Source organism: Streptomyces sp. DS1-CR2 (genome assembly GCF_055760475.1).
Map to the genome: position 1 here is coordinate 2,128,689 of NZ_CM147085.1, position 112,059 is coordinate 2,240,747.

The 112,059-nt window shown below is 70.8% G+C and carries 100 protein-coding genes, 1 tRNA gene and 5 pseudogenes (2 of these 106 running past the window's edge); 42 read left to right on the plus strand and 64 right to left on the minus strand.

The features are described from left to right. Nucleotides 1–989, minus strand: partial view of a M20/M25/M40 family metallo-hydrolase gene (locus tag ACY0PA_RS10580; protein ID WP_473084391.1) — the 5' portion only. Its footprint begins 337 nt before the window's first position; only the first 989 of its 1,326 coding nucleotides appear in the window; the start codon lies at nucleotides 987–989; the stop codon falls past the left edge of the window. A 188-nt stretch (nucleotides 990–1,177) separates the two neighbouring features. On the opposite strand from ACY0PA_RS10580, the gene ACY0PA_RS10585 reads away from it, so the two are divergent. Beyond that, nucleotides 1,178–1,265: transfer RNA gene (locus ACY0PA_RS10585), tRNA-Leu, on the plus strand. Between the two features lies 1 nt (nucleotide 1,266). Here ACY0PA_RS10585 and ACY0PA_RS10590 read toward each other — a convergent pair. The 14 genes from ACY0PA_RS10590 to tkt all read right to left on the minus strand — a co-directional run bounded on the left by ACY0PA_RS10590 (nucleotide 1,267) and on the right by tkt (nucleotide 19,118). Continuing rightward, nucleotides 1,267–2,505, minus strand: coding sequence for an ROK family transcriptional regulator (locus ACY0PA_RS10590; protein ID WP_473084392.1), 1,239 nt, complete (start codon nucleotides 2,503–2,505; stop codon nucleotides 1,267–1,269). Beyond that, nucleotides 2,502–3,488, minus strand: coding sequence for an ABC transporter ATP-binding protein (locus ACY0PA_RS10595; RefSeq protein ID WP_473084393.1), 987 nt, complete (start codon nucleotides 3,486–3,488; stop codon nucleotides 2,502–2,504). The genes ACY0PA_RS10590 and ACY0PA_RS10595 overlap by 4 nt, the downstream gene beginning before the upstream one ends. Further along, nucleotides 3,485–4,459, minus strand: a complete 975-nt coding sequence (locus tag ACY0PA_RS10600; RefSeq protein WP_473084394.1) for an ABC transporter ATP-binding protein — start codon at nucleotides 4,457–4,459, stop codon at nucleotides 3,485–3,487. Before ACY0PA_RS10600 ends, ACY0PA_RS10595 begins: the two co-directional genes overlap by 4 nt. Continuing rightward, entirely contained in the window at nucleotides 4,452–5,375 is a 924-nt protein-coding gene (locus ACY0PA_RS10605; protein WP_473084395.1) for an ABC transporter permease, read from the minus strand. The genes ACY0PA_RS10600 and ACY0PA_RS10605 overlap by 8 nt, the downstream gene beginning before the upstream one ends. Before the next feature lie 7 nt (nucleotides 5,376–5,382). Next, nucleotides 5,383–6,372 carry an ABC transporter permease gene (locus ACY0PA_RS10610; RefSeq protein WP_473084396.1) on the minus strand — a complete coding sequence of 330 codons (990 nt, stop codon included), beginning with the start codon at nucleotides 6,370–6,372 and terminating at the stop codon, nucleotides 5,383–5,385. 10 nt (nucleotides 6,373–6,382) lie between these two features. After that, nucleotides 6,383–8,077 carry an ABC transporter substrate-binding protein gene (locus tag ACY0PA_RS10615; protein WP_473084397.1) on the minus strand — a complete coding sequence of 565 codons (1,695 nt, stop codon included), beginning with the start codon at nucleotides 8,075–8,077 and terminating at the stop codon, nucleotides 6,383–6,385. Nucleotides 8,078–8,438: 361 nt separating this feature from the next. Further along, nucleotides 8,439–10,130: a fibronectin type III domain-containing protein gene (locus ACY0PA_RS10620; RefSeq protein WP_473084398.1), complete on the minus strand. Its 1,692-nt coding sequence runs from the start codon at nucleotides 10,128–10,130 to the stop codon at nucleotides 8,439–8,441. 112 nt (nucleotides 10,131–10,242) lie between these two features. Then, a complete protein-coding gene (locus ACY0PA_RS10625; protein ID WP_473084399.1) occupies nucleotides 10,243–10,842 on the minus strand; it encodes a histidine phosphatase family protein in 600 nt (199 codons plus the stop codon). A 17-nt stretch (nucleotides 10,843–10,859) separates the two neighbouring features. Further along, a complete protein-coding gene (gene gnd, locus ACY0PA_RS10630; protein WP_473086284.1) occupies nucleotides 10,860–11,741 on the minus strand; it encodes a phosphogluconate dehydrogenase (NAD(+)-dependent, decarboxylating) in 882 nt (293 codons plus the stop codon). Between the two features lie 17 nt (nucleotides 11,742–11,758). After that, nucleotides 11,759–13,405 carry a glucose-6-phosphate isomerase gene (gene pgi, locus ACY0PA_RS10635; RefSeq protein WP_473084400.1) on the minus strand — a complete coding sequence of 549 codons (1,647 nt, stop codon included), beginning with the start codon at nucleotides 13,403–13,405 and terminating at the stop codon, nucleotides 11,759–11,761. Continuing rightward, nucleotides 13,398–14,333 carry a glucose-6-phosphate dehydrogenase assembly protein OpcA gene (opcA, locus tag ACY0PA_RS10640; protein WP_473084401.1) on the minus strand — a complete coding sequence of 312 codons (936 nt, stop codon included), beginning with the start codon at nucleotides 14,331–14,333 and terminating at the stop codon, nucleotides 13,398–13,400. The genes pgi and opcA overlap by 8 nt, the downstream gene beginning before the upstream one ends. Beyond that, nucleotides 14,330–15,862, minus strand: coding sequence for a glucose-6-phosphate dehydrogenase (gene zwf / locus ACY0PA_RS10645; protein WP_473084402.1), 1,533 nt, complete (start codon nucleotides 15,860–15,862; stop codon nucleotides 14,330–14,332). Before zwf ends, opcA begins: the two co-directional genes overlap by 4 nt. After that, nucleotides 15,859–16,995, minus strand: coding sequence for a transaldolase (gene tal, locus ACY0PA_RS10650; protein ID WP_473084403.1), 1,137 nt, complete (start codon nucleotides 16,993–16,995; stop codon nucleotides 15,859–15,861). The genes zwf and tal overlap by 4 nt, the downstream gene beginning before the upstream one ends. Nucleotides 16,996–17,033: 38 nt before the next feature. Next, a complete protein-coding gene (gene tkt, locus ACY0PA_RS10655) occupies nucleotides 17,034–19,118 on the minus strand; it encodes a transketolase (RefSeq protein WP_473084404.1) in 2,085 nt (694 codons plus the stop codon). Between the two features lie 193 nt (nucleotides 19,119–19,311). Between tkt and ACY0PA_RS10660 the strand changes: the two genes are divergently transcribed. From ACY0PA_RS10660 to ACY0PA_RS10670, 3 genes are read left to right on the plus strand one after another with little or no spacing between them, the layout of a single operon-like run. Further along, entirely contained in the window at nucleotides 19,312–20,226 is a 915-nt protein-coding gene (locus ACY0PA_RS10660; RefSeq protein WP_473084405.1) for a helix-turn-helix transcriptional regulator, read from the plus strand. Between the two features lie 28 nt (nucleotides 20,227–20,254). Beyond that, nucleotides 20,255–20,395: a hypothetical protein gene (locus ACY0PA_RS10665; protein WP_473084406.1), complete on the plus strand. Its 141-nt coding sequence runs from the start codon at nucleotides 20,255–20,257 to the stop codon at nucleotides 20,393–20,395. Between the two features lie 55 nt (nucleotides 20,396–20,450). After that, nucleotides 20,451–20,843 (plus strand): YchJ family protein, encoded by a 393-nt coding sequence (locus ACY0PA_RS10670; protein WP_473084407.1) that lies wholly within the window; start codon nucleotides 20,451–20,453, stop codon nucleotides 20,841–20,843. 15 nt (nucleotides 20,844–20,858) lie between these two features. Here ACY0PA_RS10670 and ACY0PA_RS10675 read toward each other — a convergent pair whose 3' ends face one another. Continuing rightward, on the minus strand, nucleotides 20,859–21,560 hold the full coding sequence (locus ACY0PA_RS10675; protein ID WP_473084408.1) for a FadR/GntR family transcriptional regulator: 702 nt from the start codon (nucleotides 21,558–21,560) through the stop codon (nucleotides 20,859–20,861). Between the two features lie 139 nt (nucleotides 21,561–21,699). On the opposite strand from ACY0PA_RS10675, the gene ACY0PA_RS10680 reads away from it, so the two are divergent. The 4 genes from ACY0PA_RS10680 to ACY0PA_RS10695 are packed head-to-tail and all read left to right on the plus strand — an operon-like array spanning nucleotide 21,700 to nucleotide 25,552. Further along, nucleotides 21,700–22,251, plus strand: coding sequence for a gluconokinase (locus ACY0PA_RS10680; protein ID WP_356280352.1), 552 nt, complete (start codon nucleotides 21,700–21,702; stop codon nucleotides 22,249–22,251). A gap of 34 nt (nucleotides 22,252–22,285) precedes the next feature. Continuing rightward, entirely contained in the window at nucleotides 22,286–23,683 is a 1,398-nt protein-coding gene (locus ACY0PA_RS10685) for a GntT/GntP/DsdX family permease (protein ID WP_473084409.1), read from the plus strand. A gap of 46 nt (nucleotides 23,684–23,729) precedes the next feature. After that, complete coding sequence (locus ACY0PA_RS10690) at nucleotides 23,730–24,494, plus strand: SDR family oxidoreductase (protein WP_473084410.1); 765 nt, start codon at nucleotides 23,730–23,732, stop codon at nucleotides 24,492–24,494. Between the two features lie 26 nt (nucleotides 24,495–24,520). Continuing rightward, on the plus strand, nucleotides 24,521–25,552 hold the full coding sequence (locus tag ACY0PA_RS10695) for an L-idonate 5-dehydrogenase (RefSeq protein ID WP_473086285.1): 1,032 nt from the start codon (nucleotides 24,521–24,523) through the stop codon (nucleotides 25,550–25,552). Nucleotides 25,553–25,562: 10 nt separating this feature from the next. On the opposite strand, the gene ACY0PA_RS10700 is transcribed toward ACY0PA_RS10695, so the two are convergent. From ACY0PA_RS10700 to ACY0PA_RS10720, 5 genes are all read right to left on the minus strand, one after another. Then, a complete protein-coding gene (locus tag ACY0PA_RS10700; protein ID WP_473084411.1) occupies nucleotides 25,563–26,207 on the minus strand; it encodes a cytochrome b/b6 domain-containing protein in 645 nt (214 codons plus the stop codon). After that, complete coding sequence (locus tag ACY0PA_RS10705; RefSeq protein WP_473084412.1) at nucleotides 26,191–26,934, minus strand: molybdopterin-dependent oxidoreductase; 744 nt, start codon at nucleotides 26,932–26,934, stop codon at nucleotides 26,191–26,193. Before ACY0PA_RS10705 ends, ACY0PA_RS10700 begins: the two co-directional genes overlap by 17 nt. Nucleotides 26,935–26,997: 63 nt before the next feature. Further along, entirely contained in the window at nucleotides 26,998–28,560 is a 1,563-nt protein-coding gene (locus tag ACY0PA_RS10710) for an APC family permease (RefSeq protein WP_473084413.1), read from the minus strand. Between the two features lie 70 nt (nucleotides 28,561–28,630). Further along, nucleotides 28,631–29,590, minus strand: coding sequence for a hypothetical protein (locus ACY0PA_RS10715; RefSeq protein WP_473084414.1), 960 nt, complete (start codon nucleotides 29,588–29,590; stop codon nucleotides 28,631–28,633). A gap of 236 nt (nucleotides 29,591–29,826) precedes the next feature. Next, entirely contained in the window at nucleotides 29,827–31,494 is a 1,668-nt protein-coding gene (locus tag ACY0PA_RS10720; protein ID WP_473084415.1) for an FAD-binding dehydrogenase, read from the minus strand. A gap of 186 nt (nucleotides 31,495–31,680) precedes the next feature. Between ACY0PA_RS10720 and ACY0PA_RS10725 the strand changes: the two genes are divergently transcribed. The 4 genes from ACY0PA_RS10725 to ACY0PA_RS10740 all read left to right on the plus strand — a co-directional run bounded on the left by ACY0PA_RS10725 (nucleotide 31,681) and on the right by ACY0PA_RS10740 (nucleotide 33,984). Then, entirely contained in the window at nucleotides 31,681–32,571 is an 891-nt protein-coding gene (locus ACY0PA_RS10725) for a DMT family transporter (RefSeq protein ID WP_473084416.1), read from the plus strand. 67 nt (nucleotides 32,572–32,638) lie between these two features. After that, entirely contained in the window at nucleotides 32,639–33,226 is a 588-nt protein-coding gene (locus ACY0PA_RS10730) for an NUDIX hydrolase (RefSeq protein ID WP_473084417.1), read from the plus strand. A gap of 9 nt (nucleotides 33,227–33,235) precedes the next feature. After that, on the plus strand, nucleotides 33,236–33,628 hold the full coding sequence (locus ACY0PA_RS10735) for a YidH family protein (protein ID WP_100598136.1): 393 nt from the start codon (nucleotides 33,236–33,238) through the stop codon (nucleotides 33,626–33,628). Then, nucleotides 33,625–33,984 carry a DUF202 domain-containing protein gene (locus ACY0PA_RS10740; protein WP_473084418.1) on the plus strand — a complete coding sequence of 120 codons (360 nt, stop codon included), beginning with the start codon at nucleotides 33,625–33,627 and terminating at the stop codon, nucleotides 33,982–33,984. Before ACY0PA_RS10735 ends, ACY0PA_RS10740 begins: the two co-directional genes overlap by 4 nt. Nucleotides 33,985–34,045: 61 nt before the next feature. On the opposite strand, the gene ACY0PA_RS10745 is transcribed toward ACY0PA_RS10740, so the two are convergent. Beyond that, the gene (locus ACY0PA_RS10745; RefSeq protein ID WP_473084419.1) at nucleotides 34,046–34,981 is read right to left on the minus strand and encodes an NADP-dependent oxidoreductase; all 936 of its coding nucleotides are present in this window, start codon (nucleotides 34,979–34,981) and stop codon (nucleotides 34,046–34,048) included. A gap of 85 nt (nucleotides 34,982–35,066) precedes the next feature. Between ACY0PA_RS10745 and ACY0PA_RS10750 the strand changes: the two genes are divergently transcribed. The 3 genes from ACY0PA_RS10750 to ACY0PA_RS10760 all read left to right on the plus strand — a co-directional run bounded on the left by ACY0PA_RS10750 (nucleotide 35,067) and on the right by ACY0PA_RS10760 (nucleotide 37,800). Then, a complete protein-coding gene (locus tag ACY0PA_RS10750; RefSeq protein ID WP_473084420.1) occupies nucleotides 35,067–35,363 on the plus strand; it encodes a hypothetical protein in 297 nt (98 codons plus the stop codon). Between the two features lie 175 nt (nucleotides 35,364–35,538). Next, a complete protein-coding gene (locus ACY0PA_RS10755; RefSeq protein ID WP_473084421.1) occupies nucleotides 35,539–36,573 on the plus strand; it encodes a phosphotransferase family protein in 1,035 nt (344 codons plus the stop codon). A 6-nt stretch (nucleotides 36,574–36,579) separates the two neighbouring features. Then, on the plus strand, nucleotides 36,580–37,800 hold the full coding sequence (locus ACY0PA_RS10760; RefSeq protein ID WP_473084422.1) for an acyl-CoA dehydrogenase family protein: 1,221 nt from the start codon (nucleotides 36,580–36,582) through the stop codon (nucleotides 37,798–37,800). Nucleotides 37,801–37,882: 82 nt separating this feature from the next. Here the strand turns inward: ACY0PA_RS10760 and ACY0PA_RS10765 are convergent, their stop codons facing one another. From ACY0PA_RS10765 to ACY0PA_RS10775, 3 genes are read right to left on the minus strand one after another with little or no spacing between them, the layout of a single operon-like run. Next, nucleotides 37,883–38,476: a TetR/AcrR family transcriptional regulator gene (locus ACY0PA_RS10765; RefSeq protein WP_473086286.1), complete on the minus strand. Its 594-nt coding sequence runs from the start codon at nucleotides 38,474–38,476 to the stop codon at nucleotides 37,883–37,885. 26 nt (nucleotides 38,477–38,502) lie between these two features. Continuing rightward, the gene (locus ACY0PA_RS10770; protein WP_473084423.1) at nucleotides 38,503–40,170 is read right to left on the minus strand and encodes a class I adenylate-forming enzyme family protein; all 1,668 of its coding nucleotides are present in this window, start codon (nucleotides 40,168–40,170) and stop codon (nucleotides 38,503–38,505) included. Continuing rightward, complete coding sequence (locus tag ACY0PA_RS10775) at nucleotides 40,167–40,934, minus strand: SDR family oxidoreductase (RefSeq protein ID WP_473084424.1); 768 nt, start codon at nucleotides 40,932–40,934, stop codon at nucleotides 40,167–40,169. Before ACY0PA_RS10775 ends, ACY0PA_RS10770 begins: the two co-directional genes overlap by 4 nt. A gap of 149 nt (nucleotides 40,935–41,083) precedes the next feature. Between ACY0PA_RS10775 and ACY0PA_RS10780 the strand changes: the two genes are divergently transcribed. After that, nucleotides 41,084–42,334 carry an exo-beta-N-acetylmuramidase NamZ family protein gene (locus ACY0PA_RS10780; RefSeq protein WP_473084425.1) on the plus strand — a complete coding sequence of 417 codons (1,251 nt, stop codon included), beginning with the start codon at nucleotides 41,084–41,086 and terminating at the stop codon, nucleotides 42,332–42,334. A 56-nt stretch (nucleotides 42,335–42,390) separates the two neighbouring features. Continuing rightward, nucleotides 42,391–42,861 (plus strand): MFS transporter, encoded by a 471-nt coding sequence (locus ACY0PA_RS10785; protein WP_473086287.1) that lies wholly within the window; start codon nucleotides 42,391–42,393, stop codon nucleotides 42,859–42,861. Nucleotides 42,862–42,916: 55 nt separating this feature from the next. Here the strand turns inward: ACY0PA_RS10785 and ACY0PA_RS10790 are convergent, their stop codons facing one another. Next, entirely contained in the window at nucleotides 42,917–45,772 is a 2,856-nt protein-coding gene (locus ACY0PA_RS10790) for a penicillin acylase family protein (RefSeq protein WP_473084426.1), read from the minus strand. A 256-nt stretch (nucleotides 45,773–46,028) separates the two neighbouring features. Here ACY0PA_RS10790 and ACY0PA_RS10795 point away from each other — a divergent pair, with 256 nt between their 5' ends. Then, nucleotides 46,029–46,631, plus strand: coding sequence for a hypothetical protein (locus ACY0PA_RS10795; protein WP_473084427.1), 603 nt, complete (start codon nucleotides 46,029–46,031; stop codon nucleotides 46,629–46,631). A gap of 93 nt (nucleotides 46,632–46,724) precedes the next feature. On the opposite strand, the gene ACY0PA_RS10800 is transcribed toward ACY0PA_RS10795, so the two are convergent. Then, nucleotides 46,725–47,237 carry a hypothetical protein gene (locus ACY0PA_RS10800; RefSeq protein WP_382607008.1) on the minus strand — a complete coding sequence of 171 codons (513 nt, stop codon included), beginning with the start codon at nucleotides 47,235–47,237 and terminating at the stop codon, nucleotides 46,725–46,727. Nucleotides 47,238–47,342: 105 nt separating this feature from the next. After that, entirely contained in the window at nucleotides 47,343–47,501 is a 159-nt protein-coding gene (locus ACY0PA_RS10805) for a hypothetical protein (protein ID WP_473084428.1), read from the minus strand. Nucleotides 47,502–47,704: 203 nt separating this feature from the next. On the opposite strand from ACY0PA_RS10805, the gene ACY0PA_RS10810 reads away from it, so the two are divergent. Then, a complete protein-coding gene (locus tag ACY0PA_RS10810) occupies nucleotides 47,705–48,925 on the plus strand; it encodes a sensor histidine kinase (protein ID WP_473084429.1) in 1,221 nt (406 codons plus the stop codon). Continuing rightward, nucleotides 48,922–49,584: a response regulator gene (locus ACY0PA_RS10815; protein WP_473084430.1), complete on the plus strand. Its 663-nt coding sequence runs from the start codon at nucleotides 48,922–48,924 to the stop codon at nucleotides 49,582–49,584. Before ACY0PA_RS10810 ends, ACY0PA_RS10815 begins: the two co-directional genes overlap by 4 nt. 11 nt (nucleotides 49,585–49,595) lie before the next feature. On the opposite strand, the gene soxR is transcribed toward ACY0PA_RS10815, so the two are convergent. After that, complete coding sequence (gene soxR, locus ACY0PA_RS10820) at nucleotides 49,596–50,063, minus strand: redox-sensitive transcriptional activator SoxR (RefSeq protein WP_266566075.1); 468 nt, start codon at nucleotides 50,061–50,063, stop codon at nucleotides 49,596–49,598. 124 nt (nucleotides 50,064–50,187) lie between these two features. Between soxR and ACY0PA_RS10825 the strand changes: the two genes are divergently transcribed. After that, complete coding sequence (locus tag ACY0PA_RS10825) at nucleotides 50,188–50,649, plus strand: MaoC family dehydratase (protein ID WP_473084431.1); 462 nt, start codon at nucleotides 50,188–50,190, stop codon at nucleotides 50,647–50,649. An 86-nt stretch (nucleotides 50,650–50,735) separates the two neighbouring features. Here ACY0PA_RS10825 and ACY0PA_RS10830 read toward each other — a convergent pair whose 3' ends face one another. The 4 genes from ACY0PA_RS10830 to ACY0PA_RS10845 form a co-directional block, all read right to left on the minus strand. Then, nucleotides 50,736–52,397, minus strand: coding sequence for a hypothetical protein (locus tag ACY0PA_RS10830; protein WP_473084432.1), 1,662 nt, complete (start codon nucleotides 52,395–52,397; stop codon nucleotides 50,736–50,738). Nucleotides 52,398–52,669: 272 nt separating this feature from the next. Continuing rightward, on the minus strand, nucleotides 52,670–53,308 hold the full coding sequence (locus ACY0PA_RS10835) for a TetR/AcrR family transcriptional regulator (RefSeq protein ID WP_473084433.1): 639 nt from the start codon (nucleotides 53,306–53,308) through the stop codon (nucleotides 52,670–52,672). 74 nt (nucleotides 53,309–53,382) lie between these two features. Beyond that, nucleotides 53,383–53,673 carry a YiaA/YiaB family inner membrane protein gene (locus ACY0PA_RS10840; RefSeq protein WP_100598166.1) on the minus strand — a complete coding sequence of 97 codons (291 nt, stop codon included), beginning with the start codon at nucleotides 53,671–53,673 and terminating at the stop codon, nucleotides 53,383–53,385. A gap of 61 nt (nucleotides 53,674–53,734) precedes the next feature. After that, complete coding sequence (locus tag ACY0PA_RS10845; RefSeq protein ID WP_473084434.1) at nucleotides 53,735–54,886, minus strand: acyl-CoA dehydrogenase family protein; 1,152 nt, start codon at nucleotides 54,884–54,886, stop codon at nucleotides 53,735–53,737. Nucleotides 54,887–54,965: 79 nt separating this feature from the next. Between ACY0PA_RS10845 and ACY0PA_RS10850 the strand changes: the two genes are divergently transcribed. The 3 genes from ACY0PA_RS10850 to ACY0PA_RS10860 all read left to right on the plus strand — a co-directional run bounded on the left by ACY0PA_RS10850 (nucleotide 54,966) and on the right by ACY0PA_RS10860 (nucleotide 56,655). Beyond that, on the plus strand, nucleotides 54,966–55,613 hold the full coding sequence (locus ACY0PA_RS10850; protein WP_473084435.1) for a TetR/AcrR family transcriptional regulator: 648 nt from the start codon (nucleotides 54,966–54,968) through the stop codon (nucleotides 55,611–55,613). A gap of 43 nt (nucleotides 55,614–55,656) precedes the next feature. After that, nucleotides 55,657–56,367 (plus strand): ArsR/SmtB family transcription factor, encoded by a 711-nt coding sequence (locus tag ACY0PA_RS10855; protein ID WP_473084436.1) that lies wholly within the window; start codon nucleotides 55,657–55,659, stop codon nucleotides 56,365–56,367. A gap of 63 nt (nucleotides 56,368–56,430) precedes the next feature. Beyond that, on the plus strand, nucleotides 56,431–56,655 hold the full coding sequence (locus ACY0PA_RS10860) for a hypothetical protein (RefSeq protein ID WP_473084437.1): 225 nt from the start codon (nucleotides 56,431–56,433) through the stop codon (nucleotides 56,653–56,655). On the opposite strand, the gene ACY0PA_RS10865 is transcribed toward ACY0PA_RS10860, so the two are convergent. From ACY0PA_RS10865 to ACY0PA_RS10895, 7 genes are all read right to left on the minus strand, one after another. Continuing rightward, a complete protein-coding gene (locus ACY0PA_RS10865) occupies nucleotides 56,621–57,949 on the minus strand; it encodes an MFS transporter (protein ID WP_473084438.1) in 1,329 nt (442 codons plus the stop codon). The genes ACY0PA_RS10860 and ACY0PA_RS10865 overlap by 35 nt on opposite strands. A 196-nt stretch (nucleotides 57,950–58,145) precedes the next feature. Continuing rightward, complete coding sequence (locus ACY0PA_RS10870; protein ID WP_473084439.1) at nucleotides 58,146–59,228, minus strand: Zn-dependent alcohol dehydrogenase; 1,083 nt, start codon at nucleotides 59,226–59,228, stop codon at nucleotides 58,146–58,148. A gap of 32 nt (nucleotides 59,229–59,260) precedes the next feature. Beyond that, nucleotides 59,261–60,649 carry an aldehyde dehydrogenase family protein gene (locus ACY0PA_RS10875; protein ID WP_473084440.1) on the minus strand — a complete coding sequence of 463 codons (1,389 nt, stop codon included), beginning with the start codon at nucleotides 60,647–60,649 and terminating at the stop codon, nucleotides 59,261–59,263. 269 nt (nucleotides 60,650–60,918) lie between these two features. Beyond that, entirely contained in the window at nucleotides 60,919–62,187 is a 1,269-nt protein-coding gene (locus tag ACY0PA_RS10880; protein ID WP_473084441.1) for an MFS transporter, read from the minus strand. A 5-nt stretch (nucleotides 62,188–62,192) separates the two neighbouring features. Then, nucleotides 62,193–63,611, minus strand: coding sequence for a CitMHS family transporter (locus ACY0PA_RS10885; protein WP_473084442.1), 1,419 nt, complete (start codon nucleotides 63,609–63,611; stop codon nucleotides 62,193–62,195). A gap of 235 nt (nucleotides 63,612–63,846) precedes the next feature. Further along, on the minus strand, nucleotides 63,847–65,007 hold the full coding sequence (locus ACY0PA_RS10890; protein ID WP_473084443.1) for an RNA-guided endonuclease InsQ/TnpB family protein: 1,161 nt from the start codon (nucleotides 65,005–65,007) through the stop codon (nucleotides 63,847–63,849). Nucleotides 65,008–65,106: 99 nt separating this feature from the next. Next, on the minus strand, nucleotides 65,107–65,721 hold the full coding sequence (locus ACY0PA_RS10895; RefSeq protein WP_454405619.1) for a TetR/AcrR family transcriptional regulator: 615 nt from the start codon (nucleotides 65,719–65,721) through the stop codon (nucleotides 65,107–65,109). A 205-nt stretch (nucleotides 65,722–65,926) separates the two neighbouring features. On the opposite strand from ACY0PA_RS10895, the gene hmgA reads away from it, so the two are divergent. The 4 genes and pseudogenes from hmgA to ACY0PA_RS10915 form a co-directional block, all read left to right on the plus strand. After that, nucleotides 65,927–67,252 carry a homogentisate 1,2-dioxygenase gene (hmgA, locus tag ACY0PA_RS10900; RefSeq protein ID WP_473084444.1) on the plus strand — a complete coding sequence of 442 codons (1,326 nt, stop codon included), beginning with the start codon at nucleotides 65,927–65,929 and terminating at the stop codon, nucleotides 67,250–67,252. A gap of 41 nt (nucleotides 67,253–67,293) precedes the next feature. Beyond that, complete coding sequence (locus ACY0PA_RS10905; RefSeq protein ID WP_473084445.1) at nucleotides 67,294–68,043, plus strand: GntR family transcriptional regulator; 750 nt, start codon at nucleotides 67,294–67,296, stop codon at nucleotides 68,041–68,043. Nucleotides 68,044–68,055: 12 nt separating this feature from the next. Continuing rightward, nucleotides 68,056–69,276: a type ISP restriction/modification enzyme gene (locus tag ACY0PA_RS10910; protein WP_473084446.1), complete on the plus strand. Its 1,221-nt coding sequence runs from the start codon at nucleotides 68,056–68,058 to the stop codon at nucleotides 69,274–69,276. A 106-nt stretch (nucleotides 69,277–69,382) separates the two neighbouring features. Continuing rightward, a pseudogene (locus tag ACY0PA_RS10915) lies at nucleotides 69,383–69,529 on the plus strand (ABC transporter permease); the annotation flags it as partial. A gap of 26 nt (nucleotides 69,530–69,555) precedes the next feature. Here the strand turns inward: ACY0PA_RS10915 and ACY0PA_RS10920 are convergent. Beyond that, on the minus strand, nucleotides 69,556–70,194 hold the full coding sequence (locus ACY0PA_RS10920) for a hypothetical protein (RefSeq protein WP_473084447.1): 639 nt from the start codon (nucleotides 70,192–70,194) through the stop codon (nucleotides 69,556–69,558). Nucleotides 70,195–70,351: 157 nt separating this feature from the next. Here ACY0PA_RS10920 and ACY0PA_RS10925 point away from each other — a divergent pair. After that, nucleotides 70,352–70,498 (plus strand): annotated as a pseudogene (locus ACY0PA_RS10925) (ABC transporter permease); the annotation flags it as partial. A 26-nt stretch (nucleotides 70,499–70,524) separates the two neighbouring features. Here ACY0PA_RS10925 and ACY0PA_RS10930 read toward each other — a convergent pair. Together ACY0PA_RS10930 and ACY0PA_RS10935 are read right to left on the minus strand one after the other, a co-directional pair. Next, complete coding sequence (locus ACY0PA_RS10930) at nucleotides 70,525–72,267, minus strand: amidohydrolase (protein ID WP_473084448.1); 1,743 nt, start codon at nucleotides 72,265–72,267, stop codon at nucleotides 70,525–70,527. Between the two features lie 530 nt (nucleotides 72,268–72,797). Continuing rightward, nucleotides 72,798–73,070, minus strand: a complete 273-nt coding sequence (locus tag ACY0PA_RS10935; protein ID WP_473084449.1) for a hypothetical protein — start codon at nucleotides 73,068–73,070, stop codon at nucleotides 72,798–72,800. A 251-nt stretch (nucleotides 73,071–73,321) separates the two neighbouring features. On the opposite strand from ACY0PA_RS10935, the gene ACY0PA_RS10940 reads away from it, so the two are divergent. Next, a complete protein-coding gene (locus ACY0PA_RS10940; protein ID WP_473084450.1) occupies nucleotides 73,322–74,956 on the plus strand; it encodes a serine/threonine-protein kinase in 1,635 nt (544 codons plus the stop codon). A 32-nt stretch (nucleotides 74,957–74,988) separates the two neighbouring features. Here the strand turns inward: ACY0PA_RS10940 and ACY0PA_RS10945 are convergent, their stop codons facing one another. Then, nucleotides 74,989–75,798 (minus strand): SGNH/GDSL hydrolase family protein, encoded by an 810-nt coding sequence (locus ACY0PA_RS10945; protein ID WP_473084451.1) that lies wholly within the window; start codon nucleotides 75,796–75,798, stop codon nucleotides 74,989–74,991. Between the two features lie 345 nt (nucleotides 75,799–76,143). Here ACY0PA_RS10945 and ACY0PA_RS10950 point away from each other — a divergent pair, with 345 nt between their 5' ends. The 6 genes from ACY0PA_RS10950 (at nucleotide 76,144) to ACY0PA_RS10975 (ending at nucleotide 84,547) form a co-directional block, all read left to right on the plus strand. Continuing rightward, nucleotides 76,144–76,578, plus strand: a complete 435-nt coding sequence (locus ACY0PA_RS10950; protein ID WP_473084452.1) for a hypothetical protein — start codon at nucleotides 76,144–76,146, stop codon at nucleotides 76,576–76,578. 1 nt (nucleotide 76,579) lies between these two features. Then, nucleotides 76,580–77,674, plus strand: a complete 1,095-nt coding sequence (locus tag ACY0PA_RS10955; protein WP_473084453.1) for a GNAT family N-acetyltransferase — start codon at nucleotides 76,580–76,582, stop codon at nucleotides 77,672–77,674. Nucleotides 77,675–78,050: 376 nt separating this feature from the next. Then, a complete protein-coding gene (locus ACY0PA_RS10960; protein WP_473084454.1) occupies nucleotides 78,051–78,848 on the plus strand; it encodes a glycosyltransferase family 2 protein in 798 nt (265 codons plus the stop codon). Beyond that, nucleotides 78,845–79,864: a glycosyltransferase family 2 protein gene (locus ACY0PA_RS10965; RefSeq protein WP_473084455.1), complete on the plus strand. Its 1,020-nt coding sequence runs from the start codon at nucleotides 78,845–78,847 to the stop codon at nucleotides 79,862–79,864. The genes ACY0PA_RS10960 and ACY0PA_RS10965 overlap by 4 nt, the downstream gene beginning before the upstream one ends. A 20-nt stretch (nucleotides 79,865–79,884) precedes the next feature. Continuing rightward, a complete protein-coding gene (locus tag ACY0PA_RS10970) occupies nucleotides 79,885–80,661 on the plus strand; it encodes a polysaccharide deacetylase family protein (RefSeq protein ID WP_473086288.1) in 777 nt (258 codons plus the stop codon). Beyond that, entirely contained in the window at nucleotides 80,654–84,547 is a 3,894-nt protein-coding gene (locus ACY0PA_RS10975) for a lipopolysaccharide biosynthesis protein (RefSeq protein ID WP_473084456.1), read from the plus strand. Before ACY0PA_RS10970 ends, ACY0PA_RS10975 begins: the two co-directional genes overlap by 8 nt. A gap of 33 nt (nucleotides 84,548–84,580) precedes the next feature. Here the strand turns inward: ACY0PA_RS10975 and ACY0PA_RS10980 are convergent, their stop codons facing one another. Next, the gene (locus tag ACY0PA_RS10980; RefSeq protein WP_473084457.1) at nucleotides 84,581–86,005 is read right to left on the minus strand and encodes a GH39 family glycosyl hydrolase; all 1,425 of its coding nucleotides are present in this window, start codon (nucleotides 86,003–86,005) and stop codon (nucleotides 84,581–84,583) included. Nucleotides 86,006–86,160: 155 nt separating this feature from the next. Between ACY0PA_RS10980 and ACY0PA_RS10985 the strand changes: the two genes are divergently transcribed. Continuing rightward, nucleotides 86,161–87,255, plus strand: coding sequence for a DUF5925 domain-containing protein (locus ACY0PA_RS10985; RefSeq protein WP_473084458.1), 1,095 nt, complete (start codon nucleotides 86,161–86,163; stop codon nucleotides 87,253–87,255). A 40-nt stretch (nucleotides 87,256–87,295) separates the two neighbouring features. Here the strand turns inward: ACY0PA_RS10985 and ACY0PA_RS10990 are convergent, their stop codons facing one another. Then, nucleotides 87,296–87,676, minus strand: coding sequence for a GntR family transcriptional regulator (locus tag ACY0PA_RS10990; RefSeq protein ID WP_473084459.1), 381 nt, complete (start codon nucleotides 87,674–87,676; stop codon nucleotides 87,296–87,298). A 70-nt stretch (nucleotides 87,677–87,746) separates the two neighbouring features. Between ACY0PA_RS10990 and ACY0PA_RS10995 the strand changes: the two genes are divergently transcribed. Together ACY0PA_RS10995 and ACY0PA_RS11000 are read left to right on the plus strand one after the other, a co-directional pair. Beyond that, a complete protein-coding gene (locus tag ACY0PA_RS10995; protein WP_473084460.1) occupies nucleotides 87,747–88,667 on the plus strand; it encodes a GNAT family N-acetyltransferase in 921 nt (306 codons plus the stop codon). Then, nucleotides 88,648–89,148, plus strand: coding sequence for a ribonuclease FAU-1 family protein (locus tag ACY0PA_RS11000; RefSeq protein ID WP_329574801.1), 501 nt, complete (start codon nucleotides 88,648–88,650; stop codon nucleotides 89,146–89,148). Before ACY0PA_RS10995 ends, ACY0PA_RS11000 begins: the two co-directional genes overlap by 20 nt. Here ACY0PA_RS11000 and ACY0PA_RS11005 read toward each other — a convergent pair. Continuing rightward, nucleotides 89,145–89,780: a class I SAM-dependent methyltransferase gene (locus ACY0PA_RS11005; RefSeq protein WP_473084461.1), complete on the minus strand. Its 636-nt coding sequence runs from the start codon at nucleotides 89,778–89,780 to the stop codon at nucleotides 89,145–89,147. The genes ACY0PA_RS11000 and ACY0PA_RS11005 overlap by 4 nt on opposite strands. Before the next feature lie 110 nt (nucleotides 89,781–89,890). On the opposite strand from ACY0PA_RS11005, the gene ACY0PA_RS11010 reads away from it, so the two are divergent. After that, nucleotides 89,891–90,034, plus strand: coding sequence for a hypothetical protein (locus tag ACY0PA_RS11010; protein ID WP_199842054.1), 144 nt, complete (start codon nucleotides 89,891–89,893; stop codon nucleotides 90,032–90,034). Nucleotides 90,035–90,053: 19 nt separating this feature from the next. On the opposite strand, the gene ACY0PA_RS11015 is transcribed toward ACY0PA_RS11010, so the two are convergent. Both ACY0PA_RS11015 and ACY0PA_RS11020 read right to left on the minus strand, forming a co-directional pair. Continuing rightward, complete coding sequence (locus ACY0PA_RS11015; RefSeq protein ID WP_473084462.1) at nucleotides 90,054–90,533, minus strand: GNAT family N-acetyltransferase; 480 nt, start codon at nucleotides 90,531–90,533, stop codon at nucleotides 90,054–90,056. A 470-nt stretch (nucleotides 90,534–91,003) separates the two neighbouring features. After that, a complete protein-coding gene (locus ACY0PA_RS11020; RefSeq protein ID WP_473084463.1) occupies nucleotides 91,004–91,645 on the minus strand; it encodes a DUF6461 domain-containing protein in 642 nt (213 codons plus the stop codon). A gap of 314 nt (nucleotides 91,646–91,959) precedes the next feature. Here ACY0PA_RS11020 and ACY0PA_RS11025 point away from each other — a divergent pair, with 314 nt between their 5' ends. Continuing rightward, the gene (locus ACY0PA_RS11025; protein ID WP_473084464.1) at nucleotides 91,960–93,210 is read left to right on the plus strand and encodes an MFS transporter; all 1,251 of its coding nucleotides are present in this window, start codon (nucleotides 91,960–91,962) and stop codon (nucleotides 93,208–93,210) included. A gap of 35 nt (nucleotides 93,211–93,245) precedes the next feature. On the opposite strand, the pseudogene ACY0PA_RS11030 reads toward ACY0PA_RS11025, so the two are convergent. Next, nucleotides 93,246–93,485: pseudogene (locus tag ACY0PA_RS11030) on the minus strand (IS5/IS1182 family transposase); the annotation flags it as partial. A gap of 2 nt (nucleotides 93,486–93,487) precedes the next feature. Here ACY0PA_RS11030 and ACY0PA_RS11035 point away from each other — a divergent pair. Beyond that, nucleotides 93,488–94,051 (plus strand): annotated as a pseudogene (locus ACY0PA_RS11035) (lytic polysaccharide monooxygenase); the annotation flags it as partial. 77 nt (nucleotides 94,052–94,128) lie between these two features. Here ACY0PA_RS11035 and ACY0PA_RS11040 read toward each other — a convergent pair. From ACY0PA_RS11040 to ACY0PA_RS11105, 14 genes and pseudogenes are all read right to left on the minus strand, one after another. Beyond that, the gene (locus ACY0PA_RS11040) at nucleotides 94,129–95,034 is read right to left on the minus strand and encodes an esterase/lipase family protein (RefSeq protein WP_473084465.1); all 906 of its coding nucleotides are present in this window, start codon (nucleotides 95,032–95,034) and stop codon (nucleotides 94,129–94,131) included. A 291-nt stretch (nucleotides 95,035–95,325) separates the two neighbouring features. Next, nucleotides 95,326–96,300, minus strand: coding sequence for a DNA polymerase Y family protein (locus ACY0PA_RS11045; protein ID WP_473084466.1), 975 nt, complete (start codon nucleotides 96,298–96,300; stop codon nucleotides 95,326–95,328). Further along, nucleotides 96,297–99,845: a DNA polymerase III subunit alpha gene (locus ACY0PA_RS11050; protein WP_473084467.1), complete on the minus strand. Its 3,549-nt coding sequence runs from the start codon at nucleotides 99,843–99,845 to the stop codon at nucleotides 96,297–96,299. Before ACY0PA_RS11050 ends, ACY0PA_RS11045 begins: the two co-directional genes overlap by 4 nt. A 318-nt stretch (nucleotides 99,846–100,163) precedes the next feature. Then, nucleotides 100,164–101,246, minus strand: coding sequence for a S1 family peptidase (locus ACY0PA_RS11055; RefSeq protein WP_473084468.1), 1,083 nt, complete (start codon nucleotides 101,244–101,246; stop codon nucleotides 100,164–100,166). A gap of 237 nt (nucleotides 101,247–101,483) precedes the next feature. After that, the gene (locus ACY0PA_RS11060; protein WP_473084469.1) at nucleotides 101,484–102,323 is read right to left on the minus strand and encodes a slipin family protein; all 840 of its coding nucleotides are present in this window, start codon (nucleotides 102,321–102,323) and stop codon (nucleotides 101,484–101,486) included. 183 nt (nucleotides 102,324–102,506) lie between these two features. Next, the gene (locus ACY0PA_RS11065; protein ID WP_473084470.1) at nucleotides 102,507–103,412 is read right to left on the minus strand and encodes a S1 family peptidase; all 906 of its coding nucleotides are present in this window, start codon (nucleotides 103,410–103,412) and stop codon (nucleotides 102,507–102,509) included. A gap of 256 nt (nucleotides 103,413–103,668) precedes the next feature. Beyond that, nucleotides 103,669–104,478 (minus strand): annotated as a pseudogene (locus ACY0PA_RS11070) (DUF1684 domain-containing protein). After that, on the minus strand, nucleotides 104,475–105,833 hold the full coding sequence (locus ACY0PA_RS11075) for an NtaA/DmoA family FMN-dependent monooxygenase (RefSeq protein ID WP_473084471.1): 1,359 nt from the start codon (nucleotides 105,831–105,833) through the stop codon (nucleotides 104,475–104,477). Before ACY0PA_RS11075 ends, ACY0PA_RS11070 begins: the two are co-directional and overlap by 4 nt. Beyond that, a complete protein-coding gene (locus tag ACY0PA_RS11080) occupies nucleotides 105,830–106,912 on the minus strand; it encodes an LLM class flavin-dependent oxidoreductase (protein WP_473084472.1) in 1,083 nt (360 codons plus the stop codon). The genes ACY0PA_RS11075 and ACY0PA_RS11080 overlap by 4 nt, the downstream gene beginning before the upstream one ends. A gap of 47 nt (nucleotides 106,913–106,959) precedes the next feature. After that, nucleotides 106,960–107,931 carry an ABC transporter substrate-binding protein gene (locus ACY0PA_RS11085; RefSeq protein WP_473084473.1) on the minus strand — a complete coding sequence of 324 codons (972 nt, stop codon included), beginning with the start codon at nucleotides 107,929–107,931 and terminating at the stop codon, nucleotides 106,960–106,962. Nucleotides 107,932–107,991: 60 nt separating this feature from the next. Next, the gene (locus ACY0PA_RS11090) at nucleotides 107,992–108,771 is read right to left on the minus strand and encodes an amino acid ABC transporter ATP-binding protein (protein ID WP_473084474.1); all 780 of its coding nucleotides are present in this window, start codon (nucleotides 108,769–108,771) and stop codon (nucleotides 107,992–107,994) included. Next, complete coding sequence (locus tag ACY0PA_RS11095) at nucleotides 108,768–109,664, minus strand: amino acid ABC transporter permease (RefSeq protein WP_473084475.1); 897 nt, start codon at nucleotides 109,662–109,664, stop codon at nucleotides 108,768–108,770. Before ACY0PA_RS11095 ends, ACY0PA_RS11090 begins: the two co-directional genes overlap by 4 nt. A 44-nt stretch (nucleotides 109,665–109,708) precedes the next feature. Further along, a complete protein-coding gene (locus ACY0PA_RS11100; protein ID WP_473084476.1) occupies nucleotides 109,709–111,466 on the minus strand; it encodes an FAD/NAD(P)-binding protein in 1,758 nt (585 codons plus the stop codon). Further along, nucleotides 111,463–112,059, minus strand: partial view of an amino acid ABC transporter permease gene (locus ACY0PA_RS11105; protein ID WP_473084477.1) — the 3' portion only. The gene runs 270 nt beyond the window's last position; the window shows 597 of its 867 coding nt (coding positions 271–867); the start codon falls outside the window, past its right edge — the gene reads right to left on this strand; it ends in the stop codon at nucleotides 111,463–111,465. The genes ACY0PA_RS11100 and ACY0PA_RS11105 overlap by 4 nt, the downstream gene beginning before the upstream one ends.

Genomic DNA, 112,059 nt, shown 5'->3' on the forward strand with positions numbered 1-112,059 from the left:
GCGAGGAACTCCTCCTCGTGGCCCGGCAGATAGCGGCCGTCGACGTGCGCGGTGGCCTGCCCGGGGATCACGTTCACCTTGTAGCCGGCGCCGAGCTGGGTCGGGTTGGCGGTGTTCTGCAGCGAGGCGCCGATCAGCTTGGCGATGCCGCCGAGCTTGGCGAGCGTCTCGTCCATGTTCTCCGGGTCGAGCTCGGTGCCGAGCGCGTCGCCGAGCTCGTCGAGGAAGTGCCGCAGCGTCTTGGTGACCCGCACCGGGAACTTGTGGCGCCCCAGGCGACCGACGGCCTCGGACAGCTCGGTGATCGCGTTGTCCTTGTGGATCATCGAACCGTGGCCGGCCGTGCCGTCCACGGTCAGCTTCATCCAGTGCATGCCCTTCTGGGCCGTCTCGACGAGGTAGAGCCGCAGCTTCTCGTTGACGGTGAAGGAGAATCCGCCGACCTCGCTGATCGCCTCCGTGCACCCCTCGAAGAGGTCCGGGTGCTTGTCGACGAGGTGCCGCGCGCCGTACGTGCCGCCCGCCTCCTCGTCGGCGAGGAAGGCCAGGACGATGTCGCGCGGGGGCTTGCGGCCGCTGCGCAGCCGGTCGCGGACGACCGCGAGGGTCATCGCGTCCATGTCCTTCATGTCGACGGCGCCGCGGCCCCAGACGCACCCGTCGGCGATCTCGCCGGAGAACGGGTGGTGGGTCCAGTCCGCCGCGTTGGCCGGGACGACGTCGGTGTGGCCGTGGATCAGGAGCGCGGGCCGCGAGGGGTCCTCGCCCTGGATACGGGCGACCGTCGAGGCCCGGCCCGGGTGCGACTCGAAGATCTTGGGCTCGAGGCCCACCTCGGCGAGCTTCTCCGCCACGTACTCGGCGGCCTTGCGCTCGCCGGGGCCCGAGTGGTCGCCGTAGTTGCTGGTGTCGATCTGGATCAGCTCACGACAGAGGTCGACGACCTCGTCCTCGCCCGAGACCGTCCTGCCCGTGCTCGACTCGCTCACGCCTGTTCCTCCCACTGTCGTTGCTGGTGGTCCCCCTCATCCTCTCTCTCCGCGGGCCGCGGCCCAAGGGCGGGCGGGGGTCGTCATCCGCCGTTCACAGCGGAGGGGCGGCGGGATCTGGCACCCCTTCGGGCCTGGTAATGTTCTCTCTGTCGCCGCGGGGAACACCCCGCGAAGACAGACACCTTGTCCGGGTGGCGGAATGGCAGACGCGCTAGCTTGAGGTGCTAGTGCCCTTTATCGGGCGTGGGGGTTCAAGTCCCCCCTCGGACACCAGCTAAGACCCCAGTTCACCTGGGGTCTTTTGCGTTTCCGGAACTCTCGCGGGCCTTCTCTGGGGCCCTCTCCCCGTCAGGCGCTCGAAGAGCAGCGGGCGGGCCGCACGCAGGGCCTTGGTGATCGCTCCGAGAAGCACCGCGTCCGCTCCTGTCCTGCTGGGTTCGACGCGGGGGCGCAGCGGGGTGAGGCGGTGCAGGGTCTCGCCGACCGTGGCGAGCAGGAGGTCCGCGCCCCGGCCGACGCCGCCGCCGAGGACCACCAGATCGGGGTCGAGGACGGCGGTCACGTAGGCGACGGCGAGGGCGAGGCGCTCGCCTTCCTGGCGTACGGCGGCGAGGGCGGCGGAGTCGCCGGTGCGGGCGGCGTCGAAGACGCGCTTGGCGGTGAGCGGGCCGGTCATGCCCCGGGTGCGGGCGGCGCGGACGACGGCGTCGGCGGAGACCGCGTCCTCCAGCATGCCGCGCCGGGGTGCCGCCCCCGACGCCGGTACGCCGTCCAGCGGCAGGAAGCCGATCTCGCCCGCGGCGCCGTGTGCGCCGAGGAAGAGTTCGCCGTCGGCGACGACGCCCACGCCGAGGCCGGTGCCAATCAGGACGTAGACGAAGAGGTGGCTGTCGGCGCCCGCGCCGAAGGTGTATTCGCCGAGCGCGGCGAGGTTGGCGTCGTTGTGGACGGAGAGCGGGGTGCCGAGGCGGTCGCGCATACGCTCGATGAGGCCGGGACGGCCCCAGCCGGGCAGGTTGACGGCGTAGCGGACCCGGCCGGTGTGGCGGTCGAAGACTCCGGGGGTGCCCACGGCGGTGTGCACGATGTCGGCCTGGCTCAGCCCGGCGTCCGCGAGGGCCCGTTCGGCGCAGGTGACGGCCGAGTCGGCGACCGCTCCCGCGCCGCGGCCGCGGTTGCGTACCTCCGCACGGGAGACGATCGCGCCCGTCAGGTCGGCCACCGCCGTGCGCAGGCGGGCGCGGCCGATGTCGATGCCGAGGACGTGTCCCGCGCGCGGGTCGGGTTCGTAGAGGACGGCGACGCGTCCCCGGCTCTGGGCGTGGGTGCCGGCCTCGCGGACCAGGCCGGCGCGTTCCAGGGCGGCGAGGGCGGAGGAGACGGTGGGCTTGGACAGGCCGCTGTCGCGGGCGAGTTGGGCGCGGGAGGCTGGGCCTTCGAGGCGGAGGCGTTCGAGGAGCAGCCATTCGTTGTTGCTGCGCAGGCGCAGTCGGTTCCAGGGGGGTGTGGTCACTGGGCGCCCTCGGGCGGAGCCGTGACGTGGCAGGCCGCTGTGTGGGCCTCGGCGACCGGCTGCAGGCGCGGGGTGACGTGGTGGCACTCGTCGACGGCGAGCGGGCAGCGGGTGCGGAAGCGGCAGCTGGGGGTGGGGTCGATGACGACGGGCGGGTCGGTCTTGGCGGCGGCCGCGTCGACGTCGAGGGGGGCGCGCGGGTCGGGGACGGCGGACAGGAGCAGCTCGGTGTAGGGGTGGCGGGGGTGGGCGAGGACGTCCTCGGTGGGGCCCGTCTCGACGACGTGGCCGCCGTACATGACGGCGATCCGGTCGGAGAGATAGCGGGCGCCGGCGATGTCGTGGGTGATGTAGAGGAGGGAGACGCCCTCGGTCTCGCGCAGGTCGGCCATGACGTTGAGCAGGCCGATGCGGATGGAGACGTCGAGCATGGAGACGGGTTCGTCGGCGAGGATCAGTTTGGGGCGGTGGGCGAGGGCCTGGGCGAAGCCGATGCGCTGGCGCTGGCCGCCGGAGAGTTCGTACGGGAAGCGGGACAGGACGTCGGCGGCGGGGGTGAGGCCGACCGCTTCGACGACGCGCTCGGCCTCTGCCTGGCGTTCGGCGCCGCTCAGTTCGGGGCGGTGCAGCTTGAGACCGCGCAGGATGCCGTGGGAGACACGGTAGGCGGGGTTGAGGGAGGCGAAGGGATCCTGGAAGACCATGGGGACGTCGCCGCGGTACGCGAGCTTCGCCTTGCGGCCGCGCTGGGCTGTCAGCGGCTGTCCCTCGTACCGGATTTCGCCGCTGGTGGGCTTGTGGACCTGGGCTACGAGGCGGGCGAGTGTGGACTTGCCGCTGCCGCTCTCGCCGACGAGGGCGACGATCTCGCGTGCGCCGATGGTGAGGTCGACGTCGTCGACGGCGTGCAGGACGCGGCGGGTGAGCCCGGTGCCGACCTTGAAGTGGCGGGTGAGGCCGATCGTTTCGAGCAGAGGGCTCATGACACGGCCTCCGTGAGGTGCAGCAGGCAGCGGGAGCGGGCCGCGCCGACTTCGTACAGGGCGGGCTCGGTGTCGAGGCACCGCTCGTGGACGAGGGGGCAGCGCGGGTTGAAGCGGCAGCCCGCGGGCGGTGCGACGCCGAGGTCGGGCGGGCTGCCGGGGATGCCCTTCAGAGGAACGCGGGGGCCGCGGATCGAGGGGAACGCTTCGAGGAGGCCGCGGCTGTAGGGGTGGGAGGGGTGGTCGAAGACGGTGCGGGTGGGGCCCTGCTCGACGACCTGGCCCGCGTACATGACGAGGAGCTGGTCGGAGAAGTGGCTGACGAGGGACATGTCGTGGGTGACGAACACGACGGCGAAGCCGAGGAGTTGCTGGAGTTCCTTGATCTGGACCATGAGGGAGCGCTGGGCGACGACGTCGAGCGCGGAGGTCGGCTCGTCCATGATGACCAGGTCCGGGGTGAGCAGCAGCGCCATGGCGATCATGGCGCGCTGCCGCATGCCGCCGGACAGCTGGTGCGGGTAGCTGTGCAGATGGACCGGGTCGATGCCGACGAGGTCGAGGACCTCGGTGGAGCGGGCGCGGATCCCCTCGTTGGTGCAGGTGCCGTGCGCCGCCATGGCGTCCTTGTACTGGGCGGCGAGGGTGGCCACCGGGTTCAGGGCGTTCATGGCGGACTGCAGGACGACGGAGTAGTCGCGCCAGCGCAGGGCGTTGAGTTCGCGTTCGCCGAGGGTGACGAGGTTCTCGCCGCGGAAGCGGACGGTGCCGCCGGCGATGCGGGCGGGCGGGTTGAGCAGCTGCGCGACGGCGAACATCAGGGTGGACTTGCCGCAGCCGGATTCACCGACGACAGCGGTGAACTGTCCCTTTTCCACAGTGAGTTCGACGTGGTCGACGGCTGTGACCGGGCCGCGCGCGGTGTCGTGGACGACGGTCAGGTCGGTGACGCTCAGCAGGGGGTCAGGCACCTTTGCGCCTCCTTCGTACGGGACGCAGGGCCGGGTTGCCGATCTCGTCGAAGGCGTAGTTGACGAGGGCGAACGCGACGCCGAGCAGGGCGACGCACAGGCCGGGGGCGATGGACCACAGCGGGGTGCCGGTCTGCAGGGCCTGCTGGTTCTGGGCCCAGTAGAGCATCGTGCCCCAGCTCTGCGAGTTCGGGTCGCCGAGGCCGAGGAACTGCAGGCCGGCCGCGCTCAGCACCGCATAGAGCGCGGCGCCGAGGAAGTTGGCGACGATCAGGGACGTCATCGTCGGCAGGACTTCGCAGACGACGATGTACGAGCGCCGCTCGCCGCGCACCCGGGCCGATTCCAGGAAGTCCCGGTTGCGCAGCGACAGGGCCTGGGCGCGCAGTTGGTTGGCGCCGTAGGACCAGCCGGTGAGGACGAGGACGGCGAGGATCACGGTGAGCGAGCCCTTGCCGGCGTACTTGGCGAGGATGATCACCAGGGGGAACGCGGGGATGACGAGGACGACGTTCGTCAGCAGGGACAGGAGGTCGTCGGCAATGCCTCCGAGGTACGCGGCGGAGACACCGATGATCACGGACAGGACGGTGGCGAGCGCGCCGGCCACGACGGCGATGACGAGTGATTCCCGTGTGCCGTAGATGAGTTGGGAGTAGATGTCCTGGCCGAGCGCCGTCGTGCCGAGGAGATGGGCGGTGGACGGGTCGAGGCGCGGGGCGAAGTTCGCCTCGTCGGGGTGGTCGACGGAGGTGAACAGGCCCGGGAACGCGGCGACGACGGTGAAGACCAGCAGGATCACCGCACCGGCCATGGCCTTGCGGTTGCCGCGGACCGCCCTCCACAGGCCGCCTCCCGCCCGGGTGCGGGCGGAGGCCTTCTCGGGAGGTGAGGCGGTGATGGCGGTGGTGGTCATCGGGCGCTCACCCCTTCGCCCTGGCTCGTGGATCGAGCCACACGGTCGCGATGTCCACGGCCAGCAGCGCCACCAGCACCGCGACGGTGAACAGCATGAACAGGGCCTGCATCAGCGGGTAGTCGACGTTCTGGACGGCGTTGTAGAGGAGGTAGCCGATCCCGGGGTAGTTGAAGACGTACTCGATGAGGATCGCGCCCGAGATGACGAAGCCGAGCGACATGGCGAAGCCGGCCAGGTTGGGCAGGATCGCGTTGCGGGCCGCGTAGCCGTACATGATGCGGCGGGACCCGAGGCCCTTCGCGCGGGCCATCCGGACGTAGTCCTCGGCCAGGGTCGTGATCATGTTGTTGCGCATGGTGAGGATCCAGCCGCCGATCGTGGTGATGAGCAGCGTCGCCGCCGGGAGTACGGCGTGGGAGAGCACACTCGCGACGAAGCCCGGGGAGAAGCCGGGCACGATCGTGGTGTCGTAGTTGAAGTTGGCGGGGAGCCGGCCACCGGTGCCCTGCGAGAAGACCAGGATCAGCAGCAGGCCCACCCAGAAGTACGGCAGCGCCGACGTGATCACGAAGATCGGCGGGAGGATCGCGTCGAGCGCGCCGCCGCGGCGCCATCCCGAGACCGTACCGATGAGCGTGCCGAGCACGAAGGCGAGCACCGTGGTGATGCCGACGAGGCCGAGGGTCCAGGGCAGGGCGCCGCCGATCAGTTTGGTGACCGGCTCGCCCAGCGTCTGGCCGATGGAGCGGCCCCAGTTGCCGGTGAACATGTGGCCCAGGTAGTCGACGTACTGGACCGCCACGTTCTGGTCGGGCTTGAAGCCGAACGACGTCAGCATCTGTTCGAGCGCGTCCCGGGAGACCCGGCCGCGGGTGCGCACGACGAGCGCGTCGACCGGGTCGCCCGGCATGAAGCGCGGGATGAAGAAGTTCAGGGTGAGGGCCGCCCAGAGCGTCAGCAGGAAGAACCCCAGGCGGCGCAGGATGAAGCGCACAAGTCACCGCCTACTGAGCCGACTTGGAGTACAGGTGGGTGAGCACCTGGCCCGTGTCGGGGAAGTTGTAGGCCGCGGGCTGGGCGTAGGGGTTGTCCTCGGTGGGCCAGCCGGCGATGTCCTTGGTGTGGTACTGGAACCAGTCCACGGCCTCCACGACGGGGATGACGGGGACGTCGTCGAGCATGTACTGGGCGACCTGCCTGACGATGGCGACCTGCTCGGTCTCGCTCGCGGACGCGTAGTCGTTGAGGAGTTGGTCGACCTTCGGGTTCTTGTAGCGCTCCCAGTTGCTGGCGGCGTTCTTGCCGAGCGGCGCGGTGTTCGCGGAGTGCAGCACCTGACGCAGCTCGTAGTACGGGGTCGGGCCGCTGGTCTGCTGGCTGTAGTACGCCAGGTCGTAATCGCCGGTGTAGAGCTTGCCCACCATGGTCTGCTGGGCGAGGTCCTGGACGGTGAGGTCGATGCCGACGGCCTTCAGATTCTGCTTGATGACGTTCAGTGAGGCGTCCCAGTCGGTGTAGCCGGTGATCGTGATGATCTTCAGCTTGAGCGGCTTGGACGGGGAGTAGCCGAGGCCGGACATGAGCTTCTTCGCACGGGCCGGGTCCGGCTTGTCGAAGCCGGCCTTCTCGACGGCCGCCTTGTCGTAGTACTTGTCGAACGTCGGGGTGACGATGCCCGACTGGTTGGCGGCCGGTTCCTGGCCGCCCACGCCGATCCTGGAGACCTTGTCCCGGTCGATGGCGAGGGAGATCGCCTGGCGGACCTTGAGGTTGCTGGTCATCTTGTGGGACGGGTCGAGGTTCGGGTGGATGCTGACGTTCTGGACCGGCGGCGACCACGTGTGGTTGTCGGCCGACTTGTCCAGGTAGAACTGCTTGATGCCCGGGATGAACTGGCTCCCCCACTGCGCCTTGCCGCCTGCGAGGTCGAGGTTGGCGGGGCCGTTGTCGAGGTAGGCCGGGTACTCGACCTTCTGGATGTACGGCTTGCCCGGCTGCCAGTAGCCGGGGTTGGCCGTGTACTGGATGTTGTTCGGCGAGCAGGGGTTGACCTCGAAGGGGCCGGTGCCTACGGGCTTCTTGTCCACCCACGTGTCGGGGTGGGCGGCGGCCGCGCCGGTGCCGAAGACGTGCTCGGGCACGATGGCGACCTGGTGGGCGAAGGCGTAGAAGTAGGGCTGCGCCGCCTTCTCGAACTTCAGGGTGACCTTGTCGCCGGACGCGGTGGCCGACCGGAGTCCGGCCGTGGTCCACAGGGCGTACAGGTCCGTGGACTTGACGCGCTTCATGAGGTTGAAGGTGAACGCGACGTCCTTGGCGGTGAACGGCTTGCCGTCGTTCCACTTCACGCCGGAGCGGACGCGGAAGTCGATCTGCGTCTTGTCGGCGTTCCACTGGTAGCTCTTGGCGAGCATCGGCGTCTCGGCCTGGTCCTTGAGCGTGTTGACGAAGATCAGGGGTTCGTAGACGAAGCCGATGGACGTGTTGTAGACGGCCGGGTTGAACGGATTGAAGTTGCAGGTCCAGGTCTGCCCCGCCGTGTTGGCGATGGTGACCGTGCCGCCCTTCTCCTTCGGGCCGCTGCTCTGTGTGGCGTTGTTGCCGTCGGAGTCGCCTTGGTGCCTGGTCTCCGAACAGGCCGTCGCCGTCACGGCGAGCGCGCCGATGACCGCTGCGGCGAGGATGCGCGTGGGCCTCATGTCCTGCCAGTCCCTTCGTGGGCCGGGTGCGTCAGGTTCCGGTGCGCGCGGCCTCGACGGCCGGCGCGAGTGCCCCGAGCAGGGGCGCGTCGTACGGATGCGCTGCGGGTACGAGCTGGGGCGGACAGGGCACGGCCGCGGGAGGGAGGCGCCAGTAAAGTTACGTAACTAAACGAGGTGGCCCGGACTGTACGCTCCATGCGCCTCGCGCGTAAGTCCTCGTGTCCACAACCGAGTTGACGATCTTTCGACGCCTCCAGAGCTTTCGAAGCCTCCCGAGCTTTCGGAACCTTCGGAGCTTTCGGGCAACGACGAGGCCCCCGGGAAATCCCGGGGGCCTGCCTGTTCGGTGCGCGCGTGGTCAGCCGGTGAATCCGGCGGTGATCTTCGTGAACTGCCAGTTGTCCTGGCTGATGCCGGAGCAGTTCTCCGCCACTCCCCCGCCCGCGCACGGCCGGTCGCGGTTGACCGACCAGAAGGCGAGGCGTGCGATGTGGTGGCTGTTGGACCAGTCCTTGACCTGGGTCCAGATGGCCGGCGTCGTGGTCTCCTGCTGGTCGCTGAGGCCGTTCATGCCGGAGATGCCGATGTGCGCGTACGCCGTCGTGTCGTCCCAGCCGAAGACCGACTTGAGCTTGGTCTTGAGGCCCTCGGCGGCGTTCACGGTGTTGCCGTACATGTCGGAGCCGCCGCCGAAGTCGAACGGCATGATCGTGAAGACGTCGATGTCCGCGTTCAGGGCCTTGGACTGCTCGATGAGGCGGTTGCCGTAGTACGTCGGTCCGGTCGTCGAGGTGCCGAAGGTGAGGATCGTGCGCAGGCCCGGGTTGTTGGCCTTGACGATCTTCAGGGCGCCCAGGATGCGGTCCTGGACGGCTTCGTTCTCGAATTCGTCGGAGTTCTCGATGTCGACGTCGATGGCCTTGAGCCCGTACGCGTCGATGACCTTCTGGTAGGCGCCCGCGAGGGCTTCGGGGGTCGAGCAGTTGGGGCCGAGCTTGTTGCCGCTCCAGCCGCCGATGGACGGGACGACGTCGCCACCCGCGGAGCGGATGGCATTGATCGCGGTCTGGTCCTGGCCGCCGGTGAGGGCGCGCTGGCCGTCCCACGCGGGGTTGCAGCCGCCGGAGGAGAGGATGAACGCCATGGTGAACCACTTGACGCCGGTCGCGTTCATCACCGTGGCCGGGCTCGGCGGGTCACCCCAGCCGGTGTAGAAGTACGGGGCCGCCTGCTTGAATCCGGTGCCGCCGCCGGAGCCCTGGTCGGTCGTCACGGAGACCGAGTTGGAGGCGGCCGAGGCGTTGCCGGCCGCGTCATGGGCCTTGACCGTGAAGGTGTACGCGGTGCTCGGGGAAAGGCCGCTGACGGTGGCGCTCGTGCCGGAGACCGTCAGGAGTTTGTTGCTGCCGCCGCTGTAGATGTCATAGCCGGTGACGCCGACGTTGTCGCTCGCCCCGGTCCAGGACAGGGAGACGCTCGTCGAGGTCTTGCCGGTGGACTTCAGGGCCGTCGGGGCGGTGGGTGCCTGGGTGTCGCCGCCCCCGCCGCCGGGCCCGTCGAGGCTGATGTCGTCGGCGTAGTAGGTCCCCTGCGCGTACCACCCCTGGGTGTAGATGGTGGCGCTGGTCTGGGAGGCGCCGGTCGTGAACTGCACGGCCAGCTGACTGTACGCGGTTGGCGACTGCGTCCAGGTCGAGGCCCCGCCGTCCACGCCCAGGTAGACGTAGTTGCCGCGCACCCAGCCGGAGAGGGTGTACGCGGTGTTCGGCTGGACGGAGACGGTCTGGCTGCACTTCGCGTTGTCGCTGGAACTGGCCGCCCCCGACAGGGCTTTGGTGCCGCCGTGGACCGGGCTGGACACGACCGAGCCGAGCCCGCCGGAGCAGGTCCACGGGCTCGTGCTGCCGCTCTCGAAGCCCGCGTTGGTCAGCACGTTCGCTGCGTGTGCGGTGGTGGGGAGGGCGACCGCGCCGGCCACGGCCAGTGCGGCGGATCCGATGAGGGCGAGGAGGCGGGGTCTTGAGGAGCGTCTCTTGCGTCTGGAGAACACATGAACTCCCGGTGGGGGCAAGGGGATTGGACCGGACACCAGCGGCGCGCGAGGCGCGACCACCAAGTTGGTATGGACCAATCCCCTTGTCAAGACCCCGCGTTCACTCCACTCACTCGTGTCCGGGCGTCCGCACGTTCCACTCCGCGATCACCGGTCGCCCGTGCTCCGTCGAAAGCCGGCTCACCGTCCCCGTCGCCAGCTGGAACAGGCGGCCGTCCGCCGGGGCGAGGCCCAGGCGGCGGGCCGTGAGGACGCGCAGGACGTGGGCGTGGGCCACGAGGACCACATCGCCCTCCGCGAGCGCGGGCGCCACGCGGGCCAGGACACGGTCGGCCCGCGCACCCACAGCCTCCGGGGACTCGCCGGGCCCGCCTTCGGGGCCCTGCGGGACACCCTGGGTCCACAGGTCCCAGTCGGGGCGGGTGCGGTGGATCTCGCGGGTGGTGACGCCTTCGTAGGCGCCGTAGTGCCACTCGTGGAGGTCCGGTTCGGGCCTGGCCCCCCTCAGGCCCGCGAGGTCGGCGGTGCGGACCGCGCGGGCGAGAGGGCTGGTGAGGACGAGTGCGTACGGACGTCCGGCGAGAAGCGGGGCGAGGGACTTGGCCTGTTCCTCGCCGGCTTGCGCGAGGGGCTTGTCCGTCCAGCTGGTGTGCTGTCCGGACAGGCTCCACTCCGTTTCGCCGTGGCGGACCAGCAGGAGGTCGCCCATGGCTGTCGTCTCCCTGGTTACTTCTGGGTGGTCTCGACGGCGTGGCCGCCGAACTGGTTACGCAGGGCGGCGATCATCTTCATCTGCGGCGAGTCGTCCTGGCGCGAGGCGAAGCGCGCGAAGAGGGACGCGGTGATCGCGGGCAGCGGCACCGCGTTGTCGATGGCCGCCTCGACGGTCCAGCGGCCCTCACCGGAGTCGGCGGCGAAGCCGCGCAGCTTGTCCAGGTGCTCGTCGTCGTCCAGCGCGTTGACCGCCAGGTCGAGCAGCCAGGAACGGATGACCGTGCCCTCCTGCCAGGAGCGGAACACCTCACGCACGTCGGTGACGGAGTCGACCTTCTCCAGGAGCTCCCAGCCCTCGGCGTAGGCCTGCATCATGGCGTACTCGATGCCGTTGTGAACCATCTTGGAGAAGTGCCCGGCGCCGACCTTGCCGGCGTGGACGTAGCCGAAGTCGCCTTCGGGCTTGAGGGCGTCGAAGACCGGCTGGACGCGGGCGATGTGCTCCTTGTCGCCGCCGACCATGAGGGCGTAGCCGTTCTCCAGGCCCCAGACACCTCCGGAGACACCGGCGTCGACGAAGCCGATGCCCTTGATGGCGAGCTCGGCGGCGTGCTTCTCGTCGTCGGTCCAGCGGGAGTTGCCGCCGTCCACGACGATGTCGCCGGGCGAGAGGAGCTCCTTGAGCTCGTCGATCGTGGACTGGGTGGCGGCGCCCGCGGGGACCATCACCCAGACCACGCGCGGGCCTTCGAGCTGCTCGACGAGCTCGGCGAGGGAGCCGACGTCGGAGACCTCGGGGTTGCGGTCGTAACCGATGACGGTGTGGCCGGCGCGGCGGATGCGCTCGCGCATGTTGCCGCCCATCTTGCCGAGGCCGATGAGTCCGAGCTGTATCGCGGTCATGTCTGTCTTCACTTCTTCCGGAGCGTGCGGTAGGTGGCGACGAGCGCCTGGGTGGAGGCATCGAGGCCGGGGACGTCGGCGGCCTGGGTGAGGGCGGGCTCGACGCGCTTGGCGAGGACCTTGCCGAGTTCGACGCCCCACTGGTCGAAGGAGTCGATGTTCCAGACGGCTCCCTGGACGAACACCTTGTGCTCGTAGAGGGCGATGAGCTGGCCCAGGACGGAGGGGGTGAGTTCCTTCGCCAGGACCGTCGTCGTCGGGTGGTTGCCCTTGAAGGTGCGGTGGGGCACCTGCGCCTCGGGGACACCTTCGGCCCGGACCTCGTCGGCGGTCTTGCCGAAGGCGAGGGCCTGGCCCTGCGCGAACAGGTTGGCCATCAACAGGTCGTGCTGGCCCGCCAGTTGGGCCGAGAGCTCGCCGACCGGGCGGGCGAAGCCGATCAGGTCGGCCGGGATGAGCTTCGTGCCCTGGTGGATGAGCTGGTAGTAGGCGTGCTGCCCGTTGGTGCCGGGGGTGCCCCAGACGACGGGGCCCGTCTGCCAGTCCACCGGGCGGCCCTCGCGGTCCACGGACTTGCCGTTGGACTCCATGTCGAGCTGCTGGAGGTACGCGGTGAACTTGGACAGGTAGTGCGAGTACGGCAGGACCGCGTGCGACTGGGCGCCGTGGAAGTTGCCGTACCAGATGCCCAACAGGCCCATCAGGAGAGGGGCGTTCGCCTCGGCGGGGGCGGTGCGGAAGTGCTCGTCGACGAGGTGGAAGCCGTCGAGCATCTCGCGGAAGGCGTCCGGGCCGATCGCGATCATCAGCGAGAGGCCGATGGCGGAGTCGTACGAGTAGCGCCCGCCGACCCAGTCCCAGAACTCGAACATGTTGGCCGTGTCGATGCCGAAGTCGGCCACCTTCTCGGCGTTCGTCGACAGGGCGACAAAGTGCTTCGCGACCGCGGAGTCGTCGCCGAGCGCATCGAGCAGCCAGCTGCGCGCGGAGGTCGCGTTGGTGATCGTCTCGATGGTGGTGAACGTCTTCGAGGCGATGACGAACAGCGTCTCGGCCGGGTCGAGATCCCGCACGGCCTCGTGCAGGTCGGCGCCGTCCACGTTCGACACGAATCGGACCGTCAGGTCCCGGTCCGTGAAGGAGCGGAGCACCTCGTACGCCATCGCCGGGCCGAGGTCGGAGCCGCCGATGCCGATGTTCACGACGTTCTTGATGCGCTTGCCGGTGTGGCCCGTCCACCCGCCCGAACGGACCCTGTCCGCGAAGGCGGCCATCTTGTCCAGCACGGCGTGGACCTCGGGGACGACGTTCGCACCGTCGACCTCGATCACCGCGTCACGCGGGGCCCGCAGCGCCGTGTGCAGCACGGCGCGGTCCTCCGTCGTGTTGATCTTCTCGCCGCGGAACATGGCGTCGCGCTGCCCGAACACGTCGGTGGCAGTGGCCAGTTCCTGGAGCAGGGCGAGCGTCTCGTCCGTGATCAGGTGCTTGGAATAGTCGATGTGCAGGTCGCCGACCTGGACCGTGTAGCGCGCGGCGCGGTCCGGGCCGGTGGTGAACAGATCCCGCAGATGGACCTGGCGCTGCTTCGCGCGGTGGTCCGAAAGGGCCGTCCACTGGGGGCGGACCGTGAGGTGCGGGGTGGTGTCAGGCATGTTGAACGCGCTCCTTGGTGCCGTCGCCGCGCAAGGCGATGGCGTACATCTCGTCCGCGTCGAGGCGGCGGAGTTCTTCGGCGATCAGCTCGGAGGTGGTGCGGACCTTGAGGGCCAGGGTGCGCTGCGGCTGGCCGGGCAGGGTGAGCTGCGCGAGGGGGCCCTCGGGACGGTCGATGCGGATCTCGCCGCCGGCCGTGCCGAGGCGGACGGCGGTGACGACCGGGCCCTCGGTGGTGACGCGCTCGACGGGCACGCCGAGGCGGACGCCCAGCCAGCGGGCGAGCAGCTCGGCGCTGGGGTTCTCGGCCTCGCTCTCGACGGCTGCCGAGGTGATCTCGGCGCCTGCCTGGTCGAGGGCGGCGGCCAGCATGGAGCGCCACGGCGTGAGGCGGGTCCAGGCGAGGTCGGTGTCGCCGGGGGCGTACGAGGCGGCGCGGGCGGCCAGCGCGGACAGCGGGTCCTCGACGGCGTACGTGTCGGTGATACGGCGCTGGGCGAGCGCACCCAGCGGGTCCTTGGCGGGGACGTCGGGGGCGTCGACGGGCCACCAGACGACGACGGGCGCGTCCGGGAGCAGCAGCGGCAGGACGACGGAGTCGGCGTGCCGGCCGACCTCGCCGTACAGGCGCAGCAGGACGGTCTCGCCGGTGCCGGCGTCCGCGCCGACGCGCACCTCGGCGTCGAGGCGGTTGCCCTGGCGGTCGCGCGGCGAGCGGGCGTGCCTCTTGATCACGACGAGGGTGCGCGAGGGGTGCTCGCGGGAGGCCTCCTCGGCGGCCTTGATGGAGTCGTAGGCGTTCTCCTCGTCGGTCACGATGACCATCGTGAGGACCATGCCCACGGCCGGGGTGCCAATCGCCCTGCGGCCTTCCACCAGGGCCTTGTTGACCTTGCTTGCCGTCGTGTCGGTGAGGTCGATCTTCATGGCCTGCGCCAGCTCCGTCCGTCTCGTGCGAGCATCTCGTCCGCTTCCTTCGGGCCCCAGCTTCCCGAGGCGTACTGCGCGGGCCGGCCGTGGGTGTCCCAGTGGCCCTCGATCGGGTCGAGGATCTTCCAGGACTCCTCCACCTCCTCCGTGCGGGGGAAGAGGTTGGCATCGCCGAGCAGGACGTCCAGGATGAGCCTTTCGTACGCCTCCGGGCTGGACTCGGTGAAGGACTCGCCGTAGGCGAAGTCCATCGACACGTCCCGGATCTCCATCGAGGTACCCGGGACCTTCGAGCCGAAGCGTACGGTCATGCCCTCGTCGGGCTGGACGCGGATGACCACGGCGTTCTGGCCGAGTTCCTCCGTGGCGGTGGAGTCGAACGGGGAGTGCGGCGCGCGCTGGAAGACGACGGCGATCTCGGTGACGCGGCGGCCGAGGCGCTTGCCGGTGCGCAGGTAGAACGGGACGCCGGCCCAGCGGCGGTTGTCGACCTCCAGCTTGATGGCCGCGTAGGTGTCGGTCTTCGACTTGGGGTCGATGCCGTCTTCCTGGAGGTAGCCGGGGACCTTCTCGCCGCCCTGCCAGCCGGCCGCGTACTGGGCGCGGACGGTGTGCTCGCCGAGGTTCTCGGGCAGCCGCACCGACTTGAGGACCTTGAGCTTCTCGGTGAGGAGCGACTCGGCGTCGAAGGAGGCGGGCTCCTCCATGGCGGTCAGCGCCATGAGCTGGAGGAGGTGGTTCTGGATGACGTCGCGGGCGGCGCCGATGCCGTCGTAGTAGCCGGCGCGGCCGCCGATGCCGATGTCCTCGGCCATCGTGATCTGCACGTGGTCCACGTAACTCCGGTTCCAGATGGGTTCGTACATCTGGTTGGCGAAGCGGAGGGCCAGGATGTTCTGGACGGTCTCCTTGCCGAGGTAGTGGTCGATGCGGAAGACCTGGTCGGGGGCGAAGACGTCGTGCACGATCGCGTTGAGTTCGCGGGCGCTGGCCAGGTCGTGGCCGAACGGCTTCTCGATGACGGCGCGGCGCCAGGAGCCCCCGGGTCCGTCGGCGAGGCCGTGCTTCTTGAGCTGCTGCACGACCTGCGGGAAGAACTTCGGCGGTACGGACAGGTAGAAGGCGTAGTTGCCGTTGGTGCCGCGCTTCTCGTCGAGGTCGTCGACGGCCTCGCGCAGCTGCTTGAACGCCGTGTCGTCGTCGAAGTCGCCGGGGATGAAGCGCATGCCTTCGACGAGCTGCTGCCAGACCTCCTCGCGGAACTCGGTGCGGGCGTGCTCGCGCACCGCGTCGTGGACGACCTGGGCGAAGTCCTGGTCCTCCCACTCGCGGCGGGCGAAGCCGACGAGCGAGAAGCCCGGCGGCAGCAGTCCGCGGTTCGCGAGGTCGTAGACGGCCGGCATCAGCTTCTTGCGGGACAGGTCGCCGGTGACGCCGAAGATGACGAGGCCGGAGGGGCCCGCGATGCGCGGCAGGCGGCGGTCGCGGGGGTCCCTCAGCGGGTTCTGCCAAGCGGTGATGCTCACTTGGCCTGCGCCTCCTTGTCGGCGAGGCGGCCGGCGACCGTGCCGAGCAGGTCGTTCCACGCCACGTCGAACTTGGCGACGCCCTCGTCCTCCAGCTGCTGCACGACCTCGTCGTAGGAGATGCCGAGCGCGTCGACGGCCTTGAGGTCGGCGCGCGCCTGCTCGTAGCCGCCCGTCACCGTGTCGCCGGTGATCGCACCGTGGTCGGCGGTGGCCTTCAGGGTGGCCTCCGGCATCGTGTTGACCGTGCCGGGGGCGACGAGCTCGTCGACGTACAGGGTGTCCTTGTACGCGGGGTCCTTGACGCCGGTGGAGGCCCACAGCGGGCGCTGCTTGTTGGCGCCGGCGGCCTCCAGCTTGCTCGCACGCCCGGAGGCGAAGACCTCTTCGTACGCCTCGTACGCGAGACGGGCGTTGGCGAGGGCGGCCTTGCCCTTGAGGGACTTGGCCCCGTCGGTGCCGACCTGGTCGAGGCGCTTGTCGATCTCGGCGTCGACGCGCGAGACGAAGAAGGAGGCGACGGAGTGGATGCCCGCCAGGTCGATGCCCGCGGCCCGCGCCTTCTCCAGGCCCGCGAGGTAGGCGTCCATGACGGCCTTGTAGCGGTCGAGGGAGAAGATCAGGGTGACGTTGACGCTGATGCCGAGGCCGATGACCTCGGTGATGGCCGGGAGGCCCGCCTTCGTCGCAGGGATCTTGATCATGACGTTCGGGCGGTCGACCAGCCAGGACAGCTGCTTGGCCTCGGCGACGGTGGCCACGGTGTCGTGGGCGAGGCGCGGGTCGACCTCGATGGAGACGCGGCCGTCGCGGCCCTGCGTCGCGTCGTACACGGGGCGCAGGATGTCGGCGGCGGCGCGGACGTCGGCGGTGGTCATCATGCGGACCGCCTCGTCGACGGTGACCCCGCGGGTGGCGAGGTCGGCGAGCTGCTCCTCGTAGCCCTCACCGGAGCCGATGGCCGCCTGGAAGATCGAGGGGTTCGTCGTGACGCCCACGACGTGGCTGTTCTCGATCAGTTCGGCGAGGTTGCCGGACTCGATGCGCTTGCGGGACAGGTCGTCCAGCCAGATGGAAACGCCTTCGCCGGCAAGGGACTTGAGGGGCGTGACGGTGGAGTCGGCGTTGCTCATGTTCTTCATCTTCTTTCGGGTGTACGAGTGCGTACGGGTCAGGCGCGGGCGGCGGTGAGGGACTCGCGCGCCACGGCGGCGATGTTGTCGGCGGTGAAGCCGTACTCGGCGAAGAGCGTGGCGGCGTCGGCGGAGGCGCCGAAGTGCTCCAGGGAGACGATGCGGCCGGCGTCGCCGACGTAGCGGTACCAGGTCAGGCCGATGCCGGCCTCGACGGCGACGCGCGCCTTCACGGACGAGGGCAGGACGCTGTCCTTGTAGTCCTGCGACTGCTCCTCGAACCACTCGACGGACGGCATCGACACGACGCGCGTGCCGACCCCCTCGGCCTCCAGCTGCTCGCGGGCGGCCACGGCGAGGTGCACCTCGGAGCCGGTCGCGATCAGGATGAGGTCGGGCGTCGCGGTGGACGCCTCACGCAGCACGTAACCGCCCTTCGCCGCCCGCTCGTCGAGCTCGTACGTGGGCACGCCCTGGCGGGTCAGCGCGAGGCCGTGCGGGGCGGGCTTCGTGGTGCCGCGGCGCAGGATCTCGCGCCAGGCGACGGCGGTCTCGTTGGCGTCGGCCGGGCGGACGATGTTCAGGCCCGGGATGGCGCGCAGGGAGGCGAGGTGCTCGACGGGCTGATGCGTGGGGCCGTCCTCGCCCAGGCCGATGGAGTCGTGGGTCCACACGTACGTGACGGGGAGCTGCATCAGCGCGGACAGACGGACGGCGTTGCGCATGTAGTCCGAGAAGACGAGGAAGGTGCCGCCGTAGATGCGGGTGTTGCCGTGCAGCGCGATGCCGTTCATCTCGGCGGCCATCGAGTGCTCACGGATGCCGAAGTGGATCGTGCGGCCGTACGGGTCGGCCTCCGGCAGCGGGTTGCCCTTCGGCAGGAACGAACTGGCCTTGTCGATGGTCGTGTTGTTCGAGCCCGCGAGGTCGGCCGAGCCGCCCCACAGCTCGGGGATGACCGGGCCGAGTGCCTGGAGGACCTTGCCGGAAGCGGCCCGCGTCGCGACCTTCGTGCCCGCGTCGAAGGACGGAAGCGCCTGCTCCCAGCCCTCGGGGAGACGGCCGGCGACGATGCGGTCGAGGAGGGCGGAGCGCTCGGGCTCGGCCGTGCGCCACTCGCCGAGCCGCTTGTCCCACTCGGCGTGCGCGTCGGCGCCGCGGTCGAGGGCCCCGCGGGTGTGGGCGATGACGTCGTCGGCGACCTCGAAGGTCCGCTCCGGGTCGAAGCCGAGGACGCGCTTGGTGGCGGCGATCTCCTCGGCGCCGAGCGCGGAGCCGTGGGACGCCTCGGTGTTCTGCGCGTTTGGGGCGGGCCAGGCGATGATCGTGCGCATCGCGATGATGGACGGGCGGCCGGTCTCGGCCTTCGCCGCGGCCAGGGCCTCGTACAGGGCGTGCACGTCGGTGTCGCCGTCGGCCTTGGGCTCGATGCGCTGGACGTGCCAGCCGTAGGCCTCGTACCGCTTCAGGACGTCCTCGGAGAACGCGGTGGCGGTGTCGCCCTCGATGGAGATGTGGTTGTCGTCGTAGACGAAGACGAGGTTGCCGAGCTTCTGGTGGCCGGCGAGGGAGGACGCCTCGGCGGAGATGCCCTCCTCCAGGTCGCCGTCGGAGACGATCGCCCAGATGGTGTGGTCGAAGGGGGACTCGCCCTCGGGTGCCTCGGGGTCGAAGAGGCCGCGCTCGTAGCGGGCGGCCATCGCCATGCCGACGGCGTTGGCGACGCCCTGGCCGAGCGGGCCGGTCGTCGTCTCGACACCGGCTGTGTGGCCGTACTCGGGGTGGCCGGGCGTCTTCGAGCCGTGGGTGCGGAACGCCTTCAGGTCGTCGAGCTCCAGCTCGTAGCCGGAGAGGAAGAGCTGCGTATAGAGGGTGAGGCTGGTGTGGCCCGGAGAGAGGACGAAGCGGTCGCGGCCGGTCCACTCGGGGTCGGCCGGGTCGTGGCGCATGACCTTCTGGAAGAGGGTGTACGCGGCGGGGGCCAGGCTCATCGCCGTGCCGGGGTGGCCGTTGCCGACCTGCTGCACGGCGTCGGCCGCGAGCAGGCGCGCGGTGTCGACGGCACGCCGGTCGAGGTCACTCCACTCGAAGGGGCCGAGGGCGTCCGGTGTCTGCGTGCTCATCTGTACGACTTCCTTCGCATCCGTTGTGCATCCGAGGTACCGAAAGGCACCACCCGACCGGGGCTAAACGCCTGGTCGAACCATCTACGAATCTAAAGGTCATACTTTTTGCGCGGCAGGTGCCCCCGTGCCAGCGTTCGGTGAAAATGGGACACCTACAAGAGGCCGAGTCGGTTTGAGCCAAGGAAAGTGGATGACGGAGCAGGGCGGCGCACATCCGAGCGCACATATGGGAGCGGCGGAGCACATCCGTACGTATCCCTTCGACCCGAGCGCCAGCGTGTCCGGGGTCGGGATACAGATCGGCCCGATGGGCACGGAGGGTCCCTGGGCGGGCGGCGTCGGCCTGTCGCGCCGCGTGCACCGGATCGACTTCCACGTCCTGCTCTTCTTCCGCGAGGGCCCGGTCCACCACATGATCGACTTCACGGAGTACGAGGTCGGCGCCGGCGACATCCTGTGGATCCGGCCCGGCCAGGTGCACGGCTTCTCGACGAGCGAGCGCTACGTCGGCACGGCGCTCACCATGCAGCCCGGCTTCCTGCCGCGCGCGATCGTCGAGGCGACGGGCCTGTACCGCTACGACCGGCCGCCCCTGCTCCACCCCGACGAGGCCCAACTCGCCGCCCTGGACGCCTCGTTGGACCAACTCCAGCGCGAGTACCTGGACACATCGACACTCCCGCTCAGCCTGCACACATCGGTCCTGCGTCACGCCCTGACGGCCTTCATGCTGCGGGTCGCCCATGTGTCGGCGCGGGCGGCGGCGGACGAGTGCAGGCCGCAGCCGGACACGACGTTCAGCCGCTTCCGCACGGCGGTCGAACAGGGCTTCACCACGAACCACAGTGTCAGCGCGTACGCGGACGAGCTCGGCTACTCCCGGCGCACCCTCGTCCGCGCGGTGCGGGCGGCGACGGGCCAGACCCCGAAGGCGTTCATCGACCGCCGGGTGACCCTGGAGGCGAAACGCCTGCTCGCCCACACGGACCTGCCGGTGGGCCGCATCGGCGTGGCCGTCGGCATCGGCGACTCGGCGAACTTCTCGAAGTACTTCCAGCAGCACACGGGCGTGACGCCGGCGGCATTCCGGGCCGAACAGGCCTGATACGAGCCCTTTCCCCCAAGGGCGTGCTGTGCGCCTGGTATCCGGGGCCGAGGTGCTCGCCTCGGTCACCCGCGGCCTGGACCTCGCCGTGGAGCCCGGCGGGTTCTCGATCGAGACGGGACCCTCGTCGGACCGCACGCGGGGCACGGCACTGACCGTGACGCGGTGACAGGGGTGGGGGTGGGGGCCGGGTGATCGGCTGCGGAGCTGGTTGAATCGTCCGTATGTCACGCCCCGCCCCCGCCTGCCCCTGCGGGCTCCCCTCCGCGTATGAAGCCTGTTGCGGCCGGTATCACTCCGGAGGGGCGAACGCGCCCACCGCCGAGGCCCTGATGCGGTCCCGCTACTGCGCCTTCGCCGTCAAGGACGCCGCGTATCTGCTGCGGACCTGGCACCCGGCCACCCGGCCCCCGGCCATCACCTTCGAGCCGGGGATGAAGTGGACCGGTCTGGAGATCCTGGGGACGAGTGAGGGGTCGGCCTTCCACACCACCGGCACCGTGACCTTCCGGGCCCGCTACACCGACGGCGGGCGGCCCGGCTCGCTGCACGAGCGCAGCCGGTTCACACGGCTCGACGGCGTCTGGGTGTACGTGGACGGCGACTTCATCGAGTAGGGCCCGGCCCTGCAATCAGGGCGCGAGGATGTCCAGTTCCTGGAGCGCGCCCAGCGCGATCTCGCGCGTGAGCGCCTCCGCGCGGATCGCGTCCCCCTCGCGGACGGCCTCGGCGACGTGCACATGCAGCGACACGGCAGCCGGGTCCGGGTCCTCGAACATCACCTGATGGTGCGTGCGGCCCGCGAGAACCTCCGCGACCACGTCACCGAGCCGGGCGAACATCTCGTTGCCCGACGCGTTCAGGACGACCCGATGGAACTCGATGTCGTGGACGAGGTACGCCTCCAGCTGATGGCCGCGTGACGTGGCGACCATGCCGAGCGCGCACTCGGTGAGCGCCGCGCACTGCTCGGCCGTGGCGTGCTTCGCGGCGAGTCCGGCCGCGACCGGCTCGACGGCGGAACGCAGCACCGTGAGGGAGCGCAGCTGCCGCGGCCGGTCTGCCCCGGCCAGCCGCCAGCGGATGACCTGCGGGTCGTAGACGTTCCACTCCTGCGTGGGCCGTACGGTCACGCCGACCCGGCGCCGCGACTCCACGAGGTGCATCGACTCGAGCACCCGCACGGCCTCCCGCATGACCGAGCGCGACACCTCGTAGCGCTGGGCCAGCTCGTCCGTGCGCAGCACGCTACCCGGTGGGTACTCCCCCGCGGTGATGGCGGGGCCGAGGTTCTCCAGTACGTGGGCGTGCAGCCCCCGGCCCTGTGTGGTCATGCCGTCAGCGTACGAGGCGGGCCGACGGAATAAAAAGTCAGACTTTTATGTCACAGACTCTTGAATTTGTCCGACCATTCAGGTTTCAGTGACGTGACACAGCGATGTCGAAGAAGACAGCGAAGACAGCGAGGACGCGATGAAGACACGACGCACCCCCCACGTCGTCGTAGTCATGGGCGTGGCAGGGACCGGCAAGACCACGATCGGCCCCCTGCTCGCAGACAGGCTCGGCGTTCCGTACGCCGAGGGCGACGACTTCCACCCGCCGGCGAACATCGCCAAGATGTCGGCCGGCACCCCCCTGACCGACGACGACCGGTGGCCGTGGCTCGACGCCATCGGCGCCTGGGCGCACGGACGGGCGGGACTCGGCGGCGTCGTCAGCAGCTCCGCCCTCAAGCGGAGTTATCGCGACCGGCTCAGGGCCGAGGCCCCCGGAGTCGTGTTCGTCCACCTCACGGGTGACCGCGCCCTCATCGAGGACCGGATGTCGCACCGCCAGGGCCACTTCATGCCCACGGCCCTCCTTGACTCGCAGTTCGCCACGCTCCAGCCGCTCGCGGCGGACGAGGCGGGCGTCGACGTCGATGTGTCGGGCAGCCCCGAGGAGATCACGGAGCGGGCCGTCGCGGCTCTCGCCGACCTCGAAGGACAGTCCCCGTCCCCTCAGCGCCCGGCGCTGAAGTAGTCCCAGAAGTCCCCACCCACACCAAGGAAGAACCGTGACCAGTCTCAGCGTCGAGACGCTGGCAGCGGATGCCGTCGAACCGATCACCTCGGCGGGCCACGCCCAGCTGGGGATCGCCGTCCTCGCGGGCATCGCTGTCATCGTTCTGCTCATCACGAAGTTCCGGGTCCACGCCTTCCTGGCGCTGACCATCGGATCTCTGGCCCTGGGAGCCTTCGCGGGCGCCCCACTCGACAAGACCATCGTCAGCTTCACCACGGGCCTTGGTTCCACGGTGGCCGGTGTGGGTGTGCTGATCGCGCTCGGCGCGATCCTCGGCAAGCTGCTCGCCGACTCCGGCGGCGCCGACCAGATCGTCGACACGATCCTCGCCAAGGCGGGCGGGCGCGCCATGCCGTGGGCGATGGTCCTGATCGCCTCGGTGATCGGTCTGCCGCTGTTCTTCGAGGTCGGCATCGTGCTGCTGATCCCGGTCGTCCTGATGGTCGCCAAGCGCGGCAACTACTCGCTGATGCGCATCGGCATCCCGGCCCTCGCCGGCCTGTCGGTCATGCACGGCCTGATCCCGCCGCACCCCGGCCCGCTCGTCGCGATCGACGCCGTCGGCGCCAACCTCGGCGTCACGCTCGCCCTGGGTGTCCTCGTCGCCATCCCGACGGTGATCATCGCGGGTCCCGTGTTCTCGAAGTTCGCCGCCCGCTGGGTGGACGTCCCGGCCCCGGACAAGATGACCCCGGCGCGGGCCACCGACGACCTGGAGAAGCGTCCGAGCTTCCGCGCGGCCGTCGCCACGATCCTGCTCCCCGTCGTCCTGATGCTCGCCAAGGCGCTCGTCGACATCGTCGTGGACAAGCCCGAGCACACCGTGCAGCGCGTCTTCGACGTCATCGGCTCGCCGCTGATCGCCCTGCTCGCCGCCGTGATCGTCGGCATGTTCACGCTGGGCCGCGCGGCCGGGTTCACCAAGGACCGGCTGTCCTCCACCGTCGAGAAGTCGCTCGCCCCGATCGCGGGCGTCCTCCTCATCGTCGGCGCGGGCGGCGGCTTCAAGCAGACCCTCATCGACTCCGGCGTGGGCCAGATGGTCCTCGACATCTCCAAGGACTGGTCGATCCCGGCCCTGCTGCTCGCCTGGCTGATCGCGGTCGTCATACGCCTCGCCACCGGCTCCGCCACCGTCGCGACCATCTCGGCGGCCGGCCTCGTGGCGCCGCTCGCGGCCGACATGTCGACCGCGCACACGGCCCTGCTGGTCCTCGCGATCGGCGCCGGCTCGCTCTTCTTCAGCCACGTGAACGACGCGGGCTTCTGGCTGGTGAAGGAGTACTTCGGCCTGAACGTCGGGCAGACCATCAAGACGTGGTCCGTCATGGAGACGATCATCTCGGTCGTCGCCGGTGGCCTGGTCCTGCTGCTGTCCCTGGTCATTTAGCGACCTCGTGATCTGGCTCCCTTCGGAGCGACTGGAGTACTGAGCGATGACCCACCCCCTCTTCGACATCAGCGGCCGCACGGCCCTGGTGACCGGTTCCAGCCGCGGGATCGGGTTCGCCCTGGCCCGCGGCCTCCTGGAGGCCGGCGCGACCGTCGTCCTCAACGGACGTGACAAGTCCGCCCTCGCGGACGCGGCCGGGCGGCTGTCCGGGCTCGGCCCGGTCCACACCGCGGCGTTCGACGTCACGGACGGACCGTCCGTGGCCGCCGGAGTCGCCGGGGTCGAGGAGCGGGTGGGTCCGCTCGACATCCTCGTCAACAACGCGGGCATGCAACTGCGCGCCCCGCTCCTGGAGTTCACCGACGCCGACTGGCACCGGGTGATCGACACCAATCTGACGAGCGCGTTCCTGGTGGGCCGTGAGGCGGCCCGCGGCATGGTCGAACGCGGCCACGGAAAGATCATCAACATCTGCTCGCTGCAGAGCGAGGTCGTGCGGCCCGGCATCGCGCCCTACGCCGCCACCAAGGGCGCCCTGAAGATGCTCACCAAGGGCATGTGCGCCGACTGGGGCCCTTCCGGCGTCCAGGTCAACGGGCTCGGCCCCGGCTACATCGAGACCGAGCTGACCCAACCGCTCGTCCGCGACGAGGAGTTCAGCGCCTGGGTCCGCCGCAGGACGCCGGCCGGCCGCTGGGGCCGCACCGACGACCTCGTCGGCGGCACCCTGTTCCTGGCCTCACCCGCGTCCGACTTCGTCAGCGGGCAGATCCTCTACGTCGACGGCGGCATGACGAGCGTTCTCTAGAAGACCTCATGGCTCAAGGAGACCTGATGCTGGGCTGCGTGATCCACGGCGCGGGAGATCTGCGCGTCGACGAACTCCCCTCCCCCGAACCCGGCCCGGGCCAGGCGCTCGTCGCCGTCCGCTACGGCGGGGTGTGCGGCTCCGACCTGCACTACTGGCGCCACGGCGGCGTCGGCGACTTCCGGCTCCAGGAACCCATGCTGCTCGGCCACGAGGTCGTGGGCACGGTCGTCTCGTACGGGGACGGTGCCACCGGCCCCGCGCCCGGCACGGCCGTCGCCGTGCACCCCGCCACCCCCTGCGGGACCTGCCCCGAGTGCGTGGACGGGCGGCGCCATGTGTGCCGCGACACCCGCTACCTCGGCAGCGCGGCCCGCACCCCGCACGTCCAGGGCGGATTCGCCGCGCGGATCGCCGTCCCCGCCGACCAGTTGAGGGCCGTACCGGCCGGGCTTCCGCTCGACCGGGCCGCCCTCGCCGAGCCCCTCGCGGTGGCGTTGCACGCGGTGCGCCGGGCGGGACCGGTCGCGGGCAAGCACGTGCTCGTGACCGGCGCGGGCCCCATCGGCTGCCTCGTCGTCGCCGCGGCCAAGGCCGCCGGGGCGGCCCACGTGACCGCCACCGACCTCCTCCCCGAAGCTCTCCGGTACGCGGAACTCGCCGGCGCCGACACCGTCGTACGCGCGGACGACCCGGCCGACAAGGGCTGGCCCGACGAGGCCCACGCGGCCGTCGAGGCTTCGGGCGTGGCCGCCGGGCTCGACAGCTGCCTGCGCCATGTGCGGCGCGGCGGTGTGGTCGTACAGCTCGGGATGCTGCCGCCGGGGCAGAGCCCGTTCGCGGGGAACCTCGTGGTCAGCCGGGAGATCGAGCTGCGCGGGGCGTTCCGCTTCGACACGGAGTTCGACGACGCGCTGCGCCTGCTCGCCGAGCGGCCGGGGCTCGCGGAGCTGATCAGCGCGGTGGTCCCGGTGGCGGAAGCGGAGTCGGCGTTCGTGCTGGCCGCGGACCGCGCGCGGGCGTGCAAGGTCCTGCTGGACTTCGGCGCGGACGCGTAGTACGGCGCCGTCACGGCAGCCACTCGCCGTGCTCGCGCTCGGCCCACTCCCTCCCCACGAACCCGGTCCGCATCCCGAGCCGCGCCTCGGGGTCCGCCCATGCCTTCGCGATGTGTCCGGCGACCACGATGCCGAGGGCGAGGGACAGCCAGTCGTGCACGAAGGTGCTGCCGGTGCGCCAGGTGAGGGGGGCGATGGGGGTCCCCCCTGCTCGAGCGAAGCCGAGAGCTTGGGGGAGGGTGGACCACATGAGCAGGCCCGTGCCGAGCATCACCAGGACCGCTCCCCCGAGCCAGCCCGCGTACAGCTTCTGGCCCGCGTTGAACTTGCCCGCGGGCCTCGGGCCCGAGCGGCGCAGGGCGGAGCGCAGCCAGGTGCGGTCGTGCGGGACGAAGCGGTTCAGGCGGTGCAGGTCGGCTCGGAAGGCGCGGGACGCGAGGCCGGCGAGGTAGGGCGCGGGCAGCAGGAGTCCGGACCACTCGTGGAGCCTGACCACGAGTTCCCGGCGGCCGACGAGCTCCGCGAACTGGGGCACGTACAGGCAGGCCGCCGTCAGGATGCACAGGCCCATGAGGGCCGCCGTGGACCGGTGGACCCAGGTCTCGGTGCGGGTGAAGCGCCTTACGCGCGCCGTGAGTTCAGTGGGTGGGTTCATCGTCGCGTCCGTTCGAGCGGCCGACCCACGCGTCCACGTCGTAGCCGCGCTCTTCCCAGTAGCCGGGTTCGACGCGGTCGGTGACGGTGATGCCGGACAGCCATTTCGCCGACTTGTAGAAGTACATGGGGCCGACGTAGAGGCGGACCGGCCCGCCGTGGGAGTGGGCGAGGGGCTTGTCCTGCATCCGCAGCGCGACGAGCACGTCGGCGCGGCGGGCCTGGGACAGCGTGAGGCTCTCGCTGTACGTGCCGTCGAAGCAGGTCAGCCGCAGCGCCTTGGCGGACGGCCGGACCCCGGCCGCGTCCAGGACGGTGGACAGGCGTACGCCCTCGAAGGGGGTTTCCGGCACGCGCCACCCGGTGACGCACTGGACGTCGCGCACGAGGCGGGTCTGCGGGAGCGCCCGCAGCGCGGGAAGCGTGTAGGTGGTCGGCCGGTCGACGAGGCCGTCGACGGTGAGGCGGTAGTCGGCGGCCGGCCTGTCGGGGACGGAGGAGGCGACCGAGTAGTAGCGGAAGCCGCCGCCGTTCGGCAGGAGGTCCGTCAGGCCGGTGGGGTCCTTGTCCGCGGCGCCGCCGAGGAAGGATTCGAGGCCGCGCTGAAGGGTGGGCGCGGCGGCGACGCCGAGGGCGCCGAGGGCGAGCATGCCGAGGACGAGACGGCGGCCGACGGGCGCGCCTCGCTGCTCGCCTTGCTCGGGCGGTACGGGTTCTTCCGGGTTCACCCACTGATTCGAGCACCCGTGGCCGCCGGTGGCCAGTGGCCACGGGTGTTCGTCAGCGTTCTGTCACTTCTGGGCGGGCACGCCGGCCGCCTTCTCCAGCTGGAACGCCTCGTTGCCGAGACCGATCCTGGCGTGCGCCTCGGGGTTCCTGCCGCGCAGGACGACACCGTGGACGAAGCCGATGACGGCGGCCAGCGCGATGATGCCGGGCAGCACCCAGTTGAGGGAGGAGCCGGGGCCCGAACCGACGAGGACGTCGAAGTCCTTGACCGTGTAGAAGGCGATGACGAGCAGCGCGATCCCGGCGATCCCCGACGCGGTCAGGCGCCAGATCTGAGCGCCCGCGGCGCCGCGCCTGACGAAGAAGACGATCACGGCCAGCGAGGCGGTGGCCATCAGCAGGATGATGCCGAGGGCGCCGACGTTGCCGCCCCAGGTGAAGAGCTTGAGCACGGGCGCCGTCGGGTCGCCCGCCTTGCCGTCGTCGGTGACCGCGAAGGCCACGACGATGATCAGGGAGAGGGCGGTCTGGAGCAGGGAGCCGGTGCCGGGCGCGCCGCTGGAGCTGTTGGTGCGGCCGAAGGCGGCGGGCAGCAGTCCCTCGCGGCCCATGGCGAAGGCGTAGCGCGAGACGACGTTGTGGAAGCTGAGGAGCGCCGCGAACATGCCGGTGACGAACAGGACATGGACGATGTCCGTGAACGTGCCGCCGAGCCTGCTCTCCGTCAGGAAGAACATCAGGCCCGCGCTCTGTTTCTGCGCGGTCTGGATGATCGCGGAGGGTCCCGCGGCGACGGTGAGCGCCCAGGAGCTGATGGCGAAGAAGACGGCGACGAAGCCGACCGCCATGAACATCACGCGCGGCACGAGGATGTGCGGGCGGCTGGTCTCCTCCGCGTACACGGGCGCCTGCTCGAAGCCGGTGAAGGCGGCGATGCAGAAGCACAGGGCGGTGCCGACGCCCGCGCCGGTGAGGGTGTCCGGATTGAAGGCGTGCAGCGACAGGCCCTCCTTGGCCGGGTCGCCGAGCGCCGCGATGTCGAAGACGACGACGAGCGCGACCTCCACGAGCAGGAGCACGCCGAGGACGCGCGCGTTCACGTCGATCTTCAGCAGGGCGAGCGCGCCGACGGCGAGCACGGCGACCAGCGCCGGGATCCACCAGGCGATGCTGAGGTCGAGGTAGGTGGCGAGGAGGTTGGACACCTCGAAGCCGAACATCCCGTAGATGCCGACCTGGAGGACGCTGTAGGCGACGAGCGCGACCAGGGCGGCGCCCGCACCGGCGGTCGGGCCGAGGCCGCGGGATATGTACGCGTAGAAGGCGCCGGCGTTGTGGACGTGCCGGCTCATCTCGGCGTAGCCGACGCTGAAGAGGGCGAGGACGACGCCCAGGATGAGGAAGAGCAGCGGCTGCCCGACGACGCCCATCACGGCGAACGTGGTGGGCATGACGCCGGCGACCACCATGAGCGGGCCCGTCGCGGCCAGCACGGAGAGCAGCAGGCCCGCCGTGCCGAGGCGGCCGGCACGCAGAGCGCTCTCCTGTCCCTTGAAGGTGTTGATCCCCGTGTCGGACGCGGGGGGTGGTGCCGTGTCGCTCGTGCTCGAACTGCCCGTCGTCATGGCGGGGTTGTCCCTTCCCTGTGGATGAGCGCTGCTGGTGCGGGTGTCTGGGGATGCCTGGGGCGTCGTCCTAGGCCGTGCCGAGCGCGGCGCGGCGCGCGGCGCTGAACGCTTCGTGCGGATCCCGGTCCGGGTACGACCAGGGGGCCGCGGTGGCGTGCCGGCCGATGCGGTGGAACAGGGCGGCGGCCTCCGCGGGCCTGCCCTCGCAGGACTTGGCGTGGGCGAGGAAGTTCAGGTCGACGCGGCCGCGCGGATGAGCGGGGCGCTCCGCAGAGCCCCATTCGAGCCACCAGTCGAAGGCTGTCTTCATCACGAGGCGGGCGCGGCGGCCCGTCCAGTGTCCGGACGCCTTGGGATCGGGCGGTTCACTGCCGGCGGCGGCGAGGACGCGGTAGCGCTCGGCGTGCGCGACGACGGGGAGGACGGCCAGCGGTGATCCGGGTCCGGCCTGTTCGGCGGCCCAGGACGCGAAGTCGTAGACCTCGTGGAGCGGGTCCTGGCCCGCGTCGGGGCGGCGTTCGGCGAGCCTGGCGACCATCAGGTGGTGGGCGTGGTGGTGCTCGGGGTGGCGGTGGCGGATCTCGTCGAAGAGGTGGACGACGTCCTCCTCGCGGCCCATGTCCCGTTCCAGGAGCAGGAGTCCGAGCCAGGGAGTGGGGTCGGCGGGCGCGAGGGCGGCGGCGGCGCGGCAGGCGTCGCGGGCCTTTTCGGGTCGCGACTTGCCGATACGGGCGCGCTGCACGGCGGCGAGGGCGAGCAGGACGGCGGCGTCGGCCGACTCGGGTTCGGCGAGCCGCCAGTCCCTGACCCAGGCGGTGGTCGTGGGTTCCTCGGCGAGGACGACGACGCGATGGCCGCGGCGGTCCCAGTCGTCGCCGGTGGCCGAGATCAGTTCCCTGGCCTCGGTCCAGCGCCCCTGAGCGAGGGCCGCGCGGGCGGCCACGAGGCCGCTGTCGTCGAGTGCGGAGTCGAACGGGGCGGCGGCCCGCTTGCGGGCACGCCCGAGTGGTGGCGGGGGTGGGGGCACCGCGGGAAGTCCTCTACGACGCGGCTTGCTTGAGGTGATCACGCACAGCAAAGCGGTACGGGGCGCTCCGAGTCAAGGGCGGACCAAGGGATGACCTTCACCAACTCGTTTCACAATCCTCCGAGTTCACCCTCGCGATCCGCCAATTCCCTTTCTTACCTGGGCTGTTGAGCCGGTGACACGAGACAGCACCCCGGACCCGAGAGGAAGCGTCCGGAGTGCTGTCAAGGCGAGATTCAGCCGGTCGCGGCGGCAGCGGCGCGGCCCGCCGTGCGGCCCGAGAAGAGGCAGCCGCCGAGGAAGGTCCCTTCGAGGGAGCGGTAGCCGTGCACGCCCCCGCCGCCGAACCCGGCCGCCTCCCCCGCCGCGTACACGCCCGGCAGGGGCTCACCGCCGTCGGTCAGGACGCGCGAGGACAGGTCGGTCTCCAGGCCGCCGAGGGACTTGCGGGTGAGGATGTTGAGGCGCACGGCGACCAGCGGGCCCGCCTTCGGGTCGAGGATGCGGTGCGGGGCCGCGGTGCGGATGAGGCGGTCGCCGAGGAACTTGCGGGTGCCGCGGATGGCGGTCACCTGGAGGTCCTTGGTGAAGGGGTTGACGATCTCGCGGTCGCGGGCGACGAGGGTGCGGCGCAGTGCGGCCTCGTCGATCAGGGGACCCGACGACTTCTCGGCCAGGGCGTTCATGCCGCGCACGAGGGCGGGGAGGTCCTTCTCGATGACGAAGTCGGCGCCGTTGTCCATGAAGGCCTTGACGGGCGCCGGTACGTCGGCGCGGGCCCGGTCGATGACGCCGCGCACGGACTTCCCGGTGAGGTCGGGGTTCTGCTCGGAGCCGCTGAGGGTGAACTCCTTGCCGATGATGCGCTGGTTGAGCACGAACCACGTGTAGCCGTACCCCGTCTTCATGATGTGGTCGAGGGTGCCGAGGGTGTCGAAGCCGGGGAAGAGCGGCACGGGCAGGCGCTCGCCGCGCGCGTCGAGCCACAGCGAGGACGGGCCCGGCAGGATGCGGATGCCGTGCTTGTCCCAGATGGGGTTCCAGTTCTCGATGCCCTCGGTGTAGTGCCACATGCGGTCCCGGTTGATGAGGTGCGCGCCCGCGTCCTCCGTTATCCCGAGCATCAGACCGTCGACGTGCGCGGGCACGCCGGAGAGCATCTTCTCGGGCGGGGTGCCGAGGCGCTCGGGCCAGTGGGCGCGGACCAGGTCGTGGTTTCCGCCGATGCCGCCGGAGGTGACGATCACCGCCTGCGCCTTGAGCTCGAAGGAGCCCGTGACCGTACGGCTGCTGCCCTGGCCGCGCTCGATGGACGACGGTTCGAGGATCTCCCCGCTGACGGTGTCGACGGCGCCGGCACTGCGGGACAGGCCGGTCACCCGGTGCCGGAACTTCAGCTGTACGACACCGCGCGCCACGCCCTGCCTGACGCGGCGCTCGAAGGGGGCGACGAGGCCGGGTCCGGTCCCCCAGGTGATGTGGAAGCGGGGCACCGAGTTCCCGTGCCCGTTCGCGTCGTAGCCGCCTCGCTCCGCCCAGCCGACCACGGGGAAGAACCGGACGCCCTGCTGGTGCAGCCAGGACCGCTTCTCGCCCGCGGCGAAGTCGACGTACGCCTCGGCCCACTTGCGCGGCCAGTGGTCCTCGGCACGGTCGAAGCCGGCGGTGCCCATCCAGTCCTGGAGCGCGAGCGCGTGGCTGTCCTTGATCCGCAGGCGGCGCTGCTCGGGCGAGTCGACGAAGAAGAGACCGCCGAAGGACCAGTGCGCCTGACCGCCGATGGACTGCTCCGGTTCCTGGTCCAGCAGGATCACCTTGCGGCCCGCGTCCACGAGTTCCGCCACCGCCGCGAGCCCGGCGAGGCCCGCCCCGATCACGATCACGTCCGCGTCGTACGTCGTCATTGGGGTCCGTCCCTCTCGAAAGTTACCGGTGGGTCAGATCTTGGGCACGGGGGTCGGCGGCGTCAACCTCGCCGACCGGGTCACTCACGGGGCAGCCGGTGCCGCGGGGCGCTATCGTCGGCCATACACCCGTGCAACGACCCGCCCACGGCCGATCTTGATACCTGCAATGTCGAGGTGCGCAGCGTGTCGGTTCTCGTACTCGTCCTCGCCGTCTCCGCGGCCTTCTGTCTGGGCATCGGATTCGTGCTCCAGCAGAACGCGGCGCAGCACGCCCCGCTGAGCGACTTCCTGTCGCCGCGCCTGCTCCTCGACCTCGTTCGGGTGCCCCGCTGGCTGTTCGGCATAGGTTTCATGGTGTGCGGCATGGTGCTCGGCGCGATCGCGCTGGGCAACGGGGAGATCTCCCTCGTCGAGCCGCTGCTCGCGACCAACCTCCTGTTCGCGCTCGCCCTCTCGCGCCACCAGACCCGCCAGCCGCTGGGCAAACAGGGCTGGGCGGGCCTGGCCCTGCTCGCGGGTGGGGTGACGGCCTTCATCGTGGCGGGCGAGCCACGCAGCGGGGACGAGGTCAACGACCCGCTGCGGCGCTGGCTGATCATCGGCGTCATGGTGGGCGGCGCGCTGCTGCTCACGGCGTACGCGAAGAAGTCACGGATGAGCGCGGCCCCGGTCCTCCTCGGCGTCGCGGCCGGGCTCCTCTACGGGGTGCAGGACGCGCTGACGCGGATGAGCGGGCAGCTGTTCTCGTCGGGCGGCTGGGCCGGGTTGCTCACCAGCTGGCAGCCGTACGGGGTCCTGGTGCTGGGCGTCACGGGCCTGATCCTGGTGCAGAGCGCCTTCGAGATGGCGCCGCTGCGGATGTCGCTGCCCGCGCTGACGGCGGCGCAGCCGCTTGCGGGCATCGCGTGCGGGGTCGGCTTCATGGGCGACCAACTGCGCATGGATGCCGGGGCGCTCGCCTGGCAGGCGACCGGGCTCACGGCGATCGTTTCGGGGATCGTGCTGCTCGGGATGCATCCGGCGATGCCGACCGCGGGCCCTCGGGAGGGGGACCGGGCGGGGGTGGGGGTCTGAGCTGCCGGGGTCTGAGTTGCCAGGGTCTGAGCTGCCAGGGTCTTCCGGGTTCTGATGTCATGGGCGCATGACCCCTCCCACCGATCCCACGAACGCCGCTGAAGACGCTGCCGCCCCGGACCCGGCGGCGGAGGTGCTCGACATCGTCGACGAGCACGACCGGGTGGTCGGACAGGCCCCGCGCGGCGAGGCCTACGCACGCGGACTGCGCCACCGGTGCGTGTTCATCCAGGCCAGGGACTGTGCCGGCCGGATCTTCGTGCACCGCCGCACCCCGACGAAGCTGGTGTTCCCGTCCCTCTACGACATGTTCGTCGGCGGCGTCGTGGGCGCCGGCGAGTCCTACGACGACGCTGCCCTGCGCGAGGCGGAGGAGGAACTCGGCGTGTCCGGGCTGCCGCGCCCCGAGCCGCTGTTCAAGTTCCTGTACGACGGCGGGGCGGGCCGCACCTGGTGGTCGTACCTGTACGAGGTGCGCTGCGAGCTGCCGGTGGACCCGCAGGCCGAGGAGGTCGCCTGGCACGGCTTCCTCACCGACGAGGAGCTGGAGCGGCGGCTTCCCGAGTGGCCGTGGGTGCCGGACGGGCTCGACGCGTACGAGCGGCTGCGGGCCTACCGCGCAGGGGCCACGGGCCTGCCCGGGCCGCCCGGATAAGGTCACCCCGTGATCGAATTTGTACGCAGCGTCCGCCTCTGGTTCGCGCCCGAGCGGGTGCGGGAGGACGGCGAGACACCCGACTACCGCTTCTCCCTGGCCAACGAGCGCACGTTCCTGGCCTGGCTGCGCACGGCGCTCGCGCTGATCGGCGGCGGGTTCGCCGTGGACCAGTTCCTGCCGGACCTGCGCTGGGCCTGGCGGGCCGGGCTCGCGCTCGCGCTGCTCGCGGCGGGCGCCCTGTGCTCCCTGCGCGCGGTCAGCCACTGGGTGCGCTGCGAGCGGGCGATGCGGCGGGGCGAGGACCTGCCCGTCTCGCGGTTCCCGGCACTGTTGAGCGTGGTCGTGGCGCTGGTGGCCGTCGCGATGGTGGTGGTCGTGCTGGCCGGGTGGGCGGGGTGAGCGGCCCGTCCGAACCGCCCTGCGACGCACGGGGCGAGGGAGGAACGGCCGGGCGCGATCCGGGGCTCCAGCCGGCGCGGACGCGGCTCGCCTGGCGGCGGACGACGCTGTCCTGCACCGTGGCCGCGATCCTCGCCGCCAAGACGACGCTGAGCGGCGGCGCGGACACCCTCGGCGTGCTGGGCGCTGCCCTGTGCTTCCTGGCGTGGCTGGGGTTCCTGGCGGTGGCGCACCGCCGGATCCGCGATCTGGCGCTGCACGAGGCCGGGCCGCCCGCACTGACCGGGCGCGCGGCCGTGGTGGCGGTGGCCTGCTCGGTGGCGCTGGCCGCGTTCGCCGCGGCGCTGGTGGTGTGACGGCGGCCTGCGCCGCTTCCTGCCCGCCGGTCAGTCGGTCAGTGGTCAGTCGGTCAGTCGGTCAGTCGGGCCACGGCACGGTGACCACGATCTTGCCCCTGGAGTGGCCTTCGGCGCTCAGCCGCTGGGCGTCGGCGGCCCGCTCCAGCGGGAACGTCTCGTCGACGTGCACCGTGACCACGTCCTGTTCCGCGAGGTCCGCGAGGCGCGCGAGGTCGGCGGCGTCGGGGCGCACGAAGACGTAGTGCCCGCCCAGGTCGACGACCGAGCCGTCGGCGATGGACGCGAGCCGGCCGCCCGGCGCGAGCAGGTCCGCGGACACCTTCAGGGCCTCCCCGCCGACGGTGTCGAACACGTCGTCCACGCCCTCCGGAGCGAGCGCCCGCACGCGCTCGGCGAGGCCCTCCCCGTACGTGATCGGTTCGGCGCCCAGCTCCCGCAGGAAGTCGTGGTTGCGTTCGCTCGCCGTGCCGATGACGCGGGCGCCGAGGTGGCGCGCCAGCTGGACCGCGATCGACCCGACGCCGCCGGCCGCCGCGTGGACGAGCACCACATCGCCCTCCTGCACGGCGAGGGCGCCGGTCAGGCCCTGGTAGGCGGTGAGTCCGGCGAGCGGCAGCCCGGCGGCCTCCTCGTAGGTGAGGTTCCGGGGCTTGCGCGCCAGGGTGCGCACGGGCGCGGCGACGTACTCGGCGAAGGTCCCGCGGGAGAGGAAGTCCTCGCGTACGTACCCGATCACCTCGTCGCCGGTGACGAACTCGGTGACGGCGGAGCCGGGCTGGACCACGACGCCGGACACGTCCCAGCCGGGGATCACGGGGAAGACGGCGTCGAACACGGGGTCGAGGTAGCCCTCGCGGGCCTTCCAGTCGACGGGGTTCACCGCTGCCGCCCTGACCTTCACCAAGACGGCGTCGGGCCCGACCTTCGGGTCGCTCACCTCCCCGTATTCGAGTACCTCGGGACCGCCGTAGCCGCTGTAGCTGATCGCCTTCATCCGATGTACTCCTCGTGAAAGGCACAGGAACAGCACAAGGGTTCCATGGCGGAGTGATTCGGGCATTTCCGGCTAGCCTGACTCCATGACCACTCTCCACCGGGAACACCCCGTCCACGAGCACACCCACGGCGAGGGCTGCGGCCACGCGGCGGTCCCGCACGGCGACCACGTCGACTACGCGCACGAGGGGCATCTGCACGCGGAGCACAACGGCCACTGGGACGAGTGCGAGCCCGGCGCCCACACCACGCACCAGGGCCACGAGCACCAGCACGGCCCGGACTGCGGGCACCAGGCCGTCACGCACGGCGATCACGTCGACTACGTCCACGACGGGCACCGGCACGCGCAGCACGACGGCCACTGGGACGACCACTGACGGTCCGCGGGCCGCGCTGGGTGCGGCCGGCGTTCTCGCCGGACGCACCCGCACCGCCCGGCCGCGGGCAGTAGCGTACGAGATGGATCACATTCAGCCCCCGCCCTGGACGACATACCGACCGGTCGGCATCATGTGACGCGACACCGCTTCACTCTGCCTCCGGAGGACATCGATGAGCGCCGGCCACCCCCCAGGTCTTGATCTCGACCAGCTGCGCGGCCACCTCGACCGGGAGCGCCCGGGGCTCGTGGCCGGTCCGCTGTCCGGGCGTCTCGTCGAGGGCGGCCGGTCGAACCTCACGTACGTCGTCGGCGACGGCTCGTCGACCTGGGTGGTCCGCCGCCCGCCGCTGGGCCATGTACTCGCCACCGCGCACGACATGAAGCGCGAGCACCGGGTGATCAGCGCCCTGTACCCGACGTCCGTGCCGGTGCCCGAGGCGCTGCTCATGTGCGAGGACGACAGCGTGCTCGGCGCGCCGTTCTACGTGATGGAGTACGTGGCGGGCACGCCGTACCGCACGGCCGGCCAGCTCGCGCAGCTGGGCCCCGAGCGCACCCGCGCCGCCGTGCTCGCCCTCGTGGACACCCTCGTCGACCTGCACGCCGTGGACCCCGCCGAGGTCGGCCTCGCGGACTTCGGGCGGCCCGAGGGGTTCCTCGACCGGCAGCTGCGGCGCTGGGGCAAGCAGCTCGACGCGTCCAGGAACCGCGAGCTGGCCGGCGTCGACGAGCTGCACGCGGCGCTCGGCCGCTCGCTGCCCGCCTCGCCCGCGCCCACGGTCGTGCACGGCGACTACCGCCTCGACAACGTCCTGATCAACGAGGACGCCGACGGCGTCGACCGGATCAAGGCCGTCCTCGACTGGGAGATGTCCACGCTCGGCGACCCGCTCACCGACCTGGGCCTGCTGGTGATGTACAGCGCGAAGCTCGACATGCCCGACTCCCCCGTCTCCACGACCGCCGCGGCCGCCGGACACCCCGACCCCGCCGAGATCATCGAGCGGTACGCCGCGCGCTCGGGGCGCGACGTCCGCGCCGTCTCCTGGTACACGGCCTTCGCGTGGTTCAAGCTCGCCGTGATCCTCGAAGGCATCCACTACCGCTACACCCTCGGCCAGACCGTCGGCGCCGGCTTCGATCGCATCGGCGAGCTCGTGCCCGTCTTCATCGACCATGGCCTGACGACCCTTCAGAAAGGCTGACCCGCAATGGACTTCGCATTCGACGCGCGCACCGAGGAACTGCGCGCGAAACTCCTCGCCTTCATGGACGAGCACGTGTACCCGGCCGAGGCCGTCGCGCACGAGCAGCGCGCGCAGCTCGCCTCCCCGTGGGACACCCCGGCCGTCGTCGAGGAGCTGAAGGCCGAGGCCAGGCGGCAGGGCTTGTGGAACCTCTTCCTCCCCGATGCCGAGTACGGCGCCGGGCTGACCAACCTCCAGTACGCGCCGCTGGCCGAGATCACCGGCCGCAGCCCGCAGTTGGCGCCCACGGCCCTCAACTGCGCGGCCCCCGACACCGGCAACATGGAGGTGCTGAGCCAGTTCGGCGACGAGCGCCAGAAGAAGCAGTGGCTGGAGCCGCTGCTCGCCGGTGAGATCCGCTCGGCGTTCGCGATGACCGAGCCCGAGGTGGCCTCCTCGGACGCCACGAACATCACCACGCTCATCGAGCGCTCCGCCGACGGCTCCGAGTACGTCATCACCGGCCGCAAGTGGTACATCTCCGGGGCGATGAACCCGGACTGCAAGGTCTTCATCGTGATGGGCAAGACGGACCCCGACGGCGCCGACCTCCGCCGCCAGCAGTCCATGGTGCTCGTCCCCCGCGACACCCCCGGCCTGGAAATCCGGCGCGCCATGCAGGTGTACGGATACGAGGACCACTACCACGGCGGACACGCCGAGGTCGTCTTCGACCAGGTCCGCGTACCCGCGAGCAACCTGATCGGCGAGGAGGGCGGCGGCTTCGCCATCGCCCAGGCGCGGCTCGGCCCGGGCCGTATCCACCACTGCATGCGGCTGATCGGCATGGCCGAGCGGGCCATCGAGCTGATGTGCCAGCGGGCCGTGGCCCGTTCGGCGTTCGGCAAGCCGCTGGCCCAGCAGGGCGTCGTACAGGAGTGGATCGCGGACGCGCGGGTCGCGGTGGAGCAGCTGCGTCTCCTCGTCCTGAAGACGGCCTGGCTGATGGACACCGTCGGCAACAAGGGCGCCCACACGGAGATCCAGTCCATCAAGATCGCGGCGCCGCGCACGGTCGTCGACATCATCGACCAGGCCGTGCAGCTGCACGGAGCGGGCGGCGTCAGCCAGGACTTCCCGCTGGCCGAGCTGTGGGCGGGAGCGCGCACCCTGCGCCTCGCGGACGGCCCCGACGAGGTCCACCAGCGCTCGCTGGCCCGGCGCGAGCTGAAGAAGTACCTGTGACGCGGTGACCCCGTGACGGCGAAGGGCCCCGCACTCGGCTTGAGTGCGGGGCCCTTGGCCGTGTGTCAGAGCGCGAGCGGCGTCAGGGACGCAGTGCGCGCAGCAGCAGGTCCGCCAGGTGGTCCGCGACTTCCTGCGGGGCGAGCGGGCCGCCCGGGCGGTACCAGGTGGAGAGGTGGTGCACCGAGCCGAAGTGGTAGTCGACCACCAGGGCGGCGGGCGTGGCCGTGGAGAACACGCCGGACCGCTGGCCCTCCTCGATCAGAGCCTTGAAGCGCTCGTGATAGCGCCGCCGCTCGGCCCGCACCTGCTTGTTCTTCTCCGGGCTGAGGTGGTGCATGGAGCGGAAGAAGATCGACGCGTCGTCGAGGTTCTCGATGGTCGTGACGACCACGTCGGCGGCGGCGTCCCGCACCCGCTGCTCCACCGGGGCGTCGGCGTCCGCGAACGCGTCGAGACGGTCCTGCTGCAGGCGGAGCACGCGCGCGTACACCTCGTGCAGCAGGTCGTCCTTGGAGCCGAAGTAGTGGTAGAGCGCGCCCTTGGTGACGCCGGCCGCCTCGACGATCTCCTGGACCGAGGTGCGGTCGTAACCGCGCTCGGCGAAGAGCCGGGTGGCGGCGGCGAGCAGCCTCTGAGGGACGGGCGTACCGTCTCCGTCCGACGTCCTGGGCACTGCCGCCACCTGCCTTTCTCCTGCGATCAGCTGTTCTGTGTACGGGAACGCAGTTCCCGCCGGAGGATCTTCCCACTTGTCGTCTTCGGCAGCTCGGGCAGGATCTCCACCTCGCGCGGGTACTTGTACGCGGCGAGCCGCTCCTTGCAATAGGCGGACAGGTCGCCGGGGCCCACCGAGGCGCCCGGGCGCAGGCTCACGTACGCCCTGACCGTCTCCCCGCGATAGGGGTCGGGGACGCCCACGACGGCGGCCTCGCGCACCGCCTCGTGGGTGTAGAGGACGTCCTCCACCTCGCGGGGCCAGACCTTGAAGCCGGAGGCGTTGATCATGTCCTTCTTGCGGTCGACGACGTAGAGCCAGCCGTTCGCGTCCATGAAGCCGATGTCCCCGGTGCGCAGTTCGCCGTCCGGGAAGGACTCGGCGGTGGCGTCGGGGCGCTTCCAGTAGCCGGGCACGACCTGGGGGCCGCGGACGGCTATCTCGCCCTGCTCGCCGAAGGGCACCTCCTGGCCGAGGTCGTCCACGATCCGGACGACGCTCTCGGGTCCCGGGACGCCGACGGCGAGGGCGCCGGAGACGGGGTCGACGGGCGCTTCCTTGCCGGGCGGCACGGAGGCGCAGGGGGCGGTGCACTCGGTGAGGCCGTAGCCGTTGTGGATGTAGGGGCCGAAGCCGGCCCGGAACTTCTCCACGAGGGCGGGCGGCACCGGCGCGCCGCCGGACGAGATCGACTGGAAGGAGGCGAAGTGCTCGCGGGTCGCGGCCGGGTGCGCGGCGAGCGCCATGAACGCGGTGGAGGGACCCACGGTGTAGGCGGGCCGGTGCTCGGCGAACGCGTCCAGGACGACGCCGGCCTCGAAGCGGTACGCGAGGGCGAGGGTGCCCGTGTTCGCGAAGGAGGAGACCAGCTCGCAGACCATGCCGGTGATGTGGAAGAGCGGTGCGAGCCCGAAGTACGTGCCGCCCTCGGGGATGCCGAGTCCGGTGCGCTGGCGCTCGGCGTTGTACGTGATGTTGCGGTGCAGGTTCGTGGCGCCCTTGGGCGTGCCACTGGTGCCGGAGGTGTAGCTGATGAGCGCGATGTCGTCCGGGCGCGGGTCGCGGCCCTCGGGCGCCGCGTTGCCCTGGCGGGCGACCGTCAGGAGGTCGTCGGCGTCCTCGGCCTGCGGCTCGACGCGTTCGAACTTCAGGACGCGCTCGTCGCCCCGCGTCTGGAGGTCCAGCTCGCAGGCGGTGAGCACGATCCGTACGGGAGAGTCCGCGGCGGTCTCGCGCAGATACGCCTCCCAGGCCCGGTCCGAGCAGATCAGGGCGGTGACGTCGGCGTCGTGCAGGACGTGGGTGACCTCGCCCGACTTGTACATCGGGTTGACCGGGACGACGGTGGCGCCCGCCTTGTAGGCGGCGAGGAGGCCGATCACGAAGTGCGGCGAGTTCTGCAGCATGAGGGCGGCGCGGTCGCCGCGTCCGAGACCGCGCGCGGCGAGGTGCCCGGCGACGGAGTCGCTGAGCTCGTCCAGCTCCCGGTAGCTGAGGCGGCCGTCGAAGTAGGCGACGGCGGTGCGGTCGGGAGCGGTGCGGACCGCGGCGCGGAAGGCGTGCAGCACGGAGTCGGCCGGGGTGACCGGGGCCCGTTGTGCCTCGGAGAGCCGGCCGAGCCAGGGCTTGGCCGCGTAGATGGAGGAGCTCACTTCTGTGCGGCCTCCCACTTCTGCTGGATGTGGTTCATGTTCGACAGCCAGCGGTCGGGCGTCGCGGCCCTGGCCTCGTAGTAACCGGCGACCTCGGGGTGCGGGAGGATCAGGAAGCGGTCCTCCGCCATGCCCGCGAAGAGCGCGTCGGCGACGTCCTCGGGCTCGATCGCGGTCGGCGCGAGGACGAGCTCCCCGGCCGATCCGGAGGCGGTGAGCATGTCCGTACGCACGCCCTGCGGGCAGATCGCGTGGACCTTGAGCCCGCGGTGGCGGTAGGTGAGGGAGAGCCACTCGGCGAAGGCGTACGCGCCGTGCTTGGTGACGCTGTAGGGCGCGGCGCCGACCATCGTGAGCAGTCCCGCCGCGGAGACGGTGGAGACGAAGCGGCCGGTGCCGCGCTCCAGCCAGCCGGGCAGCAGGGCCTTCGCGGCGCGGACGTGGGCCATCACGTTGACGTCCCAGGCGTCGGCCCAGATCTGGTCGTCGGCGTCCTCGGTGCCGCCGGAGGCGAGCCCCGCGTTGGCGCAGTAGACGTCCACGGTGCCGTCCAGGGCGTCCAGCGCCTCGGGCACGATCTCGGAGGCGTCGCCCGGCACCGCCGTGGCGCCGATCTCGTCCGCGACCGCCTTGGCCTTCCCCGCGTCCAGGTCGTTCACGACGACGCGCGCTCCCGAAGCGGCGAAGCGGCGGGCGAGCGCGGCTCCGATGCCGCCTCCCGCGCCGGTGACGACGACCCCCGTGCCGTGCAGGCTGTCCACCATCGGTCTCCCTTGACTCGACTTTCCGTCACAGACTAAGCAGTCGGTCAGCTCAACGGAAGAGGTGTCGGCGGTCGGCTTCGTTCCGCGGGGACGCGGCGCACGCTAGCGTGCGTGCACATGCCGCCTTCCGCGATCACGGAGGTCACCACATGAACGTGTCCAGACGGAGCCTGCTCGCCGCCACCACCGCCTCCGCGGTGGCCGCCACGGCGGGCGCGGGGTCCCCCGCGCTCGCCGCGGGGAAGGACGGCGGCCGGCTCCGCACCGGTTTCGAGCGCCTCGCGGACGACGGATACCGGATCCTCGCCGGGCAGAAGGTCGGCTTCGTGACCAACCCGACCGGCGTCACGCGCGACGTCAAGCACATCGTCGACGTGATGCACGCCGACGAACGGGTGAAGCTGACCGCGGTGTTCGGGCCCGAGCACGGCTTCCGCGGCACGGCGCAGGCCGGCGGCTCGGAGGGGCGCTACGACGACCCGGCGACCGGACTGCCGGTCTACGACACCTACTTGAAGAGCGGGCAGGCGCTGGCGGACATCTTCACCGCGTCCGGTGTCGACACGGTCGTCTTCGACATCCAGGACGCGGGCGCACGCTTCTACACGTACATCTGGACGCTCTACGACTGTATGGAGGCCACGCAGCTCGCGGGCAAGAAGTTCGTGGTGCTCGACCGCCCGAACCCGGTGACCGGCCGGAACGCCTACGGGCCCGTCCTGCACAAGGAGTTCGCGACGTTCGTCGGCCGCCGCGAGATCTCCCAGGCCCACGGGATGACGGTCACGGAGCTGGCGCGCCTGTTCAACGGCGAGTACCTCGCGAAGCCCGTCGATCTCGAGACGGTCCGGATGGCGGGCTGGAAGCGGCGCGACTTCTACGACGCGTCGGGGCTGCCGTGGGTGCCGCCGAGCCCGAACATGCCGACCCCCGACACCGCGCTGGTCTACTCGGGCACCTGCCTGTTCGAGGGCACGAACCTCTCCGAGGGCCGCGGCACGACCCGCCCCTTCGAACTGCTCGGCGCCGAGGACGTCGACGGGCGCTGGGCGGCCGCGGCCAATGAACTCCACCTGCCCGGCGTGGACTTCCGCGAGGCGTACTTCGCGCCGACGTTCTCCAAGTTCCAGGGCAAGACGATCGGCGGCGTGCAGATCCACGTCAGGGACCGGGCCGCGTACGACCCCGTACGCACCGGCATCGCGCTCCTGGTGACGGCGAAGAAGTCCTGGAGCGGCTTCGCGTGGCGCTCGGACAACTGGATCGACAAGCTCACGGGGTCCACCCAGGTGCGGACGATGATCGACGCCGGGGCGTCCACGGACGAGGTGGTCACGGCCTGGCAGGGCGAACTGGCGGCGTTCCGGGCGGTGCGCGGCCGGTACCTGGCGTACAAGTAGGACGCAGCCCCGGACGTCTCGCGATACGGGATGACACGTTTCGCGTATTGACTGCCATGTACACGTACAACCACAGTGCAGTACGTGCTCAAAGACGCCTCTTCCTCGCGGCGGGCACCTGGCTGGCCGCGACCCGTTCCGACGCGGGCGGGCGCCGCAGGCTGGTGCTCGCCGGCGCCGGGCTCGCGGTGGTCTGGGGTCTGGCCCTCTTCCCGCTCATGGACACCGGGCAGCCCGTGCTGATCGCGCTCGCCCTGGACGGCGCGCTGTTCTGCATGGGTGTCGTGTACGGGCCGATGGGCGCGTATCTGCCGGAGCTGTTCGGGGTGCGCGTGCGCTACTCCGGGGCGTCGTTCGCGTACAACCTGGGCGGGGTGCTCGGCGGCGCGGTGGCGCCGCTCGTGGCGACGCGGCTCCAGGGCGAGTTCGGCTCGTCCTCGGTGGGCTGGTACGTCAGCGCGATGGCCGTCGTCTCCCTGCTGTGCGTCCTCGCCCTCCCGGAGACACGGGAGCGCGAACTCGGCTGACCTGCCATTGACCTTCCATGGGGCACGCGCGCGCGTGCCCCATGGAAGCGGTCGACTACGGCCGGTGTGAGGGGAATTCGACGACCTGCTGGTATGTCGGACGGTTCTGCCACTGGATCCCGCGGTGCGTGATGCCGCCGAGCGCCCGGTGGATGATCGTGTCCGAGCACCACTGGTCGCCGGCCTTGCACGCGTCGTCGCCGGGGTAGACCTCGGCGGCGGGCTCGGCAGCGGCCTGCGTGAGCGTGGCGAGCAGGGCGTCGCGGCAGGCGTCGAGCTTGCCACCGCCGCAGTAGGCGGCGCCGAGCCTGCCCTTCACCGGCTGCCCGAGGACCGTACGCAGGTCCTTGTCGACGTAGCCCCACCAGCCGTACTGGAAGGCCGATCCCGCGTGCGCGCCGGTCGGGCCGTGGCCCGCGGACGGCGACTCGTCGACGGCCAGCCGGCCGGTGAGCGCCCCGTACAGGTCGCCCCCGAGACCGGGTTCGAACTCGGCCTTCACCAGGAGCGGCCACCAGGCGTCCATGATGCGTACGGCATCCGGGTGCGCGTAGGTGTGCGAGCCGGCCGCGGTCTGGTTGCGCTGGGCTCCCGCCTTGCGCCAGGCCTCCAGCTGCTGCACGGCCTTGTTCAGGGCCGGGTCCTCGACGGGCTTGCTGCGGACGACCTCGAGGATCTCGGGCAGCACCTGCTCACCCCGCAGATCGGTGAGGGCGGCCTCCTCCATGGCCTGGGTGAGCGAGGCCCTGGTGACGCCGCCGTCGGCGACGAGCCGCTTCACGCGCCAGTCGAGCAGATCGGCGCGGTGCACGGCGCCGAGGCTGAAGTTGGCGGCGCCGAACCCCTTGGCCTGCTTGTTGTTCCAGGAGACGTAGTAGTCCTGGTCGACGGAGTTCGGGTGCTCGGACGGCGGCGCGTACGCGGCCGTGTTGTCCTTCGGGTCGAAGTCCCGCCACTCGTAGGCCTTTTCGGCCCTCACCGGGAAGGAGGCGTCGACGTCGTCGGCGCGCACCGGGTTGGCGCCGCTGTTGTAGTACGCGATGTCGCGCGAGTCGGCGTAGAACCAGTTGAAGGCGTAGCTGATGTGCTGCGCGGCCTTCTCGAAGGTCGCCGCGTCCTTCACGTACGACGGGTCGTTCAGCATCTGGAAGCCGATGATGGAGTCGGCCTCGTGCCGGTACGTCGAGCGCAGTGAGGTGTACGCGACGGGCTTGCCGTCGACGGTCGCCCGGTGCGTGACGATGCCGTACTTCGTGCGGAAGACCTGCATCCGGTAGGAGCCGGCCGCCGTGGAGTCGGCGAGGGTCGGCTTCCAGGCGTTCTTCCTCTCCAGCTTCTCCATGGGCGTGCAGGTGCCGCGGTACAGGTAGTTCGTGGACTGCCGGGTGGGCGTCGCGCCGCCCGGCTCGCACAGCTGCACGGCGTACGTGTCCGTGATGTCCTGGCCCGCCGAGGTCGCCGACCAGGCGTAGTCCTGGCCGCGGCCGAGCTGGATGTACATGCCGACGCCGGCGAACGAGACGCCGCGCGCGCTGATGCCCGGACCCTGGAGCTCCTGCATCATCAGCAGCTGCGGAGCGAAGTACCCGGTCTGCGGGCCGAACACGGCGACCGGGTGGCCGGACGCGGTGTGCTTGCCGGAGACGAGGAGGGCGTTGGACATGCCCTTCTTCGAGTCGGAGTTCCTGAACGTGTCCGCGGGCAGCACGCCCTTGTCGTACATGCCCTGGAGCGGCTTGAGCTTCGCCGGTGCCTTGACGGGGGTCTTGCGCCCCGCCTCGGCCGGCTTGGCCGAGCCCTCGCGGTCGAAGACGAGCGGCTCGCTCTCGACGGTGCCCTGGTCGGGCAGCGCCTCCCCGCGCGGGTTCTTCGGCTTGGCCCCGTACGGGAAGCTCGTGCCGTCGTGGATGGTCGCCACGGCCTCGGGGTCGTCGCGCCCGCGGAAGGACTCCCAGACCTCGGTGCCCCGCTCGACGCCGTACTTCTGCTGCGCCGACAGGAGCGAGAGGGCCTGGCCGACCTCTCCCCCGCCGCCGCCCCCGAAGAGGCCGCCGACGACCGAGGCCAGCGCGATCATGTCGGTCACCTTGAACGGCTGGATCTCGCCCACGTTCGTGATCGCGTCGATCTTGCCGGTCAGGACGTACTCGCCGGGGAAGTAGCGGCCGTTCTTCGACTGCTCGCGATAGGCGTTGAGCCCGTCGATATACGCCTGCGCGTCGTCCATGGCCTGCTTGCCGCGCTCGCCCTGCGTGGTCCTGATGTACTCGACCTGCCGCTGAAGGTCCTGCTCGGTGTACGGGGCCTGCGGCCAGAACTCCTGCTCGAGCCCCTGGTTCGCGAGGGCGCCGCCCGCGAACGACGTGAGCTCCCCGCGGCCGATGTGCCGGAACAGGTCGATCAGCCAGAGCCGGTCCTGACCTGCGGCGTAGCCGGCGCCGAACTCTGTTCCGTAACGCGTGGAACCTTTGACGTGGGGTACACCGTTCTTCTTGTCACGGGTGATCGTCACATCGTCGCGGGGGCGCGTGACGGAACCGACCTGACCATCGGGGACCCCGAAGGAGGAGTCGTTGAAGAACTGGGTGAGGGTGTCGTCCGTCAGGGACGGATATCCGGCGGAGAGCGCGTCGTAGGGGCCGAGTTGATCGTCGGCGTGGGCGGGCTGGGTGCCGAGGACGCGGTGGCTGAGAATCTCGGCCAGCGTGGCGCTGCCGTTCGCGCCGGGCGGCAGGATGTCCGCGCACCGGCCCGCGCAGTAGTCGGGCGCCGGTGGCGGCTCCGCGGCGGACGCCCCGCCGGCCGGGGACAGCAGCCCCGCCGTGAGGACGAACACCGCTGTGGCGGCCGTGCGCTTGAGAGTTCTACGGAGGCTTCTGTGCTGGGTGGTTCGTGGGGTGCGCCGTCGCATGCCTGATCCTCCCGACGATGGTGCGCCGGAGGTTACCGGCGGTAGACCCCCGGCTGAAGATGAACATGCGTCAGTTTTTCGGAATCGCCACACGAGACCCCCTGGGACGTATCGGCCCCAGGAGGTGCCGCTGATGGAGTCCATCGGAAATCGGATGGAAGGGCATGGATCCGAATCGAGTGTCGATACGTCTATTCGGCGACGTCCGTTCGACGACGACGCCGAAGTACATGTACGTGTGACGGAGGTGCAGACGATGGCCGGATTCCGGAGTCTGGCGAGACAAGCGCGCGACCCGCGCAACGATCTGGCGCTGCGGCGGTACTCGCTGCGCAAGTGCCTGGAGCGGTTTGCCCCTTACGGGCACCGTGCGACCTGGGACCACCTGTGCTCGCGGGCCGGGTTCGATCCCGAGGACCGCTCCCCCGAGCCGGCGCGGCTGACGGCCGCGCTCGACGAGCTCGAGGAGGCGCGGGCGGTCTGGCTCGCGTACGAGACGCAGTTCGCGGAGCGCCGCCGCAAGGAGAAGCACGACGGGCTGCGCAGCCCGGGCACGGTCGACGACTGGCACCGGCTGACCTGGGGCGGCTTCGGCGTCGCCTGGTGCGACGACCCGATGGTCCATCCCTGCGAACCCCTCGCGGAAGTCCTGAACCGGCTGATCGCGGCCCTGGAGCGCGAGCCCGGCACGGCCTGTCCCGTCTGCAAGGGCACGGCACTCCTCTGGAAGCACGGCCTCGCGCACGAACCGTCGTCGGGACCGGTCTGCACCCACTGCGGCATCGTGGTGCCGCGCCCCGTCCTCACCCCCGCGTCCCTGGCCGGAGCCTGGCGGGCGCGGGTCCTTGTCTCGGCGTGAGCGCATCGGCATGGGCACGACTGCACGAGCACGGCTGTGTGAGCACGACGGGGGTGCCGCCCATGAGCCGCACCCCCGGTCCACTCACCTGCCTCAGCCGCTCGGTGTGATCACGTCCGTCTGGACGGCCAGCTTGAACTCGGCGAGGACCAGCGGCGTACGGATCAGCGCGTCGCCCGCCCCGCGCACCGAGATCTTCAGGCCGACCGGGGTTCCCGGGTGCACGAACATCTGCCAGGTGTACGACCGGTACTGACCGCCGCCGGTCGGCGCCGAGTCCGTCGTGGCGGTCGAGTCGTAGCCGGTCGAACCGGCGAGCGGGTCGCGCACGAAGCGTGCCCTGAACTCGCGCGGTCCGGAGTCCGGCTCCCAGAAGACCAGCGCGGACAGGGTGCCCCACCCGTCGTGACTCGGCCGGATCAGACCCGAGTGGGTGTCCGGGTACTTGGACCCCTTCGGCGGGTCGTGCATCTTCCAGGGGTCGTACGACTCCTCGCCCGCCGCGTAGGGGAAGCGGACGAGGTGGTAGCCGTCGCGGTCATAGGTGATCTTCTGCGGGCCCGAGCGTGCGGCCTCGTACTTCAGCGAGCAGATGGCGAGTCCCATACGTGCCTCCCCGAGATACGTCCTGCCGTCCTGCCCTCATTCATCCCCAACTCCCTTGCGGGTGAAGACATCCGGACGCCCGGATCCGATTGCGGACGGATACGGTCACACGTCCCGGCGCCGTACGACGAGCAGCGCCAGGGCGAGCGTGACCAGCGGCCAGAGGGCGTACACGGTCCAACTCCCCGCGACCGTGGCCCCGTTGTACGCCTCGGGCGGCGTTCCGTAGATCTGGGCCAGGCGCTGCCACGCGTTGCGCACCATCGCGTGGGCGAAGGTGACGGACAGCTGTCTTGTCGCCGTACCGCTTGGTGAGTTCGCTGACTTCGATCACGAGGGCAACGGTGCCGGTGCGGATGCGGGGCGCGCATCGGCCCGTCGGCGGCCCTCCCCGGGGACGGCATGCACCCGTGGGATGCAGCCCGTGGGCTCATGCCGGGCGCGGGCCGCGCACCTACGATCCCTGTGTGGACGCCACCTCGACACTCTCGCCGCCCGAGCGCACGTTCGGTCGCTCCCGCTCCGTCCTGACCTGGATCGGCGCGCTCCTGTATCCGTTCATGGCGCTGCTCCCCGCGGTCGAAGCGGGCCGGCGCGCGCCCGGCATCCTCCCGGCCTGCGGGTCGGCGCTCGCGGCGGTCCTGCTCGTCGGCATGATCCGGCGCAGGCCCATGGCGGCCCTGGTCATGACGCTGCTCGTCACCGCCCTCGTGCCGCCGGTGGCCAAGTACCACGGCCCTGTGTGGTTCGTGCCGTTCGTCGCGGTCGACATCCTGCTCGGGTACGTCGTCGCGACCCGCACCCCGCGGGCGTCGGTGGTCGCCGTCTGCCTCACGTTCCTCACCCAGTGCCTGACGATCCTCGGCTTCACGCACGGGCCCGACAACCTCGTCGTGATCGGGACGATCGCCCTCCTGGCGCTGGTCACCGCCTGCGTCGTGGGCCTCCTCGGCAGCGAGCGCCGTCGGTACGCGCACGAGCTGCGGTTGCACGAGGTCGCCGAGGCGATCACGGCCGAACGGCTGCGGATCGCCCGCGAGTTGCACGACCAGGTCGCGCACAGCATCGGCATCATCGCGATCCAGGCCGGAGTCGGCAGCCGGGTCATCGAGACGCAGCCGCTGGAGGCGCGGGCCGCCCTGAGCGCCATCGAGGCCACGAGCAGGGAGACCCTGTCGGGGCTGCGGCGCACGCTCGTCGCGCTGCGCAGGTCGGGCCCTTCTGCGGAGTCCGAGGCGGTGCCGTACGGACCCGCGCCGGGCCTCGGCGACCTGGAGCGCCTCGCGGCCACGACCACGGACGCGGGCGTCGAGGTCGACCTGCGGTGGAGCGGGCAGCGGTGTCAACTGCTGCCCGACATCGACCTGTCGGCGTACCGGATCGTGCAGGAGGCGCTGGCCAACGTCGTGCGGCACTCGGGCGCCGGGCGGTGCCGAGTCGGCGTCGGGTTCGGGGAGGATGAGCTGTCCGTGGAGATCGTCGACGAGGGGCGTGGGATGCGGGGCGCGGGGACGGGCGTGGGGTTCGGGATCACCGGGATGCGGGAGCGGGTGGCGCTGCTGCACGGGGAGTTCAGCGCGGGGCCGCGGCCGGAGGGCGGATTCCGGGTGGCGGCACGGCTGCCGCTTCCGGAGCCGGTGGCCACACCGGCGGACGGCACCGCCGCGGCCGGGGCGGACGCCCGATGACCGTGCGCGTGGTGCTCGCCGACGACCAGCCGCTCGTACGCTCCGGGCTGCGCGTCCTCATCGCCGACACCCCCGACCTGGAGGTCGTCGGGGAGGCCGCGAACGGCGAGGAGGCGGTCCGGCTGGCGAAGGAGGTCAGCCCCGATGTGATCGTGATGGACATCCGGATGCCGGGCATGAACGGGATCGAGGCCACGAACCTGGTCACCTCGGGCCCGGGGGCGACCCGTGTGCTGGTGCTGACCACCTTCGACGAGGACGACCACGTCTACGGCGCGCTGCGCGCCGGCGCGAGCGGTTTCGCGGTCAAGGACATGGCGCTCGACGACATCCTCGCCGCGATCCGGGTCGTCGCCGCCGGGGACGCGCTGATCGCGCCGGGGATCACGCGCCGCCTCATCGCGGACTTCGTGGGGCGCCCCGAGCCGTCGCCCGCCCGGCCGCCGCGCCCGGTCGAGGGCATCACCGAGCGGGAACGCGAGGTCCTGACACTGGTGGGGCTCGGCCGGTCGAACAGCGAGATCGCGGACGAGCTCTATATCACCGTGGCCACGACCAAGTCGCACGTGGCGCGCCTGTTCACCAAGCTGGGCGCCCGGGACCGAGTCCAACTGGTCATCATCGCCTACGAGTCGGGGCTGGTCTCGGCGCCCCGCTGAGCGGCGGCCCCTCAGGCGCCCTCCCGGTTCTCCTTCATCAGGCGGGAGCCGGTGAGGCGCTCGCCGAACACGTCGTCCGGGTTGGAGAGCACACAGTTCTCCAGGGACAGACAGCCGCAGCCGATGCAGTCGGTCAGATGGTCGCGCAGCCGCCCGAGCTGGGTGATGCGCTGGTCCAGTTCGGAGCGCCAGGCCTCGGAGAGGTGCGCCCAGTCCTCGCGGGTCGGGGTGCGCCCCTCGGGCAGCTCGGACAGCGCGTCACGGATCGTGGCGAGCGGGATGCCGACGCGTTGCGCGGCGCGGATGAACGCGACTCGGCGCAGGGTGTCGCGCTGGTAACGGCGCTGGTTGCCCGTCGTGCGGCGGCTGCTGATCAGGCCCTTGGCCTCGTAGAAGTGCAGGGCCGAGACGGCGGCTCCGCTGCGCGCCGACAGCTGACCGACGGTGAGTTCGTGGATCTTCACTGGAATCTGGGGCACTGTGCCGAGCCTACTGGGCGGACCCTGCCGCCGTTGACAGAGGTCGCCCGCCCTAGCATGCTGAGCAAGCGCTTAGACATTGCCTTAGAGATCCGCACATGGTGCATGCATGGGAGGCCAGGACATGGCAGAGCCGAGGGTTTTCGCGACGGTCGACGCGCTGCGCGCGGCGGTGGGCGAGCAGCTGGGGTACAGCGACTGGGTCGAGATCGAGCAGAAGCGGATCGACCAGTTCGCGGACGCCACGGGTGACCACCAGTGGATCCACGTCGACCCCGAGCGCGCCAAGGACGGGCCGTTCGGCACGACGATCGCGCACGGTTATCTGACCCTGTCGCTTCTCCCGCTCTTCGGACCGCAGCTGATCAAGGTCGACGGCATGAAGATGGGCGTGAACTACGGGACGAACAAGGTCCGCTTCCCCGCCCCGGTGCCGGTCGGCTCCCGGCTGCGCGCCACCGCGAAGATCACCGGCGTCGACGACGTGCCCGGCGGCGTCCAGGTCTCGGTCGCCTTCACCGTGGAGCGCGACGGCGGCGACAAGCCGGTGTGTGTCGCCGAGTCGGTGTCCCGGTACTACCTCTGAGTCCCCTGGGTCACACAGGCGAGACCGTGGAGGTGGAACACCCCCACGGTCTCGTCGACTTCCGAATTCGCCTGCGTGAGAGCCGGTTACGGCAGGGTGATGAACCTCTCGGCAGTCGCAGGAAGGGTGCCGCCGTTACAGACGTGGCCCGTTGCCGGGACGGTCGTACCGTCGAGCATCTTGGTCAGGTCCACCGCGACCATCTGGGTCGCTCCGCCATTGACCATGAGGGCGATGGCGTGTCCGCCGTTCGGCGACTGGTACGCGATCAACGTGTGCGGATCCAGTCCCATGGAGAAGCCCCCGCCCGTCGCACAGGTGACCCAGTCACTGATGGCCGGGGTGGCTCCGGCACCGGAAGTCGTAGGCAGGGCGACCGCGGTCAGGCCATCCCCACCGAATTCTCCGGTGATGACACCGGTGTGGGTCCCCTGCGCCACTGACGCCGCGGACGCTCCTGCGCTCAGGACCGAGCCGGTCAACGTCTGGACCTGCTCGGGTGCCGCCCATGACCCGGGCGAGCCAGGGGTGAAGACGGCGTTGGGCGCGGTGCCCGGGTTGTTGATGTCCGCGATCTCGACCTGCGACGGGCTACTGAACTCCGCGGGCGCCATGATGATCCCGGTGGAGCAGTCCTCCGCAGCGGAATCGAGTTCCCCGCCGATGGTCACCGGGTGCTCGAAGAACTGCGGCGAGGTGCTGTTCGCCACGTTCACGATCTCGTAGTTGTTGTCCTCCGAGGGGGACAGGACGAGGTTGCGGATGGGATCGACGAGGGGATCCTCGGAGATCTGCCCGCCCGGGTCCTGCGTGGTGAACGGGGGCTCGAACGTGTTGGTCGCGAGGTTGAGGAACTGGAACCCGGCCTTGCCTCCGATGCTCAGCCCGATCAAGGCCTTGTTGTGCACGGCGTCCATCGCGACGCCGGTGGTCGTCGCGGACCCTCCGGAGAAGCTGATCGTGCCCGTGCCCGCATCCGTCAGGGGGTTGGGCGAGACGCTCGGGTCGAGCCCGGTGCCCTTCAGGATGTAGACGTGATTGTTGTTCGCCGTGGCCACGGACTGTCCGGTCACCGAGTTCGTCGCGATGGAGTTGATGACATCGGTACCCGTGGGGATCTGCGTGTTGGTGATGCTGGTGCCCTCGACGTTCACCACGTCGATGCCGGTGGCAGAGCTGCCCCACGCCCCCTTGGGGACGTACGCGGTGACATCGGTCCCGTGGACGTATGCGGAGAGCGACCCCGACGCCTCGCACGATCCCGGAGGGACTGGGTTCGCCGGCTGCCCGCAGACCAGATAGTGGCTGATCTTCTCCGGCTTCCCGTTCGAAGCCAACGGCGCGTGCAGACCCGTGTCCGACGGATAGTTCGGATGACCCGGCGTACCTGTGTAGTCGTAGGTGTCGTAGGCCTCAGTGCCCCCGGCGCCGCGGTGGGCCTTGTGGCGCCCGCCCTCGATGTAGACCGTGAAGTTGGGCGAGTTGGTCGTGAAGCTCAGGTACTTGCCCTTTGCATCGACTGTCGCCTTGAAGGAGGTGGGTCCCTTCGAGTAGCTCTTACTCTTGTCGCCCCGCTTCAGGTGCGACGTATTGATGAACGTCGTCGTTCCCGACGGACATTTCTCGATCTTCCCCGGTCTGTACGACGGCTTGACGTGGTGCGTGGTCGTTGGCGGGCCGGCATGATCACCCCCTGCCGTTGCCCCGGCCGGGATGGCGACAGTCCACAGAGCCGTCGCGGCGCCCAAAGCGCAAAATGCCTTGAATGGTCGCGCTCGGCCAGTTGTGCTCTTCAACTCAGCCCCTCAGTGTCCGGTGAGTTCCCGCATTGCCGGGAACCTCTGCCTCCCGGCCAACGCAGACCCCATGGCTGCAGCTGAGCGCGTGCGGACCTATGTCTGCCTCGTGGCCGAGGTGCACCGATTTTTGAGGAACTTCGACACTTTGTCATCGCCCGAACGTGTAGAAATGGGGCGTTCTGTCCGTTCGACGGGGCTGAGCGTGCCGCGTGCCCTGAGCCCTACGGGACCCGGGCCCCCACCATCCGCAGGACGAGGTCGGCGTACAGCGCGCCGACCTCGTCGGGCGTCCGGCGGCCCTCCGTGTTGAACCAGCGGGCCACGTCGATGCAGAGCGACAGCACGGCCAGCGTGGTGCCCGGGACGTCGGGGACGTCGAACTCCCCCGCCTTCACACCGTCGTTGATGATCTCGCGCACGGTTGCGTCGCTCTCGCGGCGCAGGGCCACGATCTCCGGCCGGTGCTCCTCGCCGAGCGAGTCCAGCTCGTACTGCACGACGCGCGCCGTCAGATGGCGTGCCGCATGCCAGCGGACGAAGGACCGCACGGCCTCGGCGAGCCGCTCGGAGGCGGCGCCCTCCCCGGCGGCCGCGTCCTTGAGGATCTCCAGAGCCTTCTCGTGGCCGATGCGGCTGATGCGCAGGAGCAGGTCCTCCTTGGTCCGGTAGTGGATGTAGAGCGCGGCCGGGCTCATGCCGGCCCGGCTCGCGATGTCCCTGGTGGTGGTCGCGTGGTAGCCGCGCTCCGCGAACGCCTGGACGGCGGCGATCAGCAGCCGCCTGGCCGCGTCCGGGGTGACCTCGGCCCAGGACATGTCGTCCGTGGCAGCCTCGTTCTGGCCGTGCCGCTCCGCGCTCATCGCTCGCTCACATCCTCCCGTGGACAGGACGCACACCATACCCCTAGAGGTGAGCGAGCGCTTAGTTCCGTAGGTCAGGCGGCGGGCTTGAAGGGATCGTGCTCGGCGAGGATCTTGTCGATGCGGGCCTGGTCGATACGGCTGACGACCTGATCGACCTCCTGGCGGTCCCGGATGACCTTGGCGAGCGTGAACGCGGAGGTCGTCAGATAGAGGACGGCGATGGCGAGGAAGCCGCGCACCCAGCCGCTGGCGTCGATGCGGTAGATGCCGACGGCGGTCGCCACGAGCGCGAGCGCGAAGGAGGCGACGGCCTGTCCGTAGAAGGCGTTGGTGGTCCTGTGCTTGACCGGTGTGTCACTCATGGGCGACAGCATGGAGCGGACGGGGGCGCACCCCCATCCGCTCGCGTACTCAGAAACGTACTCAGAAGGCCGATACGCCGGTGAGCGCGCGGCCGATGATGAGCTTCTGGATCTGGCTGGTGCCCTCGTAGAGGGTCATGACGCGGGCGTCGCGCAGGAGTTTGCCGACCGGGTACTCGTCGATGTAGCCGTAGCCGCCGAAGACCTGGAGGGCGTTGTTCGCGCAGCGCACGGCGGCCTCGGAGGCGAAGAGCTTGGCCTTGGAGGCGGCGGTCGCGAAGTCCTCGCCGCGGTCGATGAGGTCGGCGACGCGCCAGGTCAGCAGGCGCGCGGCGTCCACGTCGACGGATATGTCGCTGATCAGCTCCTGCACCAGCTGGTACGAGGCGATGGACTTGCCGAACTGCTCGCGCTCCGCCGCGTATCCCACCGCGGCGTCGAGTGCGGCCTGCGCGATGCCGACGCAGCCCGCAGCCACCGACATGCGCCCCTTGGCGAGCGCCGACATGGCGACGGAGAAGCCCTTGCCCTCCGGGCCGAGCATCGCGGAGGCGGGCACGCGAACGTCCTCGAGGACCAGCTCGGCGGTGGCCTGGCCGCGCAGGCCGAGCTTGCCGTGGATGGTGCGGCGGGTGAGGCCGGGAGTGTCCGTGGGGACGAGGAAGGCGGTGACGCCCTTGTGTCCGGGCGCTTCGGTGGAGCGGGCGAAGAGAAGGACGACGTCGGCCCAGGTGCCGTTCGTGATGAACATCTTGGAGCCGTTGATCACGTAGTCGTCGCCGTCGCGGACGGCCCGGGTGGTGAGGCCGCCGGCGTCGGAGCCGGTGCCGGGCTCGGTGAGCCCGAAGCAGCCGAGGGCCTCGCCGGCCGTGAGCCGCGGCAGCCACTCCCGCTTCTGCTCCTCGGTCCCGTACGACTGGATCGTCTTGGTGACCAGGCCGAGCGAGACGGAGACGATGCCGCGCACGGACGAGTCGCCGCGCCCCAGTTCCTCCGTGACCAGGCAGTACGCCAGGTGGTCGCCGCCCGAGCCGCCGTACTCCTCGTCGATGGTCAGGCCCAGGAAGCCGACGTCGCCGAGCTTCTTGACGATGCCGCGGTCGACCTCTTCGGCGCGGTCCCAGCCGACGACGTTCGGGGTGATCTCGCGCGCCACGAAGTCCCTGGCGAGCTGCTTTACGGCCGCCTGCTCCTCGCTGAGCTCCAGATTCATGGACCACACCTCAGGCATGAGTGAATGAGCAGTAAATTAGCACTGCTAGTTTTTGGTTGACAGCCCTACTATGTGCCGCATGGCCCGACCGCGCAAGCCCCTCCTGAGCAGAGACCGCATCGTCACGGCGGCGCTCTCTCTCGTCGACGCCGAGGGCCTCGCGGCCGTCTCCACGCGGCGTCTCGCCGCCGAACTGGGCGTGAGCGGCCCCTCGCTGTACAACCACTTCCGCACCAAGGACCAGATCCTCGAGGCGGTCGCCGACTCGGTGAGCGCGCAGGTCGACCTGTCGATGTTCGACGCCGCGGACGGGCGCGACTGGCGCACGGCCCTGCACGACTGGGCGGTGTCCTACCGGGCGGCTCTGCTCACGCACCCCAACATCGTCCCGGTGCTCGCCCAGGGGCCTGGGCGCAGGCCCGCGGGGCTCCGGCTCGCCGATGCCGCGTTCGGCTCGATGGTGGACGCGGGCTGGCCCCCGGCGCATGCCACGTCGATCGGCGCGCTCATGCGGTACTTCGTGACGGGCTCCGCGCTCGGTTCCTTCGCCGGGGGCTTCGTCGACGACGAGACGGCGTACGACCCCGCCGACTACCCCCACCTCGGCCAGGCGCACCTGCTCGCCGACCGCCAGAAGCTGATCGACGAGCGGGCCTTCGAGACGGGCCTGCGAGCGCTCCTCGACGGGCTCACGCTGCAGTACGAGCAGGCCGCGGCGCTGCACTGACGTTTCGGCGGCCACCGAACCGTGCCGGGCGCATCCTGGACCCATGAAGTCCAGGGAACCCGGCGCACCGCGCCTCGCCGCGCTCGCCGCACTGATGGCCGACGAGACCCGCGCGGCCTGTCTGCTCGCCCTGCTCGACGGGCGGGCGTGGACCGCCGGTGAGCTCGCGCGGCACTCGGGGGTCGCGGCGTCGACGGCGAGCGAGCATCTGGGCAAGCTCGTCGCGGGCGGCCTGCTCACCGAGGAGCGGCAGGGGCGCCACCGCTATGTGCGGCTCGCGGACGCGCGCGTGGCGGGGCTCGTCGAGGAACTCGCCGCGTACGCGGCGCCGGACGGCGGGGAACGGCCGCGAACGCTTCGGGCCGTGAGCGCGCGGGACGCGATGGCGCGCGGGCGCACCTGTTACGACCATCTCGCGGGCCGTCTCGGCATCGCCCTCACGGACGCGCTGATCCGGCGCGGGGATCTGCGCACGGATACGGGGATCGCACTGACCTCACAAGGGGTGGACCTGTTCGGGGCGTTGGGGATCGGTCTTGAGCGGTCGGGGCGGCGGCCCATGGCACGGGCGTGCCTGGACTGGACCGAGCGCCGGCCGCATCTCGCGGGGACGGCGGGCGCGGCGCTGTGCAGCCACGCGTTCGACGCGGGCTGGGTCGTGCGGATCGGGTCCGAGCGGGCCGTGAAGGTCACGCCGGACGGGGAGCGTGCGTTCGGGGACGCCCTGGGGATCGAGGCGGCGGCGCTGCGCTAGCCGGGAGCGGGCTTCCTGCCGCGATAGGCCCCTTCTTCTCCGCGCACTCTGGCGTACGCGGCGGTGGGCGCGTTCACGGCGACGGCCGCGACGTCGGCCATGGCGGCGGTGGTCGCGCCGTCCGGCGGGCACACGTTCACCTGGCCGTTCGTCCCGACGACGTTCGCCTTCCTGGCGGCGGCCCGGTCCTTCCCCGGGCTGCGCACCTCGGCTCCGGCACCCGCGGTGCCGGAGCCGAGGGCGGCGGGGACGCTCAGCGCGCGGCCGCCCGCCCCGCAAGCACCTTGATGGAGATCAGGGCGATCACGCCGAGCCCGATGATGTAGCCGGAGACGGCCATCGACGTGCCGGTCGCCTCCAGGAGCAGCACCATCACGAACGGCGCGAGTCCGCCGCCGAACACGGCCGCGATCTGGTAGCCGAGCGAGGCTCCCGTGTAGCGCATCTCGGCGGTGAACAGCTCGGCGAACAGCGCGGCCTGCGGCCCGTACATGATGCTCAGGAAGCAGCTGGTGACGAAGGTGCCGACGGCCATCCAGAGCAACGAGCCCGTGTCGATGAGCAGGAACATCGGCACGGCCCACACGACGAGGCCCGCCGCGCCGAGTGCGTAGATCCGCAGCCGTCCGATGCGGTCGGAGAGGGCCGCCGACGCGGGGATCAGGGCGAGCTGGGTGAGGCTGATGCAGAGCGAGACGGTCAGGACGGCCTCGCGCTTCATGCCGAGTTCACGGGTCGTGTAGTCGAGGACTCCCGTGATGATGATGTAGAACGTCGCGGTGTTCACGGCGAAGGAGCCGCCCGCGAGGAAGACCGTGCCGAGGTGTTCGCGCAGGATCCTGCGCAGCGGGGAGCGGGAGCGGTCCGCCTCCGCCTTCGCCAGTTCCGCTTCCGCGGCCTTGAACTCGGGGGTCTCCTCGACCTTCGCGTGGATGTACCAGGCAAGGGCCAGGACGAGCAGGCCCACCAGGAACGGGAGCCGCCAGCCCCACGCGGTGAAGGCGCTGTCGCTGGTGAGGGCGCCGGCGACGAGGAACACGGTGTTGGCGGTCACCACGCCTATGGGGACGCCGAGTTGGACGAGGCTGCCGTAGAGGCCGCGCTTGCCCTCGGGGGCGTACTCGGTGGCCATCAGCATCGCGCCGCCCCACTGGGCGCCGACGGCGAGGCCCTGCACGACGCGCAGGGCGACGAGGAGGATCGGCGCGGCCACGCCGATCGTGTCGTACGTGGGGAGCAGGCCGATGCCCGTGGTGGCGAGGCCCATCAGGGTCAGGGCGAGGACCAGCATGGGCTTGCGGCCGCGCTTGTCGCCGAGCTGGCCGGCGATGACCCCGCCGAGCGGGCGGGCCAGGAAGCCGACGGCGAAGGTTGCGAAGGCGGCGAGCACGCCCGCCGACGAGCTGCCGGAGGGGAAGTAGAGGTCGCCGAGCACGAGGGCGGCCGCGATGCCGAAGACGAAGTAGTCGTACCACTCGACGGCCGAGGCGAGCGCGGCGGCGGTGGCGACCCTTCTTCGGGCGCGGGTCTCGGCTTCGGAGGAAGCGGTGGCTGCGGGGCGAGCGGATGGTGCCGTGTCCATGCGTGCACACTCCGGTGACTACGGGGAGGGGACGATCCGCGGCGCCGCGGTCCGGGGAACATACTGACCGGACGGTACGCGGGTCAACGGGTTGCGCAGCAGCAGTTTTTGCCCGGCCATGGGAAAGCGCGGGCCGCGTGCGGGCAGCCCTGCGACCCCGGCCGCACGGGCGTCCGGGGTCATGGGAATCGCCTGCTTAGAAGACGACCAGCGCTCGTCCTCCCTTGCCCGCGACCATGTTGTCGAAGGCGGCGGGGATCCCGTCGAGGGCGATGTGTTCGGTGACGAGCGCGCTCAGGTCGAGGCGGCCCGCGCGGATGTGCTCGGCCAGGACCGGGAGGTCCTTCGCCGGGTCGGAGTTGCCGTAGACGCAGCCCGAGAGCGTGCGGCCGAAGTGGAAGAGCTCCAGGGCGTTGAAAGTGACCTGCTGGTCCTTGCCGCCGATGCCGACGACCGTGGTGCGGCCGCCGCGCCGCGTGGACTCCCACGCGGTACGGATGGTCACGGCGCGGCCCACGCACTCGACCGCGACGTCCACACCCTGCTTGCCGGTGAGGCCGCGGATCTCGCGTGCGGTGGTCTCACCGGCCACGACGTAGTCGGTGGCGCCGGCCTTGCGGGCCAGCTCCTCCTTCTCCGGCGAGACGTCCACCGCGATGATCTTCGAGGCGCCGGCGATACGGGCCGCCTGGAGCGTGGCGAGGCCGACCCCGCCGACGCCGAACACGGCGACCGTCTCGCCCTCGCGGACCCGCGCCGAGTGGTGCACGGCGCCGTATCCGGTCAGGACGGCGCAGCCGAGGAGGGCCGCGTCGGTGAGGGGGACGCCCGCGGGGGCGCGCAGGACGCAGTTCGCGGCGACCACCGTCTCCTCGGCGAACGCGGCGACGTTCAGGCCGGGGTGGAGGTCGCTGCCGTCGTCGGAGCGGTGGGCGTACACGGAGCCCGCGCCGGTGAGGGCATCGGCGCACAGCCACACCTCGCCGAGCGAGCAGGCGTGGCATTTGCCGCACGCGGGCGCCCAGTTGAGGACGACGCCGTCGCCGGGTGCGACATGGGTGACGCCCTCGCCGACGGAGACGACCGTGCCGGCGCCCTCGTGGCCGAGCACGGCGGGGACGGGCACGCGCATCGTGCCGTTGGTCAGGGACAGGTCGGAGTGGCAGACCCCGGCGGCGGCCAGCCTGATGCGGATCTGGCCGGGGCCGGGTTCGGGCAGGTCGATCTCCGTGATCTCCAGGGGGGAGCCGACAGCGGGCAGTACAGCGGCACGGACCATGAGGCGCGGAGCTCCTAGAACTGGAGGGCTGGCTAGAACTGGAGAGACTTGGTCTGGAGGTACTCGGACAGGCCGTGCGCGCCCAGCTCGCGGCCGACGCCGGACTGCTTGTAACCGCCGAACGGGGCAAGGGGGTTGAAGCGGCCGCCGTTGATGTCGACCTGGCCGGTGTCCATGCGGCGCGCGAACGCGACCGCCTCGGCGTCGTCGGCCGCCCAGACGGCGCCCGCGAGGCCGTACACCGTTCCGTTGGCGATGCGCAGGGCGTCGTCCTCGTCCTCGTAGCGGATGATCGAGACGACCGGGCCGAAGATCTCCTCCTGGGCGATGGTCATCTCGGGGGTGACGTCGGCGAAGACGGTCGGGCTGACGAAGTAGCCCTGCTCGCGCGGGGCTTCGGGGCCGCCGGCGACGAGGCGGGCGCCCTCGGCGACGCCCTTCTCGATGTAGCCGCGCACGCGTGTGTGCTGCTTGGCGTTGACGAGCGGGCCGATGCGGTCGCCGTACTTGGCGGCGGCCTCGGCGGCGAGCGCGACCGCCTCGTCGTACTGAGAGGTGTGGACGAGCATGCGGGTCCAGGCGCTGCACGTCTGGCCGGAGTTGCCCATGACGTTGGCGATGCCGACACCGACCGCCTTGGCGAGGTCGGCACTCGGCAGGATCACGTTGGCGGACTTGCCGCCGAGTTCGAGGGCGACGCGCTTGACGGCCGCGCCCGCGGCGCTGCCGATCTGCTTGCCGACGGCGGTGGAGCCGGTGAAGGAGACCAGGTCGACGCCCGGGTGCCCGGCGAGCGCCTGGCCGGCGACGGGGCCGAGGCCGGTGACGAGGTTGAACACGCCCGCGGGGATGCCCGCTTCGTGGACGGCCTCGGCGAAGAGCTGGGCGGTCAGCGGGGTGTCCTCGGCGGGCTTGAGGACGACGGTGCAGCCCGCCGCGAGCGCGGGGGCGACCTTGGCGACGATCTGGTGGAGCGGATAGTTCCAGGGCGTGATCGCGCCGACGACACCGACCGGTTCGGCGTAGACGGTGGAGTTGCCGACCTTCTCCTCGAAGGCGTACGAGGCGGCGAGTTCGGCGTACGAGCCGGCCACCAGGATCGGCACGCCCGCGTGCACCATCTGCGAGAACTGCAGGGGCGCGCCGAGTTCGGCGGTGACCGTCTCGGCGATCTCGTCCTTGCGGGCGACGAGGACGTCGCGCAGGGCGGCGATCCTCGCGGCGCGTTCGGCGGGCGGGGTCGCGGCCCAGGCGGGGAGCGCCTCGTGGGCGGCGAACACAGCGGCGTCGACGTCCTCGGCGACGCCCGCCGGGACACGGGCGATGACCTGCTCGTCGGCCGGGTTGACCACCGCGATCGTGTCCGTGCCCGCGGCGACCCGCCACTCGCCGCCGATGTACATCCCGTCGTGGGCCTTCATCGCAATCCTCCCGAGGGTGCCGTGGCTACGGTGTAGTCGATCCGCGCCCCAAACTAGCGCCGTTAGTTTTTGGGCGCCAGAGACGCCCGTCACCCTGCCAGTAATTCCTCAGTAACGGTGCCTCTCCAGAGTCCGGGCCATCCGTACCGTTCCCGGAGTTCCCGGAGTTCCCGGAGTTGCCGGAGTTCCCGGAGGATCACCCCCGATGCACCCGTCACGATCGCCCCGGCGCAGACCCGCCGCGTGGGCGGCGGCCGCACTGGGCGTAGCTAGCCCCTCCGGCGTTTGAGCAGCGGGGTCCGGGGCGGAGCCCCGGTTCGGGAAGGGGCGGGCCTGGGGAAGAGACCCCGCCCGGAGGACCCCCCACTCCCACCCCGCAGACCGACCCCAGCCGCCCCCACCAGCAACACACCCAGCATCAGGAACGGCGCCGCAACCCCAGCAACTCCCGCCACAAGACCGGCGGCGGCCGGCGCCGCCACCTGCCCCAGCCGGTTGCCGGTGAGCCGCAGCGCAAGCGCCGTCGACCGGGCCTCATCAGGCGCAGCCTGGACGACCGTGGTCATCGACAGCGGCTGCCCGACGCCCAGGCAGAACCCGAGCACGGCAAGCATCAGAGCGAGCGCCCACACCGGCACAGGCAGCGCCATCCCCGCACACATGACCCCGCCGACCAGACAGGTGGTCGCGAGGAGCGCCGCACGGCCGAGGCGCCGCAGCATCGGCGTCATCACAAGGCGGCAGGCGATCGTGGCGGCCGCGCGCAGGCTCAGGAGCAGGCCGACGACGGACGGCGCGATCCCCCGATGCTCGCCGACGACGGGCAGATACGCCGTGAGGATGTCCGTCGCGGACAGGACCGCGAGGGAGATGAAGATGCCGCCGGGCACACCCCGGCTGCGCAGGATCCGGCCGACCGGCACGCGCGGCCCGGCAGGTGCGGCCGCACCCGTCGTCGTACGGGAGTGCTCGATGCGCCACAGCGAGGTGAACGAGACCGCGGCGACGGCGGCCGCGACGAGCAGTGCGAGCGCAGTCGTCGCCCCCAGGTCGGGCCCGCCGATGAGCGCGCCCGCGGCGATCGGCCCGATGAGCTGACCGAGGGAGGCGCCGATGGTGAAGTGACCGAAGTTGCGGTCCTGTTCGGCCGGAGCGGACTGCCGGGCGACGATCGACTGCGCGCCGATCACGAACGACAGATGGCCGAGGCCCATCACACCGCTCCACGCGGCCATCGCGGCAAGGGAGTCGGCCGTGCCGCTGAGCGCGCAGCCGCCGGCGATGAGGACGACGCCGACGGGCAGCAGGGGCGCGCACCGGCCGTGGTCGGTGCGGCGGCCGAGCGGTACGGCCGCGAACAGCGGAAGGAGCGCGTACACGCCCGCGATCACACCGATCGCGCGCTCGTCCGCGCCGAGCGCGAGAGCCCGGTAGGAGACGGCCGGCCGCGCCATCGACACCGCCCCCTGCGCGAAGCTGAAGGCGATGACGAGGCGGAGCAGCCAGCTTCTCCTGCCGGGCTCCGTAGTGAGACTCATCGGGGTCAGAGGATCCCGAAGACGAATCCGGCGCCGAGGATCACCAGCGCGGTGAGCGCGGCCCATTTGACCGTGAATTTCGTGTGGTCGCCGAACTCGACCTTGGCCATGCCGACGAGGACGAATACGGCGGGGACGAGCGGGCTCGACATGTGCAGCGGCTGGCCGATGAGGGAGGCTCGGGCGATCTCGAGGGTGGAGACGCCGTGCGCGTTCCCGGCCTCGGCGAGGACGGGCAGGATGCCGAAGTAGAAGCCGTCGTTCGACATGAAGTACGTGAACGGGATGGACAGGACGCCGGTGACGAGGGCCATGTGCGGGCCCATCCAGTCGGGGATGCCGCCGACGACCCACTTGGCCATGTGGTCGACCATGCCGGTGCCCTGGAGGACGCCGGTGAAGACGGCGGCGGCGAAGACCATGCCGGAGACGTTCAGGACGTTCTCGGCGTGGGCGGCGAGGCGGGCCCTCTGCTCGGGCATGTGCGGGAAGTTCACCGTGAGGGCGAGCGCGGCGCCGAGGATGAACAGGACCGGGATCGGCAGCCACTCCATGATCATCGCGGTGAGCAGCGTGACCGTCATGAGCGCGTTGAACCAGTAGAGCTTGGGGCGCAGGGTGGCGCGGTTCGGGTCGAGGGCGGCGAAGGTCTCGCCGTCCTCGTTCTCGTACGAGGGCGCGTCGGAGCCGGAGCCGGAGCCGCCGGAGGCCTTCTTGCCGGAACCCGTACCGCCGGAGGCGCCGGCGCCCACGAGCACCTTCTCGTCGGACGTCTCCGTGACGGTCTCGGTGACCTCGTCGAGGGAGAGGTAGCCGAGGCGCTTGCGCTCGCGGCGGCCCAGGACGTAGGCGAGGGCGAAGACGAAGAGCAGGCCGACGGCGAGCGCCGGGATCATCGGCACGAAGATGTCGCTGGCGTCGAGCTTCAGCGCGGTCGCGGCGCGGGCGGTGGGGCCGCCCCAGGGCAGCGTGTTCATGACGCCGTTGGCGGTCGCGGCGACACCGGTCATCACGATCAGGCTCATCTTGAGGCGCTTGTACAGCGGGTACATCGCCGAGACGGTGATCATGAAGGTGGTGGAGCCGTCGCCGTCGAGGGAGACGATCGCCGCGAGCACGGCGGTGCCGACGACGATGCGGACCGGGTCGGCCTTCGCGAACTTGAGGATGCCGCGCACGATCGGATCGAAGAGGCCGACGTCGATCATCAGACCGAAGTAGACGATGGCGAACATCAGCATCGCCGCTGTGGGTGCGAGGTCACCGATGCCTGCGACGACGTAGTCGCCGAGCTTGGCTCCCTTGCCCACGAAGACGCAGAAGAGAGCCGGAATGAGCACGAGCGCCGCGATCGGCGACACCTTCTTCATCATGATCAGCACCAGGAAGGTGGCAATCATGACGAATCCGAGGATCGTCAGCATGAGGTTCCTATCGTTCGCCGTCGAACTTTCGCCTGAGGTGGCGGTCAGCGAGACGCTAGGGCGCGAACATCAGCGTTAACAAGATGTTGACGTGCGAGCAATAAGCGCAAAACTCCAGGTCACAGGATCGAGGATGTGGCCGACCTAACGTTCGCCCGTCACTGCCCGGGAAACTCGTCCCGGACTTGCTGCTCGCGTCGTCGATGGCTTCGACGGAGCCCGGCTGCGTCCAGCCCTACGCGCTGAGCGCGAGGGCAGGGGCCTGTGACTCGGCCCCGCGAACCCATGCCCACCAACCGCGTGCGGCGATGTTCTGGGACGCATTCAGGTCGGCATGCTCAACGAAGCCGCAGACCCGGCAGGCGAACTCGGACTGGGAAGGCCGGTTGCGCCGGTCGATGTGATGGCACTGGGAGCACTCCTGGCTGGTGTAGGCCGGATCGACGTACACCACAGGAACACCGGCCCGTTTTGCCTTGTAGACGATGAACTGACTGAGCTGACGGAAGGACCAGGAGTGCAGTCTGACGCGTTGAGGCTTCCTTAGCCGTACCCGTTCACGAATGCCCGTGAGGTCTTCCAGGGCGATACCGTGTCCGGTGCGTTGGGCCTTCGCCACAATGCACTTGCTGATCTTGTGGTTGATGTCTCGAGCACGCCGGGCTTCCTTGCCCGCGTGCTTCTTCGCCCGCCGTTTCGCGGACTTGGTGTTCTTCTGCTGGAGCTTGGAGCGCAACTTTCCGTCGCGCTCGCGGGTGCGGTTGATGCGGCGGCCGCCGTACCGGACACCGGTAGAAACGGTCGCGATGTTGACGACGCCGAGATCCACCCCGAGAAACCCGTCCGGTGCGGCATTCGGTTCCGCCTCGGGGACTTCACACGTGGCCACCAGATACCAACTGCCGTTCCGGTAGAGCAGATCGGATTCACCTTTGCGATGGGCAGCCAAGAACGCGAGGTGATCGGGAGCGCCCGTGAAGCCAATGCCCTTCAGTCGCCCACGGGTGGTCCAGATCGAGACCGTCCTCTTGTCCGTCTGCCAGGACAGGCAGCGATCGTCGAACGGCTGCGCCGCCCCTGGCCGGAAGACGACCGGCTTGCCGAGAGCGGCCTCGGTGCTGCGCTTGCTCGCTCGCCTGGCGTTCAGCTTCGCCGCCAGCGCGGTATAGGCATCGGCCACCTTGCGCACCACATGCAGCGCGGGCTGCGCTGACAGACCCCGCGCCTTCAACTCCGTGTACGCCGAAGCCTGCAGTGCCGCACGTGACGTGACGCCTGCGGCATGTGCCTGCCGGGAGAGCCAGTTCGCTGCCTCGTTGCAGGCCTGCAGGGTCTCCTCAAGCGCCAACGCCTGCACAGACGTTGGCAGCAGCTTCACCCGCACGACCAGCTTCACAGGCAAGACGCTATCCGTACGCGCACCACCGGGCATTCGAACATGCAAAGTCCGCGCCAAGCGGGCCGACACCGGACGCCACTCCTTGCCACAAGGGCCTCAGTCCAGCACCCGCGCCAGATAAGCCCGCAGAAGCTCCCGCGTCTCCGCGATGACTTTCTCGTCGCCCGCCGGGTCGAGCCGGAACGCGAGGCGGACCAGGGCGTCCGCCGATTCCACGGCGACGAGGAACGTGCGCCGCAGGGTGTCGTCGGGCGTGCGGTCGAGGTGAACGGCGAGCAGGTCGGTGAGGCGGTCGGTGAGGCGGTGGTTGGGCCCGGCGTCGGCGCCGACGGGGATCTGGTTGCCGAAGTCGACGAGGGAGAAGCCGGGAGCGGTGCGCTTCATGGCGAGGTACTCGTCGAGGACGGCGTCCATCGCGGCGCGCCAGTCGCCCGCGGAGATCCCGGCGAGGCGCCGGGCGATCCGCTCGGCGTAGCGCTCCAGGTTGCGTTCTGCGAGGGCGTCGACGAGGGCGCGTTTGTTGCCGAAGAAGCGGTAGACGGAGCCGATGGGCACTCCGGCGCGGCCGGCCACGGCCCGGGTGCTGAGCTCGTCGTAGCCGCCTTCGTCGAGCAGCTGCGCGCAGGAGTCGAGTATGCGGCTGAGGCGTTCGGCGCTGCGCTGCTGGACGGGGGCGCGGCGCATGGAGGCGGTGTGGGGTACGGGGTCCACGGCTGTCACCCGCCCCCGGTTCCGGCGCTCACGAGCGCCCCGCGGTGCGCGGCGGCGTACGGGGCCACCCCCGTCCACGGCAGTCCCGGCGTCGTCCACGGCATGCCCCGGAGAGTAGAGGACTGTTCAGCTTCGCGGAGAGCTCTTGCGCAAGGAAAAGGGGAATCCTACGGTTGAGCATAGGAATCATGGACGAGGGAGCGACATGCGTGACGCGAGGAAGACCGCCGAGGGGCTTGCCTACCTCTCGGGCTTCGGCAACGAGCACAGCTCGGAGGCGGTGCCCGGCGCTCTGCCCCATGGACGCAACTCGCCGCAGCGCGCCCCGCTCGGTCTGTACGCGGAGCAGCTGAGCGGCGCCGCGTTCACCGAGCCGAGGGCGCACAACCGGCGTTCGTGGCTGTACCGGATCCGCCCCTCGGCCGCGCACCCGGCGTTCGTACGGGCGGACAACGGCGCGCTGCGCACCGCTCCCTTCACCGAGTCCGTCCCCGACCCCAACCGGCTGCGCTGGGACCCGCTGCCCGAGCCGGCCCCCGGCACGGACTTCCTGGCGGGCCTGTGGACGCTCGGCGGGAACGGCGACGTGACCCAGCGCACCGGGATGGCTGTGCACCTCTACCACGCCAACTCCTCCATGACGGACCGGGTGTTCAGCGACGCGGACGGCGAGCTCCTGATCGTCCCCGAGCGCGGCGGGCTGCTGCTGCGCACCGAGTTCGGCCAGCTGCACGTGGACCCCGGCCATGTCGCGCTGATCCCGCGCGGGGTCCGTTTCCGCGTCGAACTCCTCGACGGCGAGGCGCGCGGCTACGTCTGCGAGAACTACGGCTCCCCCTTCCGGCTGCCCGACCTGGGCCCGATCGGCGCCAACGGCCTGGCGAACGCCCGGGACTTCATGGTCCCCGTCGCCGCGTACGAGGACACCGAAGGGCCGGTGGAGGTGGTGAACAAGTTCTGCGGAAACCTCTGGCGCGCCACATACGACCACTCGCCGCTCGATGTCGTCGCCTGGCACGGCAACCATGTCCCGTACGTCTACGACCTGCGCCGTTTCAATGTCATCGGGTCGATCAGCTACGACCACCCGGATCCGTCGATCTTCACGGTCCTCACCTCACCGAGCGATACTCCCGGGCTCGCGGGCGTGGACTTCGTCGTGTTCGCGCCGCGCTGGCTGGTCGGCGAGGACACGTTCCGGCCGCCGTACTTCCACCGGAACGTGATGAGCGAGTACATGGGCCTGATCGAGGGCGCGTACGACGCCAAGAGGGCCGGCAAGGGGGGCTTCGTTCCGGGCGGTGGTTCGCTGCACAACATGATGTCGGCGCACGGCCCGGACCGTGAGACCTTCGACAAGGCGTCGGCCGCCGAGCTCGGGCCGCAGAAGGTCGACGACGGGCTCGCCTTCATGTTCGAGACCCGGTGGCCGGTGACCGCGACCGCCCAGGCGGCGCAGGCCGATCACCTCCAGCGCGGCTACGACGACGTGTGGAGCGGCCTCGAACGGCACTTCAGGCCGTCGCACTGAGCCCGTTGCACTGAACGCGCCCGACCGATACGGATAGCCCCGTGACCTCTTTCGCCCCGGACTCGATCGTCCTGAATCGCAAGCTGCCGCTCTGGTATCAGGTGTCGCAGTCCCTGCGCGCCTCCATACTCGGGCGCTCCCCCGACGACCCGCTGCGCCTGCCCACCGAGGAACAGCTCGCGGGGCACTACGGGGTGAGCGTCCTGACCATGCGGCAGGCGCTCAAGGAGCTGGAGGACGAGGGGCTCATCACCCGGCACCGCAGGCGCGGCACCTTCATCGAACCGGCCGCGCTGCGGGGAGCGCCGGTGCGCCTCCTCGGTTCGGTCGACGCCATCGTGGCCCAGCAGTCGGGCATGACGACCGAACTGCTCGACCACGGCACGGTGCCGGTGCCCGTCGCGTTCGCCGAGCACTTCCCGGGGGCCGGGACCGTGGCGACGTACCACCGGCTGCGCTGCGACGAGAAGACCGGAGAGCCGACGAACCACGCACGCAACTACATCAGGACCGACCTCGCCGACCGCGTCGACCTGGCCGACCTGGTGCGCTGGCCGATGACGAAGGTCCTGCGCGACGTCGTCGGCGTGCGCATCAGCCGGATCACCGACACCGTCGAGGCCCGGCTGGCGGACCCGGAGACGGCCCGGCTCCTCCAGGTCCCGCTGCTCAGCCCGATCCTGCACTACACGGGCATCACGTACGACGAGGACGGCCGGCCGCTGGACGTCGCCGTCATCCACTACCGCGGCGACCGGTTCTCGTTCACGGTCACTCTCGACGCGCACTGACCGCGTCGTACGATGCCGGACGTGACGCCCGACAGCCTCGAAAGCCTTGTTGACGCGCCGCTGCTCGCGGACCTCATGCCGTGGTCCGTCGCGCCCCTGCGCCTCGGCCGCGGCTGGCCGCTGGCCCCGGACCCGGCCTCCCTGAAGGCCCGTTGGTCCGCGTTCGTGAAGGCCGAGGCGACGGAGCGCGAGTCACTGCTCGAACCGAGCCGGGCGCGCACCCTGCGCACGGCCGTCGCCCAGCTCCCCGGCCGGCGCACCCCGACGGACGACCTGACCCACGCCGACGGTCCCTGCCCCGAGCCCGTCCGGGTGCTGCACGCCCCCTTCGACGAGCAGTGGCTGATACCGGACCACCGGCTGATCGACGCGGCCCGCCCGGAGCTGTGGCGGGTGGCCGACGAGAGCCAGCTGTTCGTCGTCGAGCAGGGGTTCGTGCCCGGGGCGGGCGGGCCCGCGGTGCTCGCCTGCGCGATCCTGCCCGAGGGCCGGTCCCCCGCGGGACGCCCCGGCCGCATCCGCCCGCTGTACCGGCGCCCTGGGGGCCTTGAACCGAACGTCACGCCTGGTCTGCTCACCGAGCTCTCCGGCCGTTTCGGGCACGAGGTGGGGGCGCGCGACCTGCTCGCCTGGATCCTCGCCGCGGCGCGGCCCTCCCCGCAGGGGCCGCGGGTCCCGCTCCCGGACGACGCCGGACGCTGGGCCTTCGGCACGGCCCTCGGCGAGCGGATCCTGTGGCTGCTGCGCCGCGGCGCCGACGGCGACCGGCCCAAACTCCCCGGCGGCCGCCGCCCGTATGTGCGCGCCCCGCTCCCGGACCGCCCCGCCGAGCTGCTCTACGACCGCGAGGAGCAGGCCCTGCTCATCGGCGACGGCCGTATCTCCCCGGTGCCCGCCGAGGCCTGGGACTTCGAGGTGAGCGGGGTACGGGTGATCGAGCAGTGGTTCGCCCGCAGGACCGCGGCCCCCGAGCCGGGGACGCTGGCCGGGATCCGCCCCGGCGCCTGGCCGCAGCCGTGGACGTCGGAGCTCCTGGAGATCGTCACGGTACTGGCGCTGCTCACCGAACTGCGCGCACAGCAAGAGGAGTTGACGGCGGACCCCGGCGCGTCCATCACCGCGACGGATCTGCACGAGGCTCGCGTCCTGCCGCCGGCGCCGGCCACCCGCAGGCCCGCCTCGGTCCTCGACCATCACGAGGAGGGCCCGGGCGGCCAGTTCGCGCTCCTGTGAGACGCGGCGCTTCCCTCGCGTTCAGGAGGAAACGAACCCGTCGAGCGTGCGCCCGAGGGCACGCTCGAAGGCCGCCTCCATGTCGACGGGCCCGGTGCTCTGGGCACGCGATCTGTTCGGCAACGCCCCCGTGCCCGGTGGCTCCTCGTGGCCGGTGGCGCACCCGGTGGCCGGCTCGCTCGCCTGGTGCGCGGTGCTGCTCGCGGTGTGCGTGCCGCTCGCTGTCCGCCGGTATACGACCGGCGGACGCTGAGCGAACTGCGGGCCGCTCGGACCGCGCTACTTCTGCGGGGTCAGCTCGGGTCCGAGGGAGGAGAACTTCTCCTGCGAGACGACCCGCCGGGGCGGCCAGGTGATGTTGTCCGGCGGCCACTTCTGCCCGGTCTTCTTCAGGAACCAGGCCGGCGGCTCGTACATGGGCGGCTCATAGCCGTCCGGCAGCGCCGTCTTCCACTCGACGTCCTTGGTGCGCTGCTCGAACTCGTCCTTGAGTGCCTTGAGCCGCTCGGGCTGCGTGATCAGGTCGACCGCCGTCGCCGCCAGGTACTTCGCGGCGGCGATCACCGCGGCCTGACCGGGCGCCGCGGCGGCGCACGCCGCGGTGGACCAGGTGTGGAACTTGCCGCCGATCGGGGCGAGCGCGGCACCCATCGACACGGTCGGCACGTTCCAGCTGATGTCGGCGACGTCCGTCGAACCGCCGCCCAGGAACACGGGGTTGGGCGGGGTCAGTTCGGCGACCTTGTCGTGCATGCCGACCTCCGCAAGCCCCAGGGACTTCTGCAGGTCCTTCGCCAGCTGGTGCGCCTCGGCGGTGAACGCGGGCGGGCCGATCTGCCGCATGTTGTCGTACAGCAGTTCCGCGGCCGCCTTGTTGGGCAGCTGGTTCCAGCAGGCGGAGGTGATGCGGTGCTGCACCTTGGTCTGCGAGGCCTTGGCGGCGGCCTCGGACAGTTCGCGCTCCTGTGAGAGGCGGCGCTTCCCTCGTGTTCAGGAGGAAACGAACCCGTCGAGCGTGCGCCCGAGGGCCCGCTCGAAGGCCGCCTCCATGTCGACGGGCCCGGTGCTCTGGGCACGCGATCTGTTCGGCAACGCCCCCGTGCCCGGTGGCTCCTCGTGGCCGGTGGCGCACCCGGTGGCCGGCTCGCTCGCCTGGTGCGCGGTGCTGCTCGCGGTGTGCGTGCCGCTCGCTGTCCGCCGGTATACGACCGGCGGACGCTGAGCGAACTGCGGGCCGCTCGGACCGCGCTACTTCTGCGGGGTCAGCTCGGGTCCGAGGGAGGAGAACTTCTCCTGCGAGACGACCCGCCGGGGCGGCCAGGTGATGTTGTCCGGCGGCCACTTCTGCCCGGTCTTCTTCAGGAACCAGGCCGGCGGCTCGTACATGGGCGGCTCATAGCCGTCCGGCAGCGCCGTCTTCCACTCGACGTCCTTGGTGCGCTGCTCGAACTCGTCCTTGAGTGCCTTGAGCCGCTCGGGCTGCGTGATCAGGTCGACCGCCGTCGCCGCCAGGTACTTCGCGGCGGCGATCACCGCGGCCTGACCGGGCGCCGCGGCGGCGCACGCCGCGGTGGACCAGGTGTGGAACTTGCCGCCGATCGGGGCGAGCGCGGCACCCATCGACACGGTCGGCACGTTCCAGCTGATGTCGGCGACGTCCGTCGAACCGCCGCCCAGGAACACGGGGTTGGGCGGGGTCAGTTCGGCGACCTTGTCGTGCATGCCGACCTCCGCAAGCCCCAGGGACTTCTGCAGGTCCTTCGCCAGCTGGTGCGCCTCGGCGGTGAACGCGGGCGGGCCGATCTGCCGCATGTTGTCGTACAGCAGTTCCGCGGCCGCCTTGTTGGGCAGCTGGTTCCAGCAGGCGGAGGTGATGCGGTGCTGCACCTTGGTCTGCGAGGCCTTGGCGGCGGCCTCGGAGATCGCGATCACCTTGTCCAGCAGCACCTGGACGCGGGCCGTGCTGCCCTCGCGCACGTAATAGGAGATCTCGGCGATCTCCGGGGTCACGTTCGGGATGTCGCCGCCGTTGTTGATGACCCAGTGCAGGCGCGCGGCCGGAGCCATGTTCTCCTCGCGCAGGAACTCCGACATCGTCGCCATCATCACGGCGGCGTCCAGCGCCGACTTGTTGCCGAGCGGGGTGCCGCCGTGGCCCGCGACGCCGAGGAACGTGAAGGTGACCGCGGTCATGGCGTTGCTGGTGCCCCAGCCGGTGGCGTTGGCGGTGGAGGGGTGCCAGTCGAGGAACGCGTCGAGCCCGTCGTACACGCCCCTGCTGACCGCGTACGTCTTGCCGATCAGCGCCTCCTCGGCCGTCGAGCCGAAGAACTTCACCGTGACCGGCAGCTTGTGCTTCTTCGCGGCCTGCGCGACCGCCGCCGCGGCTGCTGCCGCCGCGGTACCGAGCGCACTGTGCCCACAGCCGTGGCCGGGCCCGTAGCTCGGGGAGAAGGGGTCGTGGATGTACTCGCGCGGATCGTGGTGGCCGACGCCCTTGTTCTGGGAGAGCCCGGGCAGCGCGTCGTACTCGCCGCTGAAGCCGAGGACCGGGCCGCCGCTGCCGTACGAGAAGGTCGCCGTGAACGCCGTCGGGAAGCCGGCCGTGCCGAACTTGACGTCGAATCCCGCCTTTTCGAGGAATCCGGCCTCGGCGACCGAGGAGTTCCACTCGCGCAGCGAAAGCTCCGCGTGCTCCCAGATCTCCTCGTTCAGGCCCGTGATGCGGGAGGAGTTGGAGGTGATCCAGCCGAGGGCGGAGGACTTGGCGGGGCTGTCCTCGGCGAGGCCCTCGGGCGCCTTGTACGCACCGGCCTCCTCGACGATGGAGTCGGCCGCCGCGGCCATCGCCGGGTCGGCCTCGGCGGTCATGGCGGCGGTCACTCCGGCCGCGCCGAGCAGTTGCATGATGCGGCGCCTGCTGAGCTGCGGGCCGGCGGCGGTCTGAGCCGTCCCGTGCTCATGCTCGTGCTGGTCGTGCAGGTCACACACGCGCGTACCTCCGAGGGGTGAGGTTTCCGTGTACAGGCCAAACGATCAGGATCAGGCGCAACATTGGCCCCGGAACATTGCCCCGTCAACATCCGTGCATGACAAACCTGTTACGCACCGGACAGGGGTAACTGCGTGCGGCGACGTCCGCGGGGGCGGTCAACAGGTCCCGGAACGGCGGGAAACCGGCCGCGCGGAGGGCACGCGTGAGAGGGCGGAGGGCACGCGTGAGAGGGGGGAGGGGCACGGCGGCGCAAGGCTGACGTAGGTGCACGGCGGCGCGCACCGGGAGGGTGCGGCTCACATGCCGTGTCGGCGCGCGTCGGCGCGGATCAGTGCCGTTTCAGTGCCGGGCGGCCCGATGGGGCGAGCGGTGCTGGGGTGACAGGAGAGACCTGTCCCGCGTCAGACGACCATGCCTGGGTGACGCCGCATGCCGTGGGGATGACGGTGGCGGAGTTCGCGGCGCCGTGCCGGTACGGCATGGTCGCCTGAGCGCGGGACCGGGCTGTGCCGGTGATGACCACCTGTCAGCGGCGGCCGCCGAACAGCGAGCGGCGCAGTCGCCGCAGTGGTGCGAAGAGCGAGACCCGGCTCACTCGCGCGCCCCTGCTGCTGCGCTCGTGCGCGACGTCACGCGAGGTGAGCTCACGCATCAGCGACGTCGCCTCGGCCGCTTCGCGCTGCGGGACGGCGGGACCGCCCAGCACCGAGAGATGGCGGTCGAGACGCGTGCTGGTCGCACTGCTCCCGCAGGTGATCGCAGGCACACGTGCCCTGCTGCGCACTGTTATCTGTTCCATGTCACTCCCCACCCGTACGAGGGCACCCGGCCCGGGCAGGTTAACCCTATCGCCCCGTGGTGACACTCGTGTATCCCGGTCGCAGGATTCACCTCCCCTATAAGGAGGTTGACGATTACTCGCCGAATCCAACTGATTCCAGGGCGAGTTGGACATGGCGGGCATGAATGAGCGCGTCCGGAACGTGGGCGATCTCACGGACACTGGGCTAGCTTTGTGGAGAATCGCACCGCTACGGATGGGGGGCTCCCGTGAGCGAGAATCCGGGCAGTCGAGGGGCCAGCGAAGCGCGGGTGATCGCGGGGCGGTACCGGCTGCTGAGCCCCCTGGGCGAGGGCGGAATGGGCACCGTCTGGCGCGCCCGCGACGAGGTCCTGGGCCGTGAGGTCGCCGTCAAGGAGGTACGCGCCCCGGCCGGGCTCCCGACGGGCGAGGTCGACCGGATGTACGCGCGCCTGGAGCGGGAGGCCTGGGCCGCGGCCCGCATCTCGCACCGGAACGTGGTCACCGTCTACGACGTGGCGACGGAGGACGGCCGCCCCTGGATCGTGATGGAACTGGTGCGCGGGCTCTCCCTCTCCGACCTCCTGGACGCCGAGGGCCCGCTGCCCCCGCGGCGCGCCGCGCACATCGGGGCCGAAGTGGTCGCCGCACTGCGTGCCGCGCACGAGGCGGGCGTTCTGCACCGGGATGTGAAGCCGGGCAATGTACTGATCGCGAACGACGGGCGCATCGTCCTGACGGACTTCGGCATCGCCATGGTCGAGGGCACGTCGGCGATCACGATGACGGGCGAGGTGATCGGCTCGCCCGAATTCCTCTCACCGGAACGGGCGTTGGGGCGCACACCGGGACCCGAGTCCGACCTGTGGTCGCTCGGGGTCCTGCTGTACGCGGCCGTCGAGGGACAGTCACCCTTCCGGCAGGAGACGCCGCTGAGCACGCTGCGGGCGGTCGTGGACGAGGAGCTGCCGCCCGCCCACCGCGCGGGGCCGCTGGCCCTCGTCATCGAGGGGCTGCTGCGCAAGGACCCGGCCGAGCGGACGTCGGCGGCCGATGCCGAGCGCGATCTGCGGCAGGTGGGCGCGGGCGGCACGCCCCGCGCGGGCACGGTCTCGGCGTCCCCGGAGTCGGCGCCGACGCAGACGTCCTGGCAGGGGACGCCGCCGGCGCCGGTTCCGGCCGGATTCGGCTCGGGGCACGGCACGACGGCCTCCCCGGATCCGGCCACGACGCCTCCGGAGCGCCCTCGTCGCTCCGTCGCCGTCCTGCTGGCCGGTGTCGTGGCGCTGCTTCTGGCGCTTGGCGGGCTCACATACGCGCTGATGAACCGGGGTGACGGGAACGACAACTCCGGCGGGAGCGGCGGGAGTTCCGGCGGGAGTTCCTCCGGCGCGTCGCGCAGCCCCTCGGACGATGATTCGAAGGGTGGCGGTGGCGGCTCGCCGAGCGGGGACGACGGCAGCGGCAAGGGTGGCGGAGGCGAGCATTCGACGCCGCAGCAGTCCGTGCGGGTCAGCGTCTCGGCAGTGCGCGGGAGTTACAGCGGCATCTGCCCGCCGCCGGGAGGCGAGGCTCCGGCCTTCAGGGCGACGTTCACGGTGGGCCGCGTGCCCGTCGACGTCCAGTACCGCTGGGTGACGGAGAGCGGCGAGTCGAGCGACCCGGAGTGGAAGACGCTCAGCTTCGCGTCCGGCGGCCCGAAGACCAGGTCGGTCGACCATGTCGAGACGGGCCACACGGACGGGGCCACACTCCACAACCAGGTCAGCGTGGAGGTGCGCGACCCCGTCCGTGCCACGTCGAACTCGGTGGCGTACACGGTGACGTGCAAGACGGAGTCCCCTACGGGCGGGACCTCTCCCTCGCCTTCACCGTCGTACTAGGTACGCAGACGTACGCAGACGTACAGGTGGTACTAGGCGGCCGCGCTGAACACGGGGAGGTAGCCGCCGGACTGGCCGGCCGCGGTGGGGTGGTAGGACTCGCTGGGGTCCAGCCAGTTGACGCTGTGCAGCCAGGCGCTGCCGGAGCAGATCTCGTGACCGGTGAAGGTCGAGGTCACGTTGCCGAACGCGAAGCCGTGGTCGGCGGCCCGCTTGGCGGTGGTGGAGTTGATCAGGTCGGCCGCGCCGTTGATCGCGGCGCGCTCGGTCTCGGTCAGGCCCGCGACGCAGGAGCCGTTGAGCTGGTAGAAGCGCGGGTATCCGAGGACGACGACATGGGCGGCCGGTGCCCTCGCGGTGATCGCGGAGTACACCGAGTCGAGCTGGCCGGGCAGGGTGTTCTGGATGTACGCCTTGGCCTCGTTGACGCGGGCGACACAGGTCGACTCGGACTGCAGGACGCAGGTGGTCATGACGTCCGCGAAGCCCGCGTCGTTGCCGCCGATCGAGAGCGAGACGAGGCCGGTGCCGGAGTTGATCGGGCCCAGTTGTCCGGAGAGAACATCACCCGTACGGGCGCCGGAGCAGGCGGTGAAGCTGAAGCTCGAGGGTGAGTGGGAGGCCGCCCAGAGTGCGGGATAGGCCTTCGTGCTGCGCTTGCAGGAGCCGCTGGAGCTGTCGTAGCTGCCAGCACCCACGCCGGACGAGTACGAGTCGCCGAGGGCCACATAGCCCGTGGCCGCTGCCTGTTCGGACGCCTGGGCCGCGCTCGCCCCGGTGAGGGCGACGCCGGCCGCGAAGAGGATTGAGGTCACGTACGCCGTAATTCGGAAACGTCTCATGAAAACCTCCGTTAGCAGGATCTCTGCCACAACTGTGGTAGCACGCCCCACAGTTCACGGGAAGTGTCCATGTCAACCTTTTCTCGTACGCCTCACGGGAGTTCGCCCGTCGTTCGATTGCAGGTGCATGTCAGGCTTATGACATACCCTCAACTTCCTTGCGCTACGCCCGTAGACCGGCCAGTCCCAACTGCCGCTGTGTGAACGTGAGTTCCTTCGCGGCGCACCAGGTCTCCGGGGAACGTGCGTATGACATCTGCACACTCCCTCCGCACCTTGACTGGGGCCCCGGGACTGCGCGACATTGAAGCCCGGCATCCGGCGCTTCGGGGGGCAAAGTCGCCAATGCAGACCATCGGCATCAAGCCACCGTCATCAGACAGAGCACCGTCACCTGCGCAGTCGGGACGCAGCAGGGACGTATCACCCCTGACAGCAGGGGTCGCCGCCGCCGTCGGAGGGGTCGGCGCGGTACTGGCGCTCGCGGACATCTCGTCGCCGTTGCGCGGCCCGTTGACGCTCTTCTTCCTGATCGCGGCGCCAGGCGCCGCGATCGGTTCGGCGCTGCGCGGACTCGATCCGTGGGGCCGCTGGATCTGTGCCGTCGCGGGAGCGGTCGCGCTCGACCTGCTCGTGGCCGAGGCGATGCTCGCCACGCACCGCTGGTCGGTGACCGGCGGGGTCGTCACGATCGCGGTGATCAGCGTCGTCGGCCTCGTCGCACCCATGGTCCCCGCGCGGCGGCTCCTCGGCCGCGCACCGGGAAGGCGGGACGCCTGACGTGGACATCACCCTGCACCGGCCCGGTGAGCTGACCGCCGCCGACCGGGCCGCCTGGACTGCCATGCAGTCGAAGGCACATCTGCACGGCTCACCCGAGCTGGCGAACCCTTTCCTCTCACCCGAGTTCACCCTCGCGATGGGCCGCTGCCGGCGCGGCGTGCGGATAGCCGTCGTGCGCGAGGACGGCGAACCCGCGGCGTTCTTCCCGTTCCAGAGATCCGCCACCGGCGTCGGCAGAGCCGTCGGCCTCGGCGTCTCCGACAGCCAGGGCCTGGTGCACAGACCCGGCTTCGAGTGGGACGCCCGTGACCTGCTGCGGGCCTGCGGGCTCTCGGTATGGGAGTTCGACCACCTGGTGGGAGGCCAGGAGCCGTTCGAGGCGGAGGCCTCCGGCAGCTTCCCTTCCCCGGTCATGGACGTCGACCAGGGGTACGAGACATATCTGCGCCTGCTGCGCGAGAGGTCGCCGAAGTTCACCAGGACGACACTGGCCAAGGACCGCAGGCTGGGCCGGGACGCCGGCGAGGTGCGCTACGTGCACGACGAGCGCGACCCGGAGGCCCTGGCGACGCTGATGGAGTGGAAGTCGGCCCAGTACCGCAGGACCGGCCGAAGCGACCGCTTCGCGCACGCCTGGATCAACCGCCTCGCGCAGCAGCTCTTCCACACCTCTTCGGAGCCGTTCGCCGGGATCCTGTCGGTCCTGTACGCGGGCGGGAAGCCGGTCGCCGCGCACTTCGGGCTCCGCTCCGAGCGCGTGCTCGCCTGCTGGTTCCCGGCCTACGACCCGGCGTTCGCGAAATACTCGCCCGGACTGATCCTGCATCTGCGCATGGCCGAGGCGGCCGCCGCCGACGGCATCGCCTATCTGGATCTCGGCCGCGGCCAGAAGGAATACAAGGACTCCCTCAAGACACGGGAACTGACCGTGCACGAGGGTTGGGTGACACGCCGTCATCCGGTCGCTCTCGGACACCGGGCGCGCCGCGCGCCGGTCCGGGCGCTGCGTAACACCGTGCTGTCCCGGCCCGAATTCTTCGAGCCGGCCGACAAACTCCTGAAACGGATGGGGAAAATCCGTTCGGGGAGTTAAGGGCGAGGGTCAGGTAAAGGTCAAAACAACAGAAAGGTGAGGCCCGGATACAGGTCTTGCCATACAGTCTCCATCATCAATACCGTCGTACATCCACCCGCATCGGACCATCAACGCAATAGCGATCCAGGGGAGGGCTCAGGATCGCGATGGTCGGGCGCGGGGCGCGGTAGGGGGGTGCCGTGCTCGGTGACCGAGTTTCCGCCGAGTCGCGTGCCGCGTGGCCGATTTAGTCGATCGGTCTATTTTGCCAGCTCACCCGGCCTGTACAGAGCTGTATTTGCCATGGCCGTAGGTGAGCACCCCCCTTTCGAACCGGATAAAAAATCGGACCGCCCGGGGGCGGGCGGTCCACCGGACGAGAGGGACCAGACTCATGAGTTCTTTTGTGCGTCCTGCGATAGCCGGCCGGTACAGGGCGATCTCGACCCATCTCGCGATTGCGCCGCCGGTGAGCGTCGTGATCCCCGCCATGAATGAGGCGGAAAATCTTCCGTATGTGTTCAAGACACTTCCCGACTGGATCCACGAAGTGGTTCTCGTCGACGGGAATTCCACCGACAACACGGTGGAAGTCGCCCGCGAACTGTGGCCCGACGTGGTCGTCGTCCCACAGCGCGGCAAGGGCAAGGGCGACGCGCTCATCACCGGCTTCGCGGCGTGCACGGGGGACATCATCGTGATGGTCGACGCGGACGGTTCCGCGGACGGCCAGGAGATCGTCTCCTACGTCTCCGCCCTGGTCTCGGGCGCCGACTTCGCCAAAGGCTCCCGCTTCGCCAACGGCGGCGGCACCGACGACATGACGCCGGTCCGCAAGCTCGGCAACTGGGCGCTGTGCACGGTCGTCAACAAGAAGTTCGGCGCCCGCTACACCGACCTCTGCTACGGCTACAACGCGTTCTGGCGGCACTGCCTGGACGAGATCGACCTCGACTGCACCGGCTTCGAGGTCGAGACCCTGATGAACATCCGCGTCGTCAAGGCCGGCCTCAAGGTCCAGGAGATCCCGAGCCACGAGTACCTGCGGATCCACGGCGCGAGCAATCTGCGCGCCGTGCGGGACGGGCTGCGGGTCCTCAAGGTGATCCTCAAGGAGCGCTCGACCCGGCGCGCGCAGCGCCGCCGGACGCAGGCGAACATGCTCAACACGGGGCGAGGAGAGGTGTCTTGAGCGCTCACGCCCCGCACGGCGGCGTGTCCGTCGTGATCTGCGTCTACACCGAGGACCGCTGGGAGGACATCCTCGCGGCGGTGTCCTCGGTGCGGGCGCAGTCGCTACCGGCTCTCGAGACGCTGCTGGTGGTCGACCACAATCCGGCTCTCCTGGAGCGTCTCGGCAAGGAGTTCAAGGAGTCCGAAGACGTGCGCGTGCTCGCCAACGCGGGCCCGCGCGGCCTGTCGGCCGGACGCAACACGGGCATCGCCGTCTCGCACGGCGGGATCATCGCGTTCCTCGACGACGACGCGGTCGCGGAGCGGGACTGGCTGCGTCACTTCGCCGCCGGGTACGAGGATCCCCAGGTCTGGGCGGTGGGCGGGCGTACGGAGCCCATCTGGGCCTCGGGCCGCCGCCCCGCGTGGTTCCCCGAGGAGTTCGACTGGGTCGTCGGCTGTACGTACAAGGGGCTGCCGCGCGGGAAGGTGCGGGTGCGCAACGTGCTCGGCGGGAACGCCTCGTTCCGGCGGTCCGCGTTCGACGCGGCGGGCGGCTTCGCGACGGGCATCGGCCGCGACGGCGACAAGCGGCCTCTCGGCTGCGAGGAGACGGAGCTGTGCATCCGTCTCACGCGCGCCAGGCCGGACGCGGTCCTCCTGATCGACGACCGCGCGGTGATCCACCACCGGGTCCCCGCGGGCCGCGAGCGCTTCGCCTACTTCCGGACCCGGGCGTACGCCGAAGGGCTTTCCAAGGCGCTGGTCGCGCAGAGCGTGGGCGCGGACAAGGGCCTGGAGTCCGAGCGGCGCTACGCCACGCGGGTCCTGCCGGCCGGAGTGGCGCGCGGGGTACGGGACTTCGTCCTGGCGCGGCCGGGGGGCGCGGGGCGGGCCGGGGCGATCGTGGCCGGAGTCCTCACGACGGCCGGCGGATACGCGCTCGGCAGTTTCCGGGCGCGCAGGACGGGCGCGACGTTCTCGGTCGTGGAGATCGGGGACGCCCGGGCCGCCGAGGGGGGTGGGCCGTCGTGAGCACGCCCGTGCCCATCCTCATGTACCACTCGGTGGCGCGTGAGCCGAACGACGCGACGCGCGAGCTGTCGGTGACGCCCGAGGCGTTCGCCGAGCAGCTCGCGGCGGTCGCCGACCTCGGCCTCACTCCCCTGACGACCGCCGAACTCGCCGCGGTCTGGCGCTCCCCGGGGCGCGCCCTGCCCGAGCGGCCCGTCCTCATCACCTTCGACGACGGCTACGAGGGCGTGCACCGCCACGCACTCCCCGTCCTCGCCAAGCACGGCTTCCCGTCGACGCTGTTCGTGTCGACGGGCTGGCTGCGAGGGGCGTACGACACCGGGGGCGGGCTCGACACGATGCTCGGCTGGGACGAGGTGCGCGCGCTCGCCGACGCCGGGACGGAGATCGGCGGGCACAGCCACACGCATCCGCAGCTCGACCAGCTCGACGACGACGCGCTCGGCTTCGAGCTGCTGCGCTGCAAGGAGATCGTCGCCGATGAACTCGGCGCGGTGCCGGCGTCGTTCGCGTACCCGTACGGCTACTCCAGCCGGCGGGTGCGCGCCGCCGTGCGCGGGGCCGGGTTCACCCAGTCCCTGGCCGTCGGCAACGGACTGGCCAGGCGGCGGCAGGGCCCGTACGCGCTCCAGCGCGTCACCGTGCGCCGCGCCACCGGTATCGAGGAGTTCACGCGGCTCGTGGAGGGCCGCGCGATCACCCGTAACTTCGTCAGGGACCGTGCCCTCACCAAGGGGTACGCCCTGGTCCGCAGAGCCCGACAGGTCCGCCGGAAGGCAATCCGAACCCGTGTCTGACACGACCACCGCCCAGGCCGCCACGACCACTGCGACGACCGAGCCCGAGCAGCCGGCCGGCCGCAGACTGCGGCTGCCCGGCATGGGCAAGGGCGGCAAGGGCAACAAGGACGGCATGGGGCCAGGGGGCGGGAACCAGCTGTTCCGCAACGCCTATGCCCTGATGCTCAACACCGGCATCTCCGGAGTGCTCGGTGTCGGCTTCTGGCTGGCCGCGGCCCGCTACTACTCGGCGGACTCGGTGGGCCAGGGCTCGGCGGCCATCGCGGCGATGAAGTTCCTCGCGGGGCTGACCGCGGTGACCCTGACGGGCGCGCTGGCCCGCTTCATCCCGATCGCGGGGCGGCGCACCGGCAGTTTCATCTTCCGTACGTACGCGGGGAGTTCGCTCGCCGTCGCGTGCGCGGCGCTGGTCTTCCTGCTGACGCTGGACGTCTGGGGGCCGTCGTACCGGTTCCTGCACGGCCCGGTCAACGGGCTCGGGTTCATCGCCGCCGTGATGGCCTGGTCGCTGCTCACGCTCCAGGACGGCGTGCTGACCGGGCTGCGCAGCGCGCTGTGGGTGCCGGTCGGCAACACCGTCTTCTCGACGGTGAAGCTGGGGCTGCTGATCGCGTTCGCCGTGGCGATCCCCACGACCGGGGTCTTCGTCTCGTGGGTCGTGGCCATCGCGACGTCGGTGATCCCGCTGGGCTGGCTGGTGTTCCGGCGTCTGGTGCCGCGGCACGTCGAGCTCACGGAGCACCGGACGAAGCCGCCGACGCTGCGCGAGGTCGGCCGCTTCCTGGCGGGCGACTACACGGGCTCCCTGTTCTCGCTCGCCGTGGTCTATCTCGTCCCGGTCCTGATCGCCTCGCAGGTCAGCTCCGCCGACAACGCGTACTTCTACATCACCACCACCATCGGCGGCACCGTCAACCTGCTCGCCATCAACATGGGCGCCTCGCTCACGGTGGAGGGCTCGCACGACCCCGCGCAGCTCGCGGCGAACACCCGGGCGGCGCTGCGCCGGATGGCGCGGATCATGCTCCCGATCTGCGGGCTGCTGTTCCTCGCGGCGCCGCTGGTCCTGCGCGTCTTCGGCGACGACTACGCGCACGCGGCGACGCCGCTGCTGCGCTGGTTCGCCGTCGGCGCGGCGCTGCGCGTGGTCATGGAGACGTACTTCGCGGTGCTGCGCGCGCAGAGCCGGACGGCCGGACTCGCCTGGCTGCAGGGCCTGTTGTGCGTCCTGGTCCTCGGTCTGACGCTGCTGCTCCTGCCCCGGATGGGCCTGACGGGCGCGGGCGTCGCGGAGATCTCCAGCCTGGCCGTGATCGTGGCGCTCGCCGCGCCGAAGCTGTACCGCATCGTGCGGACCGCTCCCCCGGCGCCGCCGACCGTCGTCGCGGCCCCGGACGGCGATCTGGCCGACCTCGGCACTGGGGACGTGACCACGGGGGCCAAGCGGCAGGGCCCCGGGCAGACGCTGCGCGGCACGCTCGACTCGGACACCCTGCACCTCGCGGTGCAGCTCAATCTGGACCATCAGGAGCGGCGCCCCGACGTGCGGCCGGGGCCCGCGACACCCGCGCACGGGACGCCGGCGGCAGGGGGCGGGGAGGACGACATGGGGCACCGGCCGACCTGGGCGCTGAAGTCCCCACCGCCACCGGCACCGAGACCGCCCGCGGAGCCGGAACCGGAATCGGAACCGAAGCCGGCCACCGCCTCTGCCACATCCGAAACCTCTGCCACGTCGGAGGCTTCTGTCACCTCAGGCATCGCCGGCCCATCCAGCACCTCAGGCACTGATGGCACCTCTGACACCGCAGTTCTCGCCCCGCCCGCCACGGACGCGCCCGCCGCCCGGACCCTGCGGGACCGGCTCGCGCTGCTCAGCCCCCGCGCCGTCGTCCTGGCGCTGCTGCTCGTCGCCGCGCTCGGGCTGTACTGGGGACCCGTACTGAGCCTGGGCGACGGCGATCTCGACGGGATGGGCGGGCTCGGGATCATCTCGGTGCTGCCGCCCGCGACGCTGCTGGGCGCGGCGCTCCTGATCGGCGTGTTCGCGTCCCTTCTGTGGCTCGAACGCCCGCACAAATGGCTGCTGTTGCTGACGCTGCTCGCCACGGTCGTCTCGCTGCACGCGCTGCCCGCCGTGATCGAGGCGGAGCCGCGGTTCGCGACGGCGTGGCAGCACCTCGGCTTCATGGAGTACATCGACAGGACCGGCTCGGCGGTGCCCGATCTGGACGCGCGCTGGAGCTGGCCGGGGTTCTTCGCCGTCGCGACGTTCTTCGCCAAGGCGTGCGGCGTCACCGACATGACCGAGGTCATCCGCTGGTGGCCGCTCGCCATGCAACTGCTCTACCTGGCACCGATGTTCCTGCTCACGCGCTCGATGCGGGCGAGCTGGCGCGCCCGGTGGACCGGGCTGTGGATCTTCGTGCTGAGCGGCTGGGTCGGCCAGGACTACTTCTCCCCGCAGGGCTTCACGTACCTCCTCTACCTGGCCTTCGTCGCCATCCTGCTGGTGTGGTTCCGGGCGCCGCGGGTGCTGTGGACCAAGCGGCGGCCCGGCGAGCTGGAGGTCGAGCCCACCGACCGGCGCCAGCGGGCGGTGCTGCTGCTCGTCCTGATCGGCCTGTTCGCGGCGACGGTCCCGGCCCACCAGCTCACCCCGTTCGTGATGCTCGGCGTCCTCGCGGTCCTGGTGCTCGTGGGCCGCTCCGAGCTGCGCGGCCTGCCGATCCTGTTCGCGGTCCTGGTCGCCGTCTGGGTCTCGTTCCTCGCGGAGCCGTACTGGTCGGGCCACTTCGACGAGCTGTTCGGCGGGCTCGGCGGCGTCGGCGGCAATGTGTCGTCGTCGGTCTCCGGGCGTATCCAGGGCGGCAGTTCGGCCCACAAACTCGTCCTCTACGCGCGCGTGCTGCTCGCCGGCGGTGTGATGGCGTTCGCGTGCTGGGGCTGGTGGCGGCGGCGCGACGCCAAGTACCGGGAGCGCTCCCTCCTCGTCCTCACGTTCGTCCCGTTCCTGGGCTTCGGCATGCAGTCGTACGGCGGCGAGATGGCGCTGCGCGTCTTCATGTTCGCGCTGCCGGGCGCCGCGCTGCTCGCCGGGCTCGCGCTGTTCCCGCGCACCGGGATCACCGCGAAGGAACGCGACCGCGACCGGGTGAGCCTCGCGCCGCTCGCCGCGCTGCTGGCCGGCCTGATCCTCATGGGCGGGTTCCTCGTGGCGCGCTGGGGCAACGAGCCGTTCGAGCGGATCAGGCAGGGCGAGGTCGCGGCGATGGACTACGTCTACGCGCACGACGACCCGACGGTCCGCCTGTTGTGGATGAGCAACGACACCGTCGACAACGTCACGCCCGCGATGCCGTGGGGCACGCGTGACATGGAGAAGGTGCAGTACGTTCCCACGCTCGCGCCCGTCGACCCCGTGCTCGTCTCCAGCCTGGTGAAGGCGCTCAAGGACGCGGGCCCGAACTCGTACCTCATGATCAACAAGAGTCAGGTCGTCTATCTGCAGATGGACGTCGGCTACTCGAAGACCTGGGAGACCCGGCTCATCCGCAACCTCGACGACCGCCGAGAACTGACGAAGGTCCTCGTCAACGACGACGTCACCATGTACACGCTGCGCAAGCAGCCGAGCGGTGAGGTCCCGAAGGCCGAGCCGGGGCCCATCGGCCCGCAGATCACCTGGACCCCGTGGTCCGTGGTGGGCGGCCTCTCAGCCGTCGCCCTGGTTCTGCTGCTCGGGGCGCGCGAGATCGTGCGGGTGGCGGTCCGGCCGGGCGTGCGGCAACTGCGCTGGCTGCAGAGCAGCTTCTGGTTCTCGCTGCCGCTGCTCACGGTGCTGCTCGCGTCCATCCTCCAGAGGTTCCTGACGATGGCGTAGGCCCATTTCACGGTGAGACGTGGCCCGGGCGGACTACTTCCGCTCGAGCCACTTCAGTTCGAACGCACCCATCTCGAACCGCTTCCCGTCGACCTGCGCACTGATCTTCCGGTTCAGAGTGTTCACCACGACGACGGTCTTGTCGTCGGCGAGCACCCGCACGTTCGGTACGTCGTCCGCGGCGACCGGCACCGTCTCGTACTCGGTGCCCGGCGGGAACGCCTTGTGGAAGCGGGCGATCAGGTCGTACATGGGCAGCTTCGCGCCGCCGTCGCCCGACTGCGTGGGCGTCCACAGACAGCCGGCACACGTCGCACCCGTCTTGTCCTCCGGGTTCCAGTAGAAGCCCGAGGACGCGCCACCCTTGGCCATCGCGACGAGGCCGGACGCCTGGACGGCGACGCGGTGCGGCTCGCTCCAGCCCTTGCGGTCGTCGTTCCGGTCGCCGGGCTCCACGTAGTACTCGGCCCACCACAGGGGCAGGTCTCCGGTCTGTCGCTCCACCCACTTGCCGACGGCGGTGAGCTTGTCCGTGGCCTTGAACTCGTCGGGCAGCAGCTCGTCGTCGACGGTGTAGCTGGAGCCGTCGACGACGACGAAGTCCGCGCCCGCCTTGTTCTTGTTCCAGTAGTCGAAGGCGTCGAGAACGCGCTGGTCCATGCTGCCCCAGGGCCCCTTCACGTCCGCCGACGCGTTCTCGCTCTGGCGTGGGTCGACGCTGTCCATCACCAGGTACGGCCCGCCGACCATGATGTCCTCGTCGACCTTCTTGAGGGCCTTGTAGACGAGGTTGTACAGCTCCGTGTAGCCCTCGTAGTCCCAGCGCTGCTTCCCGTTGTTCCAGAAGCCCTTGAACTCGTTCCACACGATGAAGTGCCGCACGTCCGGGTAGCGCTTGGCGACCGTCGCGGCGAGCGCGGCGAAGTCCTTGTAGTGCGCGCGGTCGGGCGCGGTCTCCAGGGACTGCCGGCTCCAGTCCGTGTTGTCAGCCCCGGCCTTGCCGCCCTTCATCCAGTCCGGCGAACAGCACAGGGTGACGACCGGAGTGCCGCCCGACTTCCTGATGAAGTCGATCCGGCGGTCCATCTCGTCGAAGTCGTAACGGCCCTTGACGGGCTCCGGGTTCCCCGCGCCCCAGCCCATGATGTGCTGGATCTGCGGAACCGACTGGCCGGAGAGCCTGTCCTCGACCCGCCGCGTCGCGCCGTCGTCGCCCTCGTCCGCGCTGTACTGGGTGTGCGTGAAGCCCCACCCGACCGCCGGCCCCAGCTGTGCGGGCGGATCGGACGGGGAACCGTGCACCTTGTCACCCGCGCTCGTGGTGCCCCTGTCGTCGGTCCGGTCGTTCGGCAGTGTGCTGATCACTGTCAGCACCAGGGCCAGAGCGGCCACCCCCACGCCGAGCAGAGCGGTGAGCCGCCACCGCAGTGCCCCCGAATTCCACCCATGACGTCCCATCAAGGGCAAGAGTAACTACGGTCGTTCGCGGAGGGACAGACTCCGCTGCGACAGCGTTGTAACGGCGCGGCGGGACCGGGCCGCTGTGCGGGCAAGCGTGTGACGCGCTGCGGAAATCCCGTGCGGGAGCGCCGTGCGTGGCGGATCATGGCGGCATGTCTGCGAACCCACACGACGCGCTGCCGATCCGGCTCAACGTCGACGACAGCGACTCTCCTGCCGACGTCGTCGACGCGCTGTTCCTCGGCCGTTTCGCGACGGGCGAGCAGCCGCACTCCCACGCGGCGAACATCGACCGCGTGCGGTCGGGGGCCACCCTCCTGCCGCCCGACGCGGTGGTCCTGCGCTCCGCGCGCGACGACGACCGCAGCGCGACGCTCGCCGAGGGCGACGGCTGGACCGTCCTCGTATCGCGCTGGAACAGGGGCGCCGACGTCACGGTGACGGCGACCACCGCGGAGCTCGCCGAGAAGGTGCTCGGACAGGCCACGGACGGCGCCGCCGACGAGCCCGAACCCCAGCCGGAGAACGTGACGATGGGGTTCTGGTACGTCTCGCCCCGGCGCGGGCCGCACCGCACCACGCGGCAGATCTCGGCCGGTACGTGGGACGAGGTGCGGGAGAACTACACGGCGCCGGTCGCCGGCGCCATGGACCAGCTGATGGAGACCACCCCGCAGGACATCGCGGGCCGGCTGCTCCTGCTCCACGGTCCTCCCGGCACGGGCAAGACGTCCGCGCTGCGCACCCTGGCCCGGTCCTGGCGGGACTGGTGCCAGGTCGACTGCGTACTCGACCCGGAGCGGTTGTTCTCCGACGTCGGCTATCTCATGGACATCGCGATCGGCGAGGACGACGGCACGGCGAAGGGCCGCTGGCGCCTCCTCCTCCTGGAGGACTGCGACGAGCTCATCCGGGGCGAGGCCAAGCACACGGCGGGGCAGGCGCTCTCACGCCTGCTCAACCTGACGGACGGCCTGCTCGGGCAGGGGCGGAACGTCCTGGTCGGCGTCACGACGAACGAGGACCTGGAGCGCCTCCACCCGGCGGTCGTGCGCCCCGGCCGCTGCCTGGCCCGTATCGAGGTGGGCCCCCTGACCCACCGCGAGTCGGTGAACTGGCTCGGCAGCGAGAAGGGCGTGAGCCGCGACGGCGCGACACTCGCCGAGCTGTACGCGCTGCGCCGCGGCACCAGCCCGACATCGGTCCCGGACCCGCGCGAGTCGGCGGACGCGGGGCTGTACTTGTAGGGGCGGGGCTGTACTTGTAGGTGCGGGGCTGTACTTCCCGTTACCCCTTCTCCCCGTACGACGCACGCAGCGCGTCCCGTACCGCGGCGAGTGCCTGCGACTCGGTGAGGCCGAGGCGGTGGGCCCGTTCCGCGAACACGGCGGCCGCCACCGAGGCCTCCCGGGCCGACGCGTCACCGGCGGCGGCGACGAACGTGCCGTTGCGGCCGCGCGTCTCGATCACCCCGTCCGACTCGAGCGCCCGATACGCCTTGGCCACCGTGTTCGCGGCCAGACCGAGCGTCTCGGCGAGCCCGCGCACCGTCGGCAGTTTGTAGCCGACCGGCAGGCTCCCGGAGAGGGCCTGCCCGGCGATCTGGGCCCGTACCTGTTCATAGGGCGCCGTCGCCGCGCCCGCATCGATGTCGATCTTCAAGGTCACGCGCCGATTGTCCCGCACCGCGGAAAAATGGGAGGCACCCCGGCGCGCCCCGCGCGTAGCGTGCGGCCGTATGACTGTGATCGTCCGGGCCCTGCGGCCCGAGGACGCTGCGGCGTTCGCCCGGGTGCGGCGCGCCGCGCTGCCCGCCATGCTCGCGACTGCCGAGTCGGTCGCCTTCGATCTGGCGCACGCCCATCCGGACGCCCGGTACCGGCCGCTGGTCGCCGAGGCCGACGGCGAGGTCGTCGGCACCGCGCAGGTCGGGATCGCGTACGACAGTCCGGACCCGGGGCAGGGCTATGTGAACGTCTATGTGCACCCGCAGCGCCGCGGGCTCGGGGCCGGGTCCCTGATCGTGCGGGCGGCGGAGGAGTACCTCGCCCGTGAGGGCGCCGTCGCCGTCTACTCATGGGTGCTCGACACTCCGGACGACCGGGCGTTCGCCGCGCGCCGCGGCTACCACGCCAGCCGCCCCGCCCACTTCCTCCGACTCGACCTGGCGCACGGCGCGCTGCCCCCGCTCACCGCGCCGCCGGCCGGAGTGACGCTGCGGACCGGCGAGGACTTCGCGGACTCCCCGCGTCCCCTGTTCGACCTGGACGCAGAGACGGTGAGCGACGAACCGAGCGACGTGGCCACGGAGTTCACGGACTACGAGCACTGGCTCGACGAGACCTGGCACCATCCGCTGACCGACCATCGGCTGACGTCGGTGGCCGTGGCCGGCGGCCGGCCCGTGGCGTTCAGCCTGGCCCGCACCGACGACGAGACCCGCTACACGTCCGGGATGACCGGCACCGCACGGGAGTTCCGCGGCCGTGGCCTGGCCAAGCTCGCCAAGAACGACTCCCTGCACCGCGCCCGCGAGGCCGGCATCACCGAGGCGTTCACGGGCAACGACGCGGAGAACGGCCCGATGCTCGCGATCAACAAATGGTTCGGCTACGAGATCTGCGCCACGGAGGTACGCCATGTCCGCACCTTCACCTGATCCCGCCGAGGCCCTCGACGTGGTCCTCGTCAAGGCGGGCCGGCTCAAGATCCGTTACCCCGCGGACGTCGTCCGTGACGACGGCACGCGCGTGACCGTCACCGCCGCCTGGGCCTCCCCCGGGGTCAGGGACTTCGGGTTCGTGCAGTTCGGGCCGGGCGACGTCTTCACCGAGCACTACTGGCGGGACCGGTGGTACGCGGTCAAGGAGGTGCGCACCGGCGGCGGCACGCTCAAGGGCTGGTACTGCGATGTGACGCGGCCGGCGGTCCGCGAGGGCGGCGAGCTCCGCGTGGAGGATCTCGACCTCGACCTGTGGGTCTCGGCGGACGGCAGCGACGTACTGCGCCTCGACGAGGACGAGTTCGCTCAGAGCGGGCTCGCCGAGAGTGACCCGCACGCGGCGGCGGCCGCAGTCCGCGCTCTCGACGACCTCGAACTCCTCGCGCGCACCGAGGGGTTCGGCCGGCTGCTCGCCTAGGACCGTACGGTCGCCACCACCGCGTACCGGTCGTCCTCGACCCGTCTCCCCCACAGCAGCGCGTCCCCGGAGAGCGGTTCGTGCCGGACGTGGGCGGCGAGCGGGGCGAGGGCGCCGGTGAGCCGGGCCGCAGGGACGCCGACGGGGCTGAGCGTTCCCCACACGCCCTCCACCAGGATCAGCCGCCCGCCGGGCCGCAGCAGCGAGAGCCAGTGCGCGAGGGCGCCGTCGAGGTCGGGCAGTGTCCACGCGACGTGCCGCACGAGTATGACGTCGAAGGTCTCGCCTGCGACGGGCGGCGCCGCGGCGTCCCCGACGAGCACCCGCGCGGCCCGGCCGGCCAGCTTGGCGCGCGCGAGGTCCGCCATGGCGGGCGACAGGTCGACCGCGGTCACGCTGTGCCCCTGGTCGGTGGCGAGCAGCGACATGCTGCCCGTGCCGCAGCCCAGGTCGAGCAGGTCGCAGGGGTGGTCCGGCAGCCAGTCCCGCAGGCGCGCGGCCCAGGCCCCGCGCACGGCGGGGTCACGCAGGCCGTGGTCGGGTTCGTCGTCGAATGCGGCGGCCTCGGCGTCCCAGTCGACCGGTTCGAGGGGCGCCATGTCCCGATTCGTGGTGTCCTCGCTCATCCTCATGCCCAGATCGTGACACCTGCCACTGACAATCACGCTTCGATGCGTCACCCTCCGGGGAACACGTCTACAGCGGTACCGCAGTGGAACCGGGGTAGGCACAGGAGGCAGTCATGCGCCGTGTGACCATCAACAAGCCCGTGGCGAAGACCAGCACCACCCGCCGGCAGCAGCAGGACGACGCCGCCGCGGAGCGCCGCCACGACCGTCCGGAAGTGCGCAAGGACATCCGTCGCACGTGGTGGCCCGACGAGTGAGCGGGCCGGGACACACGCGTCAGGCGGGCGGGGCCGCGGAGAGCCGCTTGCGGTAGTGGATGCGGTCGTAGAGGCCGTCGGTGCGGCGCTCCACGACCTCGTATCCGTAGCGCGGATAGAGCTCCTGGTTCTCCCACATCTTCTGGTTCGTATAAAGCCGCACCTCGGGAAGGCCGAGCACGCGCGCGTGCTCGTCGACGAACGCCAGCAGCCGCCGCCCCACGCCCTGTCCATGGGCGTCGGGGTGGACGGCGATGCTGTCGAGGAACAGATGGTCCTCGCGGGGCTCGACGACGACGAGCCCGATGACGGCGGGCGCGCCGCCCCGCTCGCCGTCCACGACGTACACCTTGCCCGCGGCCACCTCGGCGCCGTGGTCGGCCTCCATGGGCGCGGGCACCACTCCGATCCGGTCGATGTAGTGGCGGTACGCGTCGTCGGTCACCGCTTTCACTGCGGGTACGTCGGCTGCTTCGGCGCGGCGAACTGTGTGAGTCATGGCCGCACAGTACGGGACGTGATCGCAGCCTGAGCCCCCGATTAGCCCTCCCTTAAACGCACCGTAAAGACCCAAAAGCGCCTCGCTGACCTGCGATGCAGGTCAGCGAGGCGCCACGACTTACCCCTGACCATTGGGGAGCCAAATAGGGGGCCACGGTGCGAAAGGAGCCCTAGACGCCCCGGCTTGCGATCAGCCGCTGCACGCCCGCCGTGCATCGCTGTGGTTGGGGCATCGCCGGTAGTGACAGGGTGTGCGACGCCGCCCCCTGCCCGCCCCCGGCGCGGGCCGCGGGACCGCTGCGCTACAGACTGCCCCTCGGGGTGGATATCGACAACAAGCAACCACCGATGGCTAGTTCGCAGCTTGCCCCGCACCTCCGCTCCCTTGAACCTAAAGCCACAGCCCAGCAGGCAGGGGACGGGGACCAGCCCCCACCACGAGTCACTCACCGGTCCAAGAAGCGGGGTCTATTCGGCGAGCAGGACGGCCGGCAGCGGGGCCTCCAGCACCAGGCCCCGGGGAAGTGTCAGACCGAAGTGCCGCTCCAGCACCCCGAGGATGGTCCGGTGCACCTCGCGGTCCGCACGCTCCTCGTCTGGCAGGCCCTCTGCGCTCAGCAACTCCTTCACCTTCCCCGCGGCTTCGGGGTCTCCGACGACCTGGCCGTTACCCCAGGAGTCGTCCAGGTGCAGATTGAACGAGCACACCCTCCGGCCGTCCCGGTGGTAGCGGAAGGTCGGCGGCACCGGCTTGCCGTTCTCCTCCTCGTACTCCACCAAAAAGACCTCGGCCTCGCCCTCGGAGATCGCCGGATCGTCCCGGAATTCCCCGAACCAGCCCCCGTACGCCACCGCGAAGGTCCACTCTCCGCTCACCCCCAGCCGCAGCCCGATCCCGTCCCAGGCGTCCCCGTACTCCGAGTCCAAGGCCTCGACCAGCCCGTCTCCGGTGAGCTCCCCGACCGGCTCCACCGTCCGCTCCGACCACTGGGCCGAGGCTGCAATCCGCGCCGCCAGCTCCTCGACCCCGAGCCCTCGGGCCAACGTCACGCTGTAGCCGCCGAAGGCGATGCTCTGTGGCTCCGCGAGCCAGGCGATTCCGTCTGTCATACAGGTGATCCTGCCGCACCACACCGACACACCCCCGCCCCGGACTGCCGGACTGCTCCGACCCGGCCGCCTACCCGGCTCGACTAAGGAGACAGCCCTTAGGCCCATGCACTTCGTTGCGCCACCATCTTCATCTGATCAGCAAGGTGATCCGAAGGAATCGCCTCTAGGTGTCCCCTAGGTGGTGTCTTCAAATCTTGCGCATTCGCGGGCGTGCTGAGCTTCTCGAACATATTCCGTTGACCGAAGGCCCCCAGCGCACGAGAGTGTCTCCTCTGACCGGCGTCAACGGCATACGTGGGGGATGGTGAGCAGTGGCCGGCTCGGACATGGCCCGTGACCTGCACGTCAAGGAGAGCCCGTCAGATCCGCCGCTGTGGACAGCGGACTTCCGGCTGTTCTTCGCCGCCCGCACCACCTCTCTGCTGGGCGACGCGATGCTTCCCGTCGCCACCACGGCCGCCGTGATCCGGGCAGGTTACGGGGCGAGTGGCGTGGGCTATGCGCTCGCCGCGCTCATAGCGCCGTTCGCAGCACTGATCATCTTCGGCGGGGTGCTGTCCGACCGCTACGGCGCCCGACGGCTGATGATCGTCTCGGACACCGCCCGGCTGTGCTTCCAGGCGGTGCTGGCGCTGCTGTTCCTGCTGGGTACGCCGCAGCTGTGGCAGATCCTGGTGCTGCTGGCCCTGGTCGGGGCGGGCAGCGCGATTTTCCAGCCCGGAGTCGCCAGCATCACCCCGCGCATAGCCCAGGACGTGCAGAAGGCGAACGCCACCCTCCGCATATCGGAGTCCATCACTGCCGTGATCGGCCCGTCGCTGGCCGGCCTGCTGCTGGCGGTCGCCTCTCCTGCGGCGGTGATCGCCCTCGATGCCTTGTCCTTCGCGGTCAGCGGTGTCTGCCTGTTCCTCCTCCGCTCGATTCCGATGGGCCCATTCGGGCGGGACGGCGCGTCGTCGTTCCGGGCCGATCTCGTCGAGGGGTGGCGGGAGTTCCGGGCCAGGACCTGGCTGTGGAGCGTCATCGTCGTCTACATGTTCTGGCAGCTGGCCGGGGCCGGTCCCGCCATGACTCTCGGCTACAGTACGCTCGTCACGGACTACGGAGCGTCGACGTTCGGGCTGGTCATGTCGGCCCTCGGGGCGGGCAGCGTGCTGGGCGGAATCATCGCGATCAGGCTCCGCCCGCGGTATCCGCTCCGGGCCGGCGCCCTCTCCATGATCGTCTGGACGCTCATGCCGTTGGGGGTCGCTCTCGGTCTTCCCGCGCCGCTCATCGCCGGATGCTATGCGGTGAGCGGCGTGGGTATGGCGTTCTGGATCGTCATGTTCCACACCAGCGTGCAGACACATATACCGCAGGATGTGCTCGGCCGGGTGCACGCCTACGACGCGGCCGGCTCACTGGTGATGAAGCCGATCGGGCAGGCGGTGGCGGGGCCGCTCGCGGTCGTCGTGGGCACGGTGCCGCTGTTGGGGGTGTCCGCGGGGATGGCGCTCGTCACCTGCGCCCTGTTGTTGGCGATTCCTGCCGTGCGGGGCCTGCAGCGCGTGGAGCGCTGAGCCGCCCGATCCTCTCTAGTAGTTGTCCTCAAATGTCACGCCCACATCAGGAGCGAGGCGAGGGAGACAGCTGCCCGGTAGGACTCGACGGTCTTGTCGTAGCGGGTCGCGATGCCGCGCCCTTGCTTGAGCCGGTTGAAGCACCGCTCCACGACGTTCCGCTGCTTGTAGAGCTGCTTGTCGAAGGCCGGCGGTCGCCCACCCCGGCTGCCGCGGCGGACCCGGTTGCGGATCTGGTCGGCCCTCTCGGGGATGGTGTGGCTGATACCGCGGCGCCCCGGCGAAGCCGCTGAAGTGGTCGGACCTGGAGGCTCAGCCCTTCGTGAAGGTCACCGACCCGAAGATGGAGAACGGCGACTACGTCTTCGACGGTGATGTCCCGGCGCGGTCGGGCCGGCACCTCATCTACTCGATCTGGCAGCGCTCCGACTCCCCCGAGGCCTTCTACACCTGCTCCGACGTGGTGTTCGGCAAGGACGGCGGGGCCGGTGCGGCCGCTCCCGCCGCGTCCGCGCCCTCCGACCAGGAGATCGCGGACGGTGCCGGCAAGTCGTCCGTGGAGCACCACCACGGTGACGCCGGGGGCAGCGCCGAGCCGCAGGCCGAGGAGTCCGCGGCCCCCGCTGCCGACGCCGCCGATGACTCGACGGGCGGCAACGGGCCCGAGGCGAAGGGCGGTTCCGCGAAGCCCCTCGCCGACGAGAACCTCGCCGAGACGGGTGGCGACAGCGCCACCCCGTACCTCGCGATGGGCGGCGCCGCGGTTCTGGCGATCGGTGCCGCGACGTTGTTCGCGTCGGTGCGGCGCCGTTCCGTGGCGGGCGGGCGTCACAGCCGCTGACGCCGCACAGCCGGGCCGCCGTCTCCCTGCCCGCTCCTGGAGACGGCGGCCCTTTTGCGTTTCTGGCTGCGGTGCGCTCAACTCACCGCCGAGGCGCAGGTGGTGGCGGTGGCGTGGGCCGGGTCGAGGGCGTTCGCGACCTCGTGGAAGGCGACGCGGTCGATGGTGCCGATGGCGACGTGCTCGGACAGGTCGACGGAGCACAGGTCCTGGAGCTTGACGTTGTGGACGTCGGGGCCGCTCAGGAACTGGGTGCCGTACGGCGTGACGACCTCGTCGTACTTGGTCGCGATGACGGTGTAGTGGACGCCGGGGACGGTGTCCCCGCCCTGGTTGAGCTTGGTGATGAACGGGGAGCCCGCCATCTGGTCGGCGAGGCCGGGGGTGGCGAGGGTCAGCAGGTCACCGGCTCCGGGGAAGTACGGCAGGAGGTTCGTCAGGCCGTTCAGGGTGGTGCCGTGGTTGTCGGGCGCGATGCCGACGAGGGAGTTCACCCTCGCGGCGCCGCCGAGGAACTTGAGGTAGTAGCGGGGCATCATGCCGCCCTGCGAGTGGCCGACGAGGTCGGCCTTGGGGGCGCCGGTGGCGGCGAGCACCTTGTCGACGAAGGTGTCGAGCTGGCCCGCCGACTTGTCGATGGGGCCGAGGCCGTTGAACAGCGGGACGCCGGGCAGCTGTCCGTAGTCGAGCGAGAAGACACAGTAGCCGCGGTGCACCAGGTAGGGGGCGAGGACCAGCCAGTTGTCGACGGAGTTCCCGAAGGTGCCGTGGACGAGGACGACGGGGCGCGGGTGCGCGGCCGACGGCTTGCAGTCGTAGTTGTTCCAGCCTCCCCCAAGCTCTCGACTTCGCTCGAGCAGGGGGGACCCCCATCTGTCGGCGGTGTCGGCGTGGGCGGCGGCGGGGACCGCGCCGGCCGCGGCCGTGAGCAGCAGGGCCGCGGTCAGGGATCTGACCGCACGTTTCCAGGTCCGGGGCAGCATCGTGTGATCTCCTTGCGGCTCAAGGGAGTTGCGATGTGGGGTGCGTGCCCTGTGATCCGGATCACGAGGATGCTGCCAGCCAAATTACGCGCCAGTAGTAAAAGAGTGAAGTTACGCGTCAGTAAAAACTTGCAGTGGTAGCTGGACGCTCCCGGTGCTGACGCGGTGTCACCAGGCGGGCCTGATGGGTACGTCGGGTGCGACGGCGGTCAACTGGTCGAGCAGGGCGCGGGTCTGAGGCGGTTCTGGCGGACGGCACGCGCGTATCGCCGCCCTGGGCTCAGTAAGTAATCACGCCGCGAGCCGCCCGGGCACGATCGCCCCGGGTCCGAACCGCGCCCGGGCCCGGTCGGCCACCGCCTCCAGCGCCCGCGCCTTCTCGTCCGCGGGGTCGAAGGTCAGCTGGCAGGCGGAACCCTCGACCGGGCGGAGCCCCTCCGCCCGCAGAGCGAGCGCCCGCACCCTGGCCCGCTGCAGGCCGAGCGCCTCGTACATCCGGTACGCGGCCGTGGACAGCGCGGTCGTGTGCCCGGTGGGCTCGGGGAGCGTACGGCTGCGGGTCGTCGTGGACCGGTCGGCGTAGCGCACGGTGAGGGTCAGCGAGCGGCACACCTGCTTCCCGTCGCGGAGCCGGGCGCCCAGCTCGTCGGCGAGGGAGAGCAGGGCGCGGCGGTGCCGGTACGGGTCGAGTTCGTCGCGCGGGAAGGGGCGTTCGGCGGCGGTGGACCGCGTGGCGGCGTTGGGGGTGACCCGGGTGCGGTCGACGCCGCGCGCCTTCTCGTGCAGTTCACGGCCGATACGGGCGGTGGTGAGCCGTTGCAGGGTGCCCTGCGGGGCGGCGGCCACCCTGTCCAGGGTGTCGAGTCCGTACTCGCACAGGGTGCGGGCGGTGGCGGCGCCGACGCCGGGCAGCGCGGCGACCGGCTGCCCCGCGAGGAACTCCGCCACGGCGCCGGGGTCCCCCGGCACCACCCGGGTCACCCCGGGCGAGGCCGTCCGCGCGGCCATCCGCGCCAGCATCGGGCCGGGGCCCGCGCCGATCACGCACTCCACCCCGTACAGGGCGAGCGCCCGCACCCGGATCATCGCGGCGAGTTCGACGGCGTCCCGCCCGAAGTAGCGCACGGCGCCGCCCAGGTCCACGAGGGCGGCGTCGGGCGGCAGCGCCTCGACCGTCGGGCTGAACTCGCCCAGCAGGCCGATCAGTTGGGGCAGTGCCGCCTCGTACATTGGCGGCAGCAGGAACCGTACGTACAGAGTGGTCATCCTGCGCTCCCCGGGCTCTGGTGCCACAGTTTGCGCGGTGGGCCGGACTGGCCGTCGCCCGCCGGGCGCAGGTCCGCCCAGGGGTGCATCTCGTATCCCGTGGCCATGCGGATGCGACGGCCGTCGACCGGGTCGTCCTCGTCGGACGGCGGCTGTTCGGGCGGCTCCGCCAGGCGCAGCGCCACCGCGTCGAGGCCGCCCTGCCGGCGCACCTCCACCAGGTCCGCGAGGTTCCACGCGGCCGCGCCCACCACACTGAGGCTGCGCGGGCCGCGCCGCTGGACCGTGCCGCGGACCAGGAGCAGCCACGAGTGGAAGACGGTGTGCGCGCACGCGGCGTGCGCGTCGTCGAAGAAGGCCAGGTCGACCAGGCCCGTGCCGTCGTCCAGGGTCGTGAAGATGACGCGCTTGCCGGAGCGGATCGGCGGGGTCTGCGTGGCGACCTTGGCACCCGCGACCAGCACGACCTTGCCGTGCTCTGCCTCGCGCAGGCGGCGCGCCGTCAGCACCCCCAGCTCCTCCAGGAACTTCTCGTGGTCGCCCATGAGATGGCGGGAGACGTCCATCCCGAGTACCCCGAGTTCGGCGCTGAGCCGCTCGGCGTCGCCGAGGTCGGGCAGGCCGGCCGGCGCGGTCCCGTGGCCGCCGGACAGGGGAAGCTGGGCGCCGCGGGCACCTCGGGACCCGCGCGTCCCCCGGTGCAGTTCGGTCAAGTGGAGTTGCAGGTCACGCCGGTTGGCGCCGAACGCGTCGAGCCCGCCGACCTGGGCGAGCCGCTGCGCGAGCGGCCGGCTGGGCCTGGCCCGCTCCCAGAAGTCGAGCAGCGAGGAGTAGGGCTGCCCCTCCTCGATGCGGGCCGCCTCGGCCTCGCTGATGCCGTGCACGTCGGAGAGCGCGAGCCGCACGCCCCATTTCCCCTCTTTGCGACCGCCGCTTTCGTGACCGCCGCTTTCGCGACTGGCGCTCCCTTTATCAGACACCAGTTCGATACGGTGAGCGACCGCGGACTTGTTCACGTCCAGCGGAAGGACCGGCACCCCGCGCCGCCGCGCGTCCGCGAGAATCAGCCGCTTCGGGTACATCCCGGGGTCGTGCGTGAGCAACCCCGCGTAGAACGCGGCCGGGTGATGGGCCTTCAGCCACGCCGACTGGTAGGTCGGCACCGCGAAGGCGACGGCGTGTGCCTTGCAGAACCCGTACGACCCGAAGGCCTCGACGATCTCCCAGGTGCGGGCGACGGTCTCGGCGTCGTATCCGTGCGCCGCCGCCTGCTGTGCGAACCAGAACCGGATGCGCCCCTGCGAATCGGGGTCGGACAGCCCCCTCCTGACCCGGTCCGCCTCGTCGCGGCCGCACCCCGTCATGATGTTCACGATCTCGATGATCTGCTCGTGGAAGACGACGACCCCGTACGTCTCCTTCAGGGGTCCCTCCAGGTCGCGGTGCGGATAGCGGACCGGCGCGCGCCCGTGCCGCGCCTCGATGAACGGCCGCACCATGTCGGCGGCGACGGGTCCCGGGCGGAACAGCGAGATGTCCACCACGAGGTCGTGGAAGGTGGCCGGCTGGAGCCGTCCCACCAGGTCCCGCTGGCCCGGCGACTCGATCTGGAAGCAGCCCAGCGTCTCGGTGGACTTGATGAGCCGGTACGTCTCCGGGTCATCGGGCGCCACCGCGTCCAGGTCCACCGTGGAGCCGGTCGCCCGCTCGGTCTCGGCGACCGCGTGCGCCATCGCCGACTGCATCCGCACCCCGAGGACGTCGAGCTTGAGCAGGCCGAGGTCCTCGACGTCCTCCTTGTCGAACTGCGACATGGGAATGGGGGCACCTCCCATGCCTTTAAGGCTATGGGGGACCTCGCCGCTGGTCGGCATGACGGGCGTACGGGCGAGCAGCGAGGCGTCCGAGAGCAGCACCCCGCACGGGTGCATGGCGATACCGCGCGGCAGCGCGTCGAGCGCCTCGACCAGCTCCCACATGCGTCCGTACCTGTCCCCGCCCTGCCGGGACTCCCCTGCCAGTTCCCGCAGTTCGGGCAGTTCCTCCAGCGCGGCCCGCGCGTCGCGGGCACGGATGTGCGGGAAGGACTTGGCGATCCGGTCGATGTCGGCCGGGTCCATGGACAGGGCCGCGCCCACATCGCGTACGGCATGGCGGACGCGGTACGTCTCCGGCATCGAGACGGTCGCGACGCGCTCGGCGCCGAACCGGCCGATGATCGCCCGGTACACCTCCAGGCGCCGGGCCGACTCCACGTCGATGTCGATGTCGGGCAGGACGGAGCGGCGCTTGGACAGGAACCGCTCCATGAGGAGGCCGTGTTCGACCGGGTCCGCGTGCGCGATCCCGAGCAGATGGTTGACCAGGGACCCGGCACCGGAGCCGCGCGCGGCGACCCGGATGCCCATGTCCCGTACGTCGTCGACGACTTGGGACACCGTCAGGAAGTAGGTGGCGAAGTCGTGGTACGCGATGATGTCCAGCTCGCGGTGCATCCGCTCCCAGTACTCCCGCTTCCGGTCGTACCCGAGGCGCAGCATCCCCGCCGCCGCCCGCGACGTGAGGACCCTCTGGGCGGTGCGGCGGCCGGCGCCGACGAGCCGTGGTTCGGGGAAGTGCACGGAGCCGATGCCGAGGTCGTCCTCGGGGTCGACGCGGCATTCGGCCGCCGCGGCGTCGGTCTGTTCGAGCAGCCGGTACGCGGCGTCGCGGCGGAAGCCCGCGGCCTCCACCACCCGTTCGGCCGTCATCAGCATGGCCCCGGCGTCCTTCAGCCAGCGCTCGCCGCTGTCGAGTTCCTTGCGGGGGTCGACCGGGACGAGGCGGCGCGCGGCGTCGAGGACATCGGCGACCGGGCCGAGGCCCGGGTCGGCGTACCGGACGTCGTTGCTGAGGACGGGGCGGATGCCCTGCTCGGCGGCGAAGCCGACGGTGCGGGCGGCCAGGCGCAGGGATCCGGGGCCCGTGCCCTCGCGTCCGTGGTGGACGGCTTCGAGGCGCAGGGCGTCGCCGTAGATCTCCCGCCAGGGGACGAGGAGGCGCGCGGCCCGGTCGGGGCGGCCCGCGGCGAGCGCGCGGCCGACGTCGGACGCGGGTCCGAGCAGTACGGTCAGGCCGTCGCCGTGGTTGTCCTCCCAGGTCAGCCGGGTCTCGCCGGTGGCGTGGGCGGCGGTGACCAGGCGGCACAGGGAGGCCCAGCCGATGGCTCCGTCGCGGGCGAGGAAGGTCACGCGCGGGGCCGACTCGTCGATGAAGGCACCACCGCGCACGGGCTGCCTGCGACGCTCGGCCGGGGTGCGGCCCGGCGCGGGGGATCCGGCCGGCGGGGGTCCGCTCACCGCGAGGTCCGTCCCGAACAGCGGCCGCACCCCTGCCTTGACGCAGGCCTTGGCGAACCTGACCGAGCCCGAGAGGGTGTCCCGGTCGGTGAGGGCGAGCGCGTCCATGCCCCGTTCGGAGGCGCGCTCGGCCAGCCGCTCCGGGTGCGAGGCCCCGTACCGAAGGGAGAACCCGGAAACGGTGTGCAAATGCGTGAACCCTGGCACACGCACCTCCTGCACACCTCGAACCGACCTGCTCTCGCCTCCCCACCACCACCATAGACCAAGTATCGAACGCATGTGCGACATCCGAGTGAGGTCACTGCCCCGGGCACCCGTTCAGCCCACCCCACCTGCACAAACACCGTGCCCCCCGGACCGTGGGAGCATGATCCAGACAGCCGACACCCCGCCCGGGCCCCGAAGCACCCGAAGCGCCCGGAACGCCCGAACCGCTCAGAACACGAGGGGCCGACCCGTCGATGACGGGCCGGCCCCCTGCGTCTAGCTGTCCAGCCTTCCGGCTGTCTCGCTGTCGTTACCTCAGCCGATCTCGGCGCCGAACGTGGACAGCGCCTCCGTCACCGGCTGGAAGAAGGTCTCCCCGCCGGAGCTGCAGTCGCCGCTGCCGCCCGAGGTGAGGCCGATCGCGGTGTCGCCCGAGAAGAGCGAGCCGCCGCTGTCGCCGGGCTCGGCGCAGACGTCGGTCTGGATGAGCCCGTTGACGATGTCGCCGTTGCCGTAGTTCACGGTGGCGTCCAGGCCGGTGACGCTGCCGTCGTGGACCTGGGTCGTGGAGCCGCTGCGGGTCACCTTCATGCCGACGGTCGCGTCGCCCGCCTTGGTGATCTGCTGGCTGGAGCCGTTGTAGAGGTCGACCTCGCTCGGGTGCGCGACGTCGGCGGTGTACTTGACCAGGCCGAAGTCGTTGTCCGGGAAGCTGGACTGCTCGTTCGTGCCGATCTCCTTGCCGCTCGAGTCCGACCAGGTCGAGATCGCCTCGGTGCAGTGGCCGGCCGTGATGAAGTACGGCTGGCCGCCCTTGACCACGTTGAAGCCGAGGGAGCACCGGCCGCCGCCGCCGGAGATGGCGTCGCCGCCCGCGATGAGGGGCTTGAACTCCCCCTTGGTGCGACGGAGTTCGGCCTTGGAGCCGAGACCGTCGACGACCTTGCTCAGCTTGCTCCACGCGGTCGTGCCGACCGTGCGGTCGGCGGTCACGACGACCTTGTTGGTGGCCGGGTCGACCGCCCACGAGGTGCCGGGGATCGTCGCGTCCTGCTTCAGGGTGGTACGGGCGCCCTTCAGTTCGGCCAGGGAGTTCTCGACGACTCTGGCCTTGGCTCCGGCCGCCTGCACGACGTCCGCCGCGTCCTTGTTCAGGACGTTCACGACGAGCTGCTCGGCCTTCGCGTCGTAGTACGTGCCCGCCGAGTCCGCGCCGAGGTCCTTGGTCAGGGACGAGGCGAGATTTCCGGCCTTCGCGATCGACAGGGTCTGCGGGGCCACATCAGGGGTGTCCGTGCTCGCGTTCGCAGTCTGGAAGGTGACTCCCGCGGCGACCAGAGCGGCGATGCCCGCTCCTACCGCGGCGGCACGCCGCTTGGGTATGCGTCGGTGCTTCAACTCTCGTCCTCCTGTGGGGGGTCGGAACCGACCGCTGTGGGGTGAGCCGGTCCCGTAGGTTGACGCGCCCACTATCCCGACGGCCACAGGGGACACACAAGGTCGACTTCAGGACGCGCGTGCGACTGACGCTATGACCTCACCCGGCCGCGTGCACCCCCGTCATAGGCCAGTCGCACCACGTCGGTTCCCGCTGCAAACACTCCGCGCAGAGGGGTGGTCCGCAATGGGTGAGGTCTAGTCCTGTCCGGATTCCGATGCCACGGGGCCGGGAATCGGCGGCTGTTCGACGCCCGGCTGCCGCACCGCTTCCCCCGGGGTCGCTCGCTCCAGAAAGCGCAGGAGCTCCACCGGGAAGGGCAGTACGAGGGTCGAGTTCTTCTCGGCGGCGACGGCCACCACGGTCTGCAGGAGTCTCAGTTGGAGCGCCGCGGGCTGTTCGGACATCTCCGAGGCCGCCTCGGCGAGCTTCCTGGAGGCCTGGAGTTCGGCGTCCGCGTTGATGATCCGGGCGCGCCGCTCGCGCTCCGCCTCGGCCTGCCGCGACATCGAGCGTTTCATGGTCTCGGGCAGCGACACGTCCTTGATCTCGACCCGGTCGATCTGCACGCCCCAGCCGATGGCCGGACTGTCGATCATCAACTCGAGGCCCTGGTTGAGCTTTTCGCGGTTCGAGAGAAGGTCGTCGAGGTCGCTCTTGCCGATGATGGACCGCAGCGATGTCTGCGCCATCTGGGAGACGGCGAACCGGTAGTCCTCCACCTGTACGACGGCCTCGGACGCGTCGACCACCTTGAAGTAGATGACGGCGTCGACCCGCACTGTGACGTTGTCCCGCGTGATGCCGTCCTGCGCGGGCACCGGCATCGTGACGATCTGCATGTTGACCTTGTGGAGCCGGTCCACGAACGGCACGATCATCGTGAACCCCGGGCCGCGCACATCCGGTCGCAGCCGCCCCAGGCGGAAGACCACGCCCCGCTCGTACTGTCTGACGACGCGCCCCGCCGCAGCCGTCACGCAGATCACCGCGGCGGACGCGGCAGCGGCTCCCGCCACCACCAGCTCCTCGACCATGGAGGCCTCCAGGGGTCGGACCCAGGCACTCAGGACGTTTTTCGACGGTTTCTCCTTCGAAGGTAACTCCGCAACGCGCACAAGGGCGAGCCCCCGCACGGCAGTTGCCGTACGGGGGCTCCCTGCTGCTGGCTGCAGGTCAGACTGTCCGAAGGCCGGTGACCGCCGGCCGGGGGACACGGATCAGTAGACGCTCACTCCGTACGCACTCAGCGCCTCGGTGACCGGCTGGAAGAAGGTCGTACCGCCGGAGGTGCAGTTGCCGCTGCCGCCGGAGGTCAGGCCGTACGCGGTGGAGCCGCCGTAGAGCGGGCCGCCGGAGTCACCGGGCTCGGCGCAGACCGTGGTCTGGATGAGGCCGGAGACGATGTCGCCGCCGCCGTAGTTCACGGTGGCGTTGAGCGCGGTGACGCGGCCGCTGTGGATGCCGGTGGTCGAGCCGCGCCGGGTGACCGTGGTCCCCACGGACGGCGTGGCCGCACCGGTGATGTCCTGGCTGCCGACCGTTCCGGGCGGGGTCCCCGTGGTGCTGTACCTGACGATGCCGTAGTCATTGCCCGGGAAGCTGGATCCCGCGGTCGAACCGAGGGTCGTCGAGTGGGACGAGTTCGACCACCAGGTGCCGGCGCCGTCGGTGCAGTGGCCCGCGGTCAGGAAGTAGTAGGTGCTGCCCGAACGGACGTTGAAGCCGAGCGAGCAGCGCCAGCTACTCGCATAGATGGCGTCGCCGCCGGAGACCAGCTTCTTGAACGTGCCGGGGGTGCGCTCGATCTTCAGGGCGCCCGCGTTGCTGCCGGCCGCCTTCTGGATCCTGGCGATCTCGGCCTGGGAGACCGTGCTGTCGGCGGTGACGACGACCTGGTTGGTCTTCTGGTCGACCGCCCAGGCGGTGCCGGGTACATCGGACTTCAGGACGGACGTGCCGGCCTGGGTGAGCTGGGTCGCGCTGAAGGTGTGCGCGACGGGCGCGTCCGACGCGCTGGCCGTGGGGACGGCGAGTGCGCCGATGGCGACGAGTCCGGTGGCCACGGAGATCATCCGGGCGCGTCTCGCTATGCCACTGCGGGGGGTGGTGCGCTTGATCCTCACTGGTCGTTCCTCCCGAGGGAAGTCGGGGGCCCCGCGTGGGGTCGGGGGCCCGTGAGGCGCAGTCAGCGACCCCGTTCGGATTCCGGATTCCGGAATGTTCCGAAGATGCGGTGCCCCTGACAAGCGCTGCTTCGGGAGTATTCGGCGTTTCAACTGACCGGCACAAGGGCGCCTTTCGGCCGTCTGTCCGGTACACGGCCACATGCCCCGACGGCTTCTGCGGTTGGTCGCAGGCCGCCGGGGCTCGGCTCCCCTGTCAGACGGAGTGGCGGCCGACGAGGTTCCGTTCGCCGGCCTCGATCTTGACCGGCAGGGTGTTGCCGGGCGGCGGGAAGGGGCAGACGAACTGGTCGGCGAAGGCGCAGGGCGGCAGCACCGCGCGGTTGAAGTCGACGCTCGTACGGCCTTCGGCGTCGGGCGCGGCGGGCCGCAGGAAGCGGAACCGGAAGGTCCCGTCGCCGCTGGAGGCGTCGGCGAACACGGCCCACAGCGAGCCGTCCGCCTGCACCGCGACCTGCAGGGACAGGTCCTGCCCGTCGAGGGAGAAGGCCAGTTCACCGCCGAGGCCGAGGCCGCGCACCTTGCCGTCGGCGTTCTCGACGCGGACCGTGCGGCTCTCCTCGTACGGCGTGAAGCGGCCCTCGACCGTCCAGCGGGGGTCGTGGACGGTGACCTCGATGCCTCCGAAGTCGCGTCGCGGCCCCGACTGCGGGTCGAAGTCGCGTACGGCCCACAGGCCTTCGCGCACGATCGCGACGAGGCGGCGCTCGCCGAGGCCGATCCGCGCGTCGGCCGTGAGCCGCACCTCGCCGGTCAGCGGCTGTCCGTCGCGGGTGAGGCCGTCCTCGGGGGCGGCGGTCAGGACGACGTGGCCGCCGTCGGCCCGCCACTTCCCTGGAATGGCCGGAAGTTTGCCTTCCGGATAGTCGTCCAGCATGGGGGTCCCCCCTGCTCCTTAAGAGCTTGGGGGAGTGCCGGTGAGGGCGAGCGGTCCGTAGGGCTCGGAGACGGATGCGGTCCGCTGCTCGTGCCACTGCTGCCAGGCGTCGGCTGCGTCGTCGGTCATGCGGTCACGCCTTCCTCGCGTGCGGGGCGTACGGGTTCTTTCAGCCCCAGATGGGAGCGCAGCGTCGTACCGGTGTATTCCGTGCGGTAGGCCCCGCGTTCCTGGAGCAGGGGCACCACCTGGTCGACGAACTCGTCCAGGCCGCCCGGAGTGAGGTGCGGTACGAGGATGAAGCCGTCGGCCGCGTCACTCTGCACGAACTCGTCGAGCTCGGCGGCGACGGCCTGCGGGGTGCCGATGAACGACTGGCGCGTGGTGGTCTCGATGACGGTCTGCCGGATGGACAGACCCTTGGCGCGCGACAGGGCGCGCCACTGCTCGGCGATGGCACGGGGGTCGCCGCGCTTGGTACGGCCCTGGGAGAGCCCGGAGTCGACGACCGGATCGATGTCCGGCAGCGGCCCGTCGGGGTCGTACGCGGAGAGGTCGACGCCCCAGATCTGCTCCAGGGTGAGGAGCGCGTTCTGCGGGGACACCTGCTGGCGCCGGATCCCGGCGGCCCGCTCCTGCGCCTCGGCGGCGGTGTCGCCGAGGACCACGGTGACACCCGGCATGATCTTCAGGTCCTCGGCGGTCCGCCCGTACGTCGCGAGCCGGCTCTTCACATCGGCGTAGAAGGCGCGGCCCGCCTCCAGCGTGCCGTGCCGCGTGAAGATCACGTCCGCCGCCGACGCCGCGAACTCACGCCCCTCGGGCGAGTCCCCGGCCTGGATGACGACGGGGTGCCCCTGCGGGGAGCGCGGCAGGGTGAACTCACCCTCGATGTCGAAGTGTTGGCCGGTGTGCGTGAAGGGGCGGGGCCGGCCTTCGGGTGTCCAGGAGTCCCACAGCTCGCGGGCCGTGGCGACGAACTCGGCGGCGCGCGTGTACCGGTCCGCCCGGTCGAGGTAGCCGCCGCGGCGGAAGTTCTCGCCGGTGAAGGCGTCGGAGGAGGTGACGACGTTCCAGGCGGCGCGGCCCCCGCTGAGGTGGTCGAGCGTGGCGAACCTGCGGGCGGTCTCGTAGGGCTCGTTGAACGTCGCGTTGACGGTCGCGGCGAGACCGAGGCGCTCGGTGACGGCCGCGAGGGCGTTCAGGACGGTGACGGACTCCGGCCGCCCGACGACGTCGAGGTCGTGGACGCGCCCCTTGTGCTCGCGCAGTCGCAGCCCCTCCGCGAGGAAGAAGAAGTCGAACAGGCCACGCTCGGCGGTGCGGGCGAGGTGCTCGAACGACGCGAAGTCGATCTGTGAGCGGGAGCGCGGATCGGTCCAGACGGTGGTGTTGTTGACCCCCGGGAAGTGGGCGGCCAGATGGATGTGTTTGCTGAGCGGCCTCCGGCCGCGGGGCCTGTGTTGCACGGCAGTTGAGGTCATGACGGGCCCCCCGCGAGCGCTGCGTACTGGTTGGCGGGCCGGGCGAGCCCCAGGTGCTCCCTGAAGGTGCTGCCCGGATAGAACGTGCGGAACAGGCCGCGGTGCTGGAGCAACGGCACCGTGCCGTTGACGAGCCGCTCCAGGTCACGGCGCGGCTCGACGGGTGTGAGGTGGAAGCCGTCCACGGCTCCGGCGCGGTGCCAGGCGGTGACGAGGTCGGCGAGGTCGACCGGGCCGCCCCGGTAGAGCGGGCCGAGGTCGCTCGGCAGCGGCCCTCCCCCGCCGTGGCCGGGCACGGCCGCGTGCTCCCCGCCGCCGAGGTCGATGCGCAGCGCGGCCAGGACGCGCAGCCCGTCAGGATCGCGGCCGTACTCGGCGGCGCGGCGGCGCAGCCCGGCGCGGACGGCGGCGGCCCGCGCCGGACCCGTCGCGTTCACCAGGGCGACGTCGGCGTGGCGGGCGGCGACGTCGTACGCGTGCTGCTCCGCGGTGTCGACGACCGTGACGGGGTGGCCCTGCGGCGGACGCGGCACGATGGACGGGCCGCGCACGGAGAAAGTGCTGCCCCGGAAGTCGACGTAGTGCAGCTTCTCCCGGTCGATGAAACGTCCGGTCGCCACGTCGCGGATCTCCGCGCCGTCCTCCCAGCTGTCCCACAACCGCGTTGCCACGTCGGCGACTTCACCGGCCTCGCGCCACAGCTCCGCGGCGGGCGCGGCAGCCCTGCGGCCGAAAAGGCGGGCCTCCTCCCCGGTGGCGGACACCTCGGGCCGCCAGCCGGCGCGGCCCCGGCTCACCCAGTCGAGGGTGGCGACGGCGGCCTGCACATGGAAGGGCTCGGTGTGTGTGGTGGTGACGGTGGGGACGAGGCCGATGCGGGCGGTGGCCGGGGCGACCCGGGACAGCACGGCGAGCGCGTCGGGCCCGGGCCGGCCGAAGGAGTCCCCGAGGGTGACGAAGTCCAGGGCGCCGCGTTCCGCGAGGCGCGTGAGCGTGACGTACGGGTCGGCGTCGTAGATGTCGGGCTGGTCGACGGCCGCCGCGAGATGCAGCAGGCCGCGCCCGGTTGACGTAGTCATGAGCAGGTCCTTGGACGAGGAAGGGGAATACGGGGGTTGCGGGCGGCCTACGGCTTGGGCAGGCCGGGCGGGTTGATCTCCGACTTCTCGACCGCCTCGGTCGACAGGCCCCAGCGCTTCAGGACGCGCCTGTACGACCCGTCCGCGATGACGTGGTCGAGGGCGGCGGCGTACGCGTCGACGAGTCCGCTGTCCTTCTTCGTCGTGGCGGCGATCTTGCCCTGGATCCGGTCGCCTGCGCCCGAGAGCGTGCCGATGATCTGCGACTGGCCCGCGGACTGCACGTGGTAGGCGGCGCTGGGGCTCGGGCCGAGGTAGGCGTCGATGCGCCCCGACTGGAGGGCCAGGTAGTAGTCGGTGTCCTTCTGGAAGTACTTGATGGTGACCGGCTTCAGGCCCGCCTTCTCGTCCTTCTTGCTCCAGTCGACGAGGATCTTCTCCTGGTTGGTGCCGGAGGCGACGGCGATGGTCTTCCCGGCCACGTCCTTGGGTTCCTTGACCCGCCAGCTCGTGCCCTTCTTCGCCTCGAACGCGATGTTGTCGAGCCGGTAGGTCGCGAAGTCGTACTTCTCCTTGCGTTCCTCCGTGACGGTGACGTTCGAGAAGACGGCGTCGAACTTGCCGCTGTCGAGGCCGACGAAGAGGTTCTCCCAGGACACCGGGGAGAACTCGATCTTCAGGCCGAGCGTGTCGGCGACGAGGGTCGCGAGGTCGATCTCGGAGCCGATGCGGGTCTTGTCGTCGGTGGCGTAGAAGCCGAGTGGCGGCGAGGCGTCGGCGCTGCCGCCGAGCCTGAGCGTGCCGCGCTCACGGACCGCGGCCGGCAGCTTGGCGGCGATCGCGTCGACCTTCTTGGCGCGGATGCGGTGCTGGTCGGGCCCGATGTTGATGCCGCCCGCCTTCTCGGAGCCGCCCTTGCCGGTGCCGGTCGCGGCATCGCTGTCACCTCCGCAGGCGGTGAGCAGGGGCGCGGCCACGAGTGCGGCGACGGACAGGGCGAGGGTGCGGCGAGACAGCATGGGTGAACTCCTGTTGATAAAAGGCGAGTTGAAAGGAAGTGCGGAAACAGGGAGTGAGGGTCACAGGACCTTGGAGAGGAACGCCCTCGTGCGGTCGTGCCGCGGTGCGTCCAGTACGTCGCCGGGGGCGCCCTGTTCGACGATGCGGCCCTCGTCCATGAAGACGACGGTGTCGGCGACCTCGCGGGCGAAGCCGATCTCGTGCGTGACGACGATCATCGTGGTGCCCTGGAGCGCCAAGTCCTTGATGACGTCGAGGACTTCACCGACGAGTTCCGGGTCGAGCGCTGACGTCGGCTCGTCGAAGAGCAGCAGCTTCGGTTCGAGGGCCAGCGCGCGGGCGATGGCGACGCGCTGCTGCTGCCCGCCGGAGAGCTGCTTCGGGTAGGCGCCGGCCTTGTCGGCGAGCCCGACCCGGTCGAGCAGCCTGCGCGCGTGGTCGAGGGCCTCCTTGCGGGGGCGCTTGAGGGCGGAGACGGGGGCCTCGGCGATGTTCTCCAGGACCGTGAGGTGCGGGAACAGGTTGAAGTTCTGGAAGACGAAGCCGATCTGGGTGCGCTGCTTGAGCACCTCACGCTCGCGCAGCTCGTACAGCTTGTCGCCGGAACGGCGGTAGCCGACAAGGGAGCCGTCGACGCTGATCCAGCCGCTGTCGACCTTCTCCAGGTGGTTGATGGTGCGCAGGAGCGTGGACTTGCCCGAGCCCGACGGGCCCAGGACGACGGTGACCTCGCCGGTCCGCACCTCCAGATCGATGCCGCGCAGCACCTCCAGTGTGCCGAAGCTCTTGTGGACGGCCTTGATGTCGACCATGGTCCGGTCGGCGCCCGCGTCGCTCATCGGGTGGTTCCCTTCGAGAAGTGTCGTTCTACGTAGTGCTGGAGGACGGAGAGCGCGCTGGTCAGGAGCACGTACCAGACGGTGGCGACCATCAGGAGCGGCACCACGCGCCCGTTGCGGCCGTAGATGACCTGGACCTGGTAGAAGAGCTCACCGATCGCCATGACGGAGACGATCGAGGTGCCCTTGAAGAGGGAGATCACCTCGTTGGCCGCGTTGGGCAGGATCGAGCGCATGGCCTGCGGCAGGACGATGCGGCGGATCTGCCGCAGCCGGGGGATGCCGAGCGCGGCCGCGGCCTCCAACTGGCCGCCGTCGACGGCCAGTACGCCACCGCGCACGATCTCGGCGGCGTACGCGGCCTGGTGCAGCGCGAGCCCGAGGACGGCCGCGCTCATCGCGCCGACCAGGCCCATCGTGTCGAAGGAGAGGAAGCCGGGCCCGAAGGGGATCCCGAACTGCAACTCCTTGTACAGATAGGCCAGGTTGAACCAGAAGAGCAGTTGCACGATCAGCGGGATCGAGCGGAACGCCCAGATGTAGCCGAAGGCGACGGCCTGGAGGAACCGGCTGGCCGACAGGCGCATGAAGGCCAGGACGATGCCGAGCGCGAACCCGAGGGCCGTTCCGTAGAACGTCAGCTGAAGGGTGGTCCACACCGCCTTGAGGATCACGTCGGCGGTGAAGTAGTCGGCGAACACCCCCCATTCCCAGCCGGTGTTGGTGATGAATCCGTGCGCGAACTGGGCGAGCAGCACGGCGGTCGCGACGATGGCGGCCCAGCGCCAGGGGTGGCGGACGGGCACCACCTTCAGCGCGCCGTAGTCGACGGCGCCGCCGGGGGTCGTGGCTGATGTCGTTTTGTCGATGGGTGGATCACTGGTCAGGGACATGGGGGTTCCTCAGGAGGACGGAAAGGTACGGGGTGGGGCCGGGTTCAGGCTGCGGCGCGACAGGAGAGGTCGCGCAGGAACGCCAGGACCGCGCGTGCGGTGGCGTCGTTCTGCCGGAACGAGGGGCTGTTCGTACGCGGCCGGGTGAACGCTCCGGCGCCGCGCGCGTTCGTGTGCGGGCCGAGCGCGAAGCGGCGCGGGTGCGCCGTGCCGTCGCGGTGCAGGACGCGCCCGTCCTCGGGGTCGACCGCGAGGAGCCCGGCCGGGGTCGCCCGCGCCCCGTCCTCGTACAGCTCGCGCAGGAGCTGGTCGCGGGTGCGGGCGAGGGTGGGGTGCGGCAGGCGGGCCTCGACGAGGGCGCGGGCCTCGACGACGGAGCCGGGGACGGTGGCACTCGTCGCGCGGAAGGCGCCGTCCTGCGCGGTGACCTGCATGTCCGCGCCGATGAATTTCACGACGCCTGCCCGGGAGAGCGCGAGCAGCTGCCGAAGTCGCGGCCCCGGCGGCCCGGAGGCGAGATAGCTGAAGAAGCCGTGCCACCAGGACCCGATGTCGCCCAGCCGCACGACCTGCCCGTACACGGACAGCAGACCGAGGAACACGGCGAGGTCGGGGCTGTGCGCGGGGTCGTGGCGGCGTTCGAGGTCGGCGGTGATGTAGCCGCGCAGCCCGTCCTGGAGTTCCTCGTACGAGGTGTGGCGTACGCCGTCCAGCGGGTGGTCGAGGGCCGTGAGGTCGAGGCGGTCCGCCGGGTCGGGCACGGCGGAGGCCACGAGGGCCTGGAGTTCGGCGCTCAGCGGTTCGGCTGCCGCGTACTTCTCCTCGAAGTCGGCCCAGGCGACGCGGGTGCGCTCGGGGTGGGCGGTGAACAGGCGGTGGTAGTGGGCGAAGCCCAGCTCCTTGTCGACGAGGGGCCACACGTCGCGCCGGAAGTCGTAGCCGTCGGGGCGGGCGAGGAGTTCGTCGATCTCGGCGGGGCCGAGGAAGCGGGGCAGCGGCGGGCGCTCGCCGGTCCAGTCGTAGCCGATCTTGGAGTGGTACGGGATGCCGCGCCGGGAGCCGACGTGCAGGACGGGCTCACGCCCCGAGGGGATGTACGTGTCCCCTTCGTACCGTCCGCCGCGGCCCTCGGTCAGGAGCACCATCAGGTCGACGAATGCCAGGCCGAAGCCGCGGACGAGGACATCCTCGCCGGGAGCGAGCGCGGACAGATCGCTGTCCGCGGTGAAGTCGGGCGGCAGATGGACGAGCCCGTGTTCGCGAGCGTACTCACTCAACTCCCGCTGCTCTTCGTCGAGTTCGGCGTCCAAGTGGCCCTGGGCGAGGACGACCGTGTCGGCGAGGAGGGGGCGGGCGCGCTCGTCGAGCCACACCTGCTGGCGGCCCTCGCGGGGGCCGCTGACACGCAGGGCGCGGCGCGGGTGGTGGTGGACGGTGACACCCGGCGGGAGCGCGGCCACCGACCGCTCGTACACCCAGTGGAGATAGGCGCCCTGGAGCTGCCGGCCGGCGAAGGCGCGGCCGTCGAGGTCCGCCCACTCGTGCAGGGCGGGCCCGGGGAGTACCGGACCGTCGAGCTCGACCGTGTCGTCGGTGAACATCGTGACGTCCTGGGACTGCGAGTTCATCCAGAGCAGCGGGGACTGCGCCTGCCGCCAGACCCGTCCGCCGCCCGGCGGGAACGGGTCGACGAGATGGATGTCGAGTTCAAGGCCCGCGTAGTCGGGTGCGTTCGCGGCGATCCGCTCCAGGATGCCGGTCCCCCGCGGACCGGCTCCCACGATCACCAGCGAGGGCCTCATCGGGTGCGCTCCGAACCGCGCGCATAGTGCCGCTCGACGTAGAACTGGCCGGCGCTGAGGAGCGAGGTGACCACGACGTACCAGATGGTGGCGACCAGGAGCATCGGGATGACCTGGTAGGTGCGGTGGTAGACGAGCTGCACCGAGTAGAGCAGGTCCTGGACGGCGATGACGCTGACGATGGAGGTGCCCTTGAGGGTGCCGATCAGCATGTTCCCGGCCGGCGGCACGATGGAGCGCATGGCCTGCGGCAGGACGATCCGCCGCCAGCGCCGCAGCCGGCTCAGCCCGAGCGCCTGCGCGGCCTCGATCTGCCCGCGGTCGACGGAGAGGATGCCGCCGCGCACGACCTCGGCGGCGTACGCGGCCTCGTGCAGCGTGAGCCCGATGATGGCGACGGTGACGGGCCCGAACAGGTCGACGGTCCTGATGCCGAGGATGTGCGGGTACAGCGCGCCGATGTTGAACCAGAACAGCAGCTGCACCAGGATCGGCATCGACCTGAACAGCCAGACGTAGCCCCAACTGACCGCGCGCAGCACGGGGTTGGCGGACAGGCGCATGACGGCGAGCAGGGTGCCGAGGGCGAAGCC

What these genes read in the sequence shown, in the direction of transcription:
- ACY0PA_RS10595 (WP_473084393.1), bottom strand. Translation starts at nt 3,488, where the DNA reads ATGAGCCCTCTGCTCGAAACGATCGGCCTCACCCGCCACTTCAAGGTC.
- ACY0PA_RS10605 (WP_473084395.1), bottom strand. Translation starts at nt 5,375, where the DNA reads ATGACCACCACCGCCATCACCGCCTCACCTCCCGAGAAGGCCTCCGCC.
- ACY0PA_RS10615 (WP_473084397.1), bottom strand. Translation starts at nt 8,077, where the DNA reads ATGAGGCCCACGCGCATCCTCGCCGCAGCGGTCATCGGCGCGCTCGCC.
- ACY0PA_RS10625 (WP_473084399.1), bottom strand. Translation starts at nt 10,842, where the DNA reads ATGGGCGACCTCCTGCTGGTCCGCCACGGCGAAACGGAGTGGAGCCTG.
- pgi (WP_473084400.1), bottom strand. Translation starts at nt 13,405, where the DNA reads ATGCCTGACACCACCCCGCACCTCACGGTCCGCCCCCAGTGGACGGCC.
- opcA (WP_473084401.1), bottom strand. Translation starts at nt 14,333, where the DNA reads ATGAAGATCGACCTCACCGACACGACGGCAAGCAAGGTCAACAAGGCC.
- tal (WP_473084403.1), bottom strand. Translation starts at nt 16,995, where the DNA reads ATGAGCAACGCCGACTCCACCGTCACGCCCCTCAAGTCCCTTGCCGGC.
- tkt (WP_473084404.1), bottom strand. Translation starts at nt 19,118, where the DNA reads ATGAGCACGCAGACACCGGACGCCCTCGGCCCCTTCGAGTGGAGTGAC.
- ACY0PA_RS10660 (WP_473084405.1), top strand. Translation starts at nt 19,312, where the DNA reads ATGACGGAGCAGGGCGGCGCACATCCGAGCGCACATATGGGAGCGGCG.
- ACY0PA_RS10670 (WP_473084407.1), top strand. Translation starts at nt 20,451, where the DNA reads ATGTCACGCCCCGCCCCCGCCTGCCCCTGCGGGCTCCCCTCCGCGTAT.
- ACY0PA_RS10675 (WP_473084408.1), bottom strand. Translation starts at nt 21,560, where the DNA reads ATGACCACACAGGGCCGGGGGCTGCACGCCCACGTACTGGAGAACCTC.
- ACY0PA_RS10680 (WP_356280352.1), top strand. Translation starts at nt 21,700, where the DNA reads ATGAAGACACGACGCACCCCCCACGTCGTCGTAGTCATGGGCGTGGCA.
- ACY0PA_RS10690 (WP_473084410.1), top strand. Translation starts at nt 23,730, where the DNA reads ATGACCCACCCCCTCTTCGACATCAGCGGCCGCACGGCCCTGGTGACC.
- ACY0PA_RS10695 (WP_473086285.1), top strand. Translation starts at nt 24,521, where the DNA reads ATGCTGGGCTGCGTGATCCACGGCGCGGGAGATCTGCGCGTCGACGAA.
- ACY0PA_RS10700 (WP_473084411.1), bottom strand. Translation starts at nt 26,207, where the DNA reads ATGAACCCACCCACTGAACTCACGGCGCGCGTAAGGCGCTTCACCCGC.
- ACY0PA_RS10710 (WP_473084413.1), bottom strand. Translation starts at nt 28,560, where the DNA reads ATGACGACGGGCAGTTCGAGCACGAGCGACACGGCACCACCCCCCGCG.
- ACY0PA_RS10720 (WP_473084415.1), bottom strand. Translation starts at nt 31,494, where the DNA reads ATGACGACGTACGACGCGGACGTGATCGTGATCGGGGCGGGCCTCGCC.
- ACY0PA_RS10730 (WP_473084417.1), top strand. Translation starts at nt 32,639, where the DNA reads ATGACCCCTCCCACCGATCCCACGAACGCCGCTGAAGACGCTGCCGCC.
- ACY0PA_RS10745 (WP_473084419.1), bottom strand. Translation starts at nt 34,981, where the DNA reads ATGAAGGCGATCAGCTACAGCGGCTACGGCGGTCCCGAGGTACTCGAA.
- ACY0PA_RS10750 (WP_473084420.1), top strand. Translation starts at nt 35,067, where the DNA reads ATGACCACTCTCCACCGGGAACACCCCGTCCACGAGCACACCCACGGC.
- ACY0PA_RS10755 (WP_473084421.1), top strand. Translation starts at nt 35,539, where the DNA reads ATGAGCGCCGGCCACCCCCCAGGTCTTGATCTCGACCAGCTGCGCGGC.
- ACY0PA_RS10760 (WP_473084422.1), top strand. Translation starts at nt 36,580, where the DNA reads ATGGACTTCGCATTCGACGCGCGCACCGAGGAACTGCGCGCGAAACTC.
- ACY0PA_RS10775 (WP_473084424.1), bottom strand. Translation starts at nt 40,934, where the DNA reads ATGGTGGACAGCCTGCACGGCACGGGGGTCGTCGTCACCGGCGCGGGA.
- ACY0PA_RS10780 (WP_473084425.1), top strand. Translation starts at nt 41,084, where the DNA reads ATGAACGTGTCCAGACGGAGCCTGCTCGCCGCCACCACCGCCTCCGCG.
- ACY0PA_RS10785 (WP_473086287.1), top strand. Translation starts at nt 42,391, where the DNA reads ATGTACACGTACAACCACAGTGCAGTACGTGCTCAAAGACGCCTCTTC.
- ACY0PA_RS10790 (WP_473084426.1), bottom strand. Translation starts at nt 45,772, where the DNA reads ATGCGACGGCGCACCCCACGAACCACCCAGCACAGAAGCCTCCGTAGA.
- ACY0PA_RS10795 (WP_473084427.1), top strand. Translation starts at nt 46,029, where the DNA reads ATGGCCGGATTCCGGAGTCTGGCGAGACAAGCGCGCGACCCGCGCAAC.
- ACY0PA_RS10800 (WP_382607008.1), bottom strand. Translation starts at nt 47,237, where the DNA reads ATGGGACTCGCCATCTGCTCGCTGAAGTACGAGGCCGCACGCTCGGGC.
- ACY0PA_RS10805 (WP_473084428.1), bottom strand. Translation starts at nt 47,501, where the DNA reads ATGGTGCGCAACGCGTGGCAGCGCCTGGCCCAGATCTACGGAACGCCG.
- ACY0PA_RS10815 (WP_473084430.1), top strand. Translation starts at nt 48,922, where the DNA reads ATGACCGTGCGCGTGGTGCTCGCCGACGACCAGCCGCTCGTACGCTCC.
- ACY0PA_RS10825 (WP_473084431.1), top strand. Translation starts at nt 50,188, where the DNA reads ATGGCAGAGCCGAGGGTTTTCGCGACGGTCGACGCGCTGCGCGCGGCG.
- ACY0PA_RS10835 (WP_473084433.1), bottom strand. Translation starts at nt 53,308, where the DNA reads ATGAGCGCGGAGCGGCACGGCCAGAACGAGGCTGCCACGGACGACATG.
- ACY0PA_RS10840 (WP_100598166.1), bottom strand. Translation starts at nt 53,673, where the DNA reads ATGAGTGACACACCGGTCAAGCACAGGACCACCAACGCCTTCTACGGA.
- ACY0PA_RS10845 (WP_473084434.1), bottom strand. Translation starts at nt 54,886, where the DNA reads ATGAATCTGGAGCTCAGCGAGGAGCAGGCGGCCGTAAAGCAGCTCGCC.
- ACY0PA_RS10850 (WP_473084435.1), top strand. Translation starts at nt 54,966, where the DNA reads ATGGCCCGACCGCGCAAGCCCCTCCTGAGCAGAGACCGCATCGTCACG.
- ACY0PA_RS10855 (WP_473084436.1), top strand. Translation starts at nt 55,657, where the DNA reads ATGAAGTCCAGGGAACCCGGCGCACCGCGCCTCGCCGCGCTCGCCGCA.
- ACY0PA_RS10865 (WP_473084438.1), bottom strand. Translation starts at nt 57,949, where the DNA reads ATGGACACGGCACCATCCGCTCGCCCCGCAGCCACCGCTTCCTCCGAA.
- ACY0PA_RS10870 (WP_473084439.1), bottom strand. Translation starts at nt 59,228, where the DNA reads ATGGTCCGTGCCGCTGTACTGCCCGCTGTCGGCTCCCCCCTGGAGATC.
- ACY0PA_RS10875 (WP_473084440.1), bottom strand. Translation starts at nt 60,649, where the DNA reads ATGAAGGCCCACGACGGGATGTACATCGGCGGCGAGTGGCGGGTCGCC.
- ACY0PA_RS10880 (WP_473084441.1), bottom strand. Translation starts at nt 62,187, where the DNA reads ATGAGTCTCACTACGGAGCCCGGCAGGAGAAGCTGGCTGCTCCGCCTC.
- ACY0PA_RS10885 (WP_473084442.1), bottom strand. Translation starts at nt 63,611, where the DNA reads ATGCTGACGATCCTCGGATTCGTCATGATTGCCACCTTCCTGGTGCTG.
- hmgA (WP_473084444.1), top strand. Translation starts at nt 65,927, where the DNA reads ATGCGTGACGCGAGGAAGACCGCCGAGGGGCTTGCCTACCTCTCGGGC.
- ACY0PA_RS10910 (WP_473084446.1), top strand. Translation starts at nt 68,056, where the DNA reads ATGCCGGACGTGACGCCCGACAGCCTCGAAAGCCTTGTTGACGCGCCG.
- ACY0PA_RS10935 (WP_473084449.1), bottom strand. Translation starts at nt 73,070, where the DNA reads ATGGAACAGATAACAGTGCGCAGCAGGGCACGTGTGCCTGCGATCACC.
- ACY0PA_RS10945 (WP_473084451.1), bottom strand. Translation starts at nt 75,798, where the DNA reads ATGAGACGTTTCCGAATTACGGCGTACGTGACCTCAATCCTCTTCGCG.
- ACY0PA_RS10950 (WP_473084452.1), top strand. Translation starts at nt 76,144, where the DNA reads ATGCAGACCATCGGCATCAAGCCACCGTCATCAGACAGAGCACCGTCA.
- ACY0PA_RS10960 (WP_473084454.1), top strand. Translation starts at nt 78,051, where the DNA reads ATGAGTTCTTTTGTGCGTCCTGCGATAGCCGGCCGGTACAGGGCGATC.
- ACY0PA_RS10970 (WP_473086288.1), top strand. Translation starts at nt 79,885, where the DNA reads ATGTACCACTCGGTGGCGCGTGAGCCGAACGACGCGACGCGCGAGCTG.
- ACY0PA_RS10980 (WP_473084457.1), bottom strand. Translation starts at nt 86,005, where the DNA reads ATGGGACGTCATGGGTGGAATTCGGGGGCACTGCGGTGGCGGCTCACC.
- ACY0PA_RS10985 (WP_473084458.1), top strand. Translation starts at nt 86,161, where the DNA reads ATGTCTGCGAACCCACACGACGCGCTGCCGATCCGGCTCAACGTCGAC.
- ACY0PA_RS10995 (WP_473084460.1), top strand. Translation starts at nt 87,747, where the DNA reads ATGACTGTGATCGTCCGGGCCCTGCGGCCCGAGGACGCTGCGGCGTTC.
- ACY0PA_RS11000 (WP_329574801.1), top strand. Translation starts at nt 88,648, where the DNA reads ATGTCCGCACCTTCACCTGATCCCGCCGAGGCCCTCGACGTGGTCCTC.
- ACY0PA_RS11005 (WP_473084461.1), bottom strand. Translation starts at nt 89,780, where the DNA reads ATGAGGATGAGCGAGGACACCACGAATCGGGACATGGCGCCCCTCGAA.
- ACY0PA_RS11010 (WP_199842054.1), top strand. Translation starts at nt 89,891, where the DNA reads ATGCGCCGTGTGACCATCAACAAGCCCGTGGCGAAGACCAGCACCACC.
- ACY0PA_RS11015 (WP_473084462.1), bottom strand. Translation starts at nt 90,533, where the DNA reads ATGACTCACACAGTTCGCCGCGCCGAAGCAGCCGACGTACCCGCAGTG.
- ACY0PA_RS11020 (WP_473084463.1), bottom strand. Translation starts at nt 91,645, where the DNA reads ATGACAGACGGAATCGCCTGGCTCGCGGAGCCACAGAGCATCGCCTTC.
- ACY0PA_RS11040 (WP_473084465.1), bottom strand. Translation starts at nt 95,034, where the DNA reads ATGCTGCCCCGGACCTGGAAACGTGCGGTCAGATCCCTGACCGCGGCC.
- ACY0PA_RS11045 (WP_473084466.1), bottom strand. Translation starts at nt 96,300, where the DNA reads ATGACCACTCTGTACGTACGGTTCCTGCTGCCGCCAATGTACGAGGCG.
- ACY0PA_RS11060 (WP_473084469.1), bottom strand. Translation starts at nt 102,323, where the DNA reads ATGGTCGAGGAGCTGGTGGTGGCGGGAGCCGCTGCCGCGTCCGCCGCG.
- ACY0PA_RS11075 (WP_473084471.1), bottom strand. Translation starts at nt 105,833, where the DNA reads ATGACCTCAACTGCCGTGCAACACAGGCCCCGCGGCCGGAGGCCGCTC.
- ACY0PA_RS11080 (WP_473084472.1), bottom strand. Translation starts at nt 106,912, where the DNA reads ATGACTACGTCAACCGGGCGCGGCCTGCTGCATCTCGCGGCGGCCGTC.
- ACY0PA_RS11085 (WP_473084473.1), bottom strand. Translation starts at nt 107,931, where the DNA reads ATGCTGTCTCGCCGCACCCTCGCCCTGTCCGTCGCCGCACTCGTGGCC.
- ACY0PA_RS11090 (WP_473084474.1), bottom strand. Translation starts at nt 108,771, where the DNA reads ATGAGCGACGCGGGCGCCGACCGGACCATGGTCGACATCAAGGCCGTC.
- ACY0PA_RS11095 (WP_473084475.1), bottom strand. Translation starts at nt 109,664, where the DNA reads ATGTCCCTGACCAGTGATCCACCCATCGACAAAACGACATCAGCCACG.
- ACY0PA_RS11100 (WP_473084476.1), bottom strand. Translation starts at nt 111,466, where the DNA reads ATGAGGCCCTCGCTGGTGATCGTGGGAGCCGGTCCGCGGGGGACCGGC.